We start from the raw sequence: 115,343 nt of genomic DNA on the forward strand, positions 1-115,343 counted from the left end.
CACCACTCTGCGTGCTTTGTGTACCCTCACAACTCCAGATGCTGGCAAAATCGAGGTATCTGGGATTTCTGTGTTGGATAATCCCAGATTGGCAAGACAACGGTTAGGCTATGTAGCTCAAGAAGTTGCCCTAGATAAAGTGCTGACAGGCAGAGAACTGCTGCAATTGCAAGCGGCGCTTTATCATCTTCCAGGCGCAGTAGCCAAACAGCGAATTGAGAAAGTTTTAGACTTACTCGGTTTACAAGAATACGCCGATAAAAAAACAGGAACTTACTCTGGTGGTTTACGCAAGCGCCTAGATTTGGCGGCTGGGTTACTTCATGCACCAGATGTTTTGGTTCTAGATGAGCCGACAGTCGGATTGGACATAGAAAGCCGATTTGTAGTTTGGGACTTCCTCCGGAAATTGCGAGCTGCTGGCACAACGGTTGTGATTACCAGTCATTATTTAGAAGAGATTGACGCATTAGCCGATCGCGTAGCGATTATTGACCGTGGTGTAGTAATTGCCAATGGTACACCCTCACAGTTAAAAGACAAAGTAGGGGGCGATCGCATCACCTTACGCATCCGCGAATTTTCCCCTACAGAAGAAGCAGAACAAGCCAAAACCCTCCTGCAAGGATTGCCCTTTGTCCAAGAAATCATCATCAACACGGCTCAAGGCAATTCCCTTAACTTGGTAGTCAAACCCCAAAATGATGCTTTAGTCACCATTCAGCAATCCCTCAACAATGCAGGTTTACCGATTTTTGGCATTGCTCAATCCCGTCCTAGCCTCGATGATGTCTATCTTGCAGCTACCGGACGCACCCTCCTGGATGCGGAACTAGCAGCAGTTGCCAATCGCGATCCGAAAGCCGAGAAAAAGCAGAACATGAGATAGCAGGGGGGCAGGGGAGCAGGGGGCAGAGGAGAGCAACTTTTACCCAATCCCCAGTCCCCAGTCCCCAGTCCCCAATCCCCAATCCCTATTCCCTACTCCCAAAATCACTATGAGTGTAACCCCTAAATCTGATATCAATTGGCAGCAAATCACAGCACCTCAAGACTACTCACCTGCTACACCTAATTTTTTCGGTGAATTAGTCCAAGAGACGCTGGCTTTAACTCGTCGTTTATTTATTCAGTTGCAACGCCGTCCTTCTACTTTATTGGCTGGGATTATTCAGCCTGTCATGTGGTTGGTATTGTTTGGCGCGTTGTTCCAGAATGCCCCCAAAGGGTTATTTGGTACTACGACAAATTACGGACAATTTCTAGCAGCAGGTGTGATAGTATTTACGGCTTTTGCTGGTGCTTTAAATGCTGGTTTACCTGTGATGTTTGACCGTGAGTTCGGCTTTTTGAACCGTTTGTTAGTTGCTCCCCTGGCTTCACGGTTTTCCATTGTCTTTGCTTCCGCCATCTTTATTGTTAGCCAAAGCTTACTGCAAGCAGCCGTAATTGTCGGTGCAGCAGCATTTCTCGGTGCTGGGCTACCCGATGTAGCTGGTTTGGGTGCGATCGCTCTCATCGTCTTCTTGCTAGCTTTGGGTGTAACAGCGATTTCTCTAGGTTTGGCTTTTGCCCTACCCGGACACATTGAATTAATTGCTGTCATTTTTGTGACTAACTTACCATTACTATTTGCCAGCACTGCTTTAGCGCCTTTATCCTTCATGCCTAAGTGGTTGCAAGTCGTCGCTACCCTCAATCCTTTAAGCTACGCCATTGAACCAATTCGCTATCTCTACACTCATAATGAGTGGAATCTCACCAATGTGGTGATGCAAGCTCCTTGGGGCGATGTTACCTTTGGTAGTGCATTATTAATCCTGTTCGGTTTTGCGCTAGTTGCTTTATTGAGTATCCAGCCCCAACTACGCCGAACTCTTGCTTAAGATAAAAGCAGGATGGTGTTAGAGGAATTTAAGGGTAAAAACCCATGCAAAAATCATTTTTAGCAGTTACAAGACTTTTAGTAGCCAGCATTGCCACCATTGGCATTACTTCCTTGTTCACAGTGCAACCTAGCTTGGCTCAACTAGGCACAGTCGATGCAGGTGGCAATAATGCAGACCAACAAAATAATTTAGACTTTAACTCTGGCAATTTCAATATGTTTGACCTGATTCATCGGGCAACCTTCGGCACTGGCTCATGGGATGCTAATCGCCAAAGTGATCAAATTGATGAAGCAGCAAAAGCATTTAGAGAAAGACAAAACCGAGCCAGAACCAACAATCAACAACAGGGGCAAACTCTACCATTGCCTATCATTATCACCCCTAGCTCAACGCAACCAGCCGTCACATCTCCATCCCCATAATGAGTAATGAGTAACGAGTAAGGGACTTCCAGTTAAAAAATTATTCAATATGTAGGGTGCGTCAGCTAGAGAAATCCTTGAATTACAAGGAATTTATTCATACTGACGCACCCTACTAGCTAATCAGCACTCAGTAGCACTAACTAATTCAATCCCAGAGCCGCTAAAACATCGCTAGCATGGGTAGTTGTATTTACACTGGCATCAACATGAGTGATTTTGCCATCAGGGCTAATGACGTAGGTGACACGCTTGGCATAGCCGCCACCATCAACATCGTAAGCTTTGATGAGAGTTTGGTTGGTGTCAGCCAATAGAGGAAAATTCAGATTATATTTTTGAGTGAAAGCCTGATGAGAGGCTTCATCATCAGCACTGACTCCCAGTACCACTACATCTTTATTTTGATAATCTGATTTGGCATCCCGGAAGCTACAAGCTTGCTTAGTGCAACCTGGGGTGTCATCTTTCGGGTAGAAATATAAAACAACAGTCTTTCCAGCAAAATCAGATAACGAAACGGTGTTACCGTTAGTATCTTTGACGGTAAATGCAGGTGCATCTGTACCAACCGCTAGAGGCATAATGAACCTTTCCTGTTTCAGATTTTTGATGACTCTGAAATTTTACAATAATTTACAATATTTTCATGACTTACTGAAAAAACTCAAGCTAGGGATATAGAAGCTAGAGAGGAGAGATAAAAGATAACTCTTTCCCAATCCCCAATCCCCAATCCCCAATCCCCAATCCCTCAAAACTATGTCTGTTATTGATTCCCAAAATCCCAAAATCCTTTCCTATCCCCCTAGCAGTGTAACGAGAGCAGAGCGATCGCTCATTTGTTCGCCGTTCCAGATAGGATTATTTGTCACCATGCGTCAGCAAAGTGTGTCTTTAGGTGCGATCGCCTCGGAAAATGGTGTTAAAAATGGTTACACCAAAAATCCGCTCTCAGAATTGGTTTGTGATAACGCATTGGGTTGGTTAATCCAAGTAGGTTTATTACGGCGCGAAGTTGATGGACAGGGAATTACAGATAGCTTTCGTCTCACGCCCCTAGGGCATCAACTGATGGAAAAATATCAAGGTCAAAACTTGCCTACTCCCTCATGGCGCGATCGCTTCTACAATGCTGTGATTCGTTGGTTGCGACTGCCCTTTTAGCTTGAACCACTCAAAAGTTAGGATGAGGTATTTCCAGGGAACAATATATACGGAGAAACATCAACCCATTTATCAATTCTTTACCATTTTCATCTCTAGAAATTGGGTGAGATTGTTAAGCTGGGTTGCATCTTTTCATCAACTTGAGGCAGAATGTCTGCCCACAGATTACGATGGTAGCTGCCCGATTTTGTGACTCTGAGCTAATGAGTTGCTATATTATCCCCCAAATATCCCACCTCTATATTTAAATAACTCACAGTGGCTATGAAATCTATTATGGTAGTGGGGACAACCTCCCACGCAGGGAAATCACTGATAACAACAGCTATTTGTCGGATTTTGTCACGGCGTGGTTGGCGAGTGGCTCCCTTTAAAGGACAAAATATGGCTTTAAATGCCTATGTCACAGCCAATGGGGGAGAAATCGGCTACGCGCAAGCAGTCCAAGCTTGGGCGGCTGGGGTAATACCTTGGGTAGAAATGAATCCCATTTTACTCAAACCCCAAGGAGATATGACTTCTCAGGTAATCATGCGAGGGAGATATGTCGGTAAAACCAATGCAGCCGACTACTATGAGCAATATTTTGACATAGGTTGGCGAGCCATTGAGGAATCCCTACAGCACTTAGGTACAGAATTTGATTTGATAGTTTGTGAAGGTGCTGGGAGTCCGGCAGAAATTAACCTCAAGCACCGTGATTTGACTAATATGCGGATAGCGAAATATTTAAATGCTCCCACCATATTAGTAGTTGATATTGATCGTGGTGGTGCTTTTGCCCATGTCGTTGGTACTTTGGAATTATTAGAGCCAGACGAACGACAATTAATTAAAGGTGTAGTAATTAACAAGTTTCGGGGACAGCGATCGCTCTTAGAATCAGGAATTAAATGGTTAGAAGAACGCACAAAAATTCCTGTAATTGGCGTTATCCCTTACCTAGAAGAAATTTTTCCCGCAGAAGATTCCTTAGATTTATGGGATCGTAAATCATCTAAAACTCAGACCGATGTAAATATTAGTGTAATTCGCTTACCAAGAATTGCTAACTTTACCGACTTTGATCCCCTGGAAGCAGAACCAACAGTATCCGTAAAATATCTGAGTCCCAAACAAGATTTAGGACATCCAGATGCAGTAATTCTACCAGGGACAAAAACCACAATTGCCGACTTAATCCTGCTGCAAAAAAGCGGTATGGCAGAAGCCATTCAACACTACGCTGCTTCTGGTGGTACAGTATTAGGCATTTGTGGTGGCTACCAAATGTTAGGACAAATTATTGCCGATCCAGAAGGAATAGAAGGACAAGCAGGTAGATATCAAGGCTTAAATTTGTTACCAATTAAAACCGTCATTACAGGTCAAAAAATTGCCCGTCAACGCCAAGTTAGCTCCAATTTCCCCCAAATGGGCTTACCAGTCACCGGATTTGAAATTCATCAGGGGCGATCGCGTGTAGAGCTACAAGGAGATAATCAAGCCTATCAACCTCTCTTTGATGATGCTAACTTAGGGTTAGTGGATAGTTGTCAATCCGTTTGGGGTACATATCTCCACGGACTGTTTGATAATGGCCCTTGGCGACGCGCCTGGCTAAATCGGCTACGTCAACAACGCGGTTTAAAATCCTTACCTACAGGCGTTGCTAACTACCGAGATCAACGGGAGCAAATGTTAGACAATCTCGCCACTGAAATTGAAAATCATTTAGATTTAACACCTTTTTTATAGTGTTTAGGCTGTATCCCATGAATGTTAGCGTCCGCTTTTTGCCAGATGATGTCACCATTGATGCCGAAGTCGGAGAACCCCTATTAGATGTCGCCCAACGGGCTGGGGTCTTCATTCCTACAGGTTGTCTCATGGGAACGTGTCATGCTTGCACAGTGGAACTAGATGACGGCGAAACCATCCAGGCTTGCATCACCGCCGTACCTCCAGAAAACGAACAATTAACTATCAACTTATTCAGTGACCCAACTTGGTAGTTTTGTACTTGATCATGGTTTGGATAGAGTGGCATTGCATGAACTAACTTAAATTTAATTTAGAATAATGCCCAAAAAAAATTAGGGAGCTTAAGCAAATGCTCCGCCTAGTTGGTTTTACAGAACTACCAGGTAAAGGAAGTCATACTAACTGGATACATCCCTTGTATGCTGGAAAAATTACACTTTCAGGCAAAGATGGCACAGATGCTAAACCCTACCAAGAAAAGGAAGTGAGACAGGCAATAGAGGCGATCAAAGGTAAGAAACAAGATGAGTAAACTCAAGTACCAAATGGTGATTCAGTGGTCAGATAAAGATAATTGCTTCTTAGTAGGATTACCTGATTTTCCTGGACAACGCTGGCGCACTCATGGAGATACTTATGAATCAGCAGTAACAAATGGTATTGAAGCTTTAGAGTCTTTGATTATCGCTTATGAAGCTGCTGGTGAGCCACTTCCAGAACCAACAGTTTGTCATGCTGCTTAAAAAATTCTGATCTTAATCAGTGTGCTGGATCTGATAATTTCACCCAACACACAAAATTGATTGCACTAAGTTTATCGTAAATTCCAGGGTTTAAGACCCCTACGCCTACACGTAGTATCAGTTGAGTTGGGGTTTAAATCCCCGACTCCAACTGTCTTTAATTTTGAAGTAATGAGTAATAAGTAATGGGTATTACTCATTACTCATTACTCATTACTCACTACTCATTACTCATTTAAGCTAATTCCGCGTTAGCTAACTTGCCTTAACATTCAAGGCGTATGCTTTAAACCTCTCTAAATCGGCTTGAATTGTTGATTCCACAACTCTTCCCAAAAACAGGTTATCCATAATCTTGCCCAGAATACCGGGAATAGCATAAGAAACGGTCATCTTGACAATACTGCTACTGTGGCGGTCATAAAAGCGGATGGCTCCCTGATTAGGTAAACCATCCACCGATTCCCATTGAATAATTTGGTTGGGAACAACCTTGAGAATGCGAGATTTCCAGGTAAATTCCAGACCCCCAGTATTCAGTTTCCAAAGAGAAATATCAGGATTCTCCGGCGGAATTTTCACCGAATCAATCCACTTCATCCATTTGGGCATTTGTTCCAAGTCAGACCATAAGCTCCAAACTAATTCTATAGGAGCTTCTACTTCTACCTGTACGCTATGCTCTAGCCAGTCAGCCATGACTTTTTAGTGTTTAGATTTAATTGGGTTAGCAGTTCTCACTCTATTTTTTAGTATTCTCCAAAATGACTTTTGCTGCCCGTCGTCCGGAAATTGTGGCTCCTTCCATGCTATCGATGTAGTCTTGTTGAGTATAACTACCAGCTAAGAAGAAATTAGGCACAGGTGTTTTCTGATTAGGACGATACACATCCATTCCTGGTGCTTCGCGGTAGAGGGACTGCGCCAGTTTCACCACGCTATACCAAGTCATATTTAATTCCCGTGATGAGGGGAATAACTCATGGACTTGCTTGAGGACGTGTTGAGCGATCGCTTCGTTATTTTCTTTAATAAAAGGATCTCCTGGTGTCAGCACTAGCTGTAATAATGACCCTTGTCCTTGGCGATAATAATCACTAGGGCTAGTCAAAGCCAAATCCGCAAAACAAGAAAAGTCAGCATCAGCAGTATAGAGTAAGTTATCTATCCCAGCCGCATGATTGAGTTGTTTACGCTGTTCGCCATCTTGCAGTTCTGTCACCCAACCATCAAATCGTAACTGTACAGTGGCAACTGGCACTGCTTCTAACTTATAAATATTGTCAAATTCTGACCACTTGCGCCATTCCTGGGGCAGAATTCTGTGAATTCCTGGAATATCGCAAGCACAGACATAGGCATCAGCCGTGATTACTTCTGTCGCATCACCTTGGGCAACTGCTATCCCAGTCACGCGAGTTTCTCCGTCTACTTCCGCAAAATGAATCTCTCGTACTTGGCGACGAGTATAAATTTTTGTACCTCTAGCTTCTAAATACTTGAGGATGGGTTTGTGGAGGTATTCATCGGGGGAACCTTCCAACATTCGCAAGACAGAGGCTTCGCTTCTGACTGCAAAGAACTGGAAGATGGTTAACATACAACGGGCAGAAATATTCTCACAATCAATAAATCCCAAAGCGTAAGCTATGGGGTTCCACATTCTTTTAATACTGCCCTCACTACCGCCGTGACTACGGAACCAATCAGCAAAACTAATTTTATCTAAGTCGCGGATGGTTCTCATTGCCCCCTCAAAGTCTACTAACCCCCGCACGATGGGGCTAGTACCAAGAGCGATCGCATTTTGCAGTTTATCCTGTACAGATAGTTGAGAAGTGGTAAAAAATGCTTTCAACCCGTTAAAAGGTGCGCCCGTAAAGAAGCGAAAATCCAAAGCACCAGTACGCCCGCCTTTGTTGATAAAAGTGTGGGTATGTTCTTTGAGGCGTAAACTTGACAACGCCCCCACTTTTTCCATTAACTCAAACAGTTGGTAGTAGCACCCAAAAAATACATGCAATCCCATTTCAATATGATTGCCATCACCATCAATCCAACTGCCAACTTTACCCCCAACAAACGGACGGGACTCAAAAATCTGGACTTCACAGCCAGCATCGGCTAAATCTACTGCGGTTGCTAGCCCAGCCAATCCCGCACCTACAATTGCAACGCGCATTCCGTTCTTCCTTTTCAGTTTCTTTACAAATTGTAACTGACTCGGTATCGGAATTTGCTACTTATCTCTAGTTACGCAGGATTTTAAGGGACGGCAAAGTCATGCACCTGATGATCAATCTGTTTGTGTTACTCCTTTTCATCCTCATGACTCGATGCAATTAATCTAACGTTTGTATTCCACTAGATAAAATTTTGTCAGTCAAGGTGGACTAAAAAATATGAGTAAGCTTTATTGAGTAGTCAAAAGATGTGCGGCAATAACATCAAAACACCTCCTATCTACTCACTTCTTTATTTTCATCTGACACAGGTAAGCTTCTAATCAGTTCACGAATAACATCAGTTGCAGGTCTACCTGTCTGCTGACAATATTTTTCCAGTTTTTCTGCTTCCTGTGCTGCTAAATTAACAGTGATGCGTTTAACGGCCCATTTTTTATTAGTCATTATCATGCTATTTGCTGTGTATTAACATCATCAAAAACAACTCAATTGAAGATGAAGACGATAAGATTATCAGAATCTGTGTCACGAAACAAGTGATACTGATAATACGAAAAATGTTCTTTTTGTCAAATTGTTCGGGGTTTTTCAAGGAAATAGAAGAACTGTCTAGCAACTTGACAAGGATAATAGTACAGACTCACTATTTAAGAGGATATCTTTAGCCATAGGACGCTCTAGTCCGACTACTAAATTTGCTCCATGAAGTTAAACTAATTATTGGCCATATAATCCATGTCTCCAGAGTTTTCATTTATCAAAAGTGAGGGGATTGTTATTCTATCCAATGTTATAGGTAACTTGGAATAGAAACTTATTCCATCAGTAATCACTTCAAAGTAAATCCCAACAAGCGATCGCGGACATGGCTGGTAGTATCTAATCTAGATATCTCCCTAATATATGACTCTTTAATTGTAGAGTCACTGCTTTCTAGTTTTTTGCCAATTTTCTCTAAGATGAGACAAATGATTTTAGACCCGAAATTAGGAACTATATTGTTGACTTAGACTCTTAGAGTCACCAGCCATACTGGAAAAAAGGCTTTTTCTTCAGCAGTTTAACGCTCTATAAAAGGAAACAATGCCTAACTGATTTACATACTTCCTCATATTTTATAATTTACATTCAAAGCATCAACTAATATTTAACGCAGACAGATCATTTGGGTAGAAATGTTTTGCGTATTAAATAAGATTGATGAGTTTTTCGTACTTTTGTTCCTGGTTTTTTAGCTAGACTTTTTCATATATTTTATTGCTTGTCTATTCTTGGATAGAATCACTATGTCACTAATTAAGATTGACATTTTGATAATCTTCACAAGTAGCTAAAAATATATGCGTCTGTCCTGGCTATTTAGTGGTAGATGCTCAACCATAATTTTTAGTTACCTCTGCAACTAAAATTAGGTTGTTGAGTGTCTGTAGTTATCTCTAACTAGCTTCTGAAGCTTGCTATTAATACTAAGCATTAGCTCCGGAAACTAGAATCTCTTACATCAGCTTTTTATGTGGTTGTTGTACGGCTATTATATCCATCTTTTTTGTGCTTTAGGAAATCTTTATTTAAGAAGTAAATTGCATTTTTTTAGGTCTTTGTAAGAAAATCATAAAGATAAAATGTATAAGTCTAAAATTTCAAATAACTTTATATTAAGTTCAAAAAAGAGATGATTAAAAAATATCATTTCCTCTTGAATATTTATCTTAGTTTTATTCCTATCAATCAACTAAGTATTGACATTAATTGTTGTTTGAGCAATCAACTAGCAATCTACATTCTTAAGTTACCCAGATAATTACTAGAAATTACGATGAAATAGGTCAGTTCATGAAAATTTGATAAAGTTACCACGTAATGACATCACCTGGGACAGGGGATAGGGAAGAAGAATTTTTGTTTTGAGTCCTGGGTTTTCTACCTCATTTCACTGTATTTAGACATAGAAGCGATAGCGACTACCCGAAGGATAGCCGCTATCGCACATGAGGGAAATAAGTTTTAAATTGATCGATGATAATGACCCCAATTGCTATTCCAATTGGAATTGGGGCATGAGTTGGAGAGTGCCGATACCTAAATCTTTGGGGGAGAGCGATCGCGCCTCAAATAGCGCCATCATGTCTCGCAATTGGGGATTACCACGAGAAGCACCTGTCAAACCTTTGGCGATAATTAAACCACAATAGCCGTTGGTATTCTTACAACGTTGATTCCATTTTTTGCGGGCTTCGACATGGACAGGATCATCATCTAAGAATTCACCAAACAGGAACAATTCACCATTTTGGGTTTGTAATAAACCTAAGTCGTAGCGATCGCCATCAAAAGGATCTGCGCCTGGATTAAAGCAAATAGCTGTTAACCCACCAGCTGCTTCCAGATTTTCTATAACAGTCTTAGCTTTGGGACGGGAAGTTTGAATTAAGATAACTGGCAATCCATCGCCTGCTTGTTTAATTTCACCAACTTGATGATAATTTACTCCTTGGCGCAGAGACTCCAGCATTTCCCAGGAGATTACTCCCAGGCTGAGGAAAGAGTCTTCTGGGATTAAGTCATCTCGCAAAGAACGAAACATGGTTGAGCCTAAGTCATCAAGTTCTGACTCTGACACTTCCACTTCTGACATTTCTTCTAATTCAGCAGCGAGTTGGGGCATGGTAGAGACAGTGACAGAGGCCGATTTCGTCCCTTCCTTAGTTTCAGGTATGGCAATGCGATAGCGATGGCTCAGGCTGGGAAATTCCTCACCATAAAGTTGACTACAGTGATCACGAATAAAGCGGCAAAGACTTTCTAAAGCTAGGAAAACAACCAGGGCTTCTTCTTCATAGAGAACAGACCGTAGTCCTTCCAAGGGATGAATATTACCAAAAGTTGGGGTGATTTCCGATACATCCAAATCTGCTAAATCGTCAAACTCATCTTCATCTTCATATTCATCTTCATCTTCACGTTCAAAAGTGAGAAACAAGCAATCTTGTTTGAGAAACGCTTCTTCTAAATGAGCCTGGGATTCGCCATCCTGTAAAACTGCTGATCGAAATCGCTTGAGGGAATCTTCGGAACGATAAAACAAAATGCCATACTCCATGCCCAGCATACCCATGATGGAGGCGTAGAGTGTACCGACATCCCACTTATTAATTTCTATGGCTACAATTTGCTGTTCTTCTATAAATTCCCAAGGAGCAGCTTGCCAAATTGCAAATGCTTTATCTTGTAAAGCCTGGGCATACTGGGGAGGTAAATCCGGGATTTGATTGTCGATGATTTCGGCAAATCCGCGAAACAGTTCATCAATCAAAGGTAATTCGGGTGCGTAGTCAATGGCGATATCTAAATCTTGCAGTACACCACGCAGATAAAATTGGATTTCCCGATCCCTGACAACAATTCTTTGGGGTCGAGCTGGTTTAGCGGGACTATGGGGATTTTCCATTGCCCGCATTAAGGTGCGAACAATTGCTTCCGGGCCGGTGTCTGGAGATATCACATCCATTCCCCGGACAATACCTTGTGAGCCATCTACCCAAAGAATACATTCGCCCTTGGCCTCTGAGTTGGAATGTAGGCCTTGTGATAACAACGGACGGCGATCGCCCTCCCATATAGAAGGAATTTGCGTTAATTTCTTCAGCCGACGACTGGTAGAGCGATTAAAACTTGTCATAGAGTAAAGTTAGTCAAAGAAGCAATTTAGAAGTAACCTTTTGGGAATGGCTAACCGAGGATAACATTCACCCGGCTTTACCTGAAATTGGTTGTGACTCAGGTTGCCACAGGGATGGATCTATAAAAATACCGAATCTATAAACACACCGAGTCTCTCAATTTTAGAATAAAAATCTTTCACTGCTTTTGACGGAGTGTTCACAATTTCGCAATTAGCAACATCATTCTCGCTAGAATAGGAACAAAAATCGCCAGACAACCCCAGGGCAATCACAAGCCCCAAACAGGGTATTTTAGACTACATAAGGAGTGGAAAACGCCAATGACACAAGCAACTCAATCTCAACAACGCGGCATACAGTTGAGTGAAGCAGCTCTTCGCCAAGTCAAATCTCTCCAAGAGCAGCAAGGACAAGACTTATGCTTACGGGTAGGAGTACGCCAAGGTGGCTGCTCTGGGATGTCTTACATGATGGACTTTGAACAAGAAAGCCAGATCACTCCCCAGGATGAAGTTTTTGATTACGATGGCTTCAAAATCGTCTGCGATAAGAAGAGCCTATTATATCTTTATGGCTTAATGCTTGATTATAGCAATGCCATGATTGGCGGTGGTTTTCAATTCACTAACCCTAATGCTAACCAGACCTGTGGTTGCGGCAAGTCATTTGGTGTGTAGTCAGTAGTCAAGCGTCAAGAGTCCACAGTCAATTTTGGCAGAATTTTTGACTGTAGACTATTGACTAATGCCTAGTATTAACTATTGACTATTGACTATTGGCTATTAATTAATATTCTATGACTCAAACGGTAGAAACCCTGTTTGATACAGGTTTGGAACGTTATAAAGCAGGAGAAGCGGCTACTGATTTAATCCCGGTGTTTAAAGAAGTGTGCGATCGCGCTCCGAAATTAAGTTCAGCTTGGATTTGTTTAGCTTGGTTGTATCTATTGGAGGATAAACCAAACTCAGGACTCAAAGCTGCTCAAAAAGCGGTAAAGTTAAATCCACAAGACCCCCAAGCAAGAGTTAATCTCGCTATAGCTATGCTGGAAACTAACCAGAAAGGTGTGCGGCAACACATTGATGTGACGCAGCAATTAATTTTGGTCAATCCAGAATGGCGGGAGGAAATTCAAAATAGTATTGCAGACGGTTTAAGCCGAAAACCAGATTGGCCGAGTTTAGTAAAAGTTAAAAACTGGATATTTGGCGACTAGAGACTAGGAAAAAGCAGGGGAGATAAGGATATCTATAGTATTAGATCAATATACTGAATTTCCCAATCCCCAGTCCCCAATCCCCAGTCCCCAGTCCCTTCCAATCCCCAGTCCCCAATCCCCAATGAATTTATGAAAGATAAACTATTAAACTGGCTCAATTTGATTTTAGTAGCGGATGTATTCTTGGTTTTGTTTGGCTTTGCTTGGTTTGCGATCGCGGTTATGGGTGATGCAGCCGGAGTCAATTTAGGTCTAGATTTGTGGCATAAACTTTGGCAACCTGTGTTTAACCCAGCGATCGGTATCCTGATGGGGGGTGCGATTCTCAGTGGTTTGATTAGTTGGGTATCTAAAAAGTTTATTTCTAGTCCATAATCAAGAGTCAATAGTCAACAGTTAACTATCTCCTCGACTTTTGACTATGGACTGTGGACTATTGACTCTATTGCAAAATTTCCTTCAGTGCTGGTTGTAAACTAGGGTACTGATACTCAAAACCAGACTCTAAAGTGCGTTTAGGAAGAACTTGTTGCCCTTCTAACACTACGATCGCTCCGTCTCCTAACAGTGCTTCCAAAGCAAAACTAGGAACAGGTAGCCAAGAGGGACGATTCATCACTTGACCCATAGTTTGGCTTAAATCATTCATCCGTATAGGATTAGGGGCAGTAGCGTTATATACTCCTTCCATTTGCGGCTTTGTTAAAGCTTGGACAATCAAGTTTACCAAGTCGTCTATGTGAATCCAGGAAAACCACTGCCTACCGCTACCAATAGGCCCACCAGCAAACAGTTTAAAAGGGGTGATCATTTTACCTAAAGCACCACCCAATCCCAGCACAATACCGAAACGTAAAATTACTAAGCGTACACCAGCATCTTTAACTTTTTGCGCTTCTGCTTCCCAAGCTTGGCAGACTTGAGCTAAAAAATCCTTGCCAGAGGTGCTACTTTCATCAAAGGTAGCAGTTTCACTTGTGCCGTAATAGCCAATGGCAGAAGCATTAACTAACACCCTAGGTTTGGGGTTGGCTTTAGCTATGGCTTCGACGATTTTTTGTGTGCCTAACTGACGACTATTCAGGATTTCTCGTTTGTGTTCTGGTGTCCAACGGGTTTCAGCAATGGGTTCTCCGGCTAAATTCACCACACCATCACAACCCCCTACTGCATCTTGCCAAGCACCGGATGTAGTGGGTGTATAAGCAACAATCTCTACATTGCCAAAAGCTTCTACTGGAAACATCTTGCGAGCAGAAGCAGTGTTACGGGTTAATACTACTATTTGATTACCTTCTTTGTGCAGTCTTTCTACCAACCGACTACCTACAAATCCTGTTGCGCCGGTAATTGCTATTTTCATCATGCACCTCCGCCAAACCCTTATTTTAAAGTTTTTTATCTAATTTTAAAAATATGTTACAGCATTGGGCATGGGGGAGTAAGAACATTATGTTTGAACGCAAATCAGTATTACTTTTTACTTTTAGTAGTCAGTATTGTGGTAAACATCATAAACATACCACCGACAAGAATAATGATTGCTAGCCCTCCTGTCACTAAGTCGAGTAAATTTTGATTTTCCATAAGTGAAAAGTCCATAGTCAAAAGTCCATAGTCAATAGTTTATAGGCTAATGACTAATGTACGGGCGAGTTAAGTAAGAACTCTCCTTGGCTCAAAGATGATCTGGCTAAACCCGCCCCTACTGACTAATTTAAAAATCAACTCCCCGTTTGAGTTCTACACCGTGGTTAGCATAGTGTTTGTGACAGTAAACTTCCGAGTGAATGCTAGCTAAATCAAAGTAGGCGGGATGATTTTGGCAGCGTCCGGTAATAATAATTTCGGTGTCGCGGGGTTTGCGGAGTAAAGCTTGGACAATCGGCTCAACGGGAAGTAGTTCTAAGTCAACGGTGGGATTAAGTTCATCGAGGATGATGGTTTTATACAAGCCAGAGGCGATCGCCGTTTTGGCAATTTCCCAACCTCGTTCAGCTTCTACATAGTCTAATTCTTGTCGGGAATTACGCCAGACAATGGCATCTCGGCCACAACGTTGATGATCTACTACTTCCGGATAGGATTGTCGCAAAGCGGCGATCGCTGCATCTTCTGTGTAGCCGCTACCACCTTTGAGCCACTGCATAATCAAGACACGAGTTGAGCCTGGATGGTTAATACCTCTACCAATGGCTTGTAAGGCTTTGCCTAAAGCACTGGTAGATTTACCTTTACCTGCACCTGTGTAAATTTCAATGCCTTTAATCAATAGTTCTGTAGCTGTGGGGTGATGTTGAGGTTTCATTTCTGAATGCAAGTCCGCAATATCTAGTAATTGCTGCGGCGCACCCCGTCCTGTGGCGATGATTTCTAACTCTTGGGGTTTAGATTTGATTGTCCGCACTACCTCATCCACTGAGAGTAAACCCAAATCTAGGACGGGGTTAAGTTCATCTAAGACGACGACAGAATATAAACCAGAGGCGATCGCGCCTTTGGCTACATCCCAACCCCTTGCTGCTTCAGCACGATCAAAGGCGGTAATTTCATCTAGCCCAAAAAATTCTGCTCTCCCTGTGCGGACTTGATCGATTAAATGGGGAAAACCGCGTTGTAAGGCCGCGATCGCGCCATCTTCGTCATAATCTCGTTCTGGCCCTTTTAAAAAGCGCAGTAGTAAAACCCGGTTGGAATTATTCGGTGTGTTGATTCCTAAGCCAATAGAGCGCAAAACCACCCCTAAAGCTGCTTGGGATTTTCCTTTGCCCACACCATCGTACACGTGTATTTGGCCAGTAAGCCGTTCCGAACGCACTTGCGCTGTGCGAATACCGATGCCGTTCCTTGTCATCTGTTGAAAAGCTGTAACGTGGCAGTCTCTAATCTTACCGGAGGTTCTGCACAATCAGCCAGTATAGAAAGTTCAAGATTAAAATACTTACTCCTAGAGGCTAATTATGAGAGTCAATCATCATTAGTATTTTCTCCCACCTGCGGGTAGGCTTACGCCTTTGTAAGAAAAGCAAGCTACATCTTCCCCATCTCCAGTTCTTGGGTATATTAACGATAAATTGGGGTATACTGACACACCAAGATAGCAAGCAGCAGCAACCGTGAGATATATTGCCTTCTGCCTCCTGCCTCCTGCAACTCTACTTTTGTATTTTTATGTTTGACGATTTGACTCTTCCGAGAATTTGGCCTATTGGTTTAATTTTGTTTAACTTTCTCTTCTTTGTGATTGCTATTCCTTTGGAAGCTTATGTTTTCCACAAAAGATTAAATTTTGATAAAAAATCTAGTGTATTTTATGCGATCGCAGTCAACCTATTTTCTGGAGTTATTGGTTGGCTGATCTTCTTTTTCTTAGAACCTAGATTACCAGTTGATCTGAAAACAGAACTAATTAACTATGTATTTTTTAATATTTTGCGTTCAACTAATACACAAGGTGTGTTAATTTTAACGACTATTACTATTTTCTTCGCCACCTTCTTAATGAAGTTTTTTCTGTTAAGAATTTTAGTCTTCACAATTAACGAAGATTTTACCAAAAAGCCAGAAGAAAATCCTAGTATTTCCCGTTCAAAATTTCGCTTTATTAGTAAAGCTCAATTCCAAAATACCAATTTGGTGACTACTACAGTCATAGCCAATTCATTGAGTTACACTGCCATTACTGTTATTTTATGGTTGCGTAACAGATAAAAGTCACTAACTATTGATGACAAAATTCTAACTTTCGATTGTTTGGAGGTGGCTAATTGAATTCTTTAATTAAGGACATTTCCGGGATATTCAAAATTTTTGAAGATGTTTATGAACGTCTTAAAAAAATCTTGATTCCGCCCAAAGCTTATTCTTGGCAAACTTTAATTTATTTAAGTGTTTTTTCTTGGGTATTATCTTATTTCGCCATAGGTTATATCAGGGATGCAATAGCACTTTTTGGCTGGTTATTTTTAATTGCTGGTACAGCTTGGTATACCACTGATGATCCTCTAAAAATACCAGGTACTTTTATGCCAGTAGGTGCAGTGATTACAGGATTTATCGTCAGCATCTTTGCATTTGGCAACCAAGAAACTGGCGTTACACCAATGACAATTGTTTTATGGCCAACAATATCAGCATTGATTACAGCGATTCCAGAATTTATTGAAGGTAGTGATACTGATTCTAAAGCGCGCATTCCTAAGCCAGAAGCTCGGCAAAAAATCATCATTTTAGTTGGTAGTTGCATGATTATTAGTTGCTGGTTTCAGTTTTATTTTGTCATGAATAAATGGATACAGGAGTATCCTAGTCTGCTATCAGATAACTTCCAGCGTAGTACCTTTGTGATTAGAAGGGAGGCACGAGAAGAAGTACCAGAGAATGGGGTTGTAATTCTGAATAGACTGCAACCATTAGTAGAAGAACAAATAGCTGACAAACCTTGGTCAGAAGTGGAAAGATGGTTGTTAGAGGCCAATGTCAGGTTAGGCCAATTAGGTAAGCAAGTTTTGGATACAAATTTAGCGCAATATGAAGAAAAAGAACTATGGCGGATTGAACCGCGTGTAGTGAATACTAAAACTGGGTATAGGTTAGATTTACTAAGTATCTGGATAGGCCCAAGTTCTAATCCCAAAGGTTATTATCTGAAAAAATCTTGCCAAATTGAACCAGTTGCTATTGCTACAGGACAAAGAAATACTAAGAAATTACCAGAAGATAAACCTGCTGTAGCAGAAATTGATTGTGAACGCTTAAGTAAATTTATTGCTGATTCACCGCCAGCGCAGCAGTAGGGATTGGGGATTGGGGATTGGGAAAGCAGGGGAGCAGGGGGAGCAGGGGAGAATAACTATTGCTTATTGCCTATTGCCTATTTCTTATTAACTAACGACTAATTGACTATGACTAGAATTTTCGTAATTGCCAAAAATGTGTTTCAGGAAGTGGTGCGCGATCGCATCCTGTATATTATCGGTTTTTATGCTTTAATCTTGGCTGTGGCTATCCGGGCTTTACCTGAGTATGCAGCTAGTACCGAAGACAAAATGTTTGTAGACTTTGGTTTGGCAGCGATGAGTGCCATTAGTCTCATTGTGACTGTATTTATTGGTACAGGACTGGTTAACAAAGAAATCGAAAAACGCACTATCCTGTTATTGATTGCTAAACCTGTCAGCCGTGGGGAATTTATCACAGGTAAATTCTTGGGTTTATCTTCTGTTGTGTTTGTCTTACTCGCCAGTATGACAGCTATTTATCTACTGTTTTTGCAGTTTGGTAATATTCCCTATTCAATGGCAAGTATTTTAATTGCATCGATGTTTTTATGCTTGCAATTGGCTGTGATGACTGCTGTTGCTATTACTTTTGGTGTATTTACTAGCTCTTTGTTAGCAGTCTCTCTAACATTTGCTGTATATTTGATGGGGAATATTACTCAAAATTTAGTACAACTGAGTCGGATAAGTCGCAATCCTTTAATGGAACGCATCACTCATACTTTATATCTGATATTGCCAGATTTATCTCGACTAGATTTAAAAAATGATGCTGTTTATGGACTGCAAGCAATACCTAATGTTACTACATTGATTAGCAATGCAGGTTATGGCGTAATTTACATTACCATGCTGTTAGCGATCGCAATTTTTATATTCTCACGTCGGGAATTTTAATCAAGAAAATGAACAGGATTCAGGTGCTAATATTCTGAATCCTCTATTTTGTATTTGTCTTTTGTGTAATCATTCAATAATGGCTATCTGATGGTGTTGAATTGTGCCATTAGGCTCAATTGTATCGCGCAATTTGGCAAAAATTAATTTGGTGTCTTGCAGGTTGGCATCACTCAAGTTAGCCTTGGTGAGATTTGCCCATGTTAAGTCAGCACCAGTCAAGTTAACTCCGGTTAAATTAGCTTCTAGTAGGATAGCTCCGCATAACTTGCTGGCGGTAAGATTAGCTCTAGTTAAATTAGCTTCAATTAAAGATGCTTCCACTAACTTAGCCTGAGTGAAGTTGGTTTCCTGTAAATCAGCTTCACACAAAGAAGCTCCCCAAAAGTTTGTACCATGACATTGCGATCGCCACAAAAAAGCTCGGCATAAATTTGCATAGGTTAAATCAGCATGATTTAAATTAACTTCTGATAAAGAAGCTTCATATAACTTAGCTTCACGCAAATTAGCTTGCATTAAATTTGCACCGTTGAGGTTAGCACCTGTCATTACACAACCGCATAAATTAGCAAAGCTTAAATCTGCTCCAATCAAGTTAATCCCACTCAAGTCAACTCCTGCCAAGTCAATACCACTCAAATCACATCCACTGAAATCTCGACGCTGACAAAATTTGTCTTTGATTTGACTCAATACTAATTCTTGTTTGCCAGCAAAATTTTTCATTGTATTCACCTCAAAGTGTCAATGATTACAAAAATCAATTATGAAACTTACTGTTTACCGATATTACACCTAAAAAACTGACTTTCCCAATCAGAAAATCCTCATAAATTGAAAAAATTTTTGCAGTACGAAAAAATAGCCTTGACAAGATATTTTAGCGACATCAGAAACAGAATTAAGTCAGGAAAAGTTGATAATGTCAAATAATTATATACTTAATAATCATTAGTTAATGCGTATACAAGTTTTATAACTGGCTAGATAATAATTCGGCAAATATCTAAATAATAAAAGCATGACTAATAAATACTGATACTAAAAAAAGATATGTTTTATTTAACATCTATCTTGAGGAAGATTTATTTTTTACGAAAATAAGTTTTTGCACTCAACTCTACAAAATGAGTTGCAGCCTGAGCAATAGTCATGGATCTTTGCTTTTGAATTAGTGGCAGTAAGGATTTTATTCTTGCTGAATAGGAATACCAAGCCAATCGCTGATTTCGTGGGCTAACCATTCAAGTTCTGCTTCCGATTGAATAGCCGTATTAATTCCAAGATGATACTTTTGTACACCCGCCCAAATATCTAATTGTGCTGGTACTTGAGTACGACTTCCTTCAGCATCTTTAGCCCAATGTTTTTTGGTGTAAACTAGCTTTCTAATACTTTCTCTGGTGGATGGTCGAGGACGATGAAACTTCAAGCCAAATAACTCTTGAGTAAAAGTAATTTGTTGACTATCTACACGCAAGCGGATACGTCCAAATAAACCCAGGAACAAACTGTACAACATAAAACCGCCAGCCCCCCAAAAAGGCAGAGAGAATAAAGCAAAGGGTAAATTGACGGGGAAAGGGGCTGATAATGCACCAAGTGTCCAAAACAGGATAAACGAATTCCAGGCGATCGCAAACAAACCTGTAAATATCATCGATGGCTGAAACCCAACCGGCGGGATCAGAACTTCTAGGGAATCCCAATTTTTAGTTAACTTAATCTGGCTACCAACTGGTTGAGTAGTAACTAAACTACTAACATCTGTTAGTGCTTGCGACTCGTCTAAAGCTTGTAGTGCCACACTTGCAGAACTGAATCGCCGTTCTACACTCGGTTCAGTCATCAACTTTAGCCAACGCGTCAAACCTGGACTCAGATGAGTAACTGACTCAAACTGAATGCGAAAGTCCTTTTGGGGTAAATCGGCCGGATTAGTACCCGTCACTAGGTAAATTAAAGTCCCACCTAAACTATAAAGGTCGGAAGCTGGTACTGTACGCCCACCAAATTGCTCAGGTGGCATATAACCGTAAGTTCCAACTACAGTTCTTGTCCCACCTTCTGTAGCCAAAGCCGTCTGAACTGAGCCAAAATCTACCAGATAAACTTCACCGACACTGTTACCAGAACGCTCTCCCAATAAAATATTGCTAGGCTTAATATCACGGTGAATTACAGGCGGATGCAACCCGTGTAAATATATCAAAATCTCTAAAACTGCTTGGGCTACTTGTTTAACGTCAGCTTCAGTAAAAGTTCTACCACTTTCTAAGTATTGCTCTAAAGTTGGAGCTGGGATATAACTCTGTACTAAGGCAAATCCTTTAATATTAGGGTTATTTACTTCAAAATAATCTAAATATCGTGGAATTAAAGGATGAGACAACGACTTAAGCGTTTCAGCCTCACGCTCAAACAGCTTGAGATCATCCCATTCAAAGTCACTGCTAAAAGACAGCAATTTGACTACCACCAATTCGCCAGTGACTATATCCCTCGCTAGTAGCGTCCGTCGTCCGGCTTTTTTGCCTAACTGTTGTTGAATCTCGTAGCGAGCATTTAATGTTTCTCCAATCATCATGATGGCTAATAACGCTACGTTACAAAAATTTATAGAGTGTGTCTTGCCAAATTAGACAAGCTGATACCCCTAGTATAAATGTGTATTCCTATGCCTTCCCAACTTTGGCCTTATGTCACTCCTGGTATTCCCGATGAATTATTCGAGCATTTACCAGGAATTCCTTTTAGCCAGCGAGAAATTAGATTGCTTTTGATATCTCAGATGCGGCTAGAACCTGATTCTGTGCTGTGGGATATTGGGGCGGGAACAGGGACAATTCCGGTAGAAGTGGGGTTATTGTGTCCTCAAGGCAAGATTATTGCTGTAGAACGGGATGAAGAAGTTGCCAACTTAATTAAGCGTAACTGCGATCGCTTTGGTGTTAAAAATGTCGAAGTCATTGAAGGTAGTGCGCCAGAGTGTCTACATGACCTCAAAATTGCTCCCCACCGTGTTTGTTTGGAGGGAGGACGAGCCATTCAAGAGATTTTGCAAGCAGTATGGCATTATTTACCCTCATCAGGCAGAGTAGTTGCCACAGCTAGTAATTTAGAAAGCCTATATGCTATTTCTCAAAGCTTTTCCCAGTTACAAGCCAGAAATGTGGAAGTAGTGCAGTCGGCAGTGAACCGCTTAGAGAAACGGGGATTTTCGCAAACCTTTGCTGCCGTTGATCCCATTTTTATCCTCAGTGGTGAGAAACTAGACTAGGGATTGGGGATTGGGGGCTGGGGATTGGGGATTGGGGACTAGGAAATTCAGTATATTGATCTAATACTATAGATATCCTTATCTCCTCTGCTCCCCCGGTCAGCGTCAGAGATTCCTGCTCCCCTGCTCCCCTTGTTCTTCACCTTCCCCCAATATTAAATACTTCTATGCCTTGGTCTCGGATTATTAGTGGAATTGTTGCGATCGCCCTTGCTTTAGGTGCTGTCTTATTGGGGGGTTGGTATTTTACGATCATGCTTGGTGTTGTCGTTTTTTTGGGGCAGCAGGAATATTTTGATTTGGTGCGAACCAGAAACATTTTGCCGGCTGCCAAAACTACACTATTTCTTAGTCTAGTCTTGCTGGCAATTTCTACCCTCAATGATGCTTTGGCTGATGCTGTGATGCCGATAGCTGGAACGGTGATTTGTTTTTATTTGCTGTTTCAGCCGAAAATGGCGACGATCGCAGATGTTTCGGCTTCCATTATGGGACTATTTTATGTCGGGTACTTGCCGAGTTATTGGGTACGGTTACGCGCCATTGGTAGTGTAGCCATTAGCAATATTCCTTTTGGCGGATATTGGCCTACAACCTGGACAGACATCCTAGCAGAGAAAAATCTTACCTTTTTACCACAAGGGCTGACAATCACAGTGTTAACTTTCTTGTGTATTTGGGCAGCAGATATTGGTGCGTATATTTTTGGTAAATTCTTTGGTAAAACCCGTCTTTCTGATATTAGTCCCAAAAAAACTGTTGAAGGTGCAGTCTTTGGGATCAGTGCTAGTCTAGCAGTTGCTCTAATTGGCGCGTATTATCTTCAGTTACCCAAATTTCTCCTCACTGGTACAACACTGGGTTTATTAATTGGGTTGGCTAGTCTATTAGGTGATCTCACTGAATCGATGCTCAAACGCGATGCTGGCGTAAAAGATTCGGGACAATTAATCCCTGGACATGGTGGTATTTTAGATCGCACCGATAGCTATATTTTCACAGCTCCCCTAGTTTACTATTTCGTCACGCTAGTATTACCAATATTAGGCAATAGGCAATAGGCAATAGTTATTCTTCTATGCTCCCCTGCTCCCCCTGCTTTCCCAGTCCCCAATCCCTCACGGATTAACGTTAACTTGTCCACGACAAACTAACTGACCGGGGATCAGGCTGAGTTCTTGGAGATCAACGTCTGAGCCAAGATGAAAATTGTAATTATCGCTACTTTCTAATATTAAGCTGTCATTTTGGATGACGTTAATTTGTGATACTTGCAACTCCTGCCCACTCAGCAGTTTTAAGGAGAAACTAATTTCTAAGGGTATAGGTTCACCTGTAGATGCTAGGATGGCATTCAGTGTGATTTGTTGATTTTCCAGAATAATCTTTTGCCAAAAAATAGACTTGGCATTTTGACAATATTCTGGTAAAAGTTTAACCAGTAAATCCTTTAAAGCAGTCGATAATAATTCAGAGGAGAGGGAAGCATTCAGCTCCGTCTCTTGTGCAATCAGTTCGCCAACTACTGGTACTACTTGCAACAATTGCAGTGGTTGACCTTTCAGTATTTGGCCGATATTGATTTGAATATTCTCTGCTGCTAGTTTAATTTGGGTAATATGGAGACCTTGATAAACAGCATGAGTGGCGAAGATGGAAACCCAAGGTATGCAACCGGAAAGGAGTTGGCGATCGCTAGCTTTGAGATCCACTTCTAGCTGAGAGACTTGGCTAACTTGCGCCTTTAACCATAGCTGCAATGCTGTTTTGAGGAGTTTCGTAATTATGCGGATTTTGTTAACACCTTGTGTTTGGGGATTCTGCTCTGGCATTTAACTCAAATTGCTGGGTAGTTGCTCAGTATCAACTGAACTTAAACAGTCCTTAACTGTAGCATTTATAGCTACCTCAGACAAAATGCCAATATGATGATTATTATCTAAACCAGTTAGATTATTATCAGTAATTTCCCTATGGAGGCTAGGTTACAAAAGGTTCTTTCTGAATTCGGTATAGCCTCACGTCGAGAAGCTGAAGAAATGATTCGGCGATCACGCGTGCGGATCAATGGTGTAGTAGCACAATTAGGACAGAAAGTTGACCCCCAAAAGGATAAGATTACAGTTGACGGTCAGCTAGTATCAGCTCGCGATCGTCCGACGCTTGTATATGTTTTATTAAACAAACCCCTTGGTGTCGTTTCCACTTGTGACGATCCCCAAGGCAGAAAGACAGTCTTGGATTTATTACCTCCAGACTTGCGTCAAGGTTATGGTATTCATCCGGTTGGTCGTCTAGATGTAAATTCTACAGGCGCATTAATACTCACTAATGATGGAGAATTGACCTTTAGGCTCACCCATCCACGTCACAGTATTCCTAAGACTTATCAAGTTCTAGTAAAAGGCCATCCCCCGAAAGCAGTATTGGAAGAGTGGCGGCAGGGTGTGCTGTTAGATGGGAGAAAAACCCGTCCAGCCCAGGTAAGCTTGCTAGAAAGTCTTGCTGAAAATACTCGTTTAGAAATTATTTTACAGGAGGGAAAAAACCGCCAAATTCGCCGTGTAGCAGAACAATTGGGATATCCAGTCATTAAGTTACATCGCAGTGCGATCGGCTCAATTGAATTACAAAAATCACAAAAGCCCTGCTTACGTGAGGGTAAATATCGTTTTCTCCAAGATGACGAAATTCGTTGCCTACAAAATCAGACTAAACACATACCTATTAAAGATTCTGCTGAGTTAAGGAGTGTCAAAAAACATGAAATGGCTAACAAGAAAGACAGATGAGCAGCCAAAACTGACAATAGAACAAGAAAGAGCCGAAAAACTAACCCAAATAGGCGCTCAGTTGTGGGCTTCACGTCAAGAACGGGGTTTATCTCTAGATGAAATGGTTGTCCATACTAAAATTCCCCGGCGACTATTACAGGCAATTGAAGAAGGTAATCTAGAGGATTTGCCAGAACCCATTTATATTCAAGGCTTTATTAGACAATTTGCTGATGCAGTTGGCTTCAATGGAGTGGAATTTGCCAGTAATTTTCCTATTGATTCTCAACCAATGAATCTACCCCAGGTAGGAACAACTAAACCATCAATTAATCAATTACGTCCACTACATCTTTATTTACTGTACATATTCTTGATCGTATGCGCTGTCAGCAGTTTGTCTCAGTTATTGAACAATACTGCCTTAAAAGCAAATAATAACGAGATTAAACCAGAGAATTTGGTTAAAAAACAACCAAATCAACCTAAACAGTTAACAAACACTTTACCTGTTAGCAATCGCCTCACAGGTGAAAAAGACAATCAATCCGTACAGATTGGTGTGACTTTAAAAGCGTCCTCTTGGATTCGGGTAGTCGCTGATGGCAAAACCGAGTTTGAGGGAGTTCTACCAGAGGGAGCGCATCGCGTTTGGAAAGCGGAAGAACAGTTAACCGTCAAAACTAACAATGCTGGTGGTGTGCTGATGAGTGTTAATGAGCAAGAAGCCAAACAAATGGGAGAACCTGGTAAGGAGGAAGAAATTAAGATTGCTGCTGCTAAACCTGAATATTGAAATCAAGAGGAAGATTTTAGGAGAACAGGGGAATCATCAATATCCATCTTTCTCCTCCACTTCCTCATCTCCCCCATCTTTCTTATCTCTCCTACTTTCCTTGTGGAGCGCGTCCGTAGAGCTTAGTAAGAATTTTGAGGCGATCGCTTAACTGTTCTGTTAACGCTTTCGGCTCATAACGCCAATCCCAGTTACCTTCAGCAGTGCTAGGAAAATTCATTCGCGCTTCAGTTCCCAAACCCAAAATATCCTGCAAAGGAATAATCGCTTGATTAGCAATAGAACTCAAAGCCAGTCTAATTAAATCCCAATGAATCCCTTCAGGGCTGACACACCCTAAATAAAGTAACAAGTTTTGTTTTTCGTAGTCATTGGCTTGATTAAACCAGCCGACAGTTGTGTCATTATCGTGGGTGCCAGTGTAAACAACGAAATTCCGCGAGTAATTGAATGGTAAAAATGGATTGCCGGGATCAGAACCAAAGGCAAACTGTAAAACCTTCATCCCCGGAAATTCATACTTATCTCGCAGTGCTTCCACCTCTGGCGTAATGATGCCTAAATCCTCGGCTAATACAGGCAGCTTACCCAATTTTTGTTTAATCGCATCAAATAATTCTTCTCCTGGGGCTTTTAACCATTCTCCCTTAATCGCTGTTTCTTCACCTTGTGGTACAGCCCAATAAGCTTCAAACCCCCGGAAGTGATCAATGCGGATGACATCCACATAATCCAGCATCGCTTCAAAGCGACCCAACCACCAAGAAAAATCTTGTTTTTGTAATTCTTCCCAGTTATAAACCGGGTTGCCCCATAATTGACCAGTAGCACTAAAATAATCCGGTGGAACGCCAGCCATTAATGCCGGTTCCATTGTCTCCTCATCTAAACAAAAGATATCGGGATGCGCCCACACATCAGCACTATCTTGAGCTACATAAATAGGAATATCGCCAATAATGTAAACCCCGCTCATGTTGGCATAAGTTTTCAGTTCCGACCACTGGCGAAAGAATTCAAACTGGATAAATTTATAATAGTAAATCTCAGCATTTAGTTTTAGTCTAGATTGCTCAATTACTGCGGGATCACGTTTGACTAATTCCTGTTCCCAAGTATGCCAACTTGTACCATCATGGGCATCTTTCAGCGCCATAAATAAAGCATAATCATCTAACCAATAAGCTTTGCTCTGACAAAAACCAGAAAACTCTTTTTGTTGTAAAGCTGTAGCTTTAACTTGAAAATTGGCACAGGCTTTTTTTAATAGTTCAGTCTTGATAGGTATAACTCGGTCATAATCTACTTGAAAAGCGTCAAATTCTGGTAAATTAGCAAAGTCGTCTTCAGATAAGAAACCCTGCTCTTGTAATTGTTCTGGACTAATCAGCATGGGATTTCCTGCCAATGCCGAATAGCAAGCATAAGGAGAATTACCGTAACCAGTTGGCCCTAAAGGTAGGACTTGCCAATATTGTTGGTAGCTTTCTCTGAGAAAATCAATAAACTTGTAGGCTTCTAAGCCTAAATCGCCAATACCAAATCGACTGGGAAAGGAGGTAGGATGCAGCAAAACGCCACTGGATCTAGGAAAAGGCATATTTAACTTCAAATATATGAGGAAGCGATCCCATCGAATCTATCATGACCAGGCTAGGTTGGAAAGCTATCTTTGGTGGGGGGTGGGGAGTGGGGAGTGGGGAGTGGGGGGAGATGAGGAAGCAGGGGAGCAGAGGAGCAGAGGAGCAGGGGAGCAGAGGAGCAGGAGAGAATGACTATTGCCTATTGCAAGAGTGCCTATTGCAAGAGTGCCTATTGCCTATTGCCTATTAACTATTGACTAATATGAATTACAGAAATCCAGCACCAACGGTAGATATCATTATTGAATTGGTAGATAGACCACATCGACCTATAGTATTAATTGAGCGACACAATACACCATTGGGTTGGGCAATTCCTGGGGGTTTTGTGGATTATGGGGAACCTGTGGAAGTAGCAGCTAGGCGAGAAGCTGAGGAAGAAACGAGTTTACAGATAGAATTAATTGAACAATTTCTGGTATACTCAGACCCCAAACGTGATCCGCGTCAGCACACTATTAGTATTGTGTTTTTGGCGACAGCAACAGGAGAACCCAAAGCTGGGGATGATGCCAAAAGTGTAGGCTTTTTTGAGCCTTGGCGTGTACCTAGTAATTTATGTTTTGACCACGATCGCATTTTGCGGGATTATTGGCGTTATCGACATTATGGGATTCGTCCCAGATTAAGTTTTGAGTAACGCACCCCAGAGGAAATATGAGTAAACAAATTATTCGTACTGATCAAGCACCTGCACCCGTTGGTCCTTATAATCAAGCGATCGCAGTTTCAGGACAAATGCTCTTTGTGGCTGGACAAATTGCCCTCAATCCTCAAACTGGGGAAATTGTGGGTGCAGAAGATGTTAAACAACAAACACAACAAGTGATGGCAAATCTGCAAGCCATCTTAGCAGCTGCTGGAGCCACCTTTGCTGATGTTGTAAAGACATCTGTATTCTTAGCTGATATGAATGATTTTGCGGCGGTAAATACAGTTTACGCTAAATATTTTGACGAAGCCACAGCCCCAGCCCGTGCTTGTGTGGAAGTATCGCGGTTGCCGAAAGATGTGTTAGTAGAAATTGAGTGTATTGCTGTGATACCGCAAAAATAATCAATGTTTGTAGTCAGGACTTTAGTCCTTTTTTGTTTGGCTCAATTCTCCAGCAAAAGATAGGGCTGAAGCCCTCACTACGAACTAATCACGACTATTTTTTGCATTCCCCAAAAGATTAAATTTGGCTCTACTATTAAATGTGCTGCTATCTCAGGATATAAAACTTGCAGATAGTTAAATAGTAGGACGCGATCGCCTCCTTTAAGTGCTACTTTCCCATGAGGAAACAACCGCCACCAATCTTGAATAAAATCTTTAATTCCCGACAATAACGTATAAAGCACACCGCTTTGAATTGCCTCTGGTGTATTGAGTGCAAACCGTGGAGGCAAAGATTGGATGACATCTATATTTAATTGGGGTAATTGTCCAGTCTTTTGACCTAAACTCGCCAATTGTAAACCCATCCCTGGCAAAATTGCGCCACCGACTAAACACCGATTAGCATCTGCACCAGTAAAAGTCAGTGCTGTCCCCGCATCAATTACCAACACCGGGAAACCCCAAGCCATCCCCGCCCCCCACAAAGCCAAAGCGCGATCAATTCCCAGTGTGGGATATGTATTATTGAGTGGTATTTGGTCTAAAGTAATGACACGAACATTAGGGTATTTTTCCCATAATGCTGTTTGCTGCGGTACTACGGAAGCGATTACTAGAGGTAGGGAGTAGGGAGTGAATTGATGAAGGAGTGACATAATTTCTTTGTCCCAGTCCCCAATCTCAGGTAAATACTCCGTATCCCAACTATAGATAAGGGTTTCACCTGTGAATAAACCCCAATGCAGTCGGGAATTGCCGATTTCCAAGGCTAACCATAGATTCTCTGTCTGTCTTGGGTGTTGGTACTGTTTCACACTTTTGATTTTTTAAACTTATCTATAGATTTTTTAATAAAAGTTAACAAACTTCCCGTGTCAAAATAAGACTAGAGGAATAAATACTCATTGTGTTAAGGAGATAGTTATGGTAGCAGTCACCGATAAAACTGAAAAACGGCTCACCATACAAACTGGAGAAATTGCTGAAGATACTACAGTAATACGTTCTCTAGATTGGGATCGCGATCGCTTTGATATTGAGTTTGGTTTACAAAACGGTACTACTTATAACTCATTTCTCATACGCGGTGAGCAAATAGCCTTAGTTGATACCTCTCACGAAAAGTTTCGTAAACTCTATTTTGATACTCTCACAGGCTTAATTAATCCCCAAGACATTAATTATTTGATTATTAGCCACACCGAGCCAGACCACAGTGGCTTAGTCAAAGACTTGTTACAAATGGCTCCAGAAATTACGGTTGTGGCTTCTAAGGTGGCAATCCAATTTCTGGAAGATTTGGTACATCAGCCATTTAAACGTAAGATTGTGAAAAATGGCGATCGCCTAGATTTAGGCAACGGTCACGAAATAGAATTTGTCATTGCCCCCAATTTACACTGGCCTGACACCATATTTAGCTTCGACCACAAAACCCAAATTCTTTACACCTGTGATGCTTTCGGAATGCACTACTGTTCTGATAGCACCTTTGACGAAGACTTAAAAACCATTGAAGCTGATTTTCACTACTATTATGAATGCTTGATGGGGCCGAATGCGCGGTCAGTCTTATCTGCCTTGAAGCGCATGGGAGAGTTACCATCTGTAAAAATGGTTGCGACTGGTCACGGGCCATTACTGTTCCATAATGTAGAAGAACTCATTGGACGTTACCGTCAATGGAGTCAAACCCAAACCAAAGCCGAAACCACCGTTGGGGTATTTTACGTTTCCGAATACGGCTATAGCGATCGCCTCGCCCAAAGTATTGTGAATGGTATCAGCAAAACAGGCGTAGCTGTAGAAATAGTAGATTTGGGTGCAGCCGCAGATTTACAAGAATTGCGCGAACTTGTGGGACGCTGCACTGGCTTAGTAATTGGGATGCCTCCGGCTAATGGTGCAGCGAACATCCAAGCTGCACTCAGTACCGTTTTAGGTTCTGCCAACGAAAAACAAACCATAGGCATATTTGAGACAGGCGGCGGTGATGACGAACCAACTTACCCCTTACTTAACAAATTCCGGGCATTGGGGTTACACATAGGCTTTCCTGTAATTGAAGTCAGAGATACACCTAGTGAAACCACTTACAAACTATGTGAAGAAGCCGGCACAGACTTAGGACAATGGTTAACACGCGATCGCAGCATTAAAGCCATGAAATCCCTAGGTGCTGATTTAGACAAAGCCTTGGGGAGAATTAGCGGCGGACTGTATATCATCACAGCCAAAAAAGGTGAAGTTGCCAGCGCCATGCTAGCCTCCTGGGTGAGCCAAGCCAGCTTCAAACCGTTAGGATTATCCATTGCAGTAGCTAAGGATAGAGCAATTGAATCACTAATGCAAGTAGGCGATCGCTTCGTCCTCAACGTCTTAGAAGAAGGCAACTATCAAATCCTTATGCGCCACTTCTTAAAACGATTCGCCCCTGGTGCAGACAGATTTGAAGGAGTCAGAACCCAACCAGCTGAAAACGGTACACCCATCCTCGCCGATGCCTTAGCCTACATGGAATGTGAAGTCCAAAGCCGGATGGACTGCGGCGACCATTGGGTAGTATACAGCAACGTCTACACCGGACGCGTATCCAAACCCGAATCCCTAACAGCAGTTCACCACCGCAAAGTCGGAAACCATTACTAAAAAACAAGTTTGTAGTAAGGACTTTAGTCCTTAGAAAAATTAGGACTGTACCGCAAGCAGAACCCGTTCGCGATAGCGTTGCGGAGCAAAGGGTAGTCCTTACTACGAACCTTCAATGAATCAATTCAAAAATAAATAATCAACATCTTTTTATATTTTTGTGAAACGTGACTCTATTTATTACCAAATTTTCAAACGATTTCCAGCGTTAATATTTGAAATCATTGATAACCGCCCTGCACAGGCGCAAAACTATCGATTTGAATCAGTGGAAGTAAAAGAAACCGCCTTTCGCATTGATGGTGTTTTTTTACCACCAGAAGACGCAACATCTAGAGTTATCTTTTTTGCCGAAGTGCAATTTCAGAAAGATGAAAGTCTTTATCATCGCTTTTTTACCGAGTCGCTGACCTATTTGTACCGCAATCAATCTCAATACGATGATTGGTACTGTGTAGTAATATTTCCATCACGGAGTTTAGAGCCAAGTGATACAAGAACTCATCGCATATTTTTAAACAGCGACCAAGTGCAACGCATTTATTTAGATGAGTTAGGTAATTCTGATACTCTGCCAATCAGCATCAACTTAATGCAGTTAACAATTGCATCCTCTGAAACAATGGCAGAGCAAGCCAAGCAACTAATTCAACGGGTAAAATTAGAAGAAACAGGCACACTGCCGAAAACCGAAATCATCGAAATCATTACGACAATTGCTGTGTACAAGTTTTCGTCTTTGAGTCGAGAGGAAGTAGAAGCTATGCTAGGACTAAATATAGAGCAGACAAGAGTATATCAAGAAGCCAAAGCTGAAGGTCGAGAAGAAATGTTGAAAATTGCTGTCCCACTGTTACTAAAAACTGGGATGAGTGTAGAACAGATTGCTCAACAATTTAATATTGCTGTGGAATCTGTGGAGAAATACAGATAACATACACCTTTGATGAGTTATGGCGATCGCATTTCATCTTACCTAAATTTAGGGGTGAAGATTCGTTCTCTACAATTGACTAGACAGCAGTTAGGAGCGATCGCCATCACATTTGGCGTATAAGTAATTTCACCACTAGAATATATACAGACAAATTTTGACGCTATTTGGCTTATTTATAGTGGATATATGACACATGAGAGCTTATTGATTGCTGTAGCTACCGTATTTTGGACGCAAGCACAGGAGAAAATCGGCGAAAACATTGGTGATGCTTTATGGAATGCTCCTGGTAAGTTGATAGAATTGCTACGCCGAAAGAATCAAGCACCATCTCTTACCAGTGATGAACCGCAGAGATTAGATTACGGTCAAGCAGTGTTAGAACTAACACAAGCAGCACAAGATCCTGAAATTGCTCAAGCTGTTGTGGATGTAGAAGCAGCAGTTAATAATGATCAGTCTGAGGCTGCTAAGGAGATTAAACAGTTAGCGGATGAAATCAAGTCTCATCCATCAGTTGTAAATAACTTTGCGAAGTTAGCAGAAGAAATTAAAGCAGAAAAAGGTGCAATGGTTGCTCAACAAATCAACATTAAGGAACAGAATAATACTTACAACTGACCACAGTCGTCTCCAGGGGAGGAGGGGACAAAGTTAACTCCCGATGACTGGCGTGAAATCTGTCGTGAAATAATTGCAGAACGGCGCAAGCTGACGACAAATCCTTTGACATCAACTGAAGGTGTTGCACTGCAAGTTGATGATGTTTACGTACCACTGGGATTAGTTGAGCGTAAAAAACAGCCAAAGCCTCAAGGTGATAATATCTCTCCAGAAAAGGGTTCAGAACAGTACAAGGAGACAGAAATCACCAAAACCTTTGAGCATAATGCTTTTCTGGAAGAAGTTCTCAAACAGCAGAACACGCCGAAAAGTAAGGGTAGGCGAATTGCAATTATTGGTGAACCAGGTGCAGGAAAGACAACACTATTACAGAAAATTGCTGATTGGGTATTTTGTGAGATTCCCCAGTCAATTGTGATTTGGGTATCTTTAGCAGATTTACAAGGACAAAAATTAGAGGAATATCTGTTAGGGACTTGGCTAACTGCTGCTGTGAGGAAAAAAGGGAAATCTGAACCTACTCAGCGACAGGAAGATGATTTTGTTGCTTTATTTAATCAAAGAAATGTCTGGCTGCTGCTAGATGGATTAGATGAAATGTCCGCAGCTTCAGGTAATCCGCTAACAGAAATTTCACGCCAATTTCGGGAATCAGGGTTTATTTCTCAAGCGCGAATTGTCTTAACTTGTCGGGTTAATTTGTGGGATGGTGGCATTAACGCACTTGATGATTTTAATATTTATCGCACTTTAGATTTTTCTTATCCACAACAAGTAGAGAAATTTATTCACAAATGGTTTGCGGCTATTCCCGAAACTGGAAAACAGTTATGCACTGTTTTGAAAGAACCAGGTAAAGAACGGATTCAGGATTTAGTAAAAAATCCTCTACGATTGACACTGTTGTGTTTGACTTGGCAATCAGGAGATGGCAAATTACCCGACACGCAAGCGGGACTGTATCAGCGATTTGTTGATGATTTTTACAAATGGAAACAAGACGAATTTCCTACAACATCTCACCAAAAGCTGCAACTCAATGGCAAGCTTGGGGAATTAGCTAAAACAGCAATAGATAAAGAAACAATACGTTTTAGCTTGCCGCAAGATTTTGTTAATGCCGTCTTTAATCAAGAAGAAGATCAAGTGCTGCTGACATTGGCACTAAATCGCGGATGGCTAAACTGTATAAAAGTGGACAAGCAAAAATTTTACGCTTTCTTTCATGCTTCATTTCAAGAGTATTTTGCTGCCATAGTAATTGATAATTGGTATTTCTTTCTTCACCACGTTCCTAAAAATCCCAGCCGGGGAAATTATCGCATCTTTGAACCACTGTGGAAGCAAACAATATTACTATGGTTGGGGAGAGAAGAAAAATATCTCCAGCAGCAAAAGCAACAGTTTATCGATGCTTTAGTCAACTTTAAAGATGGATATGGAAAGTGGAATAGGAAAGATGTAGATAAAGGTTTTTATGAGTATCAAGCTTACTTTTTAGCGGCAGTAGGAATTGTTGAGTTTAAAGATTGTTCTCAAGCAGATGAAATAGTAAACCAAATCGTTAAGTGGGGCTTTGGTTATTCACCTATTTCAGAGACAGCTAAATTAGCACTACAACAGACAGACAGAATAAAAGCGATCACCACCTTGGTGCAACTGCTGCTATCAAAAGATGTGGATGACTCCACCCGTAGGCTGGCAGCATCAAGCTTAGAGAAAATCGGCACAGGAAATCAACAAGCGATCACCGCCTTGGTGCAACTGCTGCTATCAAAAGATGTGGATGACTCCACCCGTAGGCTGGCAGCATCAAGCTTAGAGAAAATCGGCACAGGAAATCAACAAGCGATCACCGCCTTGGTGCAACTGCTGCTATCAAAAGATGTGGATGACTCCACCCGTAGGCTGGCAGCATCAAGCTTAGAGAAAATCGACCCAGGCAATCAACAAGCGATCACCGCCTTGGTGCAACTGCTGCTATCAAAAGATGTGGATGACTCCACCCGTAGGCTGGCAGCATCAAGCTTAGGGAAAATCGACCCAGGCAATCAACAAGCGATCACCGCATTGGTGCAACTGCTGCTATCAAAAGATGTGGATGATAAAATTTGTTGGCAGGCAGCATCAAGCTTAGAGAAAATCGGCACAGGAAATCAACAAGCGATCGCCGCCTTGGTGCAACTGCTGCTATCAAAAGATTTGGATAAGGACACCCGTTGGCAGGCAGCATCAAGCTTAGGGAAAATCGGCACAGGAAATCAACAAGCGATCACCGCCTTGGTGCAACTGCTGCATTCAAAAGATTTGGATGACTTCACCCGTTGGCAGGCAGCATCAAGCTTAGAGAAAATCGACCCAGGCAATCAACAAGCGATCGCCACCTTGGTGCAACTGCTGCTATCAAAAGATGTGGATGACAAAATTTGTTGGCAGGCAGCAGAATGCTTAGAGAAAATCGACCTAGGCAATCAACATGCGATCGCCGCTTTGGTGCAACTGCTGCTATCAAAAGATTTGGATAAGGACACCCGTTGGCGGGCAGCCGATAGCTTAGGAAAAATCGACCCAGGCAATCAACAAGCGATCGCCGCCTTGGTGCAACTGCTGCTATCAAAGGATATGGATAAGGACACCCGTTGGCGGGCAGCCGATAGCTTAGGGGAAATCGGCATAGGAAATCAACAAGCGATCACCGCCTTGGTGCAACTGCTGCTATCAAAAGATGTGGATGACTTCACCCGTAGGGAAGCAGCTTCAAGCTTAGGAAAAATCGACCCAGGCAATCAACAAGCGATCGCCGCTTTGGTGCAACTGCTGCTATCAAAAGATGTGGATAAATACACCCGTGCGTGGGCAGCCGATAGCTTAGGGGAAATCGGCATAGGAAATCAAGATGCGATCGCCGCCTTGGTGCAACTGCTGCTATCAAAAGATGTGGATGACGGCATTTGTTGGCAGGCAGCCGATAGCTTAGGGGAAATCGGCATAGGAAATCAAGATGCGATCGCCGCCTTAGTGCAACTGCTGCTATCAAAAGATGTGGATGACGGCATTTTTTGGCAGGCAGCAGAATGCTTAGAGAAAATCGACCCAGGCAATCAATATGCGATCGCCGCTTTGGTGCAACTGCTGCTATCAAAAGATGTGGATGACGGCATTTGTTGGCAGGCAGCAGAATGCTTAGGGAAAATTATACAGAATAATCAGCATCGCTTTGCGGTAGTCAAAACTTTAAGTGGTTATTGGCGATTAAATGATAAACAATACGATTTAGCTTGGAAATGCGCCCAGAATATGCCTTACCCCGATTTCTATCAAGCTTGGCATCAGCATAATTTTGCCACTCGCACAATGCGAAGCTTAAAGCAAATCCTCTTCACCAGAATTATTTAAGCACTTTTACAGCCGCGACATTACAAATAGCTATTTAACGCGATGTGCGACTTATTCTTGAAACCCATCTCCATAGCTTGCTTCTCGTAGAGTATCTCTCCTCTGCAAAGCTACTCAAGTCTTTTAGAGTTAGTCGATACATTCACAACGTCAAGCGATACATTCACAATGTCAAGCGATACATTCACAATGTTAGGCGATACATTCACAATGTCAGGCGATACATTCACAATGTCAAGCGATACATTCACAATGTCAGGCGATACATTCACAATGTCAGGCGATACATTCACAATGTCGATGCAGCAGCAAGGAGAGAGGCTTTGATTCTTGTTGATTTCTAGTTGTGCGTGAACTTCGAGAGTTATGTCTTTTCGTGCAGAAATGGATTGACAATCTGTAAGAAATTTTCAATAATTAAGCCATCTTGCATATCTTCTGAGTACAAAACACTTGCTTGCCCTAAAACTGCACTAGCAACAATGAGACTATCCCAAAACGATAGCAAATAGTGGGAGCGTAATTTGACTGCATACTGAAGCGTTTCTAGTGAGACAGGCAAGATTTCACAGCCTTCGGAAAAATCTTCAATTAAGTTTTGAATCTGAGAATTATCAAAACCTGCTTTACGGATTAAATTTGCACAAACTTCATTGATAACTTGTGTACTAACAAGTAGGTTTTCTTCACTTGTAACGTTTGTAGCTATTTGTTGCTTTTGTACTGCACTTGGCTCGCTAGAGTTCAAGATAAAACGATAAAGCCAAATATTGGAATCAACAAAACACCGTGTCAGCTCACCAGCGTTCATTCGCTTCTTCTCTGGTGAGTGGTTTGAAATCCTCAATTTGGATAGGATTTGCAGTTAGCTGGGCTATGATACCCGTTTGTGGAAAACGTTTCTTTTTTGACAAGGGTTTCAGTATCACAATTTGAACTATTTCGGCGTTGTGTATCTCGTCTTGATACTCAACAGGAATTTCGATTTTGCCGTCCTTGACTTTAGCATTAAATTGTGTATTTGTAGTCATAGGTGACAAAAATTCTAAAAATCGGTCTAAATCTCTCTGAGCTTATTTTAAACTTCAACTCGCCACGCAGCATAGGCAAAGTCCTATACTATTAATTTTTCGACTGTATAGAATAACTAAATTCAGAGCAAAAACTGAATAAACACTCTGCGTAACTTTGCGTTTACCTCAGCGAGCCTCTGCGTTCAAAAGTCAAGCTCCAAACCATTTTTATTATAGCTTGCATCAAATACTCAAATTGTATTTGGATCAATATTTAACTCCCGCAGTTTAGCTGCAAGACGTTCTGCCTGTTGCGCCATTTCTTCCAGCGTGGGTACGAGTTGATGTTCTGGTGTAAAATAACGCAATAATCCCTCATGCACACCCAGATACAACCCTAATTGTTGACTCCATAAATGCCCATGTTCATTTGATTGCAGAGGTTGATATTCGCCATCTACTAAATGAAACCCCGCAAATTCTAAGGTGTTAGGATCAAACCAAAAATAATCCAGTGTGCGGAAGGTGTCTTGATAAATTGTTTTCTTTAAATTTTTGTCTGTATCAGCTGTGGAGTCAGATAAAATTTCAACGATGACATTGGGATATTTGCCGTGTTCTTCCCAAACTACCCAACTTTTTCTGGTTTTACGATCGCATCCTAGCACTACAAAAAAGTCTGGCCCTCGGAAAAATTCTGATTTACGTTGATATGGACTGTAGTAAATCGTCAAATTTCCCGCCGCGTAGAAATCATTTCTATCTCGCCACAGCCATTCTAGGCAAGTTAACAGTAGGATGATTTGTCTAAGGTGTAAATCGCTTTCCAAGGGTGGTTCATCACTGTATATATCACCAGGAGGAAATATAACATCCTGGCAGATGCCTGTTTGCGGATTTTTTTCTGGCGCAATAGTCATAGGATGGATACGGCATCGAGGATGGCTTTATTGTAACAGCGTTGTTTGAGGCGTAGACGCGTTGGCGAAGCCTCTCGTAGAGAAGCGGCTTGTCGCTAGACATCGCTCTCTCAAATCCAAATGCAGATATTTATAATCACTAAACCGTTATCTTATTCATAACGCTGAAAATCTCATCAAACAAACTAAGCTTTAATAATAAATAGCTACTCATTTACTAAAGTTGCGGACTCTGCCTACACTATGGCAATGGTTTAAATCCAGTGATGAATTTATCAAAAAATACTAAAACAAGCGAATTATGATACCACAGAATAAACCCCGTGACGTTCAAATCCTCCCTATTGGTACAGATACCACAGTAGTGCGATCGCGCAGTTGGACAAGATTAAGATTTGAAATAGAATATGCCCTAGCCAAAGGTACAACAGCTAACTCTTATTTAATTCAAGCCGATAAAATCGCTCTAATCGACCCACCAGGGGAAACCTTTACCCAAATTTACCTAGACGCACTCAAGCAACGCCTAGATTTAACCACAATTGATTATGTCATTCTCGGTCACGTTAACCCCAACCGAGCCGCCACATTAAAAGCATTGCTAGAACTCGCACCCCAAATTACCTTCGTCTGTTCCAATCCAGGGGCGATTAATTTGCGGGGGGCGTTAGAAAATCAGGAATTACCAATACTCGTCATGCGGGGAGATGAAACCCTCGACTTAGGCAAAGGTCATAACTTACAATTCATCCCTACCCCTAACCCCCGCTATGCAGATGAACTGTGTACTTATGATCCCCAAACTGAAATTCTCTACACAGATAAATTATTTGGGGCGCATATTTGCGGTGATCAAGTATTTGATGAAGGTTGGGAGACAATCAACGAAGACCGCCGCTATTATTTTGATTGTCTCATGGCTCCCCACGCTAAACAAGTAGAAACCGCACTTGATAAACTCGCGGATTTACCCGTGCGGATGTATGCCACCGGACACGGGCCGATAGTTCGTTACGGCTTAATTGAACTCACCCACGCCTATCGGGAATGGATTCAACAGCAAGCCTCGGCTGACTTGACAGTAGCGTTAATTTATGCTTCTGCCTATGGGAATACAGCTACCTTAGCTCAGGCGATCGCACGGGGGATTACTAAAGCTGGTGTGGCGGTAGAATCAATTAACTGCGAATTTACCGAACCAGAAGAAATTCGGGCGGCTGTAGAAAAGTCGGCAGGCTTTGTCATGGGTTCACCTACCCTGGGAGGCCATGCACCTACACCCGTACAAACTGCTTTAGGAATTGTGTTATCTACCGCGACTAATAATAAACTGGCTGGGGTGTTTGGTTCCTTTGGTTGGAGTGGGGAAGCCGTCGATTTAATTGAAAGCAAACTCAAAGACGCTGGTTTTCGGTTTGGTTTTGATACCATCCGCGTCAAATTCAAGCCCAACGATGTCACTTTACAACTGTGCGAAGAAGCCGGAACCGACTTTGCTCAAGCCTTGAAAAAAGCCAAAAAAGTCCGTGCTACTAGCCAACCCGCCACCAACGTAGAACAAGCGGTAGGACGCATCGTTGGTTCACTGTGCGTTGTCACCGCCAAGCAAGGCGATATATCCAGCGCCATGTTAGCCTCTTGGGTGGCGCAAGCTAGCTTTAATCCTCCTGGGTTAACTATCGCTGTGGCTAAAGATAGGGCAGTAGAAACCCTGACGCATATAGGTAATAAATTTGTCCTCAATGTTCTTAAAGAAGGCAATCATTTGGGATTGATGAAGCACTTCCTCAAACCCTTTGGCCCCGCACAAGACCGATTTGCTGATATCGCCACTGAAGAAGCAGTAAACGGTAGTCCCATACTAAAGGATGCGCTGGCATATTTGGAGTGTTCAGTCCAAAACCGCATGGAATCAGGCGATCATTGGTTGGTTTATGCGACTGTTGAGAATGGCAAAGTGTTAAATCAAGATGGCGTGACAGCCGTGCATCACCGTAAATCAGGTAATCATTATTAATGAATTATATTCCTGTCCACTCTACCCATATTTGGATACAACAATGGCCAAGGTAGCATTATTGATAGGGGTTAGTGAGTATCTTTCAGGCTTGAGTTCACTACCTTGTGCTGTAAGAGATATTGATGCTTTACAACGTGTTCTACAAGATCCTGATTTAGGAGGATTTTCTACACTAAAGAGTTTAAAAAATCCTGTACGACAGGATATGGAATTTGAAATTGAAGCCTTTTTTGCAGAACGCACTAAAGATGACTTACTGCTTTTCTATTTTTCAGGACATGGAATTAAGGATGATAGCGGTAATTTATTCTTTGCAACTTCCACAACCCAGAAAACATCCAAAGGAGAACTCATTCGAGCAACTGCTGTTTCAGCTAGTTTTATTCATGATGTAATGAGGCGAAGCCGTGCCAAACGGCAGATAATAATACTAGACTGTTGTTTTAGCGGAGCCTTCGATCCCTCACTATCTCCGAAAGATGATCGTTTAATTGATTTTAAGGAACAACTAGGAGCAGAAGGACGGGTAGTTCTTGCATCCTCTAGTTCTACTGAATATTCTTTTGAACAGCAAGAATCTGAGTTATCTATCTACACTCGATATTTGGTGGAAGGGGTTGAGACAGGAGCAGCTGACCTTGATGGAGATGGGCTTCTATCAATAGAAGATATACACGGTTATGTCAATAATAGAATTCATGAGGAATTCCCTCACGTAACACCCAAAATTATTGTTTTAAAAAATGAGGGGTATAAAATTATATTATCAAATACAAAGGCAAAATTGAAGCAAAAATCGAATATAAGTAAAAACAAAATTCAACTAGGAGAAATCAAATTAGAATCATCTCAAGATTTGTATAGTAGTAAGTTCTATAATCCTGTTCCAAGTTTAATACAGCCTCTTGAGTCATTTATTAGTAGACTTTCAGAAAGATTAAAAGATGAACAAGTTATTAGACATTACTCTAATCAATTTGACAGGGAAGAAGTAACAGTTCAAAATTTTATTCTTGAAGTAATTCGACAGACTTCAGATGCAGATTTTGTATTTGTAATGCATCGTCCTGATGACCAAGGCGGTTGGATTCTAAAATCACAAAGTAACTTAAGTGAAGATGTTGATGACGTTATTTATACTGATGTTTTAAAGAATAAAATTCTCTCTAATATCTTACTAAGAGCGATTTTTACTCCAAATCATCACGGTATCTATAGAATTCACTATGATGAAAAAGCAGCAGCCTCTAAGGCTTTTCTTTTAATACCCTTAGAGTCACAAAATAGTGAATTTATAGTGATTTGCGGTCTATCAACTGATTCTTACTTACTAAACGATGCCTACGGAAGAATTATATCCAGTTTCTACAAAGCCAGTCAGGAATTATCGCTGCAATCTGTAAGAGTTGAGGCAGCGATTATTGATGATTTGAAGATAACCTATGGATATCTTCCTTTTTCCCTATACCAAAAAAGATTTACCCTTTTCTGTGAACGCCTCGCGAGAATACTTATTTACTTTGAACCTATTTTGGATCTAGATGATATCTCGATTAGCGGATGGGAGGCACTTGCACGCGATCCTGATAGTTTAACTGCTCCTGTTGATTTATTTGCTGCCGCAGAGATATGGGGACGTAAATTTACTATTGAGTTAGATCAGCACCTTTTGAAAACAGCAGTTAATAGTTATCAAGAAGCTTTAGTTAGAACCAAACAAAATAGATATCATGAAATACTTCCCTTGTCTGTTAATGTCTATCCTGAATCGCTAATGCGAACAGCCTATTTTGAAACAGTCCGTGAAATTGTTAAAGGAAGGAAGGAAAAGCAATTTTCAGCAAAAAAGCTAATTCTTGAAATCTCTGAAAAAGCTGATTTGCCAATGTATGAGGATGGAATTCGTCTCCAATCTCCCTTAGATAGTTTCAAGATGAGATTGGCTAAATATACTCAAGAATTAAAAATTAGATTCGGAATTGATGACTTTGGAGTAGGTTATGCTTCAGTGTCCCGATTATCAGGTCTTCAGCCACCATATGTAAAAATTGATCGTGAAATTCTTTATCATCAGCCTGTTGATATTATTATTAATTTTGTTCAAGAAGTAGTCTCAAGAGCTAATCCCCTTGATCCGGCAAAAGTAATTGTTGAAGGTTTAGACGAAAACTCACCAGTTACACTAGGTCGTTTGAAGAATTTAGGTGTCAGTTACGTACAGGGACATATAATTGGAAAAGCGGAGCAAGATGTAAATCGTTTAAGTCAGGAAAAAAGTGAATTTCTAAGAAAATCTATATTAGGAGAGTGAAGCAGATGTAGTGTTGTTATCTCTATACTTTAAGTTTCATCAAGCATCACTGAATATTTTGAGACATTATAACAAAAGTGAAAATACCAATTCTACTTTTGGGTGAAGACGTTTTGCCTGGATTTGAGTTATAAGTTTGAATCAATAAACTTCATCTACGAATATTTAATCATCTGAATAGATAACTTGTAAAAGTCACTTTTCGCGATCTTCTTTGCACCTACCCGGTGGGAACGCCTAGCAGCGAATCAGCGAACCTTTAAATAATATAGTCAACAACACCAAAGTATTAATACAACAAACCTACTCAAACTCAGTTTCACAAAAGGCTTTTAATAGATTAATACAATTTGCGATCGCACCTAAATGAGCAATTTCATAACCGTGGGTATTTTGAGTAGGAAAAGCTAAACAAGCAGCACGCCCAACATGACCAAATTTCATGGCAATAGAAGCATCACTACCAAACTGACTCAATGTTGCCAGTTGTATTGGCATATCTAATTGTTTAGCACATTGGCGTAATTGTCCATTTAGCCCTTCATCATAAATACCATAGGCATCTTGCGATAAAAGTACAGGAATTTCCCCATCTTTTACCGGATATTCTTCAGAGAGGGGACAAATTTCTAAAGCAATTAAAGCATCTAAACTTTGATTTTGGGTAAAAAATAACGCTCCAATTGCACCCACTTCTTCCTTAGCCGAAGCTACTAAATAAACATCCACTGCTGGCTGTTGTAAATGTTGCGCTAAAGCCAGCAAAATTGCTACAGATGCTTTGTTATCTAAAGTATAGCTAGCAATATGATCCTTTAATCTGATGGGATGTTTGCGATGCTTACCAATAACCATTCTCGTACCAGGACGAATACCAACTGCTTCTAATTCAGCAGTAGTCAACTTGGTTTCAATCCAGGCATTTTCCCATTTTACAGGTGTATCTTCTTGCTGTGCTTTTTGCGGGGATTCATGGGAGACATGACGAGAACCAAAACTGAGAATCCCGCTAATAGTTTCATGATCTCCCAGTAAATCTACAACCCCTTCCCCGTAAACCCAAGGATAAGCTCCCCCAAGCTTACGAACTTCTACCCTACCGTCATCACCGATATTTTTGACAATAGCCCCAATTTCATCTTTATGGGCGGTAATAGCGATCGCTCTATCGGAAATTTTACCAGGGATTTTGGCAATGATATTATCAGCGCGATCGCACCAAACTGCCACACCTAGAGATGCAAACTGCTGCATCAAAAATTGATTAATTTCCGCTTCTGCACCGCTTGGAGAATGGTGCATGACTAATTCGGTGATCATTTCAAATAAGCGATCGTCAGTCCACATGAATTTAGCTAGTTCAAGAAATTTACTTAGCCATCAAAGTCAAATTTGACTTTTGATGCGTTTTATCCTGCCCTCTGCCTCTCAGCAAATAAGAGTCTATATCAATTCTATGGCTGTAGTTGAAGTATGGAATGAAAAAGATTTGCCAGTTAGGGAACACCCAAAAATAAATTATCCAGAATTGACAGTTTAGTAGGGTGCGTCAGTATGAAGAATTTCTTGGTGTAGTTAGGTTTTCTGACACTGACGCACCCTATTTTTTTCTCTGTAAGTCTCTTAGTAGAGGGAAGCGATCGCCTAGACATATACATTGAGTTAAGTATTATTACGCCCTTAAGTATCTTCACTAAACTATTTAGCTATTCTTTATCAATAATTAACAAAAGCTTTGCGGCTGACTCAGTATAATTTCATATGGTTAAGCGCAAACTAACACTAATTTTTATTTGTACCCATATAAATACGGAAAACTGATGACATCACTTTTGCGGATTTACATGGCTTTTTGTCATCAACGTTGATTCACAATTGACAAATAGTAATGATTGGCGGCATTCACACCATCAATCAAAAAGTACCTCAGAAAAAGTGTAAATGCTGCCTCATTGTGATGTAACTAGCTTAGAGGGTGAGAATCCCCAATGTATACCGAAATTAACGTTTTTGACCTTGAGCCATCTCCAGTCTTAGCGCCATCCCCATTAGCGTCACCAGAGCAATTGGGAAGATTGGATGGGATGGAAAAACTAGATATTCCGGTAATTACACCAGATTTCAGCATCGCCATCAATAGTCAAACCGTACTGGTAGAACCATCAGTTAACGAAATTATCGGTACAGGCGGACGAGACGTTTTAACAGGGACAGCATTGAGCGATCGCATCATTGGGGGTTTTGGTGCAGATATAATTACAGGTGGTAGTAGTGCTGATATATTCGTTTACCAAAGCATCAGGGATGCAGGCGATATCATCAAAGACTTGGAACTACGCCAGGATGTGATTGACCTGAGTGTAGTATTGACAAGTGTAGGCTATCAAGGATTTAATCCCATTGCTGATGGATATATCCAATTCGGCACATACACAGGTGGTACAGTTATTCTCCTCGATAGTGACGGTAAAGGATCTCTAGCCGCCAGACCATATATATATGTAGAAAACGTTACGCCAAATGACTTAAGCAGCTACCCCAATCACTTCATTCCCAATCCAGGAGAACCGCCACAGATAGAAGCCAGCTTAGTCAATGATACAGGAGTAAGTTCAAGCGATCGCCTCACCTTTGACCCGACAATTAGCGGGAAAGTGAGTGTTACTAGTAATCTAGTTAGTCTGAAAGCTGGGTTAAATAATCAGCTAGTCACAGTAGATATTTTCGACACCCTCAACTCAGATGGCGGTTTTAATCTAACTTCTGCACGCTTGGCGCAAATTAACGGTGGAGTGCTTAATGATGGTGCATACACGTTAAAACTGCAAGCTACGGACAATAAGGGCAATATCTCCAGTGTCTACAGCTTTGACTTTGTACTAGACACAACCGCACCAATTTTAGATTTGCAACTTGACCCGAACTTTGATTCTGCCCCAGTGGGTGATTTGCAAACCACCTTTGAGAAAGTCAATTTGCTAGGGACAACAGAAGCTAATTTAACTGTATCCTTGCAACCTACGGGAGTGAGCAGCACTACCAATGATTTAGGAGAGTTTACCTTTGCTAATATCTCACTGAGTCAGGGAAGTAATCTGTTTACTGTAGTGGCGACAGATTTAGCAGGAAATCGAGGAGAATTTAGTCAAACATTCCAACGCCTCACTCCACAAGTCAACGCCGCACCGACAAATTTGAATCTGACTCCAGCGAGCAGTGCCGAGAATGTTCCAGATAATAGCATCATTGGTACATTCACCACTACAGATCCAGATGCTGGTGATACTCACACTTACAGCTTAGTTACTGGTGAAGGCGACACAGATAATACTGCATTTACCATAGTTGATAACGAACTCAGAATTAAGCAATCTCCTGATTTTGAGGCTAAATCTGTTTACAGTATCCGTGTAAAAACCACAGATGCTGGGGGATTGGGTTACGAACAAATCTTTAGTATCAGTATTACTAACGTTAACGAAGTACCGACAGCTTTAAATATTAGTCGTGGTGCGATCGCAGAAAATACCCCAGCTAATAGTATCATTGGCACATTCAGCAGCACAGATCCTGATGTTGGTGATATTCACACTTACACCTTAGTTACTGGTGAAGGTGATACGGATAATACAGCGTTTACCATTGTTGACAACGAACTGAGAATTAATGAATCGCCGGATTTTGAAACGAAGTCTGTTTACAGTATCCGTGTAAAAACCACAGATGCTGGGGGATTGGGTTACGAACAAATCTTTAGTATCAGTATTACTAACGTTAACGAAGCACCGACGGCTTTAAATATTAGTCGTGGTGCGATCGCAGAAAATATCCCAGCTAACAGTATCATCGGCACATTCAGCACTACAGATCCTGATGTTGGCGATACTCACACTTACAGCCTAGTGTCTGGTGAAGGTGATACAGATAATACAGCGTTTACCATAGTTGATAACGAACTCAGAATTAAGCAATCCCCAGATTTTGAGGCTAAGTCTGTTTACAGTATTCGGGTGAGAACCACAGATGCTGGGGGATTGGGTTACGAACAAATCTTTAGTATCAGTATTACTAACGTTAACGAAGCGCCTGTTATAGAAGCGATCGCTACCCAAAATATTAACGAACAAACTCTCTTTACACTGACTGTTAAAGCATCAGATCCAGAATCCGATACCCTAATATATACTTTAGATGCCAGCGCACCCCCAGGAGTTAGCCTAGACTCAACTACAGGCGTATTGACTTGGACTCCTTTAGAAACCCAAGGGCCAGGAAGTTACCCCATTACCATCCGCGTTACAGATGGACAACTGACAACCTTCCAAAGCTTTACAGTCAATGTCGCTGAAGTTAACACTGCACCTATTTTAACTCCCATCGGCAATAAAAATATTACCCTTGGTGAAACCCTCTCCTTTAAAGTTACGGCTGTTGATAGTGATAGTCCCGTTAACAATTTAAGCTTCTCAATTGATGATGGTGCGCCACAAGATGTCCAAATTGATCCAGTACAGGGAACATTTTCCTGGACTCCTACAACCGCAGGACTTTATCCCATCACAATTAGAGTCAAAGATGACGGTAGTCCTATATTAGAAGACTTTGAAATCATTCAAGTTGCGGTAATTGCCTCCAACTTACCACCGACAGATATCACTTTAGCTCCTGCAACTATCTCAGAAAACGTACCTTTAAATACTGTTGTGGGAGTATTAAGTACAGTTGATCCCAATGGCGATACTAACTTTATTTATGCTTTGGTGAGTGGAGATGGTGACAGTGATAATAATCAGTTTGTCATTGATGGTAGTCAAGTTAAACTCAAGTTTTCTCCCGATTTTGAAGCTAAATCAACCTACACAATTCGGGTTAGAAGTACAGACAGTACCGGGTTAAGTCTGGAAAAAGCCTTAACTATCAAGATTGCAGATGTTAACGAATCTCCCACTAACATCATCCTTAGTAACGCCACGATCGCAGAAAATTCACCCACTAACACATTTATTGGTAGTTTCACCAGCCTCGATCCAGATTTGGGAGATAGTTTCACCTATAACTTAGTTAATGATGCAGGTGGGAGATTTGCGATCGCTCCTGGTACGAATCAGCTAGTAGTGGCTGATAGCAGTTTACTTGATTTTGAGCAGGGGAACACTCACACAATTCGAGTCAAAACTACAGACATCGGCGGGCTGAGTTTTGAAAAAGACTTGACTATCTCCATTACCAACGTTAACGAAGCCCCCTTCTTTACCAGTACCCCTGTCAAAGATGCAGAGATTAACAGCCCATACCAATATCTCATCACTACAGGTGATCCAGAAAGCGATCGCCTGACTGTGAGTGCTACTAACCTCCCCAGTTGGTTAAGTTTCGTTGATCATCAAGATGGTACGGCTGTTCTCTCTGGTAATCCTCAATTCGGTAATTTAGGAATTTACACCATTCCTCTGACTGTTACTGATACAGGCGGATTGACAGCAACCCAAACCTGGGAGATTTCCGTAGGTGCGACTCTCCGAGAAGGAACCAACTTTAGCCCAGAACTAACTACCAATCTGCTGATTCCCAATCAACCGCAAATTCTCAGCTTTCAGGTAGAGCCTAATTTTGATTTGAGCGATCGCAATAGTATCAAAGATGCCTTTGAAGTCGCATTAGTGGATTCTCAAGGTAACTCTTTAGTTCATAGCTTTACAGCAGGCAGAGATAGCTTCTTTAATATTACCGAAGGGCTAGCTGTTGTTACAGGTGCTGGTACAAATTACAACCCTGCCACCCAGACTGTCACCGTTAACCTCACCGGAATAGCCGCCAATACAAATGCGCGTTTAATCTTCCGCCTAGTTAACAATGACAGTGATACTACTTCCTCCGTTGGTATCAAAGAGATTAATCTGAGTGATGCACCACTAGAAACTCAACCGCCTCTCTCCTCAGCAATTGCCACCCTAGGATTAAATAGTAACAGTACCCCTCTGAATTTCACTAACGTCGCAGATGTCACCCCATCGTTGCAACTCCAGTATCAGCGCACCTCTTTTAATGAAGATACGCAACTGTTGTATACAGATGTGGTTGTCAAAAATATTGGTAGCTATGGGATTAATACACCTTTAATTGCAGTTGTCAAGAATATTAGTGATCCGAGTGTACAGTTACGGAATATTGACGGCTACACCCCCGAAGGACTGCCTTACTATAACTTTAGTCAATTAGTCCCTGATGGAAAACTCAATCCTGAACAGGTAAGCAGCGATCGCAGTTTTGTCTTTTACAACCCATTACAAGTACAATTTACCTACGATATCAGGGTTTATTCTGTCTTGAATCAAAATCCTGTGATTCAGACACAACCAGCATTAGAAATCATTGGGGGACAGTCTTACCAATATGATGTCAATGCTACAGACCCCGATCAAGACCCACTGACTTACCAATTATTAATCGCACCCCAAGGGCTGGAAATTAATCCTACGACTGGGCTATTGCAGTGGAATACCAATATTAACAACATCGGTAATCATCATATCAGTATTCAAGTCAGTGACGGCCGAGGTGGAATTACCCAACAAACCTACACCCTGGCTGTTATCGAGCAACCCCCCAATCGACCACCGATATTTATATCTACCCCTGTAGTCGATGCGGCTATTAATCAACCTTACAAATATGATGCAGATGCTGTTGACCCAGATCAAGACCCCCTAACTTACAGCTTAGTATTGGGGCCTGATGGGATGAAAGTTAATCCCACCACTGGTTTAGTAGAGTGGACACCACCATCAGTCTTAACCTTGGGTGATACAGTCATCGGTCGGATTAGCATTCCCGGTGAAGTAGATGAATTTACGGTGAGTGGTGTAGCCGGACAGCGAATTTATATTGATACTTTACAGTACAGTGGAGATTACTGGCGTTGGCAGTTCAAAGTATATAGCCCCAGTGGGTTGTTGATTAATGACAGCCGCTTAGATGATAATAAACTACTTAACTTGCCGGAAAATGGCAACTATCGCATTGTTCTTAGAACCGATGGAGACTTGGTTGGGACTTATGGATTTAGGGTGATTGACCAAAATCTAGTGCCGATAGTGCCATTAGATACCTTCATTCAAAATAAACTAAGTCCTGGTTCTCAGGATCATCTGTATCGGTTTACAGGTAGTCAAAGACAAAAACTGTTCTTTGATCAACTGAGTAACAATGGTAACTTAGATTGGGTTATTTACAACGCCAGCAATCAAGTTATTACCTCCAATAACTTTAATGACATTGAAATAGATTTACCTGTGGCTGGGGAATATACCCTAGCTGTCAGAGGTCGAGAAGCATTTACTAGCAGCGTTGACTATGCCTTCTCGATTATTACCCCAGAGATTGTGAATACTCCCCTCAGCTTTGGTAGTGTGATTACAGGTGCGATCGCTGAAAAAGGAGAACAGGATACCTATACCTTTAGTGGAGAAATAGGACAACGCCTCTACTTTGATGTGTTAAATCGCGGCGGTGTTTATACTACCATTGCCAATCTTTACAGTCCTAGTGGTCGCAACCTTCTAAGTCGGTGGTTATATGAACAAGACCCCGACCCCATCACCTTCACAGAAGCCGGAACTTATCGCTTAGTTATTGATGGTAATGGTGAGAGTACCGATCACTATAGTTTTAGTCTGTTAGATGTGGGACAAGCTAGTGCTATAGCCTTAGATACAGATATTAGTGGACAACTTGACCCCGGACAAGAAACCCATTTCTACAAGTTTAATGGCACAGCCGGACAAAGATTATATTTTGATGCCTTAACTAACTTACCTAGCACCTCGTGGTTACTGTATAACTTATCCAATCAGGCATTAGTTAATCAAGGCTTTAGTGATTATGAATATACCCTCTCACAAACCGATACTTACCTATTAGCAATTCGCGGTAATAGTAACACAGTTGTTGATTATCAATTCCGCATTATTACTCCGGAATTTATCACTGCTAGTCTCACAATTGGGAATACAGTTAGCAGCAATATTTCCGAGAAAGGCGAACAAGATACATATACCTTTAGTGGAGAGATAGGACAACGCCTCTACTTTGATATTTTAAATCGCGGTGGATATTATAGTACCATTGCCAATCTTTACAGTCCTAGTGGTCGCAACCTTCTAAGTCGATGGTTATATGAACAAGACCCCGACCCCATTACCTTCACAGAAGCCGGAACTTATCGCTTAGTTATTGATGGTAATGGTGAGAGTACCGATCACTATAGTTTTAGTCTGTTAGATGTGGGACAAGCTAGTGCTATAGCCTTAGATACAGATATTAGTGGACAACTTGACCCTGGACAAGAAACCCATTTCTACAAGTTTAATGGCACAGCCGGACAAAGATTATATTTTGATGCCTTAACTAACTTACCTAGCACCTCGTGGTTACTGTATAACTTATCCAATCAGGCATTAGTTAATCAAGGCTTTAGTGATTATGAATATACCCTCTCACAAACCGATACTTACCTATTAGCAATTCGCGGTAATAGTAACACAATTGTTGATTATCAATTCCGCATTATTACCCCGGAATTTATCACTGCTAGTCTCACAATTGGGCATACAGTTAGCAGCCATATTTCCGAGAAAGGCGAACAGGATACCTATACCTTCAGTGGAGAAATAGGACAGCGCCTCTACTTTGATGTGTTAAATCGCGGCGGTGTTTATACTACCATTGCCAATCTTTACAGTCCTAGTGGTCGCAACCTTCTAAGTCGGTGGTTATATGAACAAGACCCCGACCCCATCACCTTCACAGAAGCCGGAACTTATCGCTTAGTTATTGATGGTAATGGTGAGAGTACCGATCACTATAGTTTTAGTCTGTTAGATGTGGGACAAGCTAGTGCTATAGCCTTAGATACAGATATTAGTGGACAACTTGACCCTGGACAAGAAACCCATTTCTACAAGTTTAATGGCACAGCCGGACAAAGATTATATTTTGATGCCTTAACTAACTTACCTAGCACCTCGTGGTTACTGTATAACTTATCCAATCAGGCATTAGTTAATCAAGGCTTTAGTGATTATGAATATACCCTCTCACAAACCGATACTTACCTATTAGCAATTCGCGGTAATGGTAACACATCTGTTGATTATCAATTCCGCATTATTACCCCTGAACTCACAACTGCTACCATGACCATTGGTAATACAGTTAGTGGCAGTATTAGCGAAAAAGGAGAACAAGACACCTACACCTTTACAGGTACAGCCGGACAACAACTGTTTTACGATGCCTTGGGTGGAGATTACTTGCGCCTGCGATTTTATGACCCTACGGGTAGGGAAATCTTCAACAGAGATAGCCGTTCTGACATTGGCCCCGATGTGGGATTGGTCTTAGCAATGAATGGCGTTTACAAAGTAGTGGTTGATGGCGAAGGTGAAGGTGTCGGCAATTACAACTTCCGCTTCTTAGACAAAGCCACAGCCTCTTTAGTGCCATTAGATACTGATATTACAGGCACATTCGACAATAACGGTATTGGTAGTACCTTATATCGTTTCCAGGTGACTGGTGATAGTAAACGCTTGCTGATTGATGGGCAAACTGGAGTGTCACCCAACGCTTGGATTCTTTATAGTCACGCTGGGCAATTTCTGACGAATAATTCTATCAACAGAGACAGTGAGGTTGTTGTCAGCCCAGGGGAGTTTCTGTTAGTGATGCAGGGGAATGGGGCGAGCGATCGCAATTATCAAGTACAGATCAAAACCCTACAAACCATAACAGCAACCCCATTTAATGATGAAACCCTAACCTTGGGTAGCACAGTTACCGGGACAATTACTCAAACCGGAGGACAAAAGGGTTATAGATTTACTGGTACGGCGGGACAGCAACTGTTCTACGATGCCTTGGGTGGAGATTACTTGATCACCAGATTTTATGATCCCACCGGACGAGAAATTTATAGTGCAGATAGTCGGAGCGATCGCGGTTCAAATGGTGGGTTAACCTTGACGATGAATGGCAACTATCGAGTTGTCATTGGTGGAACAGGAACTGGAAATTACAGTTTCCGCCTCTTAGATAAAGCCACCGCCCCAGTAGTCAACTTAGACACCGATATTACAGGCACACTCGACAACATTATTGGCAGCACAGTTTATCGCTTCAATATCACAGGTGGTAGTAAATATCTCTACATTGACGCTCAAACTGGAACTTACTACAACAACTGGATTATTTATGCCCCCAACGGGCAACATATTACCAGTGCCTACATCTTCGAGGACAGAGAATTTAGTGCAGGAGAAGGAGAATACCTGCTGGTAATGCAAGGCAACGGTGCCAGTGACACTAACTATAAACTCCGCATCATTACCCCTGAGTTAATCACATCTGCCATAACCTTGGGTAATACCGTCAGTGGCAGTATTAGCGAAAAAGGCGAACAAGACACCTACACCTTCACAGGTACAGCCGGACAGCAACTGTTTTACGATGCCTTGGGTGGTGATTACTTCCGTGTGCGATTCTATGACCCCACAGGTAGGGAAATTTACAACGCCGATAGCCGTTCTGACCGAGGTACTGATGGCGGATTAGTCCTATCAATGAATGGCACTTATCGAGTCGTCATTGATGGCGACCCCAACTATGGCAATGGTGAAGCCACAGGTAATTACAGTTTCTGCTTCTTAGATAAAGCCACCGCCCCAGTAGTCAACTTAGACACCGATATTATAGGCACACTCGACAACATTGTTGGCACTACAGCCTATCGCTTTAACATCACAGGTGGTAGTAAATATCTCTACCTTGACGCTCAAACTGGAACTTACTACAACAACTGGATTATTTACGCCCCCAACGGGCAACATATTACCAGTGCCTACATCTTCGAGGACAGAGAATTTAGTGCAGGAGAAGGAGAATACCTGCTGGTAATGCAAGGCAACGGTGCCAGTGACACTAACTATAAACTCCGCATCATTACCCCTGAGTTAATCACATCTGCCATAACCTTGGGTAATACCGTCAGTGGCAGTATTAGCGAAAAAGGCGAACAAGACACCTACACCTTCACAGGTACAGCCGGACAGCAACTATTCTATGATGCCTTGGGTGGTGATTACTTCCGTCTGCGATTCTATGACCCCACAGGTAGAGAAATTTACAACGCCGATAGCCGTTCTGACCGAGGGACAAATGATAGATTAGTCCTATCAATGAATGGCACTTATCGAGTCGTCATTGATGGCGACCCCAACTATGGCAATGGTGAAGCCACAGGTAATTACAGTTTCCGCTTCTTAGATAAAGCCACCGCCCCAGTAGTCAAGTTAGACACCGATATTATAGGCACACTCGACAACATTGTTGGCACTACAGCTTATCGCTTTAACATCACAGGTGGGAGCAAGTATCTTTACATTGACGGTCAAGCTGGAACTTACAATAATCAGTGGATTATTTACGCCCCCAACGGGCAACATATTACCAGTGCCTACATCTTGGAGGATAGAGAATTTTGGGCAGGAGAAGGAGAATACCTGCTGGTAATGCAAGGCAATGGTGCCAGTGACACTAACTATAAACTCCGCATCATTACCCCTGAGTTAATCACATCTGCCATAACCTTGGGTAATACCGTCAGTGGCAGTATTAGCGAAAAAGGCGAACAAGACACCTATACCTTCACAGGTACAGCCGGACAGCAACTGTTTTACGATGCCTTGGGTGGCGATTACTTCCGTCTGCGATTCTACGACCCCGCAGGTAGGGAAATTTACAACGCCGATAGCCGTTTTGACCGAGGTACTGATGGCGGATTAGTCCTATCGATGAATGGTACTTATCGAGTTGTCATTGATGGCGACCCCAACTACGGCAATGGTGAAGCCACAGGTAATTACAGCTTCCGCTTCTTAGATAAAGCCACCGCCCCAGTAGTCAACTTAGACACCGATATTACAGGCACACTCGACAACATTATTGGCAGCACAGCCTATCGCTTCAACATCACAGGTGGGAGCAAGTATCTTTACATTGACGGTCAAGCTGGCACTACTAACAATCAGTGGATTATTTACGCCCCCAACGGACAAAACATTACCAGCAATATCATCAACAGCGATCGCGAATTTTGGGCAGGAGAAGGAGAATACCTGCTGGTAATGCAAGGCAATGGTGCCAGTGACACTAACTATAAACTCCGCATCATTACCCCTGAGTTAATCACATCTGCCATAACCTTGGGTAATACCGTCAGTGGCAGTATTAGCGAAAAAGGCGAACAAGACACCTACACCTTCACAGGTACAGCCGGACAGCAACTGTTTTACGATGCCTTGGGTGGCGATTACTTCCGCCTGCGATTCTATGACCCCACAGGTAGGGAAATTTACAACGCTGATAGCCGTTCTGACCGAGGGACAAATGATGGGTTAGTCCTATCAATGAATGGTACTTATCGAGTCGTCATTGATGGTGAACCCAACTACGGCAATGGTGAAGCCACAGGTAATTACAGCTTCCGCTTCTTAGATAAAGCCGTAGCTACTCCGGTCACGTTTAACACAGATATTAGTGGCACGTTTGATGCTGGTCTTGGTTCTCAACTCTACCGTTTTAATGCCCAAGCTGGACAACATTTCTATTTAGATACCGCCACAGGTCAATATCCTAACTCTTGGATTATTTACGGGACTGGTGGGCAGTACATTAACAGTGGTTATCTCCAAGAAGGCTACTCCAATAATGATTATGAATTTGCTGCCCCAACCACAGGTGAATACCTGCTGGTAATGCAGGGGAATGGTGCAGCTAATACTAATTACAAGTTCCATTTAGCCTCACCACAGTTTGACTACACTAATTTATCACTAGGAAATTTAGTAATCGGTAACATTGCTACTAGAGGCGAACAGGATATTTACGCCTTTACAGGGACAGTTGGACAACAACTATTCTTCGATGCCATTGCAGGTAATCCCAATCTCAAAGCCAGATTATACAGCCCCACCAATATTTTAGTAGCTGACCGCGATACCAACAGCGATTGGTCGCCTGTGAATTTAATTGAAAACGGCACTTATCGCTTCATTATTGACGGAGTAGGCACAACTACGGGTAACTACAGTTTTATTGTCAGCAATCGCGCGGCTGCATCTACTCTCACCCTTGGTAATACCCTTACTAGCAGCCTCACCCCAGACAATCAAATTAACCTTTATAAATTTAATGGTAAACAAGGACAAATTCTCAATTTTGACCTGAATGCCGCTACCTGGGTAGGTGCTAATTGGACTTTCTATGATCCATCTGGTAAAGCAATCAAGACACCTGCGGCTAATAATCCTGATTTTCAAGCCACTTTAGCAGCAGATGGGATTTATACGCTAGCGATTGCAGGTAATAGCAGCACACCAGTTAATTACAGTTTCATTGTCACTGATAATTCCACCACCCCGGTCACAAATTCAGGGTTGGGAACACTGCAAACAGGAAATCTCAATGCTGGACAGGTAATTGATTATAACTTCACTGCCACAGCAGGCACTAAGGTTCTGTTTGACAGTTTAGACAACAACTCTAATAACTGGCAGATTCGAGCTAGGTTGATTAAACCAGACGGAACCTATATCTTTAGCGATTATGATAGTCGGTTTGATAGTGAGCCAATTTTATTAGAGCAAACCGGAAATTATAAATTACAAATTTTTGGTTACTATGGATCAACAACAGGTAGTTATCAATTCTCTTTGCGAGAATTACCAAACGGAATTAGACCAGGAGTTAGTTATTTAGAATTAGGTGGAGTTGTTGCTGGAACTCTCAATAATTTAGAACAGAAAATATATGCTTTCAATGGCACAAATGGCTTACGCCTAATGTTTAACAGCATGACAGGTGATAATGTCAATGCTGTTGTATATGATCCTAACGGTAATATTGTTTCTGCGCTTAACAATTTAGCTTGGAATTATGATTCCAATCCCTATACTTTAACTCAAACTGGTTGGTATAACCTGGTTGTGAGAAATCAGCAAAATGCAACCAGTAATTTCTCATTCCAACTCTTAGAGCTTGATACTGCACCAGAAATTAGTTTCGGTCTGCCGAATACTTTTTCATTACCTTCGGGACAACAAAGCCAATTTTACAAACTGCAAGCCAAAGCAGGAGAAAGACTCTACTTTGATGTCATTACTTCCAATGCTCTGGATACCAATTATCGTTGGAAACTCTACGGTGCGGGGAATAATTTACTCTTCGACCAATATCAGGGATATAACGCTGAAATTATTATTCCCTACACAGGAGAATACAGCCTACTCATTCAAGGTGGTTATAGTAGCAATCAACTTAATGGTAGTTTCCAAGTCACCCGACACAGTACCACAACTAGAGATATTATTATTCCTGGTAACGGCAAATCATCAGGTGGTGGTGAAGGCACTTTAGGGTTATTTAATGTCAAATTAGCTGCCAAAGATCCGGCAGGGGCAACGGCAATTCAAGATTACCAAATTCGTGTTGTTCCCGACCCAGAAAACGGCAACCCTGTCATTATTAGTACACCTCAAACAAAATTTGGGCTGGATCAAGAAGTTTACCGATATCAACTCAAGAGTGTTGACCCTGAGAATGATGCTTTGTTCTATCGCTTAGTTGATGCACCTTTAGGCGCAAGTATCAACGGCGATACTGGAGAACTGCTCTGGTTCCCCACCTCTGGGGTAAAAAATGGTGATCGAGTGACTTTCAAAGTAGAAGTCTCTGACCGCAGAGGTGGCTTTGATCGGCAAAACTTTGAAGTGCAAGTTTACAATGCCTTGGGCAGAATTCAAGGTGCAGTATTCGATGACCTCAACAGTAATGGGATTCGTGATACCAAACTCTTTAGTGGCGATGATCCCATTGTCGTCTTTGCTGTAGACATATCTGGCAGTACCGCCGCCCCCTTCTATGGTACTGGTCAGTATAAAAACGTTAAAACCGTCCTTGATGCCCAAGTCCAAGCCGTGTTGACTTTTATGGAGGCAGTAATTGCTCAAGGGTTAGGAAACAAACTGAAGATTGGCTTACTACCTTTTACTGATACTGCCGTCATCCAAGACATGGATTTGACAACGCCAGGGACTCAACCATATACCACAGCCTTAGCCGATAAAGACAATGATGGCGTTGCAGATATCAAACAAATTCTCCAAACTTATTTTCCTAATGGCAGTAGCAAATTTACGCCCACCCTGGAAATAATAGATACATTGCTGGATAATATTTCGGGCAACCCTAACTTAATATTCATGTCTGATGGTTATGGGGCATTGGATGCAACAAAAGCTGCTCAAGTGACCGCAGATATCAAAGCCAGAGGTGGTAGTGTCACGGCTTTTGCGATCGGTCAATATGCGACTATAGAAACTTTAGATAAAATTGATCCTAATGCTCTACAAGTCTTAGAATTTGACGAACTTTTCGATATCTTCTCTGGGTTTGATCCTCGCTATGCCACAGAACCCCTGAAAGAAAATATCTCAGTTTACTTAGACCTGAACAATAACGGACAACTTGATGGTGGCGAACCTGTCCAAATTACTCAAAAAGATACTGGTGAATCAACTTTAGGAACAACCAGGTATCAATTTACCTTTGATGGCTTAGAACCTGGAACCTACGTTGTGCGGCAAGTAGTTCCTAGTGGCTACGTGCAAACCTTACCCAGTGGCAATACAAGCTGGACTGATACTGTCACCACGGCTGGCGAAAAATTCATTCATTTATTTGGTGTGGGTAAAGTTAGAGAACCTGCCAATGAAGACCCCTTCTTTACGACTAACCCGCCTGCACTCACTCAAATTAAAGCTGGAGAAACCCTGCTATATCGTGCCAATGCTGTAGATCCCAATGCTGACCCTGTTACTTATAGTCTGGTGCTAGCACCCAAGGGCGTAACCGTCGATGCTCGGACAGGAACGGTAGTTTGGACACCAACCAAATCACAAGTTGACCAATTCTACAAGGAGTTACGAGAAAATAAAGCCCGTTTAGATGCCATTGGCCGGGGTAATGCGGCGGAGACAACAGCTAAATTTAATATTCTGCTGACAGCAAACGATGGTCGGGGTGGGAAAGCATTGCAATATGTGAATGTAGAGGTATTGCCAGATAATAATGCCCCCATATTTACCTCTACACCACCCGCCGATGCTCAACCGCAAGTAGGGAAAGTCTTCCAATATCAAGCTACAGCCATTGACCCCGATGGCGATGCCATAAGTTTTGAATTGGTTAATGCACCTACAGGTGTGACCATTTCCACTACTGGGTTGCTGAACTGGACACCAGTGGCGAATCAGTTAGGCGATGCCTCCGGTGGGCTGCGCCTACACACTTTCCAAATTAAGGTTAAAGATCACAAAGGTGGTGAAAGCTTACAAACCATCAAAGCTACTGTTATCAATCCCCAGCCGAATCGCCTACCTGTCATCACCTCTATACCGCGTATCTCTAGCAGACTCGGTAATCCTTACTTCTATGAAATCATTGCTAGTGACCCAGATGGCGATCCTTTAACTTATACCCTGACTACCAAGCCAGAGGGAATGACACTGGTAGATAATCTCATCACCTGGACTCCTCAACCGCAACAATCAGGTGCTAATCATGTGACATTACGCGTTAGCGATCGCCAAGGCGGATTTGTTGAGCAAGTCTTTACTATTAATGTCACTCACCAAGCAGCTAATCGCCCACCAGCGATTACTTCTGCACCCGATTTAGTTACCAACTTAGAAAAAGAATATCAGTATAACCTCACGGGTAGCGACCCAGATGGCGATTTACTGTTATGGAGTTTAGATCAAGCACCCGATGGCATGGTGATTGATATCAACTCTGGTGCTTTGCGCTGGCAACCGAAATCTACTCAGACTGGCAATTTTACGGTGGCAGTGCGTCTGATGGATAACTACGGTGCTGATGCGGTGCAAGAGTACACCCTCAAAGTTACAGGCATTAATACCCCACCGCAAATTATTTCCACACCAATTACTAAAGCTGCCCAAAATCAAGATTACACCTATCAAGTTGTTGCCAATGACCCAGAAAATGATGCCTTAGTCTACAGTTTGGGTGCCAAACCTGTAGGGATGGCTATTGATGCTAAAACCGGATTAATTCGGTGGACTCCTGCCGCTAATCAAATTGGTTTACAACAAGTTGAAGTTTTCGTCCGTGATACCCAAGGGGGAATGAGTCAGCAAACTTACAGCCTAGAGGTAGTTGCTGCTGCCATTAACCACGCACCCAACATTACTTCTAGCCCTATCTTCTTGGCTAATGTGGGCGGCACTGAATCCTATCAATATCAAGTTCTGGCAACTGATCCCAATGCCGGGGATACACTCACCTACCAATTGTTACAAGCTCCCACAGGTATGGCAGTTAATACCACCACTGGGTTAATCACTTGGGCAAATCCAGTTGTGGGTAATTATCAAGTGGTTGTAGCTGCTGTTGATAGTGGCGGGTTAGGGGTGACACAAGGTTACACCCTCACAGCCAAAATCAACCAATTACCGGTGATTGGCTCAACTAACCCGCCTGCAAATGCTACGGTTGGGGCTACTTATCGCTATGATATCCAAGCATATGACCCCGATGGCGGCAAATTGACTTATACCTTAGATGCAGAGTCCCAAAAACGAGGCATCACAATAGATCAACTAGGAAGGCTACGCTGGACTCCCCAAGCTAATCAAGTAGGCACTTATCCTGTGACAGTGACGTTGACAGATAGCGCCGGCGGTAAGGTGACACAAAACTTTAATCTCACAGTTGCCTTAGATACTATCGCACCAAAAGTGATCGTTAACCGTAGTCGTAATGTGATCAATAAAGGAGAGGTAGTTTCCTTCCAAGTCATTGCTACTGACAATGTGGGGATAGCCAATCTCAGACTATTGATTAATAACACCCCTGTAGAGATTGATAGCAAGGGACTAGCAACCTTTACAGCCACAGATGCGGGTGTGATCACAGCCAAGGCGATCGCCGTTGATACATCCGGTAACAGTGCCGAAACCACAACTACCGTCGCCGTTGCTGATCCTACCGATACCGAAGCACCAGTTGTTAGTTTAGACTTATCTGCGATCGCTAATTTTGAAATCACAGCCCCCACCGAAATCCGGGGAACAGTTAATGATGCTAACCTCCTCTACTATGCCTTAGAGGTTGCCCCCGCCGATGGTAGTGCGCCCTTTAAAGAAGTCTTCCGGGGTACACAACCAGTCACTAATGGGGTATTAGGAGTATTAGATCCAACTTTATTACTAAATGACACCTATCAAGTTCGCCTAGTTGCTTACGATACTAACAATCGTGGCAATGGTGTAGTAGAACTTTTAGATGTTAAAGGTGATTTAAAACTAGGCAATTTCCAAATCTCCTTTGCAGACTTAGAGCTTTCCGTATCTGGTATTCCTATTACCCTGACTCGTACCTATGACACCTTAACCAGTAACCACAAAGATGACTTTGGTTATGGTTGGCGCATGGAGTTCCGCGACGCAGATTTACGCACCAGCTTACCCAAAGATGAATTCTATGAAGAATATGGTATTCGTGGTGTTGGCTTTAAAGAAGGTGATCAAGTTTACGTGACTCTTCCTGGTGGCAAGCGCGAACGGTTTACATTTAAGCTAGAAGCTATTAATAGCCTAGTTAATGCTTTCTTAGGACGTAGCGGCTTATATAAACCTACTTTTGTTGCCGATAAAGGAGTCACCAGCACCTTAAGTGTGCAGACACAGGGAGTAGTTTTAATTCGCGGTGAGGGTGATCAAATTGTTCCTTTCAGTGGTGGTTCTGCTTTCCGATTCTACAATCCACAGGATTGGGGAAATTATTACACATTAACCACTAAGGAAGGTATTACCTACCAAATTAATGCCACAACTGGAGATATTGACACCATCACCAACCGCAATGGCGATAAATTAACCTTCAGTGATGGCGGAATTTTGAGCAGTAATGGACAACAAGTTACTTTTGGCAGAGATGCTCAAGGACGCATTGCAACTGTTACTGATCCAATGGGCAAACAAATTAAATATGAATATGATGCTCAAGGGGATTTGATCAAAGTTACTGATAGAGAAAATCACACAACTGGGTTTGATTACAGTGATTCTCAACCCCATTACCTAGAAGAAATTATTGATTCATTAGGCAGAACAGGGCTGAAAAATGAATATGATCAAAATGGGCGTTTAACCAAAGTCTTTAATGCGGTTGGCGATGCTGTACAACTAGAGTACAATCCCGACAATTCCATTTACACATTTAAAGATGTCTTCGGCAATCCCACTACTTATGAATACGATGTCAGAGGTAATATCATCACTGAAGTTGATGCACTAGGAGGCATTACCAAGAGAACCTTTGATGATAATAACAATGTACTGAGTGAAACTAATCCTGAAGGTGAAACCAGAAGCTACACTTACGACAGTCAAGGCAATAAATTAAGCGAAACAGATCCATTAGGCAATGTTACCCGCTACACATATAACGCTAATAATGATTTGTTAACTACTACTGATGCTTTAGGTAATACCACCACTAATGTCTATGATCAAAAGGGCAATCTTCTATCTATTTCTGGGCAAGCTAATGGTAAAATCACCATCAGTTATGATGGAGCAGGTCTGCCAACTAGCTTAACCACTTCTGAAGGTACAACAACATTTGAATATGATGCTAAAGGCAACCTGACTAAAGAAATTAATTCCCTTGGTCATGAAATCACTTACACCTATGATGCTAATGGCAATCGACTCACAGAAACTCGCCAACTTACTACATCTAATGGTGTGCGTACTTTAGTCACAAAGACAGAGTATGATGCCAAAGGAAAGGTCATTCAAGTAACTGATGCTGAGGGAGGTGTTATTCAAACTGTCTACGATGCCGTAGGTAATAAAATCGAAGACATTGATGCCAATGGTCGTGTTACTAAATATGTCTATGATCAGCGTGGGTTATTAATAGAAACTATCTACCCTGATGCTACTCCTAATAACAATAGTGATAATCCCCGCACGCGGAAAGAATACGATGAAGCCGGTCGAGTGATTGCGGAAATTGATGAATTAGGACGGCGTACAGAATTTAAATATGACAAGTTAGGACGCTTAACTTTCACTATTTTCCCAGATGCAACCCCAGCAGATAACAGCGACAATCCCCGCACAGAAAAACGCTACGATCAAGCCGGAAGGTTGATTGCAGAGGTAGATGAGCTAGGAAACGCCACCCGCTATATCTACAATGAAGCAGGACAATTAATTGCAACTATCCTACCGGATAATACCCCTAATAATGATGACGATAATCCCCGCATTTTAACTAGCTATGATGCACTCGGTCGGCAAATTAGCCAAACAGATCCACTGGGGCATACTACAGAATTCCTCTATGATCAGCTAGGTCGTCCTATTGGGCAGATATTACCAGATCAAACCACCACATCAGCCAAATTTGATGATGCAGGGCGTATTATTGCACGTACTGACCAAGCAGGTAATACTACCCGCTATGAGTATGATGCCATTGGGCAGTTAACTGCTGTCATTGATGCCTTGGGACAACGGACTGAGTACCAGTACAATGAGCTAGGGAATCTCAGCAGCCAAAAAGATGCGAATGGTAATGTGACTCAGTATGAATATGATGGTTTAGGTCGTCGTGTTTCGACAACATTACCACTGGGTCAACTGTCTACCACTCAATATGACAAGGTAGGCAATATTATTAGTACCAATGACTTTAATGGTCGTAAGATTACCTTTGAATTTGATGAACGTAATCGACTGATTACCAAGATTTTCCCTGATGATACTCGCGTCAAATATACTTATACCCTGACAGGTCAACGGGCAACTGAAACAGATACTCGTGGAACAACTACATACCAGTATGATACACGCGATCGCCTGTTGTCTCGCACCGACCCTGATGGGGTGAAGATTGCTTACACCTATGATGCAGCTGGAAACCGTACTGCCGTTACTATTCCTTCCGGTACAACAACTTATACTTTTGATGCTCAAAATCGTCTCAAAACCGTCTTAGATCCAAATAATGGGGAAACCAAATATATTTATGATTTAGCAGGCAATATCATCCGTACAGAATTGCCCAATGGTACTGTAGAAATTCGAGAATATGATAGCCTCAATCGTCTAATTTTCCTGAAGCACACTAATGCTAATGGTGTAATTAATAGCTTCCGCTACACTTTAAATAAAGTAGGCGATCGCATTGCAGTTGAGGAACAAGATGGGCGCAAAGTTGAGTACGAATATGACAAGCTTTATCGCTTCTTAAAAGAAGATATTTTTGCCCCAGGTGCTACTAATCCCACCCGCACAATTAGTTACACTTATGATGCTGTCAGCAACCGTCAGACTCGTAATGATTCCCAGGAAGGTAATACAACCTATGAATATGATCAAAATGACCGTTTACTCAAGGAAGTTACTAATGGTGTAACTACAAATTACATCTATGATAATAATGGTAATACTTTGTCTAAGACTACGGGAACGGACAAAGTTACTTACGAATGGGATGATGAGAATCGTTTAATTGGTGTTGATACCAATGGTGATGGCATTATTGATATTACTAATCATTACGATAGTGATGGAATTAGGATTGTACAAACTGTTAACGGTGAAGTAACTCATTTCTTGGTGGACAAGAATCGAGATTACGCTCAAGTTTTAGAGGAATATACGCCGAGTAAGATTATCAAGGTTGCTTATGTTTATGGTAATGATTTAATCTCCCAAGTTCGTGATGATAAGCATTCCTTCTATCATGTGGATGGTTTGGGTAGTACGAGGGCGTTAACAGATATTAATGGCTTGCTGACAGATAGTTATGATTATGCGGCGTTTGGGGAGATTATTCAGCAGGTAGGTAATACCAAGAATTTGTATTTATTTGCAGGTGAACAGTTTGATAATCAATTAAGTCAATATTATCTACGAGCAAGATATTATGACCAATCCATTGGTCGATTTACTCAAAGGGATACTTGGCCAGGAAGAGACTTCTCTCCGATAACATTACATAAGTATTTATATGCAAATGCTAATCCTGCAAACTATATAGATCCAACTGGTAATTTTAGTATTGGTTCTTTATTAGCTTCAATGGCTATTGCAGGTACAATAAATGCTTCCTTAACCTTTGCTTTTAGTGGTGGTAATTCTACTCTCAGAGAATTAGGAGAAGCTTTTGGTATTGGAGCTATTACTGCTCCTATTGGTGGTGCCTTAACTACTTTAGCTGGCCCGCTAATCCGATCTATGGCAACACCAATGCTTGCTGCTGTTGGAAGAATGCAACCTCTTACACTTGTAGGAAGCTCTGGTTTGGAAAAAGCTTTAATCAACATGAGCAGGATTTTAGTAAATACCAACAGATCCTATCCTTCTGTGCAATCTACTTTCTATGGGAGTCTTTTGAAAAAAATGCTTCCCGGAGTGCAGTGGCAACAACATCATGTTTTTATTCAGCAAGCTTGGTCTAGATCCGGAGGACCCAATCAAATTTACAATAATCTAGCCGCTAACGAAGGATTAAGAAGAATAGGAAATGGGTTATGGAATTTGATGCCTATACCTGCAAGCTTGAATGGTTGGTTAGGCCGTAGTCCTGTTGCAACTCAATTATTTGCAACTTTTTACTATTCCTTAGTATTTTTTGGACCGTATCATTTGTGGGAGTTGATAAACGCAGCAGAAGAATCTGAAGCTGATAATGACTAATTAGTATGATTGATTAATGATATTGTGATTTTTGGAAGCGATCGCCCTGCATGTCATTGAGAAAATAGCAGGCGATGATCTCCAGTCGTTGGGAGACTATCGCCAAAGATGGCAAGAAATTAGCTCTCTGGTTTATTACTTGTTTTCATAACCTGAGTTTTTCTAGATAAAATACCTAATCCCAAAGTCATTAAAGTTCCAAAGATAGCACTGGGTTCAGGTATGGATTCACTATTTTGATTACTCTCTAGAACAATGTTGCCAATAGAAAGCGCAGATGAAACAGTGAAATCATCTATATCAACTACCCCAAAAGCTATTGTATATGTCCCAGTATTATCAAAAGTGTATTTAAAACTTGTGATGCCTGTTTCTTGATAAAATCCCTTGAGGGAGTTAGGATTAGATAGTTTTGCTTCATCAATATTTCCTAGTTTATTAATTTTGTCATTCACTAAGAAAAAACTATAGTCATTGAATGAATCATTTACTAAAGGTGAATTTTCGTTAGTCAGAAAATTCCATTCAAATGTTAAAGAGTCGCCTGCTTTTACATTAATCGTCCGCTTAATAGCAGAGCCTTCAAAAGCGACTCCATTGATATCTAAGGCATCTGCATTGATTCCTAGAAATTCAGTTAAGTTAGGACTAACAAACCCTACCCCACCCGCAGGCTGACCAGAAAAGTTAAATTGTCCACTAATTGCACCCAGTTGCTCATCATCATCTAGGTTGGCATCAGTTGACAAACGCACTTCTTGGAAGTTGGCAAAATATACATCTCCAAAGGTAAACCAAGAGGAAGGGTTAGTATTAAAATCTAAATCTGCTGCTTTGGCTGGGCTAGAAATTAGCAAGCTACCCCCAGTTAAAATGCCAATAAATTTTATTGTATTTTTCATGTTTTTGTTTTGTGAATAGATAAATATATTTAATTAATCTCGTATTGTAGTTCAGTATTTAGTAGTTAGTTGGGAACAACAAGTTATTTGATAACCACTAAATTCGTACAGAATCATAATAGTTAATTTACGTAAAATTTTAGTTAAATTTTTAATGAAGAATGTGTGTAGATGTATGACTAATTAATGATTTTCTTCAAAAAAACTTTTTGAATTTAAATTTGCATATTTGATATGACCCCCTACTTCCTATCTTTCGAGCTAATTCCTTAGTTCAAAAAATTAAAAAGAAGGCAGAAGGCAGGAGGCAGAAGGAAAGAATTTGGTGGGGGTCTGAATCCCCCACCAAATAAGTACCACTGAATCATTCGCGCAGCGTCTCGTAGAGAAGATTTCAGTGGGGGACTCAAACCCTTGCTCCCTTCCGGTCGCCAGAAGGCTTGTGCATCAGACAGAAAATAAACATAAAAGCCTTCTGCCCTCTGCCTCCTGCCTTTCTTGTTAAAAAATCAGAATTTTTCTACTGACTATGGCTAAATCTGTGGTTCAGTTGCAAAATTTACTTTTACCCTATCACCGTATTTGCTCACAGATGATTCCGGATTATTATATGTAATTTTATTCATAAATCTTAATAATTCAGTCGAGAAAATTTTGTTCTTCCTCACAAATTCCTCACAAGTTTTTTGTAATTCTATTAATAACTAAAAAAGAAAGGTTACTATTTTTTTAAATCAAAGCCGACCGTAAAAGGATTAATGTTCAGGACTTACGCAGGTGTCATATAATGATGCAGTTTTGAGTTGGAGGGTAGAAGATGCAATCACTTAATCATCAGAAAGACAGTGCAGCTTGGATTTTTCAATCATGGGCTGCATTTATACTCTCAGTCTCTATGACAACTGCTGGTATTGTTAATTTACCCACAGATAACTGGATTAAAGGTTATATGGGGATGGGAGTAGCTTTTTTAACAGGTTCTACTTTTACTCTGGCAAAAACCATGAGAGATTTGCATGAATCTAGAAGAATTGTTGCCAGAATAGATGAGGCAAAAGTCGAAAAGTTGTTAGCAGAACATGATTCTTTGCTGAAGTAGGAATTTTCAGCTTTTATCTGATTAACCTGTAAAAAACTTAAGTGAGCATGATTTTAAACTATACGGTTTAGTTTGCTCTGGTTTCAATGACGCTAGATCTAAGCCAGATTAGAATAGATTTTTAAGTTGCGAGACGTGATGCTATTGACTATGGACTATTGGCTATGGACTATTAACTATGGACTATTGACTATGGACTAATGACTAATCAAAAACGAGTTAGAATTATTTTGGGAACACGTCCAGAAGCAATTAAATTAGCTCCGGTAATTCAGGTCTTTCAAGAATCCCCAGACTTTGATTTGCAAGTTATTTTAACTGGACAGCATCGTGAAATGGTTGAACAAGTGATGCAGTTGTTCAACTTAAAGGCAGATTATGACTTAGAGATTATGCAGCCTCGACAGTCTCTGAGTGATATAACTTGCCGCAGCTTGCGAGGGTTAGAAGAATTATTTCACCAGAGCCAGCCAAATTTAGTCATAGTACAAGGCGATACGACAACGGCTTTTGCAGCAACTTTAGCAGCTTTTTATCAGAAAATCCCTGTTGGTCATGTAGAAGCAGGTTTAAGAACTGATGATTTATTTAATCCCTATCCAGAGGAAGCTAATCGACGGTTAATTTCCCAAATCACTCAGTTACACTTTGCACCTACTACTTTAGCTGTGGAAAATTTACAGCGTTCTGGGGTTTTGGGTGAAATTCAATTGACAGGAAATACTGTGATTGATGCGCTGTTAAATGTAGCTGCTCAGGAACCAGTTTGTAATGTACCTGGTTTAGATTGGAATTCTTACCGTGTCTTATTAGCTACAGTGCATCGGCGAGAGAATTGGGGAGAACCTCTGCAAGCGATCGCCCAAGGTTTTTTACAAATCTTAAATAAGTTTCCTGATACAGCTTTACTTTTACCGTTGCATCGTAACCCCACAGTCCGAGAACCACTGCAAGCCTTATTAGGTGATCATCCACGGGTGTTTTTAACGGAACCGCTAGATTATGCCGAATTGGTGGGAGCAATTGGGCGATCGCATTTTCTACTAACTGACTCTGGTGGTTTGCAGGAAGAAGCACCCAGCTTGGGAAAACCAGTATTGGTGCTACGGGAAACTACGGAAAGACCGGAAGCTGTGGCAGCTGGTACTGCCAAACTGGTGGGTACTGCGAGTGAAAGTATTGCCAATGCTGCTTGTGAGTTGCTGAGTAATCAAGTAGCTTATGACACGATGGCTAATGCTATTAATCCTTTTGGGGATGGTCACGCCGCAGAACGGATCTTGCAAATTGTGCAGAAATACTTGGGAGTTTGAAACGTACGGAGGTTAAAAGTAGGCAGGAGTCAGTGCATGGCGCTGGCTCCTGATAGCGGTATTAGCCTCTAAATAAGGCACTGCGAGTTTCGGGGCCGACTATGCCATCTACACGCAAGTTGTTATTGGCTTGGAACTCTCTGACTTTGCGAGCTGTTACAGGGCCGTAGTATCCTGTGGGTTCAATGCCTAACACTCTTTGTACCTCTGATACTGTTTGACCTCTAGAGCCAATATTCAGAGTCACAGGGCCACCAGTCGGTGTGGTTGTAGAGTTATTGCCAAATAAAGCGGTGCGAGTTTCTGGCCCGACTATGCCATCTGCGCGTAAGTTGTTATTGGCTTGAAATTCTCTGACTCTTCTGGCAGTTACAGGGCCGTAGTATCCTGTGGGTTGAATTCCTAAAACTTTTTGGACTGCGGAAACGGCTGAGCCCCTGGAACCGATTCCGAGATTTACACGACCACCAACTCCTCCAGTTATCGGTCTGTTGGGACGATTAGGGGTATTGGTAGCAGTTCTATTACTAATCCACCTAGTAGATACGTATCTGTTGTTAGATAGTTGTGTGAAACCATTCGTAGTTCCCATCGTTGTGATTTTAGTACCATTAGGTAAACAATCTACAACTTTGGAATTGATGTTGGGATCTACCCGCACATTGAGACAAGTGCCGTTGGTTCTAACATAGGAGGTTACAGCTGCTTGAGCTTGAGCAACAACTGTAAAAAATACCATGAAGCCAGCTAGAGACAACCAGGCAGAAGATTTTAGAAGTTTTTGCCAATTCCAATCAAATTTGGGCAACTCATAATCAATATATTCAGCTTGACCAGTTGCCTCTTCATTGGCAATAACCATAGAGGAATAAGCAATATATTCCATTGGTGAACACCTTTATGAGTAAAGATTAAAAGCTTGCAGACGATATTTAAATTTTGTATTTTTGACTACCTCTTATGATAAAGCTTTTTACTGTTAGCATGAGCTAAAAGTCAGGAAATTTATAGAATTCGTTGCAGAAACTAGGGTGATCGCCTGAGTTTAAAGCTCTACATCATCCCAGCTTCTCAATTAGTTAAATTTTTAGTCATAGTAGAAAATTATTTCAATTTCAATTAACCAGCATACTAAATTTGTCTAGCGATTTGAAGTATCAAAACTATCAGCCCGAATCTGGCTACCATTACGCCAAATTTCGACTTTTTCCGGACTAACTAAGTAAGAAAAACTACCATTATCTGCTTGATATCTATCTTTACCCACATTCCAAGCAGGTATTTTGACAGGTTGGCTGGGGTCTTGTTTCAACTGACCAATATAAAATAACTGACCATTTTCTTCGCAGACTTTCACCAGTATATTCGCTGTCTCACCTTGGAGGAGTGTCACTCCAGCACATCCTGTATTGATCACAGGTGCCAAAGTGACTGGAATTGGTATGGATTGAGCAGGTGAAACTGGCTGTTGGACTGGGGGGATTGAGACTGGTTGAGAGGGTTTCTGCACTTGATAACCTCCAGATGCAGGAGGAGAAATTGGTGGAGACGGCCTTTTGCTGGCAATGTTAGAAGCTAAGACATTTTGAGGATCAACAGCAACTCGACCATTAGGATAAAATTCAAAATGCAAATGGGGGGCTGTACTATTACCTGTAGATCCCATTTCTGCAATGATTTGCCCTTGTTTAACCTTTTGACCTTTGCTGACTAATAAACGGCGGTTATGACCATATACAGTGATACTGCCATTAGGATGTTTAATCTCTATAGCATTGCCTAATCCCCAATCATCCCATCCGGCTTTGACTACTGCACCGGCGGCTGCTGCCACAATAGGAGTGCCAGATGGCCCAGCAATATCAATTCCCTCGTGTCGATACTTGCGAAAGCCTTGGGAGACATAGCCTTGGGCTGGCCAAATCAAGTTGGGATGAGGAATTGGTATTGGCTGGCTGGAAGGTTTACTAGCTACTTGGGTAAAGGCAGTAGTATTGCTGATGAGTACACCACTTAAGGATGTTAAACCAATAAAGCTATAAGTACAAACTTGGAATAAAGTATTTTTTTTCACAAACTTTAAGTCCTTTAAATATAGTTCAGATGCTTTGTATATATTCGCTTTTTCAAGATAGCACTGGAAATATCAGGATAAAAATTCGTTAAATTTATCACCTTAATTGCTGCTGTATATTACATAGACGGACATTCGGTTGGGAAAGTGTCAGGCTGCGATAATTTATGCAAGAACAGCTAAAAATTTTGGTGTTGTTGAGTGAAATGAATTTGTTTCATGCAGGGGAGCAGAGGAGAAAAACCAACCACAAGGGTGCGTCAGTATGAAGAATTTCTTGGTACAGTTAGGTTTCCTTACACTGACGCACCCTTGTATATTAAGAGCAGTCGGAGCGGTAAGAGTTGGAGAGATCGAGTACAAAAAAACTCATGTTGGTGTTGTTGACACTTACATGAGTTACAAATCTTTATATCTAGAGTAGGTTTATTAGACATCTCCAGAAATTAAATATGCGTTTTTCAGAAACCTTGTAGAGACGTTCCATGGGTAGGGATTCTCGTCTCTACATTATTTTTTGGAGATGTCTATTGATTAGTTAAGGCTAACTCTGGCTGTTGTGTTTCTTGCTCCTCTGGTTCTGGCAAACCATACATTGATCTGTAGAGTTTGTCGTACTCTTTAGCTGATTTGTACCAGCTGAAGTCTTGATTCATACCACGCTTTTGTAGTTCTTGCCATTGGGGTTTGTATCGGAAACCTTCCCAAGCGCGGATCATACAGGTAAACAGATCCAGGGGTTCATAGCGGTCGAAGCAATAGCCAGTGCCGCATTCATTCATGGGGTCATGGTGTGATACGGTGTCAACTAAGCCTCCGGTGCGGCGAACGATGGGGACACAACCATAACGTAAAGCCATCATTTGACTGATGCCGCAGGGTTCAAAACGGCTAGGCATGAGGAAGGCATCAGAACCGGCGTAGATGCGGCGAGACAGGGCATCGTTATACAGTAAGTAGGTTGCCATGCGTCCGGGATAGCGGGATGCTAGTTGCCACATTTGACTTTCATAGTAGCGATCGCCTGTTCCCAACAGCACGAACTGAGAATCTGTATAAGCCATGAAGCGGTCTAACATTTGGATCACTAAATCCAAGCCTTTTTGTTCAACTAACCGCGTCACCATGCCAATCAAAAAGGCGTTTTTGTTAACTTCTAAACCTACTTCTTCTTGCAAAGCTATTTTGTTGGCTTTGCGTTGGTCTAAAGTGTCAGTAGTGAAGGTTTGCGTTATATATTTATCTGTAGTTGGGTCGTAAACTTCCGTATCTATACCGTTGACAATTCCCGACAACTTACCACTAATAAAGGACATTAAACCTTCTAGAGTCTCACCGTAAGCTGCGGTTTTGATTTGTTCGGCATAGGTGGGGGAAACTGTGTTTACCCTGTCGGCAAACTGCACTGCGGCGGCCATGGTGTTGTGTCCTTGCATATACCAAGGACACCAAGTGATTTTCTCTAAATACCAGCGCCAAGGGCCTTGATATGCCAAGTTATGAATTGTAAAGACTGTAGTGATATCTGGAGACTGGTGCATCCACACAGGAATCATGCCTGTATGCCAATCGTGACAGTGAATAATGTCGGGTTTCCAGTGATTCCAGCAAAATTCAGCTGCACCATTGGCAAAGAAGGTGAACCGCCAGTCTTCGTCATCACCGCCATAGATGCGACGGGGATTAAAGGCAGGATGTCCAAATAAGTACAAGGGAACATCAGTACCAGGCAGAATCGTTTCGTAAACTGCAAAATCTTGGAACATGGCATATCCCCACCAAACGGGATCTTTGGGAATCTCCATTTTGTCTTGGAGAAAGCCGTAGTAAGGCATGAATATGCGTACATCATGCCCCATTTTTCTCAAGATTTTTGGTAATGCCCCGACAACATCACCCATGCCACCAACTTTGGCTACGGGTGCTGCTTCTGCTGCTACAAATAGAATCCGCATGGTAATTTTTATTTCCCCGGCTCTGTTTTTATGTTCAATTTAACCAGATGATCTTGATCAACGCGATCGCTCGTGTCTAGCACAGCTTTTACTTTAATATCTAATCACATCTGGTTGTCTGATTTTTAAGCACCACGCTGGATCTCTGCAAAGATGGCATTTAAAATCTCTTGTGCGCCTTGCTCTCGCAAGCGTTGAGCTAATTCTATACCTAGTGTTTCCGCATCACTGGCTGCACCTGCGACGGTATCTTTAACTAAGTTTTGACCGTCTACACTGGCAACTACACCCGTTAGTGTTAAATTGTCACCATCTATTTCTGTATTTACACCAATGGGTACTTGACAACCACCTTCTAGGCTACGCAAAAACGCACGTTCTGCTAAACAGCGATCGCGGGTTTCGGGATGTTCAATGGCGGCTTTGAGTAGGGAGATGAGTTCTGTATCATCAGCACGGCATTCTATCCCTAATGCGCCTTGACCGACAGCGTGGAGAGATACTTCTTTGGGTAAAACTTGGTGAATGCGATCGCCCATACCCAAACGCTGTAATCCAGCCGCCGCTAAAATTAAAGCGTCGTACTCACCTGCATCAAGTTTGGCTAGGCGTGTATTTAAGTTGCCGCGCACATCCTTAAATGTCAAGTGGGGAAATTGGTTGCGTAGTTGTGCCAAGCGGCGTAAAGAAGATGTGCCAACTACTGCACCTGGGGGTAAGGTGTCAATTTGCTTGTCTTTGAACTTTTCATGGACTACCAGCGCATCGGCGGGGTTTTCCCGTTCTGTGATAGCTGCTAGTGCTAATCCCTCTGGTAAGTTAGTCGGCAAATCCTTGAGGGAATGAACGGCAAAGTCAATCTCATGATTGATCATGCCCAGTTCCAGTTCTTTGGTAAATAGTCCTTTATCGCCAATTTTGGCTAATGCTACATCCAGGATTTTGTCGCCTTGGGTAGACATGGTATGGACTTCAAAAGCAATATCAGGATATTTTTTTTGCAATTGCTCTCTTACCCAGTACGTCTGAACTAGAGCAAGTTGACTTTTACGAGAACCAATACGAATTGTGCGGGTAGCACTGGAAATAACTGAAGTCATAAAACAATATGTCAAACCAGGCGATAATTTCACTCTCATCTAGACTACCGCAGTGGGTGACGCAACGTATGGCGATCGCCTGATTTTAGTTAAGTTTATTTTAATTTCCGTTTACACTTTTTTACATTATTTTGAATTACTCAACATTTATCATTAACGGTTAGGTTGGAGATAAGACTGTAATTGCTGGGTACGTTGCTTTGTCAGTTTTTCTAAACAACTTAGATAAATAGTAGGCGCAATAGTTCCACCTTCATAGCCACTTCTTTCAAATTCACAATTAGTATCACGAAACTTGATCCATACTTGCTGGGCAGTAATTAATTTTTGCCGTCTAGGACTGGATAACTTAGGTAATAGTTTTTGATAAACTTGATTCAATGTTTTATCAGCGTTTTGATAAGACAATTGAGCGCATTTATTAATTTCTAATTGAGTTTGAGCATTATTACAATTGACATTGGCAATATGAATTATTGGATTAGCTATTGTTTTTGTAGGCAATACCAAACTACTGCAAGTCAGTAGAGTAGCAAGAATTGGGGATAGGTGATTGGGTATTTTCATTTTTTTTTTGACTATTGAGTTAAGTAGAACGGTGTAAATAATTAAAGGTTTGTAGTAAGGACTTTAGTTCTTATGAGAGGACTAAAGTCCTTACTACGAACTAAATGCAATTTTTTTACGTTACTTTACATAGGTTGTTTTTTTCAAGTCGTTCTATTTAGCAGTTAATAAGGTGCGTCAGTACAAATAATTTCTGGTAATTTTCAGGTTTTATCGTAAATTCAAGGGTTTAAGGTTGGGCTGCGCTAATAAGCAAACCTATCACAAGAAAGAAGTGAGGATTTGACAAAAATGTTACCTTTTAAGATGGTGCTTGAGCGATCGCAACTAATCTTTCATATTTATGAGCCGTTCCGCCTGTCTTATTTTTAACCCAGTTGCTGGTCAAGGTGATCCAGAGCTAGCACTGACACAGATTCGGGCTATATTAGAACCAGAAATTAATCTCGATATTTATCTAACCACAGCAGAAATCGGTGCAGACAAACTAGCACAGCAAGCCGTGAGGCAAGGCGCTGATGCCATCATTGCTTCGGGGGGAGATGGTACGTTATCGGCTGCTGCTGTGGCTGTGGCTGGGACTGATATCCCCTTGGGGATTATTTCGCGGGGAACAGCCAATGCTTTTGCTACAGCTATGGGCATTCCCAACACAATTGATGCTGCCTGTCGGACAATTTTACAAGGGTTCACTCGCAATGTAGATATAGCCTATTGCAACGATTTACCGATGATATTGTTGGCGGGGATTGGCTTTGAGGCGGAAACTGTAGAATTGGCAGATAGGGAAGCCAAAAACAGGTTTGGGATGATGGCGTATGTCTTTGCAGGGATTCAGCAGCTAAGAGACTTAGAAAGTTTTGATGTCGAGATTGAAACTGAAGACAAAATTGTGAAAACCACTGCGGCGGCGGTGACAGTAGCAAATGCTGCGCCTCCAACTTCCGTGTTAGCCCAGGGGCCAGCCGGGATAGTTTATAATGATGGGTTATTAGATTTGACAATCGTTGCTCCTAATAGTAAAGCTGGAGCGATCGCAGCTACATATCATTTATTTCAAACCGCCTCTTCTGGGAGTGCAGCAGAGCGAGATGATATTGGTTATATGCGAGCCGAAAAATTTAAAATTACAACTGATCCGCCGCAAAAGGTTGTGATTGACGGTGAGGTAGTCGGTTCAACACCCATTGAAATCAATTGTGTACCCGCAGCCTTAAAAATTTTTGTCCCATCAGCACCGGAAGAGGAGTTAGTAGAAAAACTAGAGGGACTGCCGAATTTGGAGATTGAAGTTAAGAACCAAGCGGGGGATGAGGGAGATGGGGAAGTGAGGGGAGATGGGGGAGTGAGGGAAGATGAGGTTAAGGAAATACCAGATCCAAAAATATCCAAAGTGTAGGGTGCGTCAGTACCAGGAACCTAACTATACCAATAAATTATTCATACTGACGCACCCTACTGACTGAGGCTAAGACACAGAGAGATTTCAGTATTGACTATTAAGAAGGAGTAAATAAGATTGAAACTTGTTCACGATCCGGCAATAGCTAAAAAAATTCGGAAGATGCAGCAACGGGTATGTTGGCAAGATCCGTTAGTTGTAGAACGGAATATTGATCAGACTCGGCTAGTGTTGGACGATGGACAAGCAGGAGATCGCGAATTTTCTTTTTTAGTAGTGGGTGATAGTGGTTCTGGTAGGCATAAGGGACACAATCCCCAGCGACAGGTGGCTGAATTGATGTTGCAGCATCAGCAAGAGTGTCGTTTTATGCTGCATACGGGGGATGTGATTTATCTGGTGGGTTCGAGTGAATACTATCAACAGAATTTTATTCGGCCTTATGCTGAGTTTCTGGTTGGTGGTGAGTATCCTAAACAGATTGCTTACGACAAGATGATATTTAAATTGCCGGTTCTTCCCGTTCCCGGCAATCATGATTACTATGAATTACCACTGGTGTTGAGTTTACTGTCTATTTCAACTCTACCAATTCGCCAGTTGTTGCGATCGCGTTTAGATATAGATATCGGTTTGCATGGTTCAGGTGTTGGCCATGCTTATGCTAAGGCCTTTCTCGACTATCTCAAAGGGTTTTATCTACCAGGAGATTTATCCCATCATCTAGATCAACATTACACCAGCAATACAGATACAGGCCGATGTCTGACTTATCAACCTGGTTACTTTACTCGTTTGCCTAATCGCTACTACACTTTTCGCTATGGTGGGATTGATTTTTTCGCTCTCGACTCTAATACTTTTAATCAGCCGCAGCCTTTACCCAGAACAAAAAAGGGTGAAAGCGATCGCCAAATCTTAGCTAAACGTCGGGAAGATTTAGAGCGGGAGAAAATGGAAATTATCGAAACTTCTGTCAAGTTAAACCCCGACAACCCCAACGAAGCCGAACAATTAGACGATTTTCACTATAAGTTATCTCAAATTGAAGAAATTATTGTTGATATCGACAAGCAACTCACCACTGATCAACCACAAGAGACTGATTTTGAACAATTAAACTGGCTCCAGCAGAGATTAATTGCATCTTGGAGTCACCCAGAAGTGCGGGGAAGAGTAATTTATTTCCACCATCCGCCTTATGTGACGGAGGCGACTAAGTGGCAACAAGCGCAGACTTTAGCAATTCGCACTCATTTGCGTAGTGTGTTGGATGCAGTTGCTCAAGAAATCGGTGATTTTAATCAAGGTCGTCCCTTGGTAGATTTAGTATTAAACGGTCATGCTCACTGCTTAGAATATCTGCAAACTTTCGACACCGGACATGGTGATGCCAATATGCACTGGTTGGTTTGTGGTGGTAGTGGCTATAGTTTGCGTCGCCAACGTACTGAGGGGACTGATTTAGTTGAGACTGTGGGAAATGCAGAAAGATTAATGGCGCGATCGCATTTATTTGTAGGGCGTAATGGACACGGTTCTCAGAAGCGACGGCCTTATTCTTGTTTGCGGATTGATGTCAAAGATGATGAGCAGCCTAAGTTTATTGTCCGTCCTTTAGTCGCAGAATGGTATCAGCGTCAATGGCATAATTATGAGCTTCAGTCATTGATGATTTAATTCCCCCTAAAACTCTAGATCATAGCGTTTCCTAATCTGCTGAGGTACTGAAGACTTCCCTAATAAAATGGAGCAACCCTCTGCGCTCCTCTGCGCTTGACTCTGCGCTTGACTCTGCGCTTGACTCTGCGCTCGACTCTGCGCTTCTCTGCGTTTAAACACATTGGTTTTGTACCTCACTTAACTAGGAACCGCTATTGTTCCTTTCAAAATAATTAAATTTGCAATAACCCTTCTGGATTTACAGATAACAGCGATCGCCTCTGCAAACCTTCCCGGTGTAAAATTTCATTGGCTGCTAATAAACCACTACTAACAGCCCGTTCCATTAAACCGCAGGGGAAGGGCATTTTCACCCAATCACCAGCAAACAACAAGTTAGAAATCTCTGTGCTAGTTTCTGGCCTATCTGCATAACTATTCGGTGGATAACCAGAAAAGTTATGTTGATTCACCAATTCCCGATGCAGTATATTTGCCTGCTTTAACTGTGGCACTATATCATAAAGTTCATTTTCAAAGGTAGTTAACAACGCTTCCTGTGTGGGAAATTCTTTTTCTTTGTAACAGTAGGCGTGTAACTCAACCACACTTCCACCTGTGCGTTGTGACCATTCAATAAATTGTTGCTGAATGCGATGATACAGTGTGATACTATCAGTTAATTGGTAGCCAGATAAAGAAGTAAAATTACTTTGCTCCCACTCAAAATCCCGGTCAAACCAGAAACGACACACCGCAAAAGGATCAGCAATACTGAGTTTTTCCACTTGCGATCGCACTTTAGAATTCACATCACCATTAATCTGTTTAAATAGTTGCTTAACTCCCGGTACATCTGTCGCAAAAACATAATAATCTGCGGTGATTGTCTGTGGTGCAGGTGCATCAGCATTCATTGCTACCAATTGCAATTCATCCTGCTTTCTTTCCACAACTCGCAACTTTTGTAAGTCCCGTTGCGCCGGGCCTTTTAATACTTTACCATTGGCATCAAACACCGCCCCATGACAAGGACAATGAAACTTACCATCGACGGCTTTTTTGACAGTACAACCTTGGTGAGTACAAGTTAATGAAATTGCTACATCATCACCAGATGCTACAGCAAAAACTTCATCCGCCGCACCAAAATATTCTGTCTTTTTATCCACAATCACCGAGTTACGCTGTACCCAAAAGGGGACGTTACTGTGATTGCCACCCACAAAATATTTCACTCCATGAATTTTACCATCTTCAGTTAAAAATTCACTGACTGTAGCATCAGTAAAAATTTGACCTTGATGCTGTTGAATCGACTTAGCGATGGGTTGGACTAAACTTGTCCCCATATCGTCTTTCGTACCATTAAAAGCTAGTCCTTCGGGGTTGCCAAAAAAATAAAAATGGAAGAACTGCATCAGTTCTCCCACACTCATGACATCCGGTGCATTTAAACTCGATTTAGCAAAAGGTAGAAAATATAAATCATATAAACCCTGGGGAAATTCCGTAGCTACCCAATCAGCCACCGAGATATTGTCAAAGCGGCGATAGTTCTTTTCTCTCTGGAAACCTGTGATAGCTTGGAAGACTTGTAGATGTTTAATTTTAGTGAGATTAATACCCCATTGCAAGCGATTAGGGGAAGCGATCGCTAAGTCTACAATATTCCAAGGAAAGGCGGAATGACTAGGGCGAAATACCTCTGGTTTGTATTTATCACCACGGTAGACGACAGAATAAAAGTTTAATGACTGGAAGTTCTCATTAATCCCCAATTCTGTAACTATGCTTTTCAAATTATAGTATTGGGGAAAAAAGCCATGAAAACCATGTTCCATCCTGAAGGTTTCGCCAGCCGCTTCTATTTGCCAACTGGCAATTTTGCCACCGAGTTGGGGAGATTTTTCTAACAGTGTAACGGCAAAACCTCTTTGACTTAATTCATAAGCACAGGCTAAACCCGCCAAACCGCCACCAATTACCACCACACTTTTTGATTGCTCTAATGTCCGTGGCAAACTGAGAGTATCTTGTGGAAATACTGCTGGTTTTGGTTTAGAAAATCGGGAGTATCCTGTAACTCCTGCAATTGCACCCACACCAAACACTTTCAGCAGTGTGCGACGGGAGATAGGAGAAGATTCCGGCGAATTAAATGGTAGACTCATTGGTTACAGAACTAACTTTGCACAATGAATTACTGACAGGAAATGATGGCGACAAATCAGCAGATTTCTGGAGGCTTTTCCCCTTTACCCTGTGATCCCGAACGGATTTATTTTTGCAGAATGGTAGAAATTGTCAAGCCCTACTGGTAATGCAAAATACAAATTCTCAAAAGCAAAATTTAGTATTTCATAGCATAAATTCAATAGCTGTAGACCTTGATTTTTGCTGGTGAATTTGGCACTGTAGCAAATAGTTGCTCAAAATAACAGGAAAAGGCGATCGCTACTTGCATCTTCACCCCATTCAGTATCAAACTATGATTATGTTAACTGAGTAGTTGCTGACACATCACACATAGGGCAAAATTAATTACATTAACTGGTTGCCAATATGCGTATTCCCATAGTTGTGACTTTGGTAGTAGGAACATTGCTAAGTGGGGGAAATCAGCCCCTGCTGGCGAACTCTCCAGTAGGCACTGTAGACATTGATGGATACGCCAAATACGGTAATTATGTCGGATTTCCCCAAACTATTGAGTTTTCCCCGCAAATCGTTCAAAATATCCAAATTCGTTTGATTAATGATAGAGGACAGCCCATTTCAGGACGCACGCAAACAGATTTTATTCGGAGTCTACTGACGCTAAAGCCAGGAAAAGTATTCAGCGATGAAGCATTACAAGCAGACTTGCAAAGATTGCGAAAATTAGATTCATTGGATTTTGTGACGGCATCTCCACAAAATCATGCCTCTGGTGTTGATATTATTTATGACATTAAAGAGCGTCGCTTTCCCACTTGGAATTATGGTGCTGGTAGTAACAGGGATATAGGATTATACGGTCAAGTACGTTATCGAGATGCCAATATCAGTGGTGTAAATGACCAAATCAGTACCACAGTGCAACTGAGCGGCAAAGGTGTACAATTTGCTACTGCGTTTATCAGCCCCTATCGTTCCGGTGAACCAGAACGCTTTGGTTATAGTATCAGAACATTTCGCGATCGCAAATTATCTCCTGTCTTCGATGATGATATTAGACTCGCCAACGGTGACAGCATCCGAGAAGGTAGATTTGGCGGTTCTGTCTCCTTGTTACGCTCCTTTGATGACTGGGATGCGGCTTTAGGACTGAACTACACCAGAATTAGCTTACGTAACGCAAATTATGATGTAGTCCCAGTAGATGAATTGGGAAACCAGCTTTCTGTTAGTGGTACTGGCATTGATGACTTATTTACCCTATCTTTTAGTGTAAATCGAGATCGACGCGATCGCCCCAACAACCCCACCCAAGGCTCAATTGTCACCCTTAGCACTGCCCAAGCCATCCCCATCGGGTTAGGTAATCTTTCTAGCAATCGACTCCAGGGAAACTATGTACAGTATGTTCCAGTCACATGGATAGGCAACAATCAGATACCCGACAGTCCCGAAATGCTAGCTGTAAATGTCCAACTTGGTACAATTATCGGTGATTTTCCCCCAGCCGATGCTTTTCACATCGGCGGTGCCAATTCTGTACGGGGATACGGTTATGGAGAAGTCGCCAGTAGCCGTAGTTATGGCTTGGCTTCAGTAGAATATCGTTTTCCGATTATGGATTACATCGGAGGCGTTGTATTTACAGACTTCGCCTCAGATTTTGGTTCTAGCAAAACAGTCATCGGTGAACCTGGCGTAGTCCGAGATAAACCCGGAAGTGGCTTTGGCTATGGCTTAGGAGTCCGACTTAATTCACCCTTTGGCATCTTGCGAGGAGACTTAGGAGTAAGCAACCAAGGAGAAGTCAGATTAGAATTCACCACCGGACAAAAATTTTAATTTCCCCCACTTCCTACTCCCCACTCCCTATTCCCCAGTTTATGAAATATTGGCGTGAAACTATAGCTGTAACTCGACGTATTTTAACCGAATTATTACGTCGGAGACGTAGCTTAATTTTTTGGAGTATTTTTCCCATTTCTGTATTAATCCTCAGTGGATTTATTTTGGCAGAAAGGGCAGAATTACCAATGGCTGATGCCTTTGCTTATAGCGCCCCCTCAACTTTAGTAGGTGCAGCATTATTTTTTAGCTGTTTGGGCGGAACTGTATCGACAATTGTTGCAGAAAGAGAACAACAAACCCTCAAACGCTTGTTTCTTTCTCCCTTAAGTGGCACATCCTATTTTTTAGGAATTTTTCTAGCTCATAGTTGTATTGGTATTGGACAAACTATATTAATTTACACAATTGCATCATTTTGGGGTGCAACATTTAGGGGTTCTATTTTATTGGGACTCATAATTATTTTTTTGAGTATCGCTGCTTACGTTGGTTTAGGCTTTATATTCGGTACACAATTGGCTCGCCGTATCGAAGATGTCAACGCTTTAGTAGCTGCCTTTGGAGTGCCTTTATTAATTTTAGGGGGCGCATTTTTACCAGCGAGTTTATTTCCTAAAACCCTGGTGAATATCGCTCAATATAACCCCATATATCACATGAATGAAGCTCTTGTGAACGTTTCATCCCAAGGGGAAGATATCAATAAAATCATGCCACACTTTGTTTTTCTCTTAGCATTTGCTCTAGTAATGATTGTAGGCGGTTGGTTATCTTACAGGCGAATGCTAATTTTAGAAAGAAGATTATAAAACTTCATCAATAAAAATATGCTAAAAATTACTAATTTAAATAAATCTTATAGAGATAGAAAGGTTCTACATGATTTAAATTTTACGATTAATCCTGGAGAAATTTATGGCTTACTCGGTGCGAATGGTTCAGGCAAGACAACAACAATTAATATAATTTGCAATTTACTCAAAGCTGATACTGGTGAGATTACAATTAATCATCAACCTGTTTCTCCAGTAACTAAAAAATTAATTGGCATCGCACCCCAAGAGAATTTGCTATACAAAACCTTGACTTGTGCAGAAAATCTCCAATTTTTTGCTGATATTTACGGGTTAGACAAAGCCACACGCCAAAAGCAAGTCCAAGAAACCCTTGCATCTGTTAATTTATTAGATAGAGTGCAAAGTCCTGTAGAAACCTTAAGTGGAGGGATGCAAAGGCGTTTAAATATTGCAGCTGCTTTGGTACATCAGCCCAAATTAGTGATTTTAGATGAACCCACAACAGGTTTAGATATTGAAGCTAGGTATGAAATTTGGGAATTAATTAGACAACTGAAAACTCAGGGAATTACAGTTTTACTCACCACCCATTTATTAGATGAAGCCGAGCGGTTGTGTGATAAAATTGGGATACTAAAGAATGGTCAAATTTTAGCTGAGGGAAGTTTAGCAGAATTACGCAATTTAATTCCAGCCCAAGAAATTGTCACAATAAAAACTCACCAGGAAAAAGAGGCGATCGCCCGCGCTCAAGCGTATCATTTTACCTATAGACGTTATGGTAATGAACTAGCTTTTTGGCTACCAGAAACCCTCGAATTACCAGAAATTATGGCACGATTTACAGGTATATCAATAGATGCCATTTCTCGCCAACCTGTACGTTTAGAACATATTTATCTAGAAATCACTCAAAAAGATTAACGATATCCGGAAAATTATCCTCAGTTTTTGTGGTTAATGATGTTCTCAACTAACCTGATTATTATATAGGACTCGTATTTGATTTCTGAAAAAAACTCAGTACACCCCTACTCTCTCCTTTCCTATTGCCTATTGCCTATTGCCTATTGCCTGGCTACGCAGATAATTTTAGAAATCAAAGCGGATTCCTATATATGAATATTAGCAAGCGATCGCTTCACTCATTGTACCCCCGATGGATAACAATTTTAATGCTCCTTAGTATTGGTGGTGTAGCTTTCTGGAGCCACCAATTATTCTTAAAAAACTACTCTCAACATCAACTAGCACAAGCCCAGAAAAACTGGCAAACACAAGCCATTTCTCATTACCGTTTAAAGATTAATTATTCTGCACCTGATAATTGTCAGCAAGAGGTAGAAATTAAGAATGAAAAAGTCATTGCTATCAAACAAAATACTTGTGCAAGTATACCTCCATTAACTGTTACCGACTTATTCCAAGAAATTGCATCCTCGGCAGATAGTCAAAAATGCGGCCCCAATGGATGTGCTTGTGATGGCCCAGTGAGTGTCAATGCTACCTACGACAATAAGTTTGGCTACCCACGTCAGTTAGAAATATCATTAGCACATCAAAAACGATGGTTATATTTTCACAACTTGAGTGATATATACCCAGGCAGGAATTGTACTTTAATAGGCTTTATTGGCAAAAAAATTAACGTCATTGCCTTCACTCCTATTTAACCGATAAAATTTAGTTTGTAGTTAGGACTTTAGTCCTATCCTTCATTAGCCTAAAAAAATAGATGACATAAGCAGCATAGACGTGTAAAGTATTTGAGAACTACTTAACCTCTATCTGATTTAACACATCCATCTATGGATAGAAAAACTAAACGTCTATTGCTGCTTGTCGCTTCCTGTAGTGTAGCTGGTGTAGTTTTAGGAGGAACTACCAGTTGGGCAGAAAGCAATCTGTGCTTGCAAGCCGACAAGGTTACAAGCGATTGCCTGATTCAAGAACCCATACAAAAAACTATTCAAGGAATGAGTACCGGGTTGTTAGCTGGAGCAGGAGCAGCTTTTGGTGTAGCATGGAATCTACGCCATGAAGACTAGAAACTATAGTTGCGATCGCGTACCCACAAACTCACAGGTACAGCATTACCTTGGGGGTCTACTTTGACCTTGACAGTTATCGGTCTTAGCCGTCTATTTCTAGTGCCGCCAATCGAACGGCGGATATCTTCATTAATCTGCTGACGTTGTTCATCAGGAATACTCAATGTTTCTACACCGTAGTTCACAAAACCATCCTGATAAACACCTCGTAAGGCAACTTGATTATCTGGGAGAGACATAGGTAGAGTGCTGCTGACGCGCACAGGTCGCCAAGCTCTAGGAACACCACGACCAAAGGATTCTTGCCCTCGCAAAATCACGTAAACATTAGTTCCTGAGAGTAATTGTCCGTTCCTCCCCCGATTTCTCCTCGCCAACTCATTCCAACCGGGAAGTCTGCGTAAATTGGAAATCCGAGATATATTGTAGTCTAGGAAGAGACTATAGCCTTGCAAGACATTCTGGGGATTGCTAGATAGAGTTTGCAAAATCACCTCTCTACCCAAAAGATTAGTATAAGCTGCCTGAGTAGGAACAGACAAAATTATCCCTGTTTGTAATGCCAGAGGAACTAAAAGCCGCCAAAAAGGTAGAGGCTGGTTAAATTTTTGCTCAGTCGCTATGAGATAATCCCGAAAAGTCAGCTTCTTCGAGAATTCCGCTTCAGGAGATAAAGTTTTACTTTTTTTGGATTCCGAAGATTCATTGCTCATGGGCGTAGTCCTAAAAATAATCGGTTTTTGGGGCAACTAAAACAGGACTTACGCAACGAGATTTTCCCTCTCAAGTTTCGGGCGTGAACACACAAACTCAAAGTCAAAGGCAAGAGATACTTCTTATTTTGCCTTTAATTTCTACTTCTTAGCAGATGAACTAGATGAACCTGTTAGGCGACGTTCAAACCACATTCCGGCACTCAGCAGAATCGAACCACACATCACAAACACCATTGACTTGAAAAGCAAGTCAGTGTCATACTCCAGCATCTTACTAATCACCAGTAGAGTTAACAATAGCATACCGCCCCAAAAAGATCGTCTATCACTCAGCTTTAATCCCTCTTGAATCAGTCCCCAAGACAATACAACAAATAGCACACTAAAAATAAAACTGCCTAAGTCACCAATGCGACTAATAGCTTGGTGCCAGAATGGTACTACCACGATGAAGCCGAGAAAGGTAGCAATTAGGCCAGTATTAAACACAACTTCCCGACGGGGAGGGTTATTCGTTTGACGTAGCAGAAACAACCATTGCAACACTGCTAGACCACTGAGAATCCCTAAATCGATGATAGGTACAGACATCAAAGTGTTGAAATTATTCCTGGGCAGAAAGGTATTAGTGGAAAAACCCTGCCATTGCCAGCGAAAAGAAAGGGCATAAAAGACTAAGCCAAAAGCAATTAATGCTAAATTACGGGCTAGCGGTTGAAATAGTCTGTAATTGATGGAAGGAAATAGCAGATCATCATAACTCCAGAATAATGCAGGTGGCAGTGCTAAGGCAAAAGATGCCACCCAAGGAGCTACATCGGAGAGATTTAGCAGTGGTAAAGGCTTGAGGTTGAATTGTAGAGAACTAGCAAAGAAAAAAGCTGCTAAAAAGAAAATCCAGCGTGAACGACAGGAGTAGGCTAAAGGCACAAACAACAGCCATGAGATTAAAGGCATATGTCGTACTGCTAATCTTGCCCAATTCCAGTCAGCAGAGGCGTAAGATAAATCTCCCACCCCTAGCCAATAGCCAATCTGTACTAAGATAATCGCCATAATCCCTAAAGAATTTAGGGACAGACTATAAGCCATGAAGGAGACACCAAACCCCCAGGCTAGAAATAATTGAGTAGCAGAACCACTGATATTAAAATTCTGTGCCATCAGTATGATGTTTGCACCCAGAATAAAAGCCGCTAGAATTAGCAGTGCTTCTCCCAGCCATCTATTGTTGCGTCGTGGTTTCTTACCTTCACTACCACCGAGTTTTGGGTCTCTCCAAGTATAAAAACCTGTGATGCTAACTGAGATAAATAAACTCATCATCATGATGAATTTTACTTCTCGTGACCAAGCAAACCAGTTAGCAGCTACGAAGGTTGTCCCACCTAAGACTAAGAGAATACCACCAATAGCGATCGCAATCATCATAAACTGATCACGTGCGATCGCTTCTAAATTATTAAATTGATGGCGGTCTGAAATTTGTTGATATTGAGAAGCACTAATGATCCCTTCATCACGCCATATTTGTGCTTCTCGGCGCAATTTACGCTGAAAATTATCAAAAATCATGACTTTCTCCGGTGCGTTTGGGCAGTTTGGTAATCATTTAGGATTTACGCAAAAATATCTTTAGCCCTTGCAATCAGGATGTAGTCAGAGTGCTGAATAAATAACCTAAAATTAGAACTCAGCACTCAATTTACTCACTACTCGGAACTCAGCACTCATATACCCCTCTTGACCAAACCTTTGATGTTCCTTTAACTAGCAGAGGTTTTATCATCATCAGAATCGTGGTCATTATATTCTAAAGTATGAAGCCAATTAGCTTCTAGGCATTGTTCTTCTGTAACAGTTTTACTAATGGAAAAACCATCAAATTTATTATTGAAACTTGCACGGCGTTTGTTTGAAAACCCTGATAATCAAGAAAAATTTATTCAGGCATTAATTTCTCCCCAGCCCTTTCATCCCTGTATTATTTGGTGTCAGAATAAGCCAGAAATCCTACCTTTTTCAGTAGAATACTCATTAAGTTGGCAGCCAACATTTGTAGACCGTCTACAATTCGGAGAAAAACCCGGTCAACATCCCTTACATCACCAAGGATATTTTTATTGTTTAGATTTTTCTTCTGTATTTGCGGCTTCTGTTTTACTAACAATTTCCCAGCCAGTAAAATTAGTGTTTGATATGTGTGCCGCCCCTGGAGGTAAAAGCATCTTTACTTGGCAAGCCTTACAACCAGAATTACTTATCTGCAATGAAGTGATTGGTAAGCGTTTAGGAATGCTAATTTCTAACTTAAAGCGTTGCCATATCAGCCCTTGTACTCTGTTCAATAGAGACTCTAGTATCTTGGCAGAAAATCTACCACATTCTTGTAATTTAGTATTAGTTGATGCTCCATGTACAGGACAATCCTTACTAGCAAAAGGTGAAAAAGCACCAGGATGTTTTCATCCAACTGCTATTAATAAGAGTGCCAATCGCCAAAAACGAATTATAGCTAATTCCTCACAACTGGTTGCACCCCAAGGCTACCTTGCTTATATGACTTGTACCTACTCACCTGAAGAAAATGAACAAGTTTGCGAGTGGTTTCTATCACGCTTCCCTCAATTTGAAGCAGTTAAAATTAATCATTTACAAAACTATCAGTCACATTTAACAGAGATTCCTTGTTACCGACTCTTTCCCCAAGATAGATTAGGTGCTGGTGCATTTACGGTGTTGTTCCGAAATATTGAAGATGGTCAGGGTAAAGAGTTAGAACCAGAAATTTTAAATGATTTAAATATTATCCAACAATTGTAAAGAGAAAACAAAAAGCTGTCTTATCGAAGATAAGTCAGCTTTTTGGTGAGAAAAAAAGACCTGGCACCGAGCAATTGTGGCAGGAGGCAACCCTCCAACTATCGTAGCCGCAGCAGTGTTTCACCTCTGAGTTCGGGATGGGGTCAGTGTGGTTCCACCGCGCCATAGGCACCAGGAAAAACTGGGGATTGGGGATTGGGGACTGGGGACTGGGAAGAAACTGTCTTAGCTAGTCCCCAGTAGCCAGTCCCCAGTCGCTTACACAACCCTGAAGACTGCAAGAAACGCGATTAATATGCCAATGATAAATGAGGTCAAGCCCTCGGTCTGTTAGTACTCCTCAGCTTCATACATTACTGCACTTCCACTTAGAGCCTATGAACGGGTGTTCTGCCCGTGACCTTACCTACTTAATGTAGTGAGAGCACTCATCTTGAGGTGGGCTTCCCACTTAGATGCTTTCAGCGGTTATCCGCTCCGCACTTGGCTACCCAGCGTCTACTGTTGGTACAATAACTGGTACACCAGCGGTGCGTCCTTCCCGGTCCTCTCGTACTAAGGAAGGCTCCTCTCAATGCTCTTACGCCTGCACCGGATATGGACCGAACTGTCTCACGACGTTCTGAACCCAGCTCACGTACCGCTTTAATGGGCGAACAGCCCAACCCTTGGGACGTACTTCCGCCCCAGGTTGCGATGAGCCGACATCGAGGTGCCAAACCTCCCCGTCGATGTGGACTCTTGGGGGAGATCAGCCTGTTATCCCTAGAGTAACTTTTATCCGTTGAGCGACGGCCATTCCACTCTGCGCCGTCGGATCACTAAGGCCTACTTTCGTACCTGCTCGACTTGTCGGTCTTGCAGTCAAGCTCCCTTTATGCCTTTACACTCGCCGCACGGTTTCCAAGCGTGCTGAGGGAACCTTTGCGCGCCTCCGTTACCTTTTAGGAGGCGACCGCCCCAGTCAAACTGCCCACCTGAAACTGTCCTTCTACCGGGTAACGGTAGCAAGTTAGAATCCTAGCTTCGCCAGAGTGGTATCTCACCGTTGGCTCCATATTCCCCACAAGGAATATCTCTTCGCCTCCCACCTATCCTGCGCAAGCGAAGCCCGGACACAATTCCAGGCTACAGTAAAGCTTCATAGGGTCTTTCTGTCCAGGTGCAGGCAGTCCGTATCTTCACAGACATTCCTATTTCGCCGAGTCTCTCTCTGAGACACCATCCAGATCGTTACGCCTTTCGTGCGGGTCGGAACTTACCCGACAAGGAATTTCGCTACCTTAGGACCGTTATAGTTACGGCCGCCGTTCACCGGGGCTTCGGTCGCCAGCTTCACTTTCGCTGACCAGCTTCCTTAACCTTCCGGCACTGGGCAGGCGTCAGCCCCCATACTTCCTCTTACGAGTTTGCGGAGACCTGTGTTTTTGGTAAACAGTCGCCTGGATCTCTTCACTGCGACCCACCAAGAGTGGGCACCCCTTCTTCCGAAGTTACGGGGCCATTTTGCCGAGTTCCTTAGAGAGAGTTATCTCGCGCCCCTTGGTATTCTCAACCTCCCTACCTGTGTCGGTTTCGGGTACGGGTACAATATCTTCATCACATTCCTAGCTTTTCTTGGCACTATCCTTGACTACTCGGAGTTCGTAAACCCCTCCCAAACCAATCAGGGTGTAGCTATCTTTCATGCGTCCCTAGCAATGCTCCCATATCGTAGTCAGGGATTGTTGACCCTGTGTCCATCGACTACGCCTTTCGGCCTCGCCTTAGGTCCCGACTAACCCAGAGTGGACGAACCTGGCTCTGGAACCCTTAGGGTTTCGGGGCATTGGATTCTCACCAATGTTTGCGCTACTCAAGCCGACATTCTCACTTCCGTTTCGTCCACAGCTGCTCGCCGCTACTGCTTCTCCCTACTACGGAACGCTCCCCTACCGATTAATTACTTAATCCCACAGCTTCGGTACATCGCTTAGCCCCGTTCATTTTCGGCGCAAGACCGCTTGACTAGTGAGCTATTACGCACTCTTTCAAGGGTGGCTGCTTCTAGGCAAACCTCCTAGTTGTCTATGCAGTCTCACCTCCTTTCTCACTTAGCGATGATTTGGGGACCTTAGCTGGTGGTCTGGGCTGTTTCCCTCTTGACAATGAAGCTTATCCCCCACTGTCTCACTGGCAATGTGTCCATCGGGTATTCTGAGTTTGTCTCGATTTGGTACCGGTCTCCCAGCCCGCACCGAAACAGTGCTTTACCCCCCGACTATATTCATTACCGCTGCGCCTCAACACATTTCGGGGAGAACCAGCTAGCTCCTGGTTCGATTGGCATTTCACCCCTAACCACACCTCATCCGCCGATTTTTCAACATCGGTCGGTTCGGACCTCCACTTGGTTTTACCCAAGCTTCATCCTGGACATGGTTAGATCACCAGGGTTCGGGTCTATAAACACTGATTATCGCCCTCTTCAGACTCGCTTTCGCTTTGGCTCCAGCATTCTCGCTTTAACCTACCAGTGCCTATAAGTCGCCGGCTCATTCTTCAACAGGCACGCGGTCATCCGTTTAATCGGACTCCCACTGCTTGTAAGCTCATGGTTTCATGTTCTATTTCACTCCCCTTCCGGGGTTCTTTTCACCTTTCCCTCGCGGTACTTGTTCTCTATCGGTCACACAGTAGTATTTAGCCTTACGAGATGGTCCTCGCTGATTCACATGGGATTCCTCGTGCCCCATGCTACTCGGGATTCAGCTTCTATCCTTTAACTTTCGACTACAGGACTTTCACCTCCTCTGGTGCAGTATTTAGCTGCTTCGTCTAGTCTCTAGATTCGATATCGCTGTCCCACTACCCCATTCGGTAAACCAAATGGTTTAGGCTTTTCCCCTTTCGCTCACCACTACTGAGGGAATCTCTTTTGATTTCTCTTCCTCCAGCTACTAAGATGTTTCAGTTCGCTGGGTTGGCTCTTTCCTGTCTATATATTCAACAGGTAGTATTTAGGGTTGCCCCATTCGGACATCTCCGGCTCATAGTTTGCTTCCAACTCCCCGGAGTATTTCGTCGGTAACCACGTCCTTCTTCGCCTCTGTGTGCCTAGGTATCCACCATGAGCCCTTATTAGCTTGACCACAATTTCATTGGTTTCTCCATTGCAAACACTTTTATCCTTTGGATGTCTGTGTCTGCCTGCTTTCAATCGCGTTTCTATGCAGTTTTCAAGGTTCTGGCTGGTATTCACCCAGCAGTCTAACTCCATAGTTAGTTGCTGACTTTTCCAATCACGTTAAACCGGAAGAGTAATACTTTGAAAGCTTTTACCAATCTCGACCGACCTAGAGTAGACCATCTCCAAATCTATTCACTTTCGCTTTCGATTTGTGAGTGGATTCGGTCTCCCTCAAAAGGAGGTGATCCAGCCACACCTTCCGGTACGGCTACCTTGTTACGACTTCACCCCAGTCACCAGCACTGCCTTAGGCATCCTCCTCCACGAATGGTTGGAGTAATGACTTCGGGCGTTGCCAGCTTCCATGGTGTGACGGGCGGTGTGTACAAGGCCCGGGAACGAATTCACTGCAGTATGCTGACCTGCAATTACTAGCGATTCCTCCTTCACGCAGGCGAGTTGCAGCCTGCGATCTGAACTGAGCTACGGTTTGTGAGATTTGCTTGCTATCGCTAGCTTGCTGCCCTTTGTCCGTAGCATTGTAGTACGTGTGTAGCCCAAGACGTAAGGGGCATGCTGACTTGACGTCATCCCCACCTTCCTCCGGTTTGTCACCGGCAGTCTCTCTAGAGTGCCCAACTTAATGCTGGCAACTAAAAACGAGGGTTGCGCTCGTTGCGGGACTTAACCCAACATCTCACGACACGAGCTGACGACAGCCATGCACCACCTGTGTTCGCGCTCCCGAAGGCACTCTCCCCTTTCAAGAAGATTCGCGACATGTCAAGTCTTGGTAAGGTTCTTCGCGTTGCATCGAATTAAACCACATACTCCACCGCTTGTGCGGGCCCCCGTCAATTCCTTTGAGTTTCACACTTGCGTGCGTACTCCCCAGGCGGGATACTTAACGCGTTGGCTCCGGCACGGCTCGGGTCGATACAAGCCACGCCTAGTATCCATCGTTTACGGCTAGGACTACTGGGGTATCTAATCCCATTCGCTCCCCTAGCTTTCGTCCCTCAGTGTCAGTCACGGCCTAGCAGAACGCTTTCGCCACCGGTGTTCTTCCTGATCTCTACGCATTTCACCGCTACACCAGGAATTCCTTCTGCCCCGAACGCACTCTAGCTGTGTAGTTTCCACTGCCTTTACAAGGTTGAGCCTTGCTCTTTAACAGCAGACTTTCACAACCACCTACGGACTCTTTACGCCCAATCATTCCGGATAACGCTTGCATCCTCCGTATTACCGCGGCTGCTGGCACGGAGTTAGCCGATGCTTATTCCTCAAGTACCTTCATATCTTATTCCTTGAGAAAAGAGGTTTACAACCCAAGAGCCTTCCTCCCTCACGCGGTATTGCTCCGTCAGGCTTTCGCCCATTGCGGAAAATTCCCCACTGCTGCCTCCCGTAGGAGTCTGGGCCGTGTCTCAGTCCCAGTGTGGCTGATCATCCTCTCAGACCAGCTACTGATCGTCGCCTTGGTAGTCCCTTACACTACCAACTAGCTAATCAGTCGCGAGCTCATTTTCAGGCAGCAAGCCTTTCACCTCTCGGCACATCCGGTATTAGCCACCGTTTCCAGTGGTTGTCCCCGACCTGAATGCAGATTCTCACGTGTTACTCACCCGTCCGCCACTATCTCCGAAAAGACCGTTCGACTTGCATGTGTTAAGCATACCGCCAGCGTTCATCCTGAGCCAGGATCAAACTCTCCGTTTTGTTGTGTTTCGAGTTTGTTATCTGAAAAAACTTGTCTCTCAGATTCCTTGCTATAATTTTTTAATGTTTTTGGGAACTCCCAAAACCAAATTTATTTGACGAGGTTGGTTACTTCTTCGCTTTCAAAGTATTCTTTTTTCTCGGTTCAGTGGTCTTAGCTCTCTCGCCTTGACACTTTATCTAGATTAGCGAATATTTCTAGCTTCGTCAAGGGGTAAATTCACTTTTTTTCTAAATTGCACCTTTTGCGGAGAATGTCGGAGGCTATAAAGCTTATTGGATAAGATTCACAACACAAAAAAAATTCTGAATTTTCATCTCATTTCGGAATTAGCAAATCTTGCAATCTGGCTACCATCTCAGCACGAGCTGATACTCTTAGTTTGCGGAACATTCTTTTTAAGGCTTGCTTGACAGAGTTTTGAGTAATCCACAGCCTTTGGGCAATTTCAGCATTAGTTAATCCTTGTGCCACCAGTTCAGCTATTTGTAGTTCGCGTGGGGTCAAGGGATTAGTTGATGAAGGGGGAAATGTTTTTGGGGTAGTTCTTAGGGTGGCGAGTTTGGCAGACAAATGAATACAGAGGGCGCTGAGGTCGGCTAAATTGCTGGCGTTAAAGGGTGGATTTCCTCGATCACGGGCAAAATTTAGTGTTCCGATCAGGCGACCATCGCAAATAATTGGGCCTGTCATGACGTGTTCGTGGTCATGGCGTGGACATAGGTGTTTCCAGTCTTCTGGGGTTAATATGAGTTGTTCATGGGCGGGGGAATGGCGCTCAACTACATATTGCCCAATAGGATTACTTTCTAAACATACGGCTGGGATTGTCTGAGCATCGGTATCAGTTTTTGACTGACTATCTACTAAATAGATCCCCCAACGTTGCACGCCAAAGTACTCGCCAATTTTATCCATGAGGACTGGTTGTAGTTCTTCCTCGGTACGGATATTAGCGATCGCATGAAATACATCGTGTAGAGAAATAGGCATAAGTGTACCCAGTTGGGGTCTATGCGAGACTCAACAATTACTTCTATGCTAATACCAGCAAGACTAAAAAGCGACTATAACTAATTGCGCTAGGAGAAGCACATGACAGTTACACAACTCTCTGCTCAGGAACTTTTCCGGGCTGCTTATGACAACCGTTACACTTGGGACAAAAATTTCCCTGGTTATACAGCAGACATTACCTATAAACATGATAATCAGGTAATTACAGGTAAAGTTACTATCAATGCCGAACTCAAAGCGGAAGTTTTGGGTATAGATGACGAGTCCGCGAAAAAAACAATTCATGGACAAGCATGGGAGATAGCTATTCACCGTGTGCGTCGCACCTTTGAAGAAACCCACGGTGCCAATACTTTTCGTTATGGTGCAACTGATGAGAATGATGCTGTGGAAATTTTAATGGGCGGTAAGGCTGAAGGCGATCGCTACAAAGTCCACAATAATATAGTTACCCTCGTCCACCGTCATATTCATGGTGTTGTTGTCACTATTAATACCTTTAGTGTTCACGAGACTGGGGAAGGCTATCTATCTCATACCTATGACTCGGTTTACCATGAACCTCAAACTGGGGAACAAAGAGGCGGAGTCAGCAACTTTGTAGATGAGTATGAAAAAGTTGGCGCTTATTTCATTCTTAATCGTCGGGAAATTCGCACTGAAATCGCAGGACAAACCTCAGTTCAGGAATTCATCTTCTCTAATATTCAGTTATTAGATCCTGTTGCTGCTTAAGCTGAAGATTTCAGTTATCAATATCATATATTCTCACATAAATCAGGGATACGGCTAACAACGTCGTATCCCTGATTTATGAATGGGTCTAATGGGTCAGAAGTATCAAAAACTGGGTCAAATTCTTAGGGATAAGTTAGAACTTAGGTTATCGCACACAATATCTACTTAGTTACTTTTTAGCTGACAAGTAAGTTGGCATACTTTTTTGGCGTTTACGTTTTAGTACAACACCCATAACACCGCAACTGAAAATTATAGCTATGCAAGTTGAAGGCTCAGACACCGAAACTTTAGCTTGATTTCTATTAACAGCAATTAAAGCAAAACTTGTTTTATTTGTAAAATAACTTTGCACAGAACCATTAAAATAGGCTGTTGCCAATTTTTGATCGCCTCTCAAATTCTCGTCATTAATATCGGCAAATTCAGCGTTTAATATAATATGGTCACTTATTTTGTAATCGATAAAATCGATGTTACTTGATTTTGTAGATAAGTTGGCTGCAACTTGAAAAAAGTCTAATACATTATTATTGCTAATATCGATTAATGCAAAACTTATATCCCCAATTGCCTCAGCACTCCCCACTGTAGGATGCTCTAATGATGTTCCCATGTTCAAATCGGCTTCAAAGTTAAAAGAGAAAAGTGTATTTTCTTCTACCTCAAAGATACCTTTAACTATAGCCTCACTTTCTGCCAGACCTAGAAAATCCTTATTGTTACCTATAGCTTCACTGTAAGTGATATTTAATGCTTCTGAGGGATTTGAACCTAAAAACGCGATCGCATTAGCTTCACTTACTACAGTACCATCTGGAGAAATAGATATGGTATTGACATCCGTATTAGTAAAGCTATCCAAAGGCCTGTGACTAAAATCAGTCAATGCTAATCTGCCTTCAGAAAAAGCAAAGGTAGCAGCTCGGCTAGGTGCAGCTAATAAAACTGAACTAGCTAGTAATGAAGTAGTAAATAGTAACAGATGTTTACTATATTCTAAGTATGGCTTCAGACAAATTTGATGAAATTCTTTATTTATCCAATTCATTTGCTTAGATAAGTAATGAGAGAGTGATATTAAAAAGAATAATTCATCTTTAATAATAATCCAGCCAAAAAGGCTATAAGTTACGCCATTATGGCTCGAAATTTTAAATTTAGTTCTGATCTATATATAAAATTTGATAGCTAACTTTACCGAAAATACAAAATAAAAAGTTTTCCTCAAGAAAAGAAAAGTCAGCCAATTTGGCGATACAAATAAAATTTAAGCAGCTACATTGTGAACAACAACTCAAGCGAGTTGATCAACATAACAAGGAACAACAACCATGATTATTTCTGATCTAAACTACTTTGAAGATGTAACTCAAGAAATCGTTGGTGCTGGTGGCGTTTCTTTCAAAAGCTACTTCTATAAAGATGTAGATGTAAATGAAAAAATCGACAACAAAATCAAAAACAAAATTTACTCTGACGTGTACATCAAAGGCAATGCTGCTGAATCTCAAGCTGTAGCTGATGCTTATGGCGACAATACCAAAACCCTGACTTTGGTAGGAACTCAAACCACAGAATATTATTCTGAATCCTTTGGTAAAGCCATTTCTGCCACTTATTAAGTTCTGACAAATCTTATTATTATCTAGCCTACCCATAGTATGGGATGCAATGGGGATGGTTAAACAATTGCTGAAAGCTTTTTACTAAAAGTTTTCAGCAATTATTCTAGTTGTCTGCGGAATATGAGCAAAATGTCGAGCAGACTTCAGATAACTTTTCAGTTAGGCAAGATATAGATTGATATTTAAATTGGTTAATAAACATATCACTATACATTTTAGATTGTAAAAATCGGTGATTATTAACAATTGCAATTAATATTTAATTAAAAAATAGCTGTTAAATATTTATTGAAATCATGAAACAAAGACTAGAAGATAAAAGTAACAGTTTTTTTGTAAAGGTTGGTGAAGATCGCCAATTATTATTTGATATTCTAATTAATCTATTTCCTGATAATAACCAGTTAGTGTTTGACTTGTGTCAAGCATTTGAAATACGTGAGTTTGAACTAGGAGATGAACTGGTTGATCAAGCTCACAACTCTCAAGGCTGCTATATAATTTGCCAGGGTCAGGTACGACTGGTCAGTTTTCATACCACTTTACAAAGAGAAATTGCAGTTTCCTTGCTGGGAGTGGGGGAAAGTTATGGAGCAGACGAACTGTTTGACGATCGCCCCCAATCTTACCGGGCGATCGCTGCAAGTTCTGGAATCGTCGCTGTTATTCCCATGACTAAGCTGAAGGTGTGGTGCGATCGCTTGTCTCAATTATCAGATTACCTGATTCGTATGACTGCGAATCGGCAAACTCTGATATTTTTTAAAACGGTTGTGAATCTGCAAACACCAACAACCAAGCTTTCCAGCCATACCCTCAAGGAACTGTTATCTTACCTAGTAGAAATCAAAATTCCTGCTGGTGAGGTACTATCTGAATGTACTTCCTGTGATACTGGCCGCTTTTGGCTGCGTAGTGGTCAAATTCACAGCCCAGAAAACCCATCATTACTTTGCCCTAAAATTGGCGACAGTTGGGCATATCCTGAGCCAGTAACCAGTGATTGGATTGCTCAAACAGATTTATTAGTTTATCAACTGCCGATAGCACATTGGGAAATAGCCCAAGCAATAGCTCCACAATTATTAGGTGTGCCTGCCTCAAAGTCTATTCAGAAAAAAGCTAGAAGTCGCCAAATTCCCACCAATCCCACACCCATACTGAATTCCCAAGCGCCATCTTCTCAGCCAGAGTCTAATCTGATTGCCTTTCCCCAACCAAGTAAGCAACGCCGTTCTTGGTTGGGCAAACGTTATCCATTCATTCAGCAGCAAAGCATTTCTGATTGTGGCCCCGCTTGCTTGGCGATGATTTCCCAATACTGGGGTAAAAAATTCAGCATGAATATGTTGCGGAATCTAGCAAATGTGGCTCGTGCTGGAGCCTCTTTGAAAAGTTTAGCTGTAGCCGCAGAAACCATAGGATTTCAAGCTAGACCAGTCAGGGCAAGTTTTAATCGCATAGCCAATCAGCATCATCCTTGGATTGCCCATTGGCAGGGAGATCATTATATAGTTGTCTATCAAGTCCAAAAAAATCATGTGATTGTTTCCGACCCTGCTATTGGACGGAAAAAGCTAACTTTGCAAGCATTTCAAGCTGGCTGGACTGGGTTTGCTCTGCTTTTATCTCCTACACCACAATTAAAAGCAGTACCATCCTCTAAACCTTCCTTGGGGAAATTTTGGGGTGCATTTTTGCCTTATCGTGCCATGCTGTGGCCGATTATGATCACCTCCTTACTACTGCAAGTATTTGGTTTGATTACGCCCCTGTTTACTCAAATTATTCTTGATCAAGTAGTAGTACACAAAAGCTTAAGCACCCTGCATATTTTTGTGATCGGGTTATTGGTATTTAGTCTTTGGCGCATTGCTTTGGTGAATATTCGCCAATATATGCTGGACTATTTTTCTAACCGAGTAGATCTAACGTTAATCACTGGCTTTATTACCCATACTTTGAATTTACCTCTCCAGTTTTTTGCTACGCGTCATGTAGGCGATATCATGACTCGCGTGCAAGAGAACCATAAAATTCAGGTATTTCTAACGAAACAAGCGATCGCAGCTTGGTTAGATGCTTTAACCGCAATTGTCTATGTCGGGTTAATGGCATATTACAACTGGCAATTAACTCTATTAGTGTTGGCATTACTACCACCAATTATTTTATTGACAGTGGCTGCTAGTCCCATACTGCGTCAAGTATCGCGGGAAATTTTTAATGAGGCTGCCAAGCAAAACTCCTCTCTAGTAGAAATGCTCACAGGTGTAGCTACAGTCAAAGCGGCGGCAGCAGAACGTGATTTGCGCTGGCTGTGGGAAGACCACTTAACCAGTACAGTTAATGCTAAATTTCGCGGTCAGAAATTGGCGATAGGTTTACAGGTAATTAGTGGACTGATTAATACTTTGGGCAGTACAGCATTACTGTGGTATTCAGCTACATTAGTCATTCAAGACCAACTCAGCATAGGTCAATTAGTCGCCTTTAATATGCTGATTGGCAATGTGATTGGCCCAATTTTATCGCTAGTGGGGCTTTGGGATGAGTTGCAAGAAGTAATGGTTTCAGTAGAACGGTTGGATGATGTCTTCAACACTCAAGCGGAAGAAACTCCAGAAAAATCAATGCTAGTTTTACCGCCGCTACGGGGTGACGTGCAATTTGAGAATGTCACCTTCCGTTATGGTGTAGATGATGAGCGCAATATTCTGCAAAATATTTCCTTTACAGCGCACCCTGGGCAAACTATTGCCATTGTTGGGCGTAGTGGTTCTGGTAAGAGTACCTTAGTCAGTCTCCTACAGGGTTTATATCATCCCACCAATGGCAAAATTTTGGTGGATGGTCATGATATCCGCCATGTTTCCCCCCAATCGTTACGCCGTCAATTAGGCGTAGTACCACAAGAGTGCTTTTTATTTTCCGGTACGATTTTAGAGAATATTACCCTTTATCGCGAACAATATAGTTTAGAAGAAGTAATTGAGGTGAGTAAATTAGCCGAAGCTCACGCTTTCATTCAAAGTTTACCACTGGGGTATAACACCAAAGTAGGAGAACGGGGTTCTAGTCTATCTGGTGGACAAAGACAAAGAATTGCGATCGCGCGTGCTATTTTAAGTAATCCCAAAATCCTGATTTTAGATGAAGCTACCAGTTCTCTAGATACTGAATCAGAGCGACGGTTTCAGCAAAATCTACAACGAATTAGCAAAGAACGCACAACTTTTATCATTGCTCACCGTCTCTCTACAGTGCGAAGTGCTGACTCTATCCTTGTACTAGATAAAGGTGTGATTGTTGAGCAAGGTAATCACGATGAACTCATGAAACTACGAAGTTTGTACTTTCATCTGGTACACCAGCAAATTGATGTATGAGGACTGGGGATTGGGGATTGGGGATTGGGGATTGGGAAAAATATCTTTTCGCTTTTACCTTTAACTCCCCAACTGGACTTAATGTCTCAACTTGAAAGTGAAAGCCAGGATCAGGTTTCTCCCCCTACTACTACATCTCTAATCCGTAGACTGGGGCCTCCACAGCCTACGGGTAAACCATTTTGTCCACCTTTGCCACAGCCGCCGGATTCATCCCAGTAAAAATCATCACCAATGGCTTCAATATCTGCCAAGGTTTGAAATACATTACCGGAAAGTGTGACATCTTTGACAGGTTCTGCAATTTTGCCATTTCTAATCATCCACGCTTCCCCAGCACTGAAGGTGAACATTTCACCGTTAGTCATCCCACCTAGCCAATTACGGGCATACACTCCTTCTTTGATATCAGTGAATAAATCTGCTACTGGTGTTGTACCTCGTTCAATCCAAGTGTTGGTCATCCGCACAATCGGAGTGAAGTGATAATTAAGACAACGAGCATTGCCTGTAGGAGTTTCGTCTAACTTACCTGCGGTTTCACGAGAATGTAAACGACCTACTAAAATACCGTCTTTAATTAGTTGTGTCGTAGTTGCTGGTGTACCTTCATCATCATAAAAGTAACTACCACGATGTCCCTGTGGGGCTGCACCATCAAAAATTTGCAATTCTTCGGGGCCAAATCGCCGTCCGATAGTCATTACCTCTAACAAATCGGGGTTTTCGTAAGCCATATCAGCCTCTGAAAGATGTCCAAAGGCTTCGTGAACAAATAAACCGGTGAGAATGGGGTCTATAACTACGGTGTAAGTATTTCCTTTGACTGAGGGGAGAGATAAAGCGGCAACAGCCCTTTGTGCGGCACTTTTAACTTGTTCATCCAAGTTAATCAAATCTTCGTAGGCTTGGCGAGAACCTGTTGTTTCTCTACCAGTTTGGACAGTTTCACCATTTCTGGCTGTGGCTGCAAAGCGCATTTCCATATCCACCCAAGACTGCTGAATGAGAGTACCTTCTGAGGTGGCGATGATGATTTGCTGGGAACTGTCACTGTAACGGACTGAGGTAGTAGTAATGCGACGGTCAAAACTTCTTAGTAGTTCAGTATAGCGATCGCACAATTCTTTTTTTTGCGAAAGTGGAACTTGGCGAGGGTTTTTACCCGTTAGGGGTAAAGTGCATAGTGCTTGCACTGGGTCAATAGGTGCAAGTATTGTTTCCTCATCACCAACCATCCGCGCAGCTGTAATTGCTTCTTCGATGCGTTCTTGAATGGTGGCAAGCTGATTAAAACTGCTTAACCCCCAACCACCTTTGTAACAAGCGCGGATATGTCCACCAATGGAAATCCCTTCACTGAGGGTTTCTACCTTGTCGCCACGCAACAAGATATCAGTCCCTTCTGCTTCCTCTAGGCGAATCATCAAATAGTCTACACGCGATGAGTAGCGGGTAATGAGGTCAGAAAGTAAGTTTTGTGCGTCCACAAGTGTAGTTGCCATCTCTCAGTAGTCACCACGACGAACTGCATTTATTTTGCAATTATTTGGGCAAGCTCGGCTAGGGGATTAAGGCGTAGGGTAAGGATAAATTGTGTTTATGGGTATGAGTAGGCGATCGCTGGATCGTGGATCTGCAATTGCTTTGCGCTAAACTAATCTCCGCAAGGAGACTGAAACAATCATCAAATTTCACCTACCTGCATAGATTAGCTAATCAAAAACATACTTTTCTGCTACCTTCCAATAGCGTGAAAACCGCTTCAAATCAATATATCCGTCATAATCAAAAAACGGTTCTACTTCAAACACTTCCAACTTTAAATAACGCTCAATTTCATCACATATATTCTTAAACCTAGGGCTGGGGCTATCTGCTGTTGCCACTAAATCAGAATCATGTTCTTTAGCAAAGGCTAAAATTTCTTGTGCTACATTCCCACGACGGATTTCAACAGGCAACTCTAGCAAGCATTCATAAATAAAAGTGATTCGCTTGAGACTAAGTTGCCATTCTTCTATCAAAGCATCATCCCAAACCCAAATCGCTGGAGCATCTGGGTATTCTTGTAGTGCAGGGTTAAAGGGACTGAGACAGTCACCATGTATCCAAACAATTGGTTTATTTTTAGTCATTAGTCATTAGTCCATAGGCAATAGGCAATAGGCAATAGGCAATAGTCATTAATCATTAGTTATTCTCCTCTGCTTTTCTGCTTCCCAGTCCCCAATCCCCAATCCCCAATCCCCAGTCCCTATCGCTTCTTCCCACGTTGCCAACTTTGACTGTTGGGTTTTTTGGTAAATTCGCCTTTGGGAAATAATCGCTGTTCTAACTCTTCATAACTACCTTCAAAGTCACAATGACCATAAAGAGGACATTTTTGACAGTAAACGCTTTTAGTGTAGCGTTCTAGGTTTTCGCGGTTGAAAAAATAAGGTTTGTGACTGAAGGTGCTAGCTACCCACTGCCACGACATATTATTGCTAGCAGGATCGCCATCTAACAAGTGTTCTAAAAACCATTTAGCGCCTGCTTGCCAACGAATGCGTCGCCAATGAACAACATAAGCTGCTATCCACATTCGTGCATGATTATGTAGGTAGCCAGTCTCTCGTAATTCTTGGCTGAAGTTATCGATGCAAACTAAGCCTGTGCTTCCATCTTTAATGTCTTGGGGTAAATCTGGTGCGTATTCTGTAGGGGTGTAGCCTGTTTTGTATTCTTCTTGGTCTTGCCAAATATCATCACCTAACTTGGCATATAATCGCTGCCAGTAGTCACGCCAGCCTAATTCGTTGATCAGTTTTGTGGCATGATCAGGGTTTTCCACTTTATCTAAGACATAATCACGAATTTCTCGTAAGCTGAGAACCCCATAACGGATGTATGGTGAAAGTCGGGTTACATCCCCTGTGAGCAAGTTACGTGTTTTTGCGTAGGATGCTGGGTTGACTTTTTGCATAGCTCTCTGAGCTGCTTTCCTGCCGCCTATAGTGTTACTAATATGATCATCACGCTCTGCTGCTTGGGGGAATTGTTCACGCAGATAAGCAACTAATTCATCTCGACTCGAAAAATCACTTAGCATAAATTTACGTATTTATACAATCTATACGGCTGACAATATTTGAGGATAGCAGGTTAAATAGCTTATGCCATAAAAACTACATAGCAGTGTTAACTCAAGTTTTATCTATATATAGACTTACGCATGGGTAATGAAAAAACAAGGTTGGCATCAAATTAGAGGATTTTATACCCTAAATCTATAAAAATACTTTTGCATAAGTCTTGCTATATTCTCTGCTCTCTATACTCACTCTTACACATAGGAATAAACTATGGTTTCTCCTGGAAATACAACAGAACAACAAGGTCACTATCGTTACAATCCCCTTGGGCTAAATCAGAAGGGACCGGCGCGGATTTTTCCCTACGCTGGTGAAGATGGGGCGCTGCGTTATATCTTAGCTAAACTGCAAGCAGATGCTATCAATCAAGGAAAACTGTCTGAACCTTGGAGTCTGGTACTAAAACAGGTGAAGAGTACGATCGCCTCCTTGGATGAGGTTTGGCTAGGTATCTCTACTCAACTGGTAGATTTAGAAATTTTTCAATCGGGATGGTTTAATTTTCATTTGCCGCCTAATGAACAGTTTAATGCTAGCTATGTGCGGGAACGGCGGGAAATGATCCAGCGACTCACTACCGCACAAAAAGCCGCCGATACTAAAAATAATATTGAGCAGAAGCGATCGCTATTTTTCCAATCTTTAGAAAAAAGTGCTAAATCTAGCAAAAACGCATCACCTTACATCCCCACCCGTCCAGTAGCTAGCATCATTCATCAACGGGATGGCGGTTTAAGCGATCGCGAATTTGCACGGCAAAGATTAGCCGGGGCAAATCCGATGATCCTACGGCGAGTCAAGTCGGCTGATCAAGCATTACTCCAAACCTGGGCAAATATACCCTGTAATCTAGACCTCATTGAGTCAGCCACCGCCAACCGTTTATTTATTGCTGATTATCCTTTATTTAAAGACCTAAAAGTTACCGATTTACAACCAGGAAAGTATGTAGGTAGTCCAGTAGCTTTATTTCATCACACGGAAACGGGGTTAGAACCAATACTGATTGAGGTGGAAAAAGGTAGAGTCATCACCTCTGCACTCATGGGAACGGCTGCTGATGATTGGACAAGGGCAAAACTCTATGTCCAGACAGCTGATGTCACCCATCATGAGTTAGTTTCTCACTTGTGCTACACCCATCTAGCAATGGAAGCATTGGCGATCGCTGCTGCTAGACAATTACCCACTAATCACCCGGTTTCCCAGTTACTTAGTCCTCATTTTCAGTTTTTAATTGCTGTTAATGACCGAGCTAATGTCATCTTACTGGAAGAAGGTGCGGCGATTAATAAACTTACAGCCCCAACTATTCCGACATCAGTCAATATAATTAATCAAGCTTACCGTCAAAAAACATTTTGGGATTACGCTCTACCCAACGACATCGAACACCGGGGAATCGATACTAAGTTTCTTCCCGAATACCCATACCGTGATGATAGTCTGCTGTTATGGGAAGCGATCGCTAAGTACACCAGTCTTTATTTACAACGGTATTATCCTGACGATAAAGCCGTAATCAAAGACACCTATTTGCAAGCTTGGGCTGATGAACTGGGCGCACCCTTAAATACCCGTTCTAAATCTGAGTTTCCCCAGATTCCGGCGTGGTTCCCTCAAGAATGGGCGATCGCGGCTGGATTAGAATTGCCAGAATTACCTTCACATTCCCGTGTACCTGGGTTTACTAAAATCACCAGTCTGCAACAACTCATAGATATTGCCACAATTGTGATTTTTACTTGTGGTCCCCAACACGCAGCTATTAACTACAGCCAGTTTGATTATCTTGGTTATGTACCTAATGCACCTTTAGCTAACTACAGCCGACCAGATACACCAGTTAATTTATCAGAATTTTTACCCCCAGCCGATAGAGAAATTTTGCAAATGCGGTTAACCTTTGCTTTGAGTGGGATTTATTGGGGTAAGCTGGGTAGTTCTGAGTTAATTCAATTTACCAATAGAGGCGATCGGCAGATTCTTAACCAGTTTCAAAACGATTTAGTGGAAATTGAGAACAAAATCAAAGCGCGTAATCAAAAACGTCTCATTAATACTGGTGTTGACTATCCCTATCTCTTACCCTCTCGGATTCCCAACAGTATCAATATTTGAACCGAAAACAACACCAATTTTAAAAGTAAATATCTAAAGGGGTCTTCCAAATAAAACACATCCAAAATGTAGGGTGCGTCAGTGCGAGAAAACCTAGCTGTACTAAGGAATTCTTCATACTGACGCACCCTACTAACTAACCATCAATTTGGAATAATTGATGTTTTGGTTTTGCCTAGGTGCTAAAAAGTACGGGTTTTAATGATCTAGATTCCTACCCGTACCTGTATATGATTGAGGGATCTTTTGCAAGATCCCTGAAAACTTTATTTAACCAGGAATGACTTGAACAACCAATGCACGTTTGTCAAACGACTGGACTTTACCTACTTGACTAAGATCATTGACAATGCGGTCTAACAATTCTCCAGCATGATCACGATGTTGGTGTTCCCTACCCCGTAGACGAACAGCAAATTTGACAGAATCGCCTTTACTCAACCACTGTATCGCTTGCTGAATGCGTAAATTATAATCAGCCAAGCCGACATTCGGACGGAATCGCACTTCTTTGACTGTTGGCCTAGCACTATGTCCTTGACGCTTTTTCTTTTGATATTGCAGCTTGCCAAAGTTGATAATTTTCGCTACTGGAATCTCTTGATTTTGAGAAACCACAACTAGGTCAAGGTCTAAACTTTCTGCTATCTGTAGAGCCTCATTGGTATTGATAAGACCACGATTGTTATTTTCATGGTCAATCAAGAAGACTTGAGGTGACTTGATTTGGGAGTTAATTAGTTGCTTTTGGACTGCGATAACGTTTTCCTCTCAATACTAAATGTTTTGCCTTGTAGGTAATACCAAGGTAACACAATATCCATTGATTAGAATCTTTAGGCAAAATTGGCTGATATTATGCCTTTCTTCTGATGGAGTGTTAGCTAAACCCATAGATTGATGAATATATCGATGTTAAGAGCCAAACTTGACTAGGTATGACTAACAAAATTAGTGGAACACATTAGTAATTATTTCAGGAGGAAAAATGGTATCTACTCACTATAAACGTGGCATCGGAACCTTTAGAAACCGCCAAGAGGCTGAACAAGCACTACACGAACTGAAAAATTCTGGTTTCCCAATGGATCGGGTTTCTATTTTGGCGAAAGATACAGAACGTAATGAGCAAATAGCTGGAACGCGTGTAGAAGATCGTGGCGAGACAGAGGCTCAAGAAGGTGCGGGGATTGGTGCAACCACAGGTACTGTCTTGGGGGGTATTGGTGGTTTACTCGTAGGTTTGGAAGCTTTGTTAATTCCAGGTGTAGGGCCTTTTCTCGCAGCAGGTACAGTTGCTACTACCTTGGCTGGTGCTGGGATTGGTGCAGCCGCAGGTGGAATTGTCGGGGCTTTGACTGGTTTAGGTATTCCTGAAGAAGAAGCCAGACATTACAGCGATCGCGTTTCTCAAGGTGAATACTTGGTAATCTTAGAAGGCACGGCAGCTGAAATTGATCGCGCATCTGCTATTTTCAGAAACCGGGGTATTCGTGATTGGAAAGTAAATGACATTTCTGATACTCGCGGTTATCGCACTGAAGCGGCTCCCACGGGTGTTGAGCGAGATACAACAGTTGTCAGACGAGATACAGATGTCTACTCTGGAACAACACCTGACGAGGACGTAGTAGAAATTATTGATAAGCGCGATCGCGTCTAATTCTGTTTTGTAATTAAAATTTAACCCTACCCATAGTCGGGAAGGGTTAAGTTTTAGATCCTATCGTTGAGAAATTTGAATTTAGAGCCAATCTCGATAAGCCGAGATTTCATTAACGCTAATTTCCAATGGCCCACCTTTACCAAAAGGGGGATAAACGCGGATTTTAGCATTAGTTGTAAATCTTTCTAGGCGGTTGCCTAATTGGGGAATATTGCTCACTATATGCCAATAAGATACTATATCAGGGCAGTCAATGATCAGCATTAAGAGAGTGTCTTTTTTGGTGAAGTACCACTGGCAATTAGATAATAGTGCTTGGGTAATGCGATCGCAAGCTAAGTAGAAGCATCTGCCAATAGATTGCTCTAGTTCCAAATGCAGCATTCCATCCTCCTTTGTCACCTCGCTAGGAGGTAGATCATCGGGAGGAAGCAGGTTAAGTTTAGACATAATTTCTAACCTCTTGGTTGTAGCACCGCAAACTCTCCTGATTCTTTTCCAGAGTCAAGGATGCAGGTTTGAGGGCTAATGTCCCTAGATTTATCTAACGTGGCAATGTCTTCCGCCACCCGAATGGGGTTATGGAATGGCAATAACACTGCCGCCGTTCCTAGTCGGATAGTTGATGTGACACCCGCTAAATGAGCCATTAATACCAATATCGAGGATCTGATATTGGTTTCATTAAAATGATGCTCACTGATCCAAGCTTCTTCAAAGCCTAAGCTTGCCGCCTGTCTGACTAGGGCTACTTGTTCAAAAATCCCACGCCGGGCATCTTGATGATGATTTTCGTAATTGCAGAACAGTCCAGTTTTCATCTTTAACTTGCTTGCGTTGGCGTTGGATGTCTACCTAGATGTGATCTCTTTAATTTGTTACCATATGCAACTCCAACCAAAGACGTGGATCGTTGTCCTTTAGCTTTGACAAGGGATCTCGCAATAATCGCTTGGCATTCATACAAACGACTTGTACTAATCCCATATTTTCTGCTAATTCTCGCAGTGTTTCTTTGTGAGCTTGCACAAGAGGCAGCATTTCATCAGAACAATAAATACCTATGTATTGCAAGCGTCTAGCAGGTCGTCCCCAAAAACAGGTGATGACTTTCACATGACACCCGTCCAATAATTCCCCAACTTTTGGATAGTATTGACTGACGACTCTTGTGAATTCCTTAGCTAATATATCTTCCGCAATCATTGCAATTGATATTTTTGTAGCGTCCATCACTCTAATTAATATAACATATATTTGTCATATAATGATAACAAAATCATTGTTTTATTCCTAATATATTATTAAGATATACCAAACAAATGAGGTTTACTCAATAATGAGTAAACCTCAGATTAGCTAAATAAATTTAAAGCAATTATTCTATCTAGATTTTCGTTCTGCAACTAAAACTTCAGCGATCATTTCTGGCAGATTATTCAAATCTATAAAACCATCAGAACCCCTAATGGGAGAACTAAAAGTATAATTCGGGTCACAAGCGCCTGTATCATAGACTTGAATAAACCACTTATCTGGAAATCCGGCTACACCTAGTTCAACAATGTACCAACTCTCACCTATTAGCCGAGCATTAAAAATAGTAAACCAATCTCGATAAGCTTCTGATATATTCCAATCTGCTAAGAGAAACTCTAATGCTATTTGTCCAGCATCAGTTGCAGTCAGTAGCATTTTCACTCCTTATTTGCAACTTCAGAATTGTTACTTTCAGCTTTTTGTAAATCAGGATATAACCCTAACTGTTTTGCTAACTCACGAGCAATAAAAAATAAAAATTTTGCTCCATCTTGATTACCTTGATGGGCAAATGCAGTTGCTATTTGTACAATGATTTCCACAAAGTTAGCATCGATTAATTCTTTATTGGCTTCTAAGAGTTCTGGTTCTTGACCATTAGGGCATTGTAATAGTTCATCAATTAAATTGAAGTATAAACTTTGGCGTTCTTGTTGGATTTCTGGCATAGGAGTTTACTTTTTTGAATGATAATGGATCAGATTTTTTGTTAGTCAAGTATCAAAATTCCAGACTAAAGTTCTGAATTCTGATATTTATTGTTCGATACCTTGCTGCCAAAGTCTTTCTAGCATTTCAATTTGTTCTTGTAAAATTCCGGCGCGATACATCAGATATCGGTCATAAATAATAATTCCTAATCCGATAAAAACAGGAATTAATATAATAAACCACTGAAGGATAATCAAAACTTTGTAATGTTCAACATTAGTCAGCATTTGATTGACAAATTTTCGATTAGGTAATTTCTTCTCAACGAGAGCTTGAGAAGAATTTTCACTTATCTTAGGAATAGATAATGAAGCATCTTTTAAGTTAAGTTTATTGACTTCATGGGTTGATTTCTGTGTCTTAACGAACTCTGTGTGTTTTTCCCAAACTAATCTGAATACTACTAGCCCTGGAGACACAACTGCATAAGCAACTAAACAAACTGTGAGAACATTTAGAAGTTTAGATTTCATCTTTGCTCTCCTCGCTAGATAATCAGCACCCCAAAAGTTAAATATCGTAATAATCCCAGAATTGAATATTCGATAAATTGAGCTATAATCTAAATAATAAAGATGCTAATGATACAGAAAATTTATACATCTAACAGCTAGTAATTCATTTTTGGAAAATCGTTGAGTTATCAAAATTTATTCTTTAATAATTACTGTCCACTAATAACTGTTTAATGATTAAGAAGTCCCCCCTTGTTCTTTGGTTTTACCCATTGAATTTCGGGGGGTAGAGGGGAATCTCTGCGTAAATCCTATATGTTTTATATCAGTCGCTCATCTTGTCCATAGTTTAGCTGAGTCAGATTAAGATTATTAAATTTATTAATTTTGTACTCAAAACCTCAAAGCCTTATGGGGCATGAATTACAAAAATTATTTGGGGGCAGGGTGCTAGTATTTTTGGAGTGGGGTACTAGCATTAACTGGACAGGGTTCTAGTGTTGATCAACTCAATCTCAAACCTAACTATGCTGTTAACTCCAGGCAATTTCGCTTGAGTTATTTACCTAAAAAATTTGTACTCACACAAAATATATTTATTGGCGAGTATACACAACAAAGCCAGAAAAAACAATTAAATCTAAGTTAATCAAGTTCGGCTTTCCCTAATTAAAATGCAATGCTTAAATTAAGTTAAAAAATCTGAATATGATTTAAATTCATTTATAAAATTCTCCGTTTATTGACGATAGTTCTTTTAAAATGTTTCTGAAGTTACTAAAAAGTGACTTGAGAGGAAAAATATTGCATAAATGTCATTAAAGTGATTTTTTGCCTATAATTTTTGTGTTTTAGTGAGAGTAGATGGCTAATACTGTCACTAACAGTTACTGGTAAATTGAATACATTTAAGTTAATTGCTATAAGCTGATTGTTATCACTAAATAACTTTAGGAGTAAAATAATGAAAATTGCTAAGGATGTAACAGAAATTATTGGAAAAACTCCTTTAGTGCAACTAAATAAAATTCCTCAATCTGAAGGAGTAGTTGCGAGGATAGTTGTCAAATTAGAAAGCATGAATCCGGCTGCTTCTGTAAAAGACAGAATTGGGTTAAGTATGATTCTTGCCGCCGAAACAGAGGGTGTAATTCAGCCAGGAAAGACTATTTTAGTAGAACCAACTTCTGGTAATACAGGTATTGGTTTGGCGATGGTAGCAGCAGCTCGTGGCTACCGTTTAATTTTGACTATGCCAGAAACCATGAGTCAAGAAAGACGGGCAATGCTCAAAGCCTACGGTGCAACTTTAGAATTAACGCCAGGTACGGAAGGAATGCGGGGGGCAATTCGCAAAGCTGAAGAAATTGCCACTAACACGCCTAACGCTTATCTGCTGCAACAGTTTCGCAATCCAGCTAACCCAAAAATTCACCGAGAAACTACCGCCGAAGAAATCTGGACAGATACAGATGGTGAGGTAGATATGGTAATTGCAGGGGTAGGAACTGGCGGAACGATCACCGGGATTGCACAAGTGATTAAACAACGTAAACCCAGTTTTCAAGCGATCGCAGTTGAACCGAGCAACAGTCCCGTTCTCTCTGGTGGTGAAGCCGGTTCTCATAAAATTCAAGGTATTGGCGCTGGCTTTGTCCCCGATGTCCTCCGCTTAGAATTGATTGATGAAGTCATCAGAGTCAGTGATGATCAAGCCATGAGTTACGGACGGCGGTTAGCCAAAGAAGAAGGCTTACTCTCTGGGATTTCCTCCGGTGCGGCTTTGTGTGCAGCTATTCAGGTAGGTAAACGTCCAGAGAACGCCGGTAAATTAATCGTGATGATTCAGCCTTCCTTCGGAGAACGTTATTTGAGTACACCTATGTTTCAGGGTTTGACTATTGATTAGGGATAGACATCTCCAGAAATTAAATATGCGTTTTCCAGAAACCTTGTAGAGACGTTCCATGGAACGTCTCTATATTCTTTTTTGGAGATATAGCAATAGACAAGGCGGTTAGGACATTAATGGACTTTCAACTCTGTTACCTGTCACCTGTCCCCTGTCCCCTGCTATATCTAATGATTACAACCTTGGCGATGGTGTTCTTGCTGACTGTGATGGTTGCAATTACCTTGATGATCATGGTGATGATCATGACTGTGTCCGTGTCCGTGGGCGCAGCCTTGTAAATCTTGACTCATGAGGTTTTCACTCATGGCGCGGAAGGATTCATCTACAGGCTTCAAGCCAATCCAAGCATCTAATTGTGCGACATCAAAACCAACCTCACGGCGATCGCCTACTTGGATTAAAGGACGACGAATCAATAGCGGTTCTTGTAGCATTAACAATAAAGCGGTTTGTTCGTCTAAATTTTCGGGGACGATTTCACCAGATTTAATCTTAGTGGCAGAGCGATTAAACCATTCAGCTACAGGGCGATCGCCAAAAAATGACCGCAGACGTTCCATTGTCCAAGGTTCAGTTAGAAGGTTATAAGCGACAACTTCATGTCCAGCCGCAGTTAGTAAAACCTTTTGGCGAACACCACCTTTACAACCAGGTTTTTCATAGAAAATTACTCTAGCCATCGCATTTTCTCCTTGTAGTTGGGGATTAGGGATTGGGGAGAAGAAATAATAACTATTACCTGGCTACTCCCCACTCCCTTAAAATTTTTTGGCAGTATGACTGACTAAATCAAACTCAAACCTTTGTTTGGGATCAGTTTCGCCGTAGACATTAAAAGTTACAGTTGGTTCATCACCTACTGCTTCCACATGATGAATTGCATCGGGAGTGAAGCTAATAATATCTCCTGGTGATAGAAGAATTTCTCCCGTGGGTTCAATTTTGTCGGGTAAATCTAGGTGTTGGGTACGTCGCCAAACAGTATTTTTTTCTTGACCTTTTAAGACCGCCACTACTCCCCATGTTCCATGATTATGAATAGTAGATATGGTTCCTGGTGCAAATGTAACTGTTTGCACGGTTAACGGAAAACCCAACTCATCATATAACAGTAGAACAGAGGTTCCTGTTGTGGAAGAAGGCTCTAAATACTGACTTCGCACCCAGTAAGAATTTACAATCAAGCGTCTAACAAGCATTCGGATTTCTGGTAGACGAATTGATTCATCATCTACCCCATTGAGAACATCTTCTATTTCAGTCAGAAACCGATATAGACGATAATTCTCTTGTAATAAATTCCAACTTCTTGCCGATTTACACACTTGATATTGACCGTCTCCCGTCAGGAGCCAATCCCTACCTTGCATAATATTTAAAATCTTTGTTGAGAGACTTGGGGGAAGACAAATACAGGCGCAGAAACTTTAGGGAGTTCCTGTCTAGGGAAAGTGGGAGCTACAACAGTAGAAGGAAACAGGTCATTATTACTAGGAGAAGATGTAGAGAGAGCGTTGTAGGAAGATGCGTTAAAGAATGGGAAAATATTCATGGCTATTGATGGGTAGTTAGTGACTGTTAATAGTGAACTAATCAATCATCTTCTTCTGGTGGACGTGTTAACACATCCAATAGGATTCCCGCTCCGAAATCATTCTTTTCGTCAATTTCTTTGACTCGCAGACTGATTTCTTTAGCACGCTCGATTTCCCCTAACTTTGCTAATACCAATCCAGTAGCGGCATAAGCATTCAAATACAACCTGATTTGAGATTCTTCCCGTCGATTAATTAGTATGGGTTTGAGTTGATCCCACTCATCAGGAAATTTCTCTGATTCCTTAATTTTATCTAATAATTGGCAAGTTGTTTGCAATGCCAAAGAATAATTATTTTTATAGTAAAAGAACCTATAGGCTGCTACTAAAACATCAGTATTTCCCCCAGTTTTAGCTAAAGCTGTTTGAATGTATTTTTCTGATTCTGAAGTATTTTCCCAATGTTGTGCAGCTAAAATTAATAACTTTTTGATGTCTTCTGGAACTTGAAACCAGGAAAATTTGTTGGTGTCAGTGTGCATAATCTTATTTTGGGGAGTGGGGAGTGGGGACTGGGGACTGGGTATTTCTCTCCCCCTGCCTCCCCTGCCTCCCCTGCTCCTCTGCCCCCTCTGCTCTCCACTCCCTACTCCCTACTCCCTACTCCCTCTAATACCGTGTGAGAATGTAAACCAAAGTGAAGAGAACAATCCAAATTATGTCTACGAAGTGCCAGTAAATTTCTGCCATTTCGATGCCAGTGTGTTTAGTAGCAGAATAGTGACCGGAACGACGCGATCGCCACAACACTCCCAAAATCAACAACAGTCCCACAAAGACGTGCAAACCGTGGAATCCAGTCATGATATAGAAGCAGTTAGCGAACACATTGGTAGTCAGACCATACCCCAAATTCTGGTACTCATAAACCTGACCAGCCAAAAATGCTGCTCCCATAATAGCGGTTAAGAAATACCAAAACCGCATTCCCCAAACACAATTCTGCTTAATCGCCATATCCCCGAAGTGGATGACGAAACTACTAGACACCAAAATTGCGGTATTAATCGCCGGCACAAATAACTCTACCTCAGTTCCCTCTGGAGGCCAGACATCTGTAGTCCCCCGAAAGAACAAATAAGTAGCAAAAAAGCCACCAAACATCAAAGACTCAGAAATCAGAAAAGTCAACAATCCCCAAACCCGCAGATCAGGATGCGCCTCATGATCCTCATGTGCCGTTACAACAGTCATATATACCTCTTAATGAATTTCTTTTGACCTCTCCCCTAACCCCTCTCCTTGTAGGAGAGGGGAAATATTCTTACTCCCCCTTCCCTAGTAGGGAAGGGGGTTGGGGGGTTAGGTTGATGAACTTACTTCCGAAGAATGACCATACTCATAAGGCCCATGAGTCACCACTGGCAAAACCTCCCAATTTTCCACCAAAGGAGGCGAGCTTGTAGTCCATTCCAAACTCAAAGCTTGCCAAGGATTATCACCGGCTAATTCTCCTTTGCTCCAACTGACAAGCACATTGATTGCAAAAGGAATCACCGATAACCCCAAAATAAACGCCCCAATAGTACAAAGCTGGTTCAAATCCACAAACTGAGGATCATACATCGCCACTCGGCGAGGCATTCCTTGCAAACCCAACTTGTGCATCGGTAAGAAAGTCAAATTAGTCCCAATCAAGGTGAGGAGAAAATGCACACGTCCCCAAAACTCATTCAACTTCCGTCCTGTCATCTTGGGAAACCAGTGATAGATACCTGCGTAGATCCCAAACACAGAACCACCAAACAGCACATAGTGGAAGTGTGCCACTACATAATATGTATCGTGGACGTGAACATCAAAAGGGGCTGTCCCCATTGTCACGCCGCTTAAACCGCCCATGACAAACATCGACAACAAGCCGATCGCAAACAACATGGCACTGGTAAAGCGAATCTTACCACCCCAGAGAGTAGCCACCCAGCCGAAAATCTTCACACCGGTAGGCACAGCCACAATCAAAGTCGAGATGGTGAAGAACATCCGCATCCAGCCTGGTGTACCACTGGTAAACATATGGTGTACCCAGACAAACAAACCGACAACGCAGATAGCCACACTTGAATAAGCGATCGCCTTATATCCAAAAATCGGCTTGCGGGCATGAACGGGAATGACTTCGGACATAATGCCAAAAATCGGCAGAATCATCAAATATACTGCCGGGTGAGAGTAAAACCAGAACAAGTGTTGGTAAATAACGACGTTACCGCCTGCGTCTGGTTTAAAGAAGGAAGTCCCAAAGTTGAGATCAAACAGTAACAATACTAAACCCGCAGCTAACACAGGTGTAGAAAGTAGTGCTAGTACAGAGGTGGCTAAGATCGCCCAGCAAAATAGAGGTAATTGATCCCATTTCATGCTGGGGACTTTCATCATCAAGATGGTGACGACGAAGTTCACCGAACCCAAAATAGAAGAAGTCCCTACCAACACAATCGCCAAAATCCAGAGACTTTGGGCAATGGGTGCTGTAACTAAACTCAGAGGTGGGTATGCTGTCCAACCAGATTGGGAACCACCAAAAATGAAACTGGCGGCTAGGAGTAATCCGGCTGGTGGGTTTAACCAAAAGGCGATCGCGTTCAATTTCGGAAACGCCATATCCCTCGCCCCAATCATCAAGGGAATGAGATAATTACCAAATCCCCCAATCGCGCTGGGAACAATCCACAGGAAAATCATGATTGTCCCGTGGTTAGTCATGAAAGCGTTATACAGATTCGGATCAATAAAGTCTGCTTCTGGTGTAGCTAACTCGGTGCGGATAGCGATCGCCATCAACCCACCAATCAGATAGAACACAAAGGCAGTCACTAAATATTGGATGCCGATAACCTTATGGTCTACGTTAAACTTGAAATAGTCTTGCCATTTCCAAGCTTGAGAATGTAAGGTTTGGCCAAGCACCACATTTTGAGATGGATTTGTATCTGGTGGTGTGTGCCGTGGAAATTCTAGTTCTGTCATAAGCGTTTTTGTGACGATTTTTTCAGTTGTCAGTAGGCAAAAATTGACAACTGAACTTTACTTGTGAATTTGTGCCAAGGTAGCTGTATTAATGCCCAAGTTGTGGCTATGGGGTGCGAGAAACTCTGATGCTGATAACTCAGATGGATTAATTGCAATAGCTGTTTGGAGATTCTGCTGTTGAGCAACTTGATTTTCTGTTAACCAGCTATCAAACTCTTCTGGTGTATGTACAATCACCTGTGTCCGCATTGAA

87 protein-coding genes, 3 rRNA genes and 1 pseudogene (2 of these 91 cut by a window edge) are annotated in these 115,343 nt (G+C 41.8%); 43 read left to right on the forward strand and 48 right to left on the reverse strand.

What is annotated here, in order from left to right; all coding sequences use genetic code 11:
* From NOS7524_RS22280 to NOS7524_RS22290, 3 genes are all read left to right on the forward strand, one after another.
* Positions 1-889 carry the 3' portion of a daunorubicin resistance protein DrrA family ABC transporter ATP-binding protein gene (locus NOS7524_RS22280; RefSeq protein WP_015140735.1) on the forward strand. 131 nt of this gene lie to the left of the window's left edge, so the window shows 889 of its 1,020 coding nt (coding positions 132-1,020); its start codon lies off the left edge, out of view; it ends in the stop codon at positions 887-889.
* 109 nt (positions 890-998) lie between these two features.
* The gene (locus tag NOS7524_RS22285; RefSeq protein ID WP_015140736.1) at positions 999-1,886 is read left to right on the forward strand and encodes an ABC transporter permease; all 888 of its coding nucleotides are present in this window, start codon (positions 999-1,001) and stop codon (positions 1,884-1,886) included.
* A 44-nt stretch (positions 1,887-1,930) separates the two neighbouring features.
* Positions 1,931-2,314, forward strand: coding sequence for a hypothetical protein (locus NOS7524_RS22290; RefSeq protein WP_015140737.1), 384 nt, complete (start codon positions 1,931-1,933; stop codon positions 2,312-2,314).
* A gap of 143 nt (positions 2,315-2,457) precedes the next feature.
* On the opposite strand, the gene NOS7524_RS22295 is transcribed toward NOS7524_RS22290, so the two are convergent.
* Complete coding sequence (locus NOS7524_RS22295; protein ID WP_015140738.1) at positions 2,458-2,898, reverse strand: peroxiredoxin; 441 nt, start codon at positions 2,896-2,898, stop codon at positions 2,458-2,460.
* 178 nt (positions 2,899-3,076) lie between these two features.
* Between NOS7524_RS22295 and NOS7524_RS22300 the strand changes: the two genes are divergently transcribed.
* From NOS7524_RS22300 to NOS7524_RS22320, 5 genes are all read left to right on the forward strand, one after another.
* Positions 3,077-3,481: an Npun_F0494 family protein gene (locus tag NOS7524_RS22300; protein ID WP_015140739.1), complete on the forward strand. Its 405-nt coding sequence runs from the start codon at positions 3,077-3,079 to the stop codon at positions 3,479-3,481.
* Between the two features lie 267 nt (positions 3,482-3,748).
* On the forward strand, positions 3,749-5,221 hold the full coding sequence (cobQ, locus tag NOS7524_RS22305) for a cobyric acid synthase CobQ (RefSeq protein WP_015140740.1): 1,473 nt from the start codon (positions 3,749-3,751) through the stop codon (positions 5,219-5,221).
* A 17-nt stretch (positions 5,222-5,238) separates the two neighbouring features.
* On the forward strand, positions 5,239-5,478 hold the full coding sequence (locus tag NOS7524_RS22310) for a 2Fe-2S iron-sulfur cluster-binding protein (protein WP_015140741.1): 240 nt from the start codon (positions 5,239-5,241) through the stop codon (positions 5,476-5,478).
* Positions 5,479-5,558: 80 nt separating this feature from the next.
* On the forward strand, positions 5,559-5,759 hold the full coding sequence (locus tag NOS7524_RS22315; protein ID WP_268742010.1) for a type II toxin-antitoxin system HicA family toxin: 201 nt from the start codon (positions 5,559-5,561) through the stop codon (positions 5,757-5,759).
* On the forward strand, positions 5,752-5,970 hold the full coding sequence (locus tag NOS7524_RS22320; protein WP_015140743.1) for a type II toxin-antitoxin system HicB family antitoxin: 219 nt from the start codon (positions 5,752-5,754) through the stop codon (positions 5,968-5,970). The genes NOS7524_RS22315 and NOS7524_RS22320 overlap by 8 nt, the downstream gene beginning before the upstream one ends.
* Before the next feature lie 255 nt (positions 5,971-6,225).
* Here the strand turns inward: NOS7524_RS22320 and NOS7524_RS22325 are convergent, their stop codons facing one another.
* The 4 genes from NOS7524_RS22325 to NOS7524_RS22340 form a co-directional block, all read right to left on the reverse strand.
* Positions 6,226-6,669, reverse strand: a complete 444-nt coding sequence (locus NOS7524_RS22325) for an SRPBCC family protein (protein ID WP_015140744.1) — start codon at positions 6,667-6,669, stop codon at positions 6,226-6,228.
* A gap of 43 nt (positions 6,670-6,712) precedes the next feature.
* Complete coding sequence (zds, locus tag NOS7524_RS22330; protein ID WP_015140745.1) at positions 6,713-8,152, reverse strand: 9,9'-di-cis-zeta-carotene desaturase; 1,440 nt, start codon at positions 8,150-8,152, stop codon at positions 6,713-6,715.
* Between the two features lie 277 nt (positions 8,153-8,429).
* Positions 8,430-8,606, reverse strand: a complete 177-nt coding sequence (locus NOS7524_RS22335) for a ribbon-helix-helix protein, CopG family (RefSeq protein WP_015140746.1) — start codon at positions 8,604-8,606, stop codon at positions 8,430-8,432.
* Between the two features lie 1,585 nt (positions 8,607-10,191).
* A complete protein-coding gene (locus NOS7524_RS22340; protein WP_015140747.1) occupies positions 10,192-11,835 on the reverse strand; it encodes a DUF6930 domain-containing protein in 1,644 nt (547 codons plus the stop codon).
* A 324-nt stretch (positions 11,836-12,159) separates the two neighbouring features.
* On the opposite strand from NOS7524_RS22340, the gene NOS7524_RS22345 reads away from it, so the two are divergent.
* The 3 genes from NOS7524_RS22345 (at position 12,160) to NOS7524_RS22355 (ending at position 13,436) form a co-directional block, all read left to right on the forward strand.
* Positions 12,160-12,516: a HesB/IscA family protein gene (locus NOS7524_RS22345; protein ID WP_015140748.1), complete on the forward strand. Its 357-nt coding sequence runs from the start codon at positions 12,160-12,162 to the stop codon at positions 12,514-12,516.
* A 119-nt stretch (positions 12,517-12,635) separates the two neighbouring features.
* The gene (locus tag NOS7524_RS22350; protein ID WP_015140749.1) at positions 12,636-13,058 is read left to right on the forward strand and encodes a tetratricopeptide repeat protein; all 423 of its coding nucleotides are present in this window, start codon (positions 12,636-12,638) and stop codon (positions 13,056-13,058) included.
* 132 nt (positions 13,059-13,190) lie between these two features.
* On the forward strand, positions 13,191-13,436 hold the full coding sequence (locus tag NOS7524_RS22355; protein WP_015140750.1) for a hypothetical protein: 246 nt from the start codon (positions 13,191-13,193) through the stop codon (positions 13,434-13,436).
* Positions 13,437-13,503: 67 nt separating this feature from the next.
* Here the strand turns inward: NOS7524_RS22355 and thyD are convergent, their stop codons facing one another.
* The 3 genes from thyD to NOS7524_RS22365 form a co-directional block, all read right to left on the reverse strand.
* On the reverse strand, positions 13,504-14,424 hold the full coding sequence (gene thyD, locus NOS7524_RS22360) for a thylakoid membrane protein ThyD (RefSeq protein WP_015140751.1): 921 nt from the start codon (positions 14,422-14,424) through the stop codon (positions 13,504-13,506).
* 110 nt (positions 14,425-14,534) lie between these two features.
* On the reverse strand, positions 14,535-14,663 hold the full coding sequence (locus tag NOS7524_RS31035; protein ID WP_015140752.1) for a hypothetical protein: 129 nt from the start codon (positions 14,661-14,663) through the stop codon (positions 14,535-14,537).
* A 115-nt stretch (positions 14,664-14,778) separates the two neighbouring features.
* Positions 14,779-15,915 carry a cob(I)yrinic acid a,c-diamide adenosyltransferase gene (locus tag NOS7524_RS22365; RefSeq protein WP_015140753.1) on the reverse strand — a complete coding sequence of 379 codons (1,137 nt, stop codon included), beginning with the start codon at positions 15,913-15,915 and terminating at the stop codon, positions 14,779-14,781.
* A gap of 317 nt (positions 15,916-16,232) precedes the next feature.
* Between NOS7524_RS22365 and fraC the strand changes: the two genes are divergently transcribed.
* From fraC to NOS7524_RS22380, 3 genes are all read left to right on the forward strand, one after another.
* Complete coding sequence (gene fraC / locus NOS7524_RS22370) at positions 16,233-16,772, forward strand: filament integrity protein FraC (RefSeq protein WP_015140754.1); 540 nt, start codon at positions 16,233-16,235, stop codon at positions 16,770-16,772.
* Positions 16,773-16,828: 56 nt separating this feature from the next.
* Positions 16,829-17,857: a septal junction protein FraD gene (gene fraD / locus NOS7524_RS22375; RefSeq protein ID WP_015140755.1), complete on the forward strand. Its 1,029-nt coding sequence runs from the start codon at positions 16,829-16,831 to the stop codon at positions 17,855-17,857.
* Between the two features lie 108 nt (positions 17,858-17,965).
* Positions 17,966-18,739, forward strand: a complete 774-nt coding sequence (locus NOS7524_RS22380; protein ID WP_015140756.1) for an ABC transporter permease — start codon at positions 17,966-17,968, stop codon at positions 18,737-18,739.
* A 69-nt stretch (positions 18,740-18,808) separates the two neighbouring features.
* Here the strand turns inward: NOS7524_RS22380 and NOS7524_RS22385 are convergent, their stop codons facing one another.
* Entirely contained in the window at positions 18,809-19,468 is a 660-nt protein-coding gene (locus NOS7524_RS22385) for a pentapeptide repeat-containing protein (RefSeq protein WP_015140757.1), read from the reverse strand.
* A gap of 463 nt (positions 19,469-19,931) precedes the next feature.
* Positions 19,932-21,326 (reverse strand): serine/threonine protein kinase, encoded by a 1,395-nt coding sequence (locus NOS7524_RS22390; protein ID WP_041555909.1) that lies wholly within the window; start codon positions 21,324-21,326, stop codon positions 19,932-19,934.
* Between the two features lie 93 nt (positions 21,327-21,419).
* Between NOS7524_RS22390 and cbiT the strand changes: the two genes are divergently transcribed.
* Positions 21,420-22,022: a precorrin-6Y C5,15-methyltransferase subunit CbiT gene (gene cbiT, locus NOS7524_RS22395; protein WP_015140759.1), complete on the forward strand. Its 603-nt coding sequence runs from the start codon at positions 21,420-21,422 to the stop codon at positions 22,020-22,022.
* A 167-nt stretch (positions 22,023-22,189) separates the two neighbouring features.
* On the forward strand, positions 22,190-23,083 hold the full coding sequence (locus tag NOS7524_RS22400; RefSeq protein ID WP_015140760.1) for a phosphatidate cytidylyltransferase: 894 nt from the start codon (positions 22,190-22,192) through the stop codon (positions 23,081-23,083).
* Between the two features lie 57 nt (positions 23,084-23,140).
* Here NOS7524_RS22400 and NOS7524_RS22405 read toward each other — a convergent pair whose 3' ends face one another.
* Positions 23,141-23,854 (reverse strand): LmeA family phospholipid-binding protein, encoded by a 714-nt coding sequence (locus tag NOS7524_RS22405; protein ID WP_015140761.1) that lies wholly within the window; start codon positions 23,852-23,854, stop codon positions 23,141-23,143.
* A 141-nt stretch (positions 23,855-23,995) separates the two neighbouring features.
* Between NOS7524_RS22405 and NOS7524_RS22410 the strand changes: the two genes are divergently transcribed.
* Together NOS7524_RS22410 and NOS7524_RS22415 are read left to right on the forward strand one after the other, a co-directional pair.
* Positions 23,996-24,814, forward strand: coding sequence for a pseudouridine synthase (locus NOS7524_RS22410; RefSeq protein WP_015140762.1), 819 nt, complete (start codon positions 23,996-23,998; stop codon positions 24,812-24,814).
* Complete coding sequence (locus NOS7524_RS22415; protein WP_015140763.1) at positions 24,786-25,592, forward strand: helix-turn-helix domain-containing protein; 807 nt, start codon at positions 24,786-24,788, stop codon at positions 25,590-25,592. The genes NOS7524_RS22410 and NOS7524_RS22415 overlap by 29 nt, the downstream gene beginning before the upstream one ends.
* Before the next feature lie 91 nt (positions 25,593-25,683).
* On the opposite strand, the gene malQ is transcribed toward NOS7524_RS22415, so the two are convergent.
* Positions 25,684-27,192, reverse strand: a complete 1,509-nt coding sequence (gene malQ, locus NOS7524_RS22420) for a 4-alpha-glucanotransferase (protein WP_015140764.1) — start codon at positions 27,190-27,192, stop codon at positions 25,684-25,686.
* A gap of 245 nt (positions 27,193-27,437) precedes the next feature.
* On the opposite strand from malQ, the gene NOS7524_RS22430 reads away from it, so the two are divergent.
* Both NOS7524_RS22430 and NOS7524_RS22435 read left to right on the forward strand, forming a co-directional pair.
* Positions 27,438-27,875, forward strand: a complete 438-nt coding sequence (locus tag NOS7524_RS22430; RefSeq protein ID WP_015140765.1) for an NUDIX domain-containing protein — start codon at positions 27,438-27,440, stop codon at positions 27,873-27,875.
* A 17-nt stretch (positions 27,876-27,892) separates the two neighbouring features.
* Entirely contained in the window at positions 27,893-28,291 is a 399-nt protein-coding gene (locus NOS7524_RS22435; protein ID WP_015140766.1) for a RidA family protein, read from the forward strand.
* 77 nt (positions 28,292-28,368) lie between these two features.
* On the opposite strand, the gene NOS7524_RS22440 is transcribed toward NOS7524_RS22435, so the two are convergent.
* A complete protein-coding gene (locus NOS7524_RS22440) occupies positions 28,369-29,151 on the reverse strand; it encodes a pantothenate kinase (protein WP_015140767.1) in 783 nt (260 codons plus the stop codon).
* Positions 29,152-29,260: 109 nt separating this feature from the next.
* Here NOS7524_RS22440 and NOS7524_RS22445 point away from each other — a divergent pair, with 109 nt between their 5' ends.
* From NOS7524_RS22445 to NOS7524_RS22460, 4 genes are all read left to right on the forward strand, one after another.
* Positions 29,261-30,985, forward strand: coding sequence for a diflavin flavoprotein (locus NOS7524_RS22445; RefSeq protein ID WP_015140768.1), 1,725 nt, complete (start codon positions 29,261-29,263; stop codon positions 30,983-30,985).
* Between the two features lie 160 nt (positions 30,986-31,145).
* Positions 31,146-31,919 (forward strand): Rpn family recombination-promoting nuclease/putative transposase, encoded by a 774-nt coding sequence (locus tag NOS7524_RS22450; RefSeq protein ID WP_015140769.1) that lies wholly within the window; start codon positions 31,146-31,148, stop codon positions 31,917-31,919.
* A 189-nt stretch (positions 31,920-32,108) separates the two neighbouring features.
* Entirely contained in the window at positions 32,109-32,543 is a 435-nt protein-coding gene (locus tag NOS7524_RS22455; RefSeq protein ID WP_015140770.1) for a hypothetical protein, read from the forward strand.
* Between the two features lie 105 nt (positions 32,544-32,648).
* Complete coding sequence (locus tag NOS7524_RS22460; protein WP_015140771.1) at positions 32,649-35,942, forward strand: HEAT repeat domain-containing protein; 3,294 nt, start codon at positions 32,649-32,651, stop codon at positions 35,940-35,942.
* A gap of 364 nt (positions 35,943-36,306) precedes the next feature.
* Here NOS7524_RS22460 and NOS7524_RS22465 read toward each other — a convergent pair whose 3' ends face one another.
* From NOS7524_RS22465 to NOS7524_RS22475, 3 genes are all read right to left on the reverse strand, one after another.
* Positions 36,307-36,753, reverse strand: coding sequence for a PIN domain-containing protein (locus NOS7524_RS22465; protein ID WP_015140772.1), 447 nt, complete (start codon positions 36,751-36,753; stop codon positions 36,307-36,309).
* Positions 36,740-36,973 carry a hypothetical protein gene (locus NOS7524_RS22470; protein ID WP_015140773.1) on the reverse strand — a complete coding sequence of 78 codons (234 nt, stop codon included), beginning with the start codon at positions 36,971-36,973 and terminating at the stop codon, positions 36,740-36,742. Before NOS7524_RS22470 ends, NOS7524_RS22465 begins: the two co-directional genes overlap by 14 nt.
* A gap of 233 nt (positions 36,974-37,206) precedes the next feature.
* A complete protein-coding gene (locus tag NOS7524_RS22475) occupies positions 37,207-37,875 on the reverse strand; it encodes a Uma2 family endonuclease (protein ID WP_015140774.1) in 669 nt (222 codons plus the stop codon).
* Between the two features lie 304 nt (positions 37,876-38,179).
* Between NOS7524_RS22475 and NOS7524_RS22480 the strand changes: the two genes are divergently transcribed.
* Together NOS7524_RS22480 and NOS7524_RS28900 are read left to right on the forward strand one after the other, a co-directional pair.
* Positions 38,180-39,892, forward strand: coding sequence for a diflavin flavoprotein (locus NOS7524_RS22480; RefSeq protein ID WP_085999928.1), 1,713 nt, complete (start codon positions 38,180-38,182; stop codon positions 39,890-39,892).
* 43 nt (positions 39,893-39,935) lie between these two features.
* Entirely contained in the window at positions 39,936-42,206 is a 2,271-nt protein-coding gene (locus NOS7524_RS28900) for a caspase, EACC1-associated type (RefSeq protein ID WP_015140776.1), read from the forward strand.
* A gap of 303 nt (positions 42,207-42,509) precedes the next feature.
* On the opposite strand, the gene NOS7524_RS22495 is transcribed toward NOS7524_RS28900, so the two are convergent.
* A complete protein-coding gene (locus NOS7524_RS22495) occupies positions 42,510-43,553 on the reverse strand; it encodes a M42 family metallopeptidase (protein WP_015140777.1) in 1,044 nt (347 codons plus the stop codon).
* A gap of 641 nt (positions 43,554-44,194) precedes the next feature.
* On the opposite strand from NOS7524_RS22495, the gene NOS7524_RS22500 reads away from it, so the two are divergent.
* Complete coding sequence (locus tag NOS7524_RS22500) at positions 44,195-65,062, forward strand: putative Ig domain-containing protein (RefSeq protein WP_015140779.1); 20,868 nt, start codon at positions 44,195-44,197, stop codon at positions 65,060-65,062.
* 119 nt (positions 65,063-65,181) lie between these two features.
* Here the strand turns inward: NOS7524_RS22500 and NOS7524_RS27920 are convergent, their stop codons facing one another.
* Positions 65,182-65,964: a PEP-CTERM sorting domain-containing protein gene (locus NOS7524_RS27920; RefSeq protein ID WP_015140780.1), complete on the reverse strand. Its 783-nt coding sequence runs from the start codon at positions 65,962-65,964 to the stop codon at positions 65,182-65,184.
* An 817-nt stretch (positions 65,965-66,781) separates the two neighbouring features.
* Between NOS7524_RS27920 and NOS7524_RS22510 the strand changes: the two genes are divergently transcribed.
* Positions 66,782-67,063 carry a YiaA/YiaB family inner membrane protein gene (locus tag NOS7524_RS22510; protein ID WP_015140781.1) on the forward strand — a complete coding sequence of 94 codons (282 nt, stop codon included), beginning with the start codon at positions 66,782-66,784 and terminating at the stop codon, positions 67,061-67,063.
* Positions 67,064-67,263: 200 nt separating this feature from the next.
* Entirely contained in the window at positions 67,264-68,376 is a 1,113-nt protein-coding gene (gene wecB / locus NOS7524_RS22515; RefSeq protein ID WP_015140782.1) for a non-hydrolyzing UDP-N-acetylglucosamine 2-epimerase, read from the forward strand.
* A gap of 61 nt (positions 68,377-68,437) precedes the next feature.
* On the opposite strand, the gene NOS7524_RS22520 is transcribed toward wecB, so the two are convergent.
* The 5 genes from NOS7524_RS22520 to NOS7524_RS22540 form a co-directional block, all read right to left on the reverse strand.
* Positions 68,438-69,262 carry a peptidoglycan-binding domain-containing protein gene (locus NOS7524_RS22520; protein ID WP_015140783.1) on the reverse strand — a complete coding sequence of 275 codons (825 nt, stop codon included), beginning with the start codon at positions 69,260-69,262 and terminating at the stop codon, positions 68,438-68,440.
* 255 nt (positions 69,263-69,517) lie between these two features.
* Positions 69,518-70,450: a M23 family metallopeptidase gene (locus NOS7524_RS22525; RefSeq protein ID WP_015140784.1), complete on the reverse strand. Its 933-nt coding sequence runs from the start codon at positions 70,448-70,450 to the stop codon at positions 69,518-69,520.
* 527 nt (positions 70,451-70,977) lie between these two features.
* Entirely contained in the window at positions 70,978-72,405 is a 1,428-nt protein-coding gene (gene glgA, locus NOS7524_RS22530) for a glycogen synthase GlgA (RefSeq protein ID WP_015140785.1), read from the reverse strand.
* Between the two features lie 125 nt (positions 72,406-72,530).
* Positions 72,531-73,505, reverse strand: coding sequence for a hydroxymethylbilane synthase (gene hemC, locus NOS7524_RS22535; protein ID WP_015140786.1), 975 nt, complete (start codon positions 73,503-73,505; stop codon positions 72,531-72,533).
* A 153-nt stretch (positions 73,506-73,658) separates the two neighbouring features.
* Positions 73,659-74,072, reverse strand: a complete 414-nt coding sequence (locus NOS7524_RS22540) for a lysozyme inhibitor LprI family protein (RefSeq protein WP_015140787.1) — start codon at positions 74,070-74,072, stop codon at positions 73,659-73,661.
* A 343-nt stretch (positions 74,073-74,415) separates the two neighbouring features.
* Between NOS7524_RS22540 and NOS7524_RS22545 the strand changes: the two genes are divergently transcribed.
* Both NOS7524_RS22545 and NOS7524_RS22550 read left to right on the forward strand, forming a co-directional pair.
* On the forward strand, positions 74,416-75,471 hold the full coding sequence (locus tag NOS7524_RS22545) for a YegS/Rv2252/BmrU family lipid kinase (RefSeq protein ID WP_015140788.1): 1,056 nt from the start codon (positions 74,416-74,418) through the stop codon (positions 75,469-75,471).
* A gap of 120 nt (positions 75,472-75,591) precedes the next feature.
* The gene (locus NOS7524_RS22550; protein ID WP_015140789.1) at positions 75,592-77,154 is read left to right on the forward strand and encodes a metallophosphoesterase family protein; all 1,563 of its coding nucleotides are present in this window, start codon (positions 75,592-75,594) and stop codon (positions 77,152-77,154) included.
* 215 nt (positions 77,155-77,369) lie between these two features.
* On the opposite strand, the gene NOS7524_RS22555 is transcribed toward NOS7524_RS22550, so the two are convergent.
* A complete protein-coding gene (locus NOS7524_RS22555; RefSeq protein WP_015140790.1) occupies positions 77,370-79,310 on the reverse strand; it encodes an FAD-dependent oxidoreductase in 1,941 nt (646 codons plus the stop codon).
* A 391-nt stretch (positions 79,311-79,701) separates the two neighbouring features.
* On the opposite strand from NOS7524_RS22555, the gene NOS7524_RS22560 reads away from it, so the two are divergent.
* The 5 genes from NOS7524_RS22560 (at position 79,702) to NOS7524_RS22580 (ending at position 83,989) form a co-directional block, all read left to right on the forward strand.
* Positions 79,702-81,138 (forward strand): BamA/TamA family outer membrane protein, encoded by a 1,437-nt coding sequence (locus NOS7524_RS22560; RefSeq protein ID WP_015140791.1) that lies wholly within the window; start codon positions 79,702-79,704, stop codon positions 81,136-81,138.
* 41 nt (positions 81,139-81,179) lie between these two features.
* A complete protein-coding gene (locus NOS7524_RS22565; RefSeq protein ID WP_015140792.1) occupies positions 81,180-81,953 on the forward strand; it encodes an ABC transporter permease in 774 nt (257 codons plus the stop codon).
* Between the two features lie 18 nt (positions 81,954-81,971).
* The gene (locus tag NOS7524_RS22570) at positions 81,972-82,865 is read left to right on the forward strand and encodes an ABC transporter ATP-binding protein (protein ID WP_015140793.1); all 894 of its coding nucleotides are present in this window, start codon (positions 81,972-81,974) and stop codon (positions 82,863-82,865) included.
* A 194-nt stretch (positions 82,866-83,059) separates the two neighbouring features.
* Positions 83,060-83,614, forward strand: a complete 555-nt coding sequence (locus tag NOS7524_RS22575; RefSeq protein ID WP_015140794.1) for a DUF6174 domain-containing protein — start codon at positions 83,060-83,062, stop codon at positions 83,612-83,614.
* 135 nt (positions 83,615-83,749) lie between these two features.
* Positions 83,750-83,989: a hypothetical protein gene (locus NOS7524_RS22580; RefSeq protein WP_015140795.1), complete on the forward strand. Its 240-nt coding sequence runs from the start codon at positions 83,750-83,752 to the stop codon at positions 83,987-83,989.
* Here the strand turns inward: NOS7524_RS22580 and NOS7524_RS22585 are convergent.
* Positions 83,986-84,705, reverse strand: coding sequence for a GDYXXLXY domain-containing protein (locus NOS7524_RS22585; protein ID WP_015140796.1), 720 nt, complete (start codon positions 84,703-84,705; stop codon positions 83,986-83,988). The genes NOS7524_RS22580 and NOS7524_RS22585 overlap by 4 nt on opposite strands.
* A 141-nt stretch (positions 84,706-84,846) precedes the next feature.
* Entirely contained in the window at positions 84,847-86,283 is a 1,437-nt protein-coding gene (locus tag NOS7524_RS22590; RefSeq protein ID WP_015140797.1) for a DUF2157 domain-containing protein, read from the reverse strand.
* Between the two features lie 294 nt (positions 86,284-86,577).
* Between NOS7524_RS22590 and NOS7524_RS22595 the strand changes: the two genes are divergently transcribed.
* Positions 86,578-87,531: an RsmB/NOP family class I SAM-dependent RNA methyltransferase gene (locus tag NOS7524_RS22595; protein WP_015140798.1), complete on the forward strand. Its 954-nt coding sequence runs from the start codon at positions 86,578-86,580 to the stop codon at positions 87,529-87,531.
* Positions 87,532-87,589: 58 nt separating this feature from the next.
* Here NOS7524_RS22595 and rrf read toward each other — a convergent pair.
* From rrf to NOS7524_RS22615, 4 genes are all read right to left on the reverse strand, one after another.
* A 5S ribosomal RNA gene (rrf, locus tag NOS7524_RS22600) occupies positions 87,590-87,707 on the reverse strand.
* Between the two features lie 134 nt (positions 87,708-87,841).
* Positions 87,842-90,662: ribosomal RNA gene (locus NOS7524_RS22605) — 23S ribosomal RNA — on the reverse strand.
* Between the two features lie 272 nt (positions 90,663-90,934).
* Positions 90,935-92,422: ribosomal RNA gene (locus tag NOS7524_RS22610) — 16S ribosomal RNA — on the reverse strand.
* Together the 16S, 23S and 5S rRNA genes form the textbook arrangement of a ribosomal RNA operon.
* Before the next feature lie 319 nt (positions 92,423-92,741).
* Complete coding sequence (locus NOS7524_RS22615; protein WP_015140799.1) at positions 92,742-93,416, reverse strand: LuxR C-terminal-related transcriptional regulator; 675 nt, start codon at positions 93,414-93,416, stop codon at positions 92,742-92,744.
* Positions 93,417-93,518: 102 nt separating this feature from the next.
* Here NOS7524_RS22615 and NOS7524_RS22620 point away from each other — a divergent pair, with 102 nt between their 5' ends.
* Positions 93,519-94,175, forward strand: coding sequence for a DUF3386 domain-containing protein (locus tag NOS7524_RS22620; protein WP_015140800.1), 657 nt, complete (start codon positions 93,519-93,521; stop codon positions 94,173-94,175).
* Between the two features lie 172 nt (positions 94,176-94,347).
* Here the strand turns inward: NOS7524_RS22620 and NOS7524_RS27925 are convergent, their stop codons facing one another.
* Positions 94,348-95,229 (reverse strand): hypothetical protein, encoded by an 882-nt coding sequence (locus NOS7524_RS27925; RefSeq protein WP_015140801.1) that lies wholly within the window; start codon positions 95,227-95,229, stop codon positions 94,348-94,350.
* A 283-nt stretch (positions 95,230-95,512) separates the two neighbouring features.
* Between NOS7524_RS27925 and NOS7524_RS22630 the strand changes: the two genes are divergently transcribed.
* Together NOS7524_RS22630 and NOS7524_RS22635 are read left to right on the forward strand one after the other, a co-directional pair.
* Entirely contained in the window at positions 95,513-95,803 is a 291-nt protein-coding gene (locus NOS7524_RS22630) for a hypothetical protein (protein ID WP_015140802.1), read from the forward strand.
* A gap of 299 nt (positions 95,804-96,102) precedes the next feature.
* Complete coding sequence (locus tag NOS7524_RS22635) at positions 96,103-99,195, forward strand: ABC transporter transmembrane domain-containing protein (protein WP_015140803.1); 3,093 nt, start codon at positions 96,103-96,105, stop codon at positions 99,193-99,195.
* 110 nt (positions 99,196-99,305) lie between these two features.
* Here NOS7524_RS22635 and NOS7524_RS22640 read toward each other — a convergent pair whose 3' ends face one another.
* The 3 genes from NOS7524_RS22640 to NOS7524_RS22650 form a co-directional block, all read right to left on the reverse strand.
* Complete coding sequence (locus NOS7524_RS22640) at positions 99,306-100,700, reverse strand: TldD/PmbA family protein (RefSeq protein ID WP_015140804.1); 1,395 nt, start codon at positions 100,698-100,700, stop codon at positions 99,306-99,308.
* Positions 100,701-100,910: 210 nt separating this feature from the next.
* Positions 100,911-101,333 carry a hypothetical protein gene (locus NOS7524_RS22645; protein ID WP_015140805.1) on the reverse strand — a complete coding sequence of 141 codons (423 nt, stop codon included), beginning with the start codon at positions 101,331-101,333 and terminating at the stop codon, positions 100,911-100,913.
* A 119-nt stretch (positions 101,334-101,452) separates the two neighbouring features.
* Positions 101,453-102,289 carry an FAD-binding domain-containing protein gene (locus NOS7524_RS22650; RefSeq protein WP_015140806.1) on the reverse strand — a complete coding sequence of 279 codons (837 nt, stop codon included), beginning with the start codon at positions 102,287-102,289 and terminating at the stop codon, positions 101,453-101,455.
* A 253-nt stretch (positions 102,290-102,542) separates the two neighbouring features.
* Here NOS7524_RS22650 and NOS7524_RS22655 point away from each other — a divergent pair, with 253 nt between their 5' ends.
* Positions 102,543-104,453, forward strand: coding sequence for a lipoxygenase family protein (locus NOS7524_RS22655; RefSeq protein WP_015140807.1), 1,911 nt, complete (start codon positions 102,543-102,545; stop codon positions 104,451-104,453).
* A gap of 270 nt (positions 104,454-104,723) precedes the next feature.
* On the opposite strand, the gene infC is transcribed toward NOS7524_RS22655, so the two are convergent.
* Positions 104,724-105,212, reverse strand: a complete 489-nt coding sequence (gene infC, locus NOS7524_RS22660) for a translation initiation factor IF-3 (protein WP_083882629.1) — start codon at positions 105,210-105,212, stop codon at positions 104,724-104,726.
* A gap of 229 nt (positions 105,213-105,441) precedes the next feature.
* Here infC and NOS7524_RS22665 point away from each other — a divergent pair, with 229 nt between their 5' ends.
* Positions 105,442-106,116, forward strand: coding sequence for a general stress protein (locus NOS7524_RS22665; RefSeq protein ID WP_015140809.1), 675 nt, complete (start codon positions 105,442-105,444; stop codon positions 106,114-106,116).
* A gap of 81 nt (positions 106,117-106,197) precedes the next feature.
* Here the strand turns inward: NOS7524_RS22665 and NOS7524_RS22670 are convergent, their stop codons facing one another.
* From NOS7524_RS22670 to NOS7524_RS22695, 6 genes and pseudogenes are all read right to left on the reverse strand, one after another.
* Positions 106,198-106,569, reverse strand: coding sequence for a hypothetical protein (locus NOS7524_RS22670; RefSeq protein ID WP_015140810.1), 372 nt, complete (start codon positions 106,567-106,569; stop codon positions 106,198-106,200).
* A 92-nt stretch (positions 106,570-106,661) separates the two neighbouring features.
* Positions 106,662-106,940 (reverse strand): annotated as a pseudogene (locus NOS7524_RS22675) (LLM class flavin-dependent oxidoreductase); the annotation flags it as partial.
* A 49-nt stretch (positions 106,941-106,989) separates the two neighbouring features.
* Positions 106,990-107,352: a hypothetical protein gene (locus NOS7524_RS22680; protein ID WP_015140812.1), complete on the reverse strand. Its 363-nt coding sequence runs from the start codon at positions 107,350-107,352 to the stop codon at positions 106,990-106,992.
* A gap of 150 nt (positions 107,353-107,502) precedes the next feature.
* Positions 107,503-107,814: a hypothetical protein gene (locus NOS7524_RS22685; protein WP_015140813.1), complete on the reverse strand. Its 312-nt coding sequence runs from the start codon at positions 107,812-107,814 to the stop codon at positions 107,503-107,505.
* Between the two features lie 2 nt (positions 107,815-107,816).
* Positions 107,817-108,107: a hypothetical protein gene (locus NOS7524_RS22690; RefSeq protein WP_015140814.1), complete on the reverse strand. Its 291-nt coding sequence runs from the start codon at positions 108,105-108,107 to the stop codon at positions 107,817-107,819.
* Between the two features lie 87 nt (positions 108,108-108,194).
* Positions 108,195-108,623, reverse strand: a complete 429-nt coding sequence (locus tag NOS7524_RS22695; RefSeq protein WP_015140815.1) for a hypothetical protein — start codon at positions 108,621-108,623, stop codon at positions 108,195-108,197.
* Positions 108,624-109,569: 946 nt separating this feature from the next.
* On the opposite strand from NOS7524_RS22695, the gene cysK reads away from it, so the two are divergent.
* Positions 109,570-110,514, forward strand: coding sequence for a cysteine synthase A (gene cysK, locus NOS7524_RS22700; RefSeq protein ID WP_015140816.1), 945 nt, complete (start codon positions 109,570-109,572; stop codon positions 110,512-110,514).
* 170 nt (positions 110,515-110,684) lie between these two features.
* Here cysK and NOS7524_RS22705 read toward each other — a convergent pair whose 3' ends face one another.
* The 7 genes from NOS7524_RS22705 to NOS7524_RS22730 form a co-directional block, all read right to left on the reverse strand.
* Positions 110,685-111,200, reverse strand: coding sequence for an ArsC/Spx/MgsR family protein (locus NOS7524_RS22705; protein ID WP_015140817.1), 516 nt, complete (start codon positions 111,198-111,200; stop codon positions 110,685-110,687).
* Positions 111,201-111,278: 78 nt separating this feature from the next.
* A complete protein-coding gene (locus NOS7524_RS22710; protein WP_015140818.1) occupies positions 111,279-111,890 on the reverse strand; it encodes a hypothetical protein in 612 nt (203 codons plus the stop codon).
* Between the two features lie 5 nt (positions 111,891-111,895).
* Entirely contained in the window at positions 111,896-112,072 is a 177-nt protein-coding gene (locus tag NOS7524_RS30255) for a hypothetical protein (RefSeq protein ID WP_015140819.1), read from the reverse strand.
* 41 nt (positions 112,073-112,113) lie between these two features.
* Positions 112,114-112,599 (reverse strand): hypothetical protein, encoded by a 486-nt coding sequence (locus NOS7524_RS22715; RefSeq protein WP_015140820.1) that lies wholly within the window; start codon positions 112,597-112,599, stop codon positions 112,114-112,116.
* 127 nt (positions 112,600-112,726) lie between these two features.
* Complete coding sequence (locus tag NOS7524_RS22720; RefSeq protein WP_015140821.1) at positions 112,727-113,311, reverse strand: cytochrome c oxidase subunit 3; 585 nt, start codon at positions 113,309-113,311, stop codon at positions 112,727-112,729.
* Positions 113,312-113,419: 108 nt separating this feature from the next.
* Positions 113,420-115,087: a cytochrome c oxidase subunit I gene (gene ctaD / locus NOS7524_RS22725; RefSeq protein ID WP_015140822.1), complete on the reverse strand. Its 1,668-nt coding sequence runs from the start codon at positions 115,085-115,087 to the stop codon at positions 113,420-113,422.
* Between the two features lie 57 nt (positions 115,088-115,144).
* A protein-coding gene (locus NOS7524_RS22730; RefSeq protein ID WP_015140823.1) for a cytochrome c oxidase subunit II crosses the window boundary here: on the reverse strand, positions 115,145-115,343 show its 3' end. Its footprint extends 773 nt past the window's final position; 199 of the gene's 972 nt are visible here — the last part of the coding sequence; its start codon lies beyond the right edge, outside the window; its stop codon occupies positions 115,145-115,147.

This window comes from Nostoc sp. PCC 7524, from assembly GCF_000316645.1.
Classification (GTDB): Bacteria; Cyanobacteriota; Cyanobacteriia; order Cyanobacteriales; family Nostocaceae; genus Trichormus.

What these genes read in the sequence shown, in the direction of transcription:
- NOS7524_RS22520 (WP_015140783.1), bottom strand. Translation starts at nt 69,262, where the DNA reads ATGGAATATATTGCTTATTCCTCTATGGTTATTGCCAATGAAGAGGCA.
- NOS7524_RS22410 (WP_015140762.1), top strand. Translation starts at nt 23,996, where the DNA reads ATGGAGGCTAGGTTACAAAAGGTTCTTTCTGAATTCGGTATAGCCTCA.
- NOS7524_RS22415 (WP_015140763.1), top strand. Translation starts at nt 24,786, where the DNA reads ATGAAATGGCTAACAAGAAAGACAGATGAGCAGCCAAAACTGACAATA.
- NOS7524_RS22640 (WP_015140804.1), bottom strand. Translation starts at nt 100,700, where the DNA reads ATGGCAACTACACTTGTGGACGCACAAAACTTACTTTCTGACCTCATT.
- NOS7524_RS31035 (WP_015140752.1), bottom strand. Translation starts at nt 14,663, where the DNA reads ATGGACTTTTCACTTATGGAAAATCAAAATTTACTCGACTTAGTGACA.
- NOS7524_RS22555 (WP_015140790.1), bottom strand. Translation starts at nt 79,310, where the DNA reads ATGAGTCTACCATTTAATTCGCCGGAATCTTCTCCTATCTCCCGTCGC.
- NOS7524_RS22320 (WP_015140743.1), top strand. Translation starts at nt 5,752, where the DNA reads ATGAGTAAACTCAAGTACCAAATGGTGATTCAGTGGTCAGATAAAGAT.
- NOS7524_RS22510 (WP_015140781.1), top strand. Translation starts at nt 66,782, where the DNA reads ATGCAATCACTTAATCATCAGAAAGACAGTGCAGCTTGGATTTTTCAA.
- NOS7524_RS22570 (WP_015140793.1), top strand. Translation starts at nt 81,972, where the DNA reads ATGCTAAAAATTACTAATTTAAATAAATCTTATAGAGATAGAAAGGTT.
- NOS7524_RS22595 (WP_015140798.1), top strand. Translation starts at nt 86,578, where the DNA reads ATGGAAAAACCATCAAATTTATTATTGAAACTTGCACGGCGTTTGTTT.
- NOS7524_RS22645 (WP_015140805.1), bottom strand. Translation starts at nt 101,333, where the DNA reads ATGACTAAAAATAAACCAATTGTTTGGATACATGGTGACTGTCTCAGT.
- NOS7524_RS27925 (WP_015140801.1), bottom strand. Translation starts at nt 95,229, where the DNA reads ATGAATTGGATAAATAAAGAATTTCATCAAATTTGTCTGAAGCCATAC.
- NOS7524_RS22670 (WP_015140810.1), bottom strand. Translation starts at nt 106,569, where the DNA reads ATGTCTAAACTTAACCTGCTTCCTCCCGATGATCTACCTCCTAGCGAG.
- cysK (WP_015140816.1), top strand. Translation starts at nt 109,570, where the DNA reads ATGAAAATTGCTAAGGATGTAACAGAAATTATTGGAAAAACTCCTTTA.
- NOS7524_RS22310 (WP_015140741.1), top strand. Translation starts at nt 5,239, where the DNA reads ATGAATGTTAGCGTCCGCTTTTTGCCAGATGATGTCACCATTGATGCC.
- NOS7524_RS22585 (WP_015140796.1), bottom strand. Translation starts at nt 84,705, where the DNA reads ATGAGCAATGAATCTTCGGAATCCAAAAAAAGTAAAACTTTATCTCCT.
- NOS7524_RS22380 (WP_015140756.1), top strand. Translation starts at nt 17,966, where the DNA reads ATGACTAGAATTTTCGTAATTGCCAAAAATGTGTTTCAGGAAGTGGTG.
- NOS7524_RS22290 (WP_015140737.1), top strand. Translation starts at nt 1,931, where the DNA reads ATGCAAAAATCATTTTTAGCAGTTACAAGACTTTTAGTAGCCAGCATT.
- NOS7524_RS22685 (WP_015140813.1), bottom strand. Translation starts at nt 107,814, where the DNA reads ATGCTACTGACTGCAACTGATGCTGGACAAATAGCATTAGAGTTTCTC.
- NOS7524_RS22705 (WP_015140817.1), bottom strand. Translation starts at nt 111,200, where the DNA reads ATGGCTAGAGTAATTTTCTATGAAAAACCTGGTTGTAAAGGTGGTGTT.
- NOS7524_RS22465 (WP_015140772.1), bottom strand. Translation starts at nt 36,753, where the DNA reads ATGAACGCTGGTGAGCTGACACGGTGTTTTGTTGATTCCAATATTTGG.
- thyD (WP_015140751.1), bottom strand. Translation starts at nt 14,424, where the DNA reads ATGAAAATAGCAATTACCGGCGCAACAGGATTTGTAGGTAGTCGGTTG.
- NOS7524_RS22680 (WP_015140812.1), bottom strand. Translation starts at nt 107,352, where the DNA reads ATGGACGCTACAAAAATATCAATTGCAATGATTGCGGAAGATATATTA.
- NOS7524_RS27920 (WP_015140780.1), bottom strand. Translation starts at nt 65,964, where the DNA reads ATGAAAAATACAATAAAATTTATTGGCATTTTAACTGGGGGTAGCTTG.
- NOS7524_RS22445 (WP_015140768.1), top strand. Translation starts at nt 29,261, where the DNA reads ATGGTAGCAGTCACCGATAAAACTGAAAAACGGCTCACCATACAAACT.
- NOS7524_RS22475 (WP_015140774.1), bottom strand. Translation starts at nt 37,875, where the DNA reads ATGACTATTGCGCCAGAAAAAAATCCGCAAACAGGCATCTGCCAGGAT.
- NOS7524_RS22435 (WP_015140766.1), top strand. Translation starts at nt 27,893, where the DNA reads ATGAGTAAACAAATTATTCGTACTGATCAAGCACCTGCACCCGTTGGT.
- NOS7524_RS22345 (WP_015140748.1), top strand. Translation starts at nt 12,160, where the DNA reads ATGACACAAGCAACTCAATCTCAACAACGCGGCATACAGTTGAGTGAA.
- NOS7524_RS22630 (WP_015140802.1), top strand. Translation starts at nt 95,513, where the DNA reads ATGATTATTTCTGATCTAAACTACTTTGAAGATGTAACTCAAGAAATC.
- NOS7524_RS22335 (WP_015140746.1), bottom strand. Translation starts at nt 8,606, where the DNA reads ATGATAATGACTAATAAAAAATGGGCCGTTAAACGCATCACTGTTAAT.
- NOS7524_RS22650 (WP_015140806.1), bottom strand. Translation starts at nt 102,289, where the DNA reads ATGCTAAGTGATTTTTCGAGTCGAGATGAATTAGTTGCTTATCTGCGT.
- cbiT (WP_015140759.1), top strand. Translation starts at nt 21,420, where the DNA reads ATGCCTTCCCAACTTTGGCCTTATGTCACTCCTGGTATTCCCGATGAA.
- NOS7524_RS22430 (WP_015140765.1), top strand. Translation starts at nt 27,438, where the DNA reads ATGAATTACAGAAATCCAGCACCAACGGTAGATATCATTATTGAATTG.
- NOS7524_RS22620 (WP_015140800.1), top strand. Translation starts at nt 93,519, where the DNA reads ATGACAGTTACACAACTCTCTGCTCAGGAACTTTTCCGGGCTGCTTAT.
- cobQ (WP_015140740.1), top strand. Translation starts at nt 3,749, where the DNA reads ATGAAATCTATTATGGTAGTGGGGACAACCTCCCACGCAGGGAAATCA.
- NOS7524_RS22720 (WP_015140821.1), bottom strand. Translation starts at nt 113,311, where the DNA reads ATGACTGTTGTAACGGCACATGAGGATCATGAGGCGCATCCTGATCTG.
- NOS7524_RS22295 (WP_015140738.1), bottom strand. Translation starts at nt 2,898, where the DNA reads ATGCCTCTAGCGGTTGGTACAGATGCACCTGCATTTACCGTCAAAGAT.
- NOS7524_RS22545 (WP_015140788.1), top strand. Translation starts at nt 74,416, where the DNA reads ATGAGCCGTTCCGCCTGTCTTATTTTTAACCCAGTTGCTGGTCAAGGT.
- NOS7524_RS22695 (WP_015140815.1), bottom strand. Translation starts at nt 108,623, where the DNA reads ATGAAATCTAAACTTCTAAATGTTCTCACAGTTTGTTTAGTTGCTTAT.
- NOS7524_RS22495 (WP_015140777.1), bottom strand. Translation starts at nt 43,553, where the DNA reads ATGTGGACTGACGATCGCTTATTTGAAATGATCACCGAATTAGTCATG.
- NOS7524_RS22575 (WP_015140794.1), top strand. Translation starts at nt 83,060, where the DNA reads ATGAATATTAGCAAGCGATCGCTTCACTCATTGTACCCCCGATGGATA.
- NOS7524_RS22540 (WP_015140787.1), bottom strand. Translation starts at nt 74,072, where the DNA reads ATGAAAATACCCAATCACCTATCCCCAATTCTTGCTACTCTACTGACT.
- NOS7524_RS22560 (WP_015140791.1), top strand. Translation starts at nt 79,702, where the DNA reads ATGCGTATTCCCATAGTTGTGACTTTGGTAGTAGGAACATTGCTAAGT.
- ctaD (WP_015140822.1), bottom strand. Translation starts at nt 115,087, where the DNA reads ATGACAGAACTAGAATTTCCACGGCACACACCACCAGATACAAATCCA.
- NOS7524_RS30255 (WP_015140819.1), bottom strand. Translation starts at nt 112,072, where the DNA reads ATGAATATTTTCCCATTCTTTAACGCATCTTCCTACAACGCTCTCTCT.
- zds (WP_015140745.1), bottom strand. Translation starts at nt 8,152, where the DNA reads ATGCGCGTTGCAATTGTAGGTGCGGGATTGGCTGGGCTAGCAACCGCA.
- NOS7524_RS22350 (WP_015140749.1), top strand. Translation starts at nt 12,636, where the DNA reads ATGACTCAAACGGTAGAAACCCTGTTTGATACAGGTTTGGAACGTTAT.
- NOS7524_RS22390 (WP_041555909.1), bottom strand. Translation starts at nt 21,326, where the DNA reads ATGATTGGAGAAACATTAAATGCTCGCTACGAGATTCAACAACAGTTA.
- NOS7524_RS22565 (WP_015140792.1), top strand. Translation starts at nt 81,180, where the DNA reads ATGAAATATTGGCGTGAAACTATAGCTGTAACTCGACGTATTTTAACC.
- NOS7524_RS22635 (WP_015140803.1), top strand. Translation starts at nt 96,103, where the DNA reads ATGAAACAAAGACTAGAAGATAAAAGTAACAGTTTTTTTGTAAAGGTT.
- NOS7524_RS22665 (WP_015140809.1), top strand. Translation starts at nt 105,442, where the DNA reads ATGGTATCTACTCACTATAAACGTGGCATCGGAACCTTTAGAAACCGC.
- fraC (WP_015140754.1), top strand. Translation starts at nt 16,233, where the DNA reads ATGTTTGACGATTTGACTCTTCCGAGAATTTGGCCTATTGGTTTAATT.
- NOS7524_RS22340 (WP_015140747.1), bottom strand. Translation starts at nt 11,835, where the DNA reads ATGACAAGTTTTAATCGCTCTACCAGTCGTCGGCTGAAGAAATTAACG.
- NOS7524_RS22655 (WP_015140807.1), top strand. Translation starts at nt 102,543, where the DNA reads ATGGTTTCTCCTGGAAATACAACAGAACAACAAGGTCACTATCGTTAC.
- NOS7524_RS22455 (WP_015140770.1), top strand. Translation starts at nt 32,109, where the DNA reads ATGACACATGAGAGCTTATTGATTGCTGTAGCTACCGTATTTTGGACG.
- NOS7524_RS22470 (WP_015140773.1), bottom strand. Translation starts at nt 36,973, where the DNA reads ATGACTACAAATACACAATTTAATGCTAAAGTCAAGGACGGCAAAATC.
- NOS7524_RS22285 (WP_015140736.1), top strand. Translation starts at nt 999, where the DNA reads ATGAGTGTAACCCCTAAATCTGATATCAATTGGCAGCAAATCACAGCA.
- malQ (WP_015140764.1), bottom strand. Translation starts at nt 27,192, where the DNA reads ATGCCTTTTCCTAGATCCAGTGGCGTTTTGCTGCATCCTACCTCCTTT.
- NOS7524_RS22580 (WP_015140795.1), top strand. Translation starts at nt 83,750, where the DNA reads ATGGATAGAAAAACTAAACGTCTATTGCTGCTTGTCGCTTCCTGTAGT.
- NOS7524_RS22365 (WP_015140753.1), bottom strand. Translation starts at nt 15,915, where the DNA reads ATGACAAGGAACGGCATCGGTATTCGCACAGCGCAAGTGCGTTCGGAA.
- NOS7524_RS22590 (WP_015140797.1), bottom strand. Translation starts at nt 86,283, where the DNA reads ATGATTTTTGATAATTTTCAGCGTAAATTGCGCCGAGAAGCACAAATA.
- NOS7524_RS22715 (WP_015140820.1), bottom strand. Translation starts at nt 112,599, where the DNA reads ATGCACACTGACACCAACAAATTTTCCTGGTTTCAAGTTCCAGAAGAC.
- NOS7524_RS22500 (WP_015140779.1), top strand. Translation starts at nt 44,195, where the DNA reads ATGTATACCGAAATTAACGTTTTTGACCTTGAGCCATCTCCAGTCTTA.
- NOS7524_RS22355 (WP_015140750.1), top strand. Translation starts at nt 13,191, where the DNA reads ATGAAAGATAAACTATTAAACTGGCTCAATTTGATTTTAGTAGCGGAT.
- hemC (WP_015140786.1), bottom strand. Translation starts at nt 73,505, where the DNA reads ATGACTTCAGTTATTTCCAGTGCTACCCGCACAATTCGTATTGGTTCT.
- wecB (WP_015140782.1), top strand. Translation starts at nt 67,264, where the DNA reads ATGACTAATCAAAAACGAGTTAGAATTATTTTGGGAACACGTCCAGAA.
- NOS7524_RS22615 (WP_015140799.1), bottom strand. Translation starts at nt 93,416, where the DNA reads ATGCCTATTTCTCTACACGATGTATTTCATGCGATCGCTAATATCCGT.
- NOS7524_RS28900 (WP_015140776.1), top strand. Translation starts at nt 39,936, where the DNA reads ATGGCCAAGGTAGCATTATTGATAGGGGTTAGTGAGTATCTTTCAGGC.
- NOS7524_RS22385 (WP_015140757.1), bottom strand. Translation starts at nt 19,468, where the DNA reads ATGAAAAATTTTGCTGGCAAACAAGAATTAGTATTGAGTCAAATCAAA.
- NOS7524_RS22300 (WP_015140739.1), top strand. Translation starts at nt 3,077, where the DNA reads ATGTCTGTTATTGATTCCCAAAATCCCAAAATCCTTTCCTATCCCCCT.
- NOS7524_RS22690 (WP_015140814.1), bottom strand. Translation starts at nt 108,107, where the DNA reads ATGCCAGAAATCCAACAAGAACGCCAAAGTTTATACTTCAATTTAATT.
- NOS7524_RS22710 (WP_015140818.1), bottom strand. Translation starts at nt 111,890, where the DNA reads ATGCAAGGTAGGGATTGGCTCCTGACGGGAGACGGTCAATATCAAGTG.
- NOS7524_RS22325 (WP_015140744.1), bottom strand. Translation starts at nt 6,669, where the DNA reads ATGGCTGACTGGCTAGAGCATAGCGTACAGGTAGAAGTAGAAGCTCCT.
- glgA (WP_015140785.1), bottom strand. Translation starts at nt 72,405, where the DNA reads ATGCGGATTCTATTTGTAGCAGCAGAAGCAGCACCCGTAGCCAAAGTT.
- NOS7524_RS22400 (WP_015140760.1), top strand. Translation starts at nt 22,190, where the DNA reads ATGCCTTGGTCTCGGATTATTAGTGGAATTGTTGCGATCGCCCTTGCT.
- NOS7524_RS22405 (WP_015140761.1), bottom strand. Translation starts at nt 23,854, where the DNA reads ATGCCAGAGCAGAATCCCCAAACACAAGGTGTTAACAAAATCCGCATA.